Genomic DNA, 114927 nt, shown 5'->3' with positions numbered 1-114927 from the left:
GCCTGACTGACGCTCAGGAGCGCACAAAAAGTACCGCTTGATTGCGCCCGAGCCGTTTGGCCTCGAAAAGTGCATGGTCGGCGGCCTGGAGCAAGTCCTTTGCAGAGCGCATCTGCGTATCTCTGCTGGCCGCTCCGATACTGACTGAGACATCCGCTTGCAAGTCAGTCCAAGCATCTGCCGTGGCCAGCTGCGCGCAAATGCGTCGCGCCAACACCTGGACGCCTTGCGCGTCGGTGTCTGGACAAATGATCAGGAACTCATCGCCCCCCACTCGGCAGGGAATATCTTGGTGGCGAGCAAAAGCGTCGAGAATACTCGAGACCCTTTGCAATACTTCGTCGCCCACGTCGTGGCCCTGGGTATCGTTGATCAGCTTGAAGTTATCCAAATCCAAGAGCATCAGGGCGAGATTTTTATCGTGGCGTTCTGCTATCGACCACTCTTGTGCCAGCCTCTCGTCGGCGTAACGGCGATTCCGCAGGTGGGTAAGCGGGTCGGTGAGCGCCGCTTGTCGCAGATCCCGATTGACATCCGCCAAAGATCCGGTGAATTTGCGCATGCGCTCCTGCCGATGCAGGTATTTTTGCCTTGCCTCCCGGCGACGCTGGGCCAACTGCAAATGCTTTCGCAGATTTTCGGAGCACAAAGACTGGGGTTCGTAGGCATCAATTCCAAGGCGAAACAGCTCACTTTCACTCTGCCCGTCCAGCTTGTCCCCAACGAGCAGGATGTACGGCCCGAGGACCGGGTCCAGGCCGCGTAAATGGGTCGCGATCCACTCCCCTTCATTTTGCTGGTAGGCGACGACCAGCAAATCGAGAGTTGCGCTATCACTGACATCTGCCTTCAGTGGCGACAGCCCAAGACGCGAGAAACTTTCCGTGCACTCCTCGGACATAGTGCCGTCCATCGCCAGGTAAGCGATCCGCAGCGGGGAGGAGTCGCTCGCCGGAGTTCGCTCTCGATCCATCAGGAGCTCCCAGTCCAGCGGCTCTGCAAGCACCGGTGCCGCCTCTTGCAACAGGCCCTGCCACTGCGGCCAAGCCAAAAGGATGCGGGACACTTGCTCGCGGACGGACGCGGTGTCGAGACCAAGCTTGATCATCTCCTCGGCCATTTGCACTGCGCTAGCGGATCGGCGCGCGTTATCACGCAGGCAGAATTCCGCCATGCCCACCCCAAAACGCAGCAGCCGCGCCAGTAACAGCGACCGACCCGCGTCGGGAAAAGAGCTCAACTCCTCCGGCTGCGCCTGATGAAATATGGCTTCCACGAAGACCATCGGCAATCCCCACTCTTCCACCAGCAGGGAAGACAATTCATCATGATCGATGCCATACTGCTGGCGCTCCATTTGCAGCAGCGCGTTACCTTCGGGTGGTGGCACCCTGCCACGCAATTCCATATAGCTTTCGGAAAACAGGCTCACCAAGGCCAGCTCGCCCACATTGGCCAAGAGCGCCACGACAAATACTTCGTCTGCATTGACCTGACCCAGTTGCTCAGACAGTGCTTGTACGGCGAGCGCCGAAAGCAGCGAAACGGTCCAGAATCTCGCGTAATCAAAGCCGCTTACCCGCGGAGTGGCTGACTGAATCAGCGCCAAAGCCAAGATGAGACGTTTGATCTGCGCCTGCCCGAGCACCAGAATTGCGTCCGCGACTGCAACTACGGGCCGAGAGCGCGTGCGAATAGAGACATTGGCGAGCTGTAGCAGCCGAGCATTTGTCGCTGGATCGGATTGCAGCACCCGCACCAGTTCGCGATTGTCGACTTCCTCTTGTTCCAGCAGTCGCAATGCTTCCAGGTATACACCTTTCGGTGAAGGGAGCTTGCCACCCTGACGATATTGGGACAGCCAGTCGATATTCCGCGTAATCACTTTTCCAAGCCCACCCAATACCGGTCCCAAGTCCGTATACTAGACTATTTTTTGCAAAATGCCGTTCCCGTCAAATCGATTTGGCCGTGACTTTCGCTGTGCCCCATCTCCACGGGTGCCGGTACGGCTCGCTCTGCTGCCAAGAAGACGGGGGCAATGGGCTGCACCGGCACAGCACTCTGGATACTGACCCGCTCCACGCCAGACCAAGACAAACCCAAGGCCGTGCAGGCATTGCGGGCGTCCTCCACAAAGCGATGCAGCACCGCGGTGCTGGCCTGCCGCTGCGCTGTGGCAATGGCCGAAGCCGCGGCCTCCGACTGCAGAGAGTGCAGCTGCAGACGGGACTGCAGCGTGGCCAGAACCGGCAGCAGAACTTGGGGATCGGCGCGCAGCGACAGATCACCCGCCACCTGCCAGTCTTTGTCGCTCTGGCGACTACTACTGTAACCCGCAAGCTGCCAGTGGATCTGCGGGTAGGCGGCTAATTGCCGTTCTGCCCAGCGCAGGTCTTCGTTTACCACACTGGCGGCACTACTCGCCTGCGGCTGTTCAGCAGTGGCCCGCAGTTGCGCGATCAGTTCGCTGTTGGGAACCGTATATTTCTGCACAAGCCGCAATTCCACCTGTGGCAGGGAATTCTGGGCATCCGCCCAGGCGGTCGGAGCGATGCAGCAGGCCAGTGCGAGCAAACCGAACTTGAGAACTTTCATTTCCGGAAGATCCAGTAGCGCGTGTTTCGGCAATTTGCGCCATTCCACCATGAAACCGGACCCGCGACAATTCCCAGACGGGAAACGCAAGGAAGGCTTTCAGGACAGATGCACAACCCGCGGCGATCTCGACAAAAAGGATTTTGCTTCTGCCGATTCTTGCGTATCCTCAAAAGAGCACTTCAAAAAGGAGAGTTTCATGCCCTTGCGGAGGAGTTTTGCCCTATTTCTCGGTTTCTCGCTTGCCACGCCACAGCTGATGCACAGGCCGGTACCCGGGTGCTGCACCACGGTGAGGATGGGCTGACCATCACAGGCCGCAGCATGCACTGGAAAGATCCCATGAACACCCGTTTCTGGCTCTCCCCCGCGGGCCTGAAAGAAAATGGGTAAGCAGGCAAGAATTCAGCGGAATGGACTTCACGCTACGGCAGCGTCGTCGTCACTTCGCTCAACGCGGCCGACGAAAAGCGTCTGGCGATCAGTGCCTGGGCACAGTATTTCCTCGACAACTTTGCGACGGTGCAGGACGCCCTTCACTCTCTGCAGACGCATCCCGTCTGTTTGCTTTCGGCACCCATCCCCGGCACCGATCGCTTCACCACTTTGCACCTGTCCTTGTCGGATAGCAGTGGCAACAGTGCCGTCTTGGAATATATCGACGGTAAATTGGTCATCTACGTGGGTCGTCAATATCAGGTACTGACCAATGATCCGGAATATTCGCAGCCACTCGCCGTTGCGAGTTACTGGCCCTTCCAGTTTGCACCGGCGCCGCCGGAAGGGTTGGCGGCGTACCGCTGACGACGCTCACTTTTTGCTGACAAGGAACCATCCATGAAGCTTTCCGCCACCGTCCTTTTCCTACTGCTCCCCCTGACGCTGGCAGGTTGCGCTGCTGTGGCGCAGTCTGGTCAGGGCAGTCATCCCCAGCGCGCGGATGAGAGCACTGCAAAAGCTGCCCTCGACTGGTCCGGCAGCTATGCAGGGAATCTGCCCTGCGCCGACTGTTCGGGCATCCGCATGACCATCAGTCTGCGCAGCGATGATCATTATCTGTTGACGCGCCAATACGCAAGCAACAAGGCGCGGGGCATCTTCCGCAGTCAAGGAAGTTTTCATTGGCTGCCAGGAGCGTCCGAGATCGCGCTGTCCGGGGCGAACGGCACCGGGGAAAAGTTTCAGGTCGTGGAGAATAAGCTGGTACCGCTCACCGGCGAGGGCAAAGCGCTGCAAATCGGGGGCAAGCGCTGGGTGCTGGACAAGGTCAGCGACCGGGCTTCCGCGCAAGCGCTCTACGCCAGTTACCGCTGGGTACTGAGCAAGCTCCCAGGCTACCAGATCGTTGCAAATGCCAATGACAAGAACCCTTATCTGGTCTTCGATCCCGCGGGACGCTCCGTGTCCGGCTGGGATGGCTGTAATCGGATTGCCGGGCAGGTCAAACTCGGCGCAGAGAATACCTTGCGTTTCCCTGCCCTGATAGCGACGCGCATGGCCTGTCTGGATAGCAACGCAGGCCTGCAGAGGGCCTTTTCCTCTGCCCTACACCAAACGCGCTCATTCTCCTGGCATGGTAACTTGCTCGATCTGCAAGGGGAGAACGGGAACTTACTCGCCCAGTTCACCGAGATTGCCGAGCCCGAATCAGCCGCGCACTGAGACTTTGCCTTCCCTACGGAAAGTGCATCTCACCATGTTTCGGGGCTGGTTTCCGCGCTCGGCATCGCTCATTCGCGGGGTTCGGTTGCCCGTTATGGTCAGATGCGGGGCCGGCTCGCCAAACAAGCGGACCTTTGCCCAGAGGATTTGCGTTGGTTTCGGCTGCTCGCGTATCTTGGCGCGGATGGCATCGACTGCATGGACGACTAGCGCGACACCGCAACGCCAAGGAATCCGGCAGGGTGTCGGGTGTCGCGGGTGGTAGAACTTGGACAAGCTTGACAGAACCCTGTGATATGCTAATTCCCCTTTCGTGACCGTCAATCAGAGGGGTAAACATGAAGCAAAAATTAGCAGTAGCCGCAGCGGTTGGTTTGGCAGTCTGTTCTTTCTCTGCAATAGCTTTTGCCTCAGGAGCGGAAAGTTCCATAGTGGCGGCTAATAATGAAGTTGGCATTGCCGCTGTCGGAACGTTAATGAACTATCAAGAAAATCTTCCAAGCCCATCCGACACAGAATCTGGATGGATGCCTGGGTTCGAGTTCAAATATAGCTTGATGGGAAACTACTTCAGCAGTCTCCCATCAAATATTTATTTTGCCGTTAACTACCAGTTTAATTCTGGCGGAATCCACTATGATGGAGCCAATTTAGCAACTCACAAGCCCGTTCAAACAACCGATGATGCAACAACAAATAGAGTTTTAGCAAGAATAGGTAAAGGCTTTACTATTGCAAGGTCAGTTATGCTAACCCCATATATCGCTGGGGGTTACCAGGACTGGAATCGCCATCTTAGCGCAATCGAGACGGAAGATTATAGTTCTGGCCTTGTTGGAGCTGGGGCACTATTCCAATACGCAGCGACATCGGATCTCGTCCTATCTGCAAATTTAGAGGGGCTTGCCATGGTCGGCGCAGGCATGACGCCTCATCTAGCTGGTCTTCCTGACCTTGGGAGCGCCTCTTTTAAGACTTCAGGGCAGGAAAAAATAGGGGTTGATGCTGATTACAAAATCTCTGGTCCATGGCATATTTATGGAGGATTAAGCTTCACTCACTTCAATTATACTGGCGGAGAGTTGAAGTATGGTTTCTTTGAGCCATCCAGCCAAACGAATCTTTTCAGCATGGATGCAGGGATAGGATACCAGTTTTAAACCATCCTTTCCTGAACATGAAGGTTTCTGGACAGGTTCGCCCCCCCCTCGCGGGGGTCGTTTCTTGTCCAAAAAGCCGTCAACTATCTCGGTCCAGAAAACGTGGCGGGACGGGGTGCTGTTGGCCGTACTCGTCGCTGGCAACGCCGTCAGTTCGGCGCTCCTATTTTTCGTAGTGATATCGCGCCTGCAAAAAATCAACCCTGTCCACCTTGACGACGTAGACACACCTATGCTCTTGCGTGATTCGACGAGACCATACATCAGAGCCCAGATACCGCAACGGCTCCGGCTTCCCGATACCGGACAAAGGATCCTGCAGAATCGCCTCGACCAGCAACAAGACCCTCTTTGCAATCTTCCGATCGGTTTCTATCCAGTGCCGCAAATCTTCCAGAAAGTGCGGATCGAAAACGGCCAACCGCTGTTGGGCCATTACAAACCCATTCGTTGGCGCAATTCTTCCATGCTCATCCGGTCTCCTTGACCGTTCCTGGACCTCTCCAGCGCCGCCAATAGTCGTTCGGCATTCGCAGGTGAACGCAAGAGATACGCAGTTTCTTCCAAGGAAGAGAGCTCTTCTGCATCGATCATTGCAACCGGCGGTCGGCTTTTACTCTTGATGATTACAGTCTCCCGATCTTGGGTTACGCGGTCCAACAGGCTCGCCAACTCGGCTCGCGCCTGACTGTAAGAGGTTTCAATGGCCATGGTCGTCTCCGATTACTTGTACAATTTTATTGTACATAAACTCTGACATGGTGACCAGCGATGCTTGCCCTCCCCATAGGCATCCCGCTCCAGAATGACGCTGCGGGCATTGTCGAAGAGGACCTGCCGGGGGACTCCGCCAAAGTGGGCGAAGGCCAAGCGTAACCCCTCCAGCCAAGATTCGCCGTCTTCGTGGCTGCAGAAACGCACGAAACTGGCCCGACTGTACCCCAAGGTGGCCACAAAGGCCTTGAGGGGATTTCGGCCCAGCCGGATGGTAGTGAAATCCGCTTGCATCTGCTGCCCTGGCGCCGTCTCGAAACGGAACAAAGGCTCCGAGGTGGGCTTCCGAAAGGGTACCAAATACGCTTTGAGTTGCGTGTATCCCACCGCCATAGCCCTGAGCCTGAATCTCCCGCAACAGCATCGTGGCAGGTATCCAATGCGGCCGGGCCGCTTCCACGTGACCCTGCAAATAGGCTTTAAAGGGATCCAGCTTGGTTGGCGCTGCCGCCCGCCTGCGATAACGGCCAGGCTCCGGGTTCTCCTGCAGGTAGCGACGCACCGTGTTGCGTGATATCCCCAACTCCCGCGCGATGGATCGGATACCCATGCCCTGTCGGGCCAATATTTTGATCTCCACTGCTTGCTCCGGGGTCAACATGTCGGCAGCTCAAAGCCGCCATTCTCGCCTAAGGTGGGGCAATTTTCCCCCGGCGCTAGTGGGTCATTTTGCACCGGTGGTAACATAATACTCCCGTGGTTCGGCCTAATTTATGTGCGTCAGACAAGGACGGCAAACGATGAAGAATCAGTACTTCGGTGACGTCAACGACTACCGCAAGTACGGTCTCCTGCGTGCTTTGCAGTCGGATGGCGGCGGCCGTCTTCTGGTCGCTTGGATGCTGACGTCGGACGATGGTGGCGGGGACGGAGGATTCCGATCGTACCTCGATGTAGCAGACAGGTGGTCGGCCTACGACCCCGCTCTGTTCGCGGGCCTGGCCGGTCTCCTTTGCACGGCGCAGCAGCCTTCGGTGTCACTCATCGAAGCATCCGACTTGCTGCCCAGAGCATCCTACTTCTCGGCGGTGGTCCCAGATGGACGGACGGAACGTGACCAGTGGCGGACGGAGTTATTTCGCGTCGCCTCCGGCGTCGATCTCGTGTTCGTCGATCCCGACAACGGCATCGAGGTCCCGTCAAAGCCCGTCGGTCGAAAAGGCTCCTCAAAGTACGTCACTTGGAACGAAGTCGAGGGTCTTTGGAAGGCCGGTTGTTCGGTGCTCATCTACCAGCACTTTCCTCGTAAACCCCGCCAGCCTTTCGCGGAGCGTCTTGCGGCAGACCTACGTGCCTGCACCGGGGCGTGCTTCGTGGAGGCTTTCCGAACGCCTCACGTCTTGTTTCTCCTCGCCGCTCAAGATCGGCATGCGCAGCGATACGAGGACAGGATTGCGTTGCTTGCAGCCCATTGGAACGGCGAAATAAGGCCTATGGGGCTGGCTAACAATAGCATGCAGCTGGCGGCGTTGCGCACCCCTGCTGATGCTGTGCGTTAGGCGCATCGGACGTTAGTCGCATGGATACGATCAGTTTTGATGACTTCCTGAAGGTTGAGATTCGAGTTGGCAAGATCATTGAGGCAGTCGAATTTGTGGGGGCCAGAAAGCCCGCCTACATTCTTCACGTCGATTTCGGCGAGCAGTTTGGCATCAAAAAGTCTAGTGCTCAGATCACCGCGCTCTACAAACCGGAGGACCTTGTCGGCCGGCTCGTCGTTGCGGTTGTTAACTTCCCGCGAAAGCAGATCGGACCAATCATGTCGGAGTGTCTGGTCACGGGATTTCACAACGAGCTCGGCGAGGTGGCGTTGTGCATTCCAGACAAGCCGGTGCCGCTGGGAACTCGATTGCTATGATCGCCCCTAACAGTTCGCTCAAGCGGACCAATCAATCGCTTCGCGATCGATTTGGCCGCTTGGCTCGGGCGTTAGATTTACCGGGAAGAGTTTGATAGCTAGTACGTTTCCAATCGAAGGCGGTGTTCACCAACAATAAAGTGTCATCCTAAAACAGCTATAACCATTTAATTCTTTTCGTTCTGGATTTGCCGTTAAGGCTAATGTTTCATCCCAGAACGAAACGATATCAGTTACATAACCAAAATTTCTAACAATAAAGTGTCATCCTATGAGTCTCCGCTCTAGCTGAAAAAGTCCGTGGCGGCTCGCATCCAAGCTTACAGAGGATACTGGGCTCCTCGACACATTGAGTGGGTAAGGCGGTATGATTGCTTTATGGGAAGGGCAGCGAGCTGAGGATAAGGATGGACCAAGGTAATCAACTGTTCACTCTGGCGTTGGGGTTGGTTCCGCCGTGGATGGTGGACGATGTGCGGTTCACGGTGGAGGAAAAGCGCCTGGACCTGCATGTGAACTTCCCAAGGGGTAGTCAGTTTCCCTGTCCGGTCTGCGGCCAGGACTGCCCGGTCTATGACACCCAGGAGAAGGTCTGGCGTCACCTCGACTTCTTCCAGCATGCGGCTTATCTCCATGCCCGCGTACCACGGGTCCATTGCCCGGAACACGGCGTGCATTTGGTATCCGTCCCTTGGGCGCGGGAAGGCTCGGGATTCACGCTGCTCTTTGAGGCTCTAGTCATGGCCATGGTCCGGGAGATGCCCGTGTTGACGGTCTCCCGCCTAGTGCGGGAGACGGACCAGCGACTCTGGCGGGTGCTCGATCATTACGTCGCCAAGGCCCGCGAGGCCGCGGACATGTCAGAGGTCCATTCCGTCGGTATCGATGAGACGAGCAGCCGGCGCGGCCATGATTACATCACCCTGTTTGTGGACCTCGTGGCGAAGCGCCTGCTGTTTGCCACACCCGGCAAGGATGCCGAGACTTTTGCGCAGTTCGCCGAAGATCTGCAGGCCCATGGCGGCAGCGCCGAGGCCATTACGGAGGTCAGCATGGACCTCTCGCCAGCCTTCCAAAAAGGGGCCGCAGAACACCTGCCCAACGCCCAGGTCACCTTCGATCGCTTTCACCTCATGAAGCTCGTCAATGAGGCCGTAGATGCCGTACGCAAGGGGGAAGCCCTCTCCCAACCAGACCTGAAAAAGAGCCGCTGGCTTTGGCTCAAGAACCCGGGAAAGCTCTCCGCCAAGCAAAGCGCCAGGCTCCGGGAGATCCTCAAGAACCAGAACCTCAAGACAGCACAGGCTTATCAGCTTCGCCTGACCTTCCAAGAAATCTTCACCGTCCAGAATCGCCACCAGGGCGCCACCCTGCTCAAGGCCTGGGTGGAAAACGTCAAGGACAGCGGATTACCGCCAATGGTCAAGGTCGCCTACACCGTCATGAATCACTGGGATGGTGTGCTCCGCTGGTTCGAGAGCCAGATCACCAACGGGATTCTGGAAGGCTTCAATAGCCTCCTCCAGTCCGCCAAGGCAAAAGCCCGTGGCTACCGTACCCACAAGAACTTTATCAACATGGCCTACCTGATCCTCGGTAAACTGGATCTCAGGCTACCCACATGAAACATCGAAGAACCGGATACTGCTTTGCTTGCCCCGTTATCGAAGGGGATTGAAATAATCCCTTCTGTCGCTTCGTGCTTGGATTTCCTACTGGAGCGGCTATGGCTTCCACCCAGCCTTTTCATGTTCGTCATTGGCTATGCGAGCAACGGAACGACCACAGATTCCGCTGGTGGTGTATTCGCAAGGTATGCGACAGGGCATGGGCAACGGACCGATACTCTGGTGTAACCGGCATACAGCGTGCCACTCGCAAATACCCCGCCGTGTCCAGTGGGGAATACCTGCACTCCACAAGCACCACCTCCGCCATGTCCCACTGGCTACCACCTTTATTTTAATCCGATTGAATCACCATGTTGACTCGATATAGCTTGCATTTTCTCCAATAATATTCGGTTTTCTTGTTCCAGCAGATGCCCCTGCTGCAAGGCAGCATCCGTGTCCCCTGCATCCAGGAACGCCTTGGCCCTGCGAGCGATCTGGTGCAGTCGTTCGTGACGGTCGAGAAGATCCGCGAACTCCGGCGCCTGCCCAAAGAGGAGCGCGCCCTCTCCCCGCAGCCAACGTCCCAGATGGCAATACTCCTCCGCATTGTCTTCCAGAACCTGGGCGGGGAACGAAATTTCCCCACGCAGGGCGCGGAGGAACTCCTGAACGCGCAGGAGTTGTGCATCCAAAACCGGCGGCAGGACATTCATGGGGGTTAAGGCGTTCTCCATTGGGGAGATGGCGAGGCGAAACTGCTTGATCCAGCCTGGAATTCTCTCGGCTGGGATCGGCTTGGAGAAGAGATAGCCCTGTAGCCGGACACTGCCCATCTTCGTCAGCAATGCGGCGTACTCTAGCGTTTCCACGCCCTCTGCAATGACTTCCAGACCTAGCATGCGCGCAGTAGTAATCACTCCCGCGACAATGGCAAGGTCCTTGGGATCCTGGATCATGTCGCGCACGAAACCCTGATCGATTTTGATCGTGTGGATAGGCAATTTCTGTAAATAGCTCAGGGAAGCGTTACCGGTTCCGAAATCATCGAGAGCGATGCGCACCCCCAGGCGATGACAAGCGGCCAGGAGGCTTTGCGCTTCCGCTAGATCGGCCAATGGTGCCGATTCGGTGATTTCGATCTCGAACTGTTCCGGCGGCAGACTGGGGTGCCTGGCGAGCGCTTCTTGCAGATCCTTCAAGAAGCGGGTATCGAGCAGGTGTCGGGCGCTGATGTTCACGGAGATCCGCAATGACAAGCCCTCTCGCTGCCAGATTTCTCCTTGCCGCAAGGCTGTATCCAAGGCAAAGCGACCAATGGGGCGCGCCAGGTGGGGGTGATCCAGGACGGGGAAAAAGGCTGCAGGGGAAAGCAGGCCTTTCTCCGGGTGTTGCAGCCGGAGGAGGGCTTCCACACCCAGAACCGCGCCGGCACGGGATACGATCGGTTGGTAGTGCAGAACCAGATAGCCTTCCTGCAACGCCTGCTCCAGCAGCACGCGCATCTCCGCTTCTTCCAGCACGGCGTCATCGAGAGCCAGGGTATGCAGATGAAATTGGTCCCGACCGGCGTCCTTGGCCGCATAGAGCGCCATATCTGCGTGGCGTATCAAGGTGGCAGAATCGTTGTCGTCCAGGGGATAGAGGGTGACGCCGAGGCTGCCCGAAACGCTTACTGCTTCTCCTTGGATGTCTACTGATTCGCGAATGGTGGAAAGCAATCGCTCGCACAGGGCATGGAGATCGTCCAAGCGCTCCAGGCCGGGCAGCAATAGGCCGAACTCATCCCCTCCCATGCGCGCAAGGGTATCTCCTGCTCGCAACTGCGCCTGCAGTCGTTGCACCACGGCTTGCAGCAGCTGGTCCCCAGCCGCATGTCCCAGGCGGTCATTGACCTGCTTGAACCCATCCAGATCGAGGAGCGCTACCCCCAGCAGTCGCTCGTTTCGCAACGACTGCGCCCGGGCGATCTCCAGGCGGTCCAGGAAGAGGGCGCGGTTGGGCAAAGCAGTGAGTTGGTCGCGCAACGCCTGATTGCGTAGCAGGAGCACCAACGTGCCCAAGTGTGTAAAAGCGTCGAAGTAAATCGATCCTACCCGGCGGAAGTATCCCTTTTCGCGCACGCCGATCACGCCCACGCCGCGCAGATCTTCCGCCCCGAAAGGAAAGAAGCCAATTTCCTCGACGCTGCGGCGCAAGGAGTGGATCCACTCCGGTGCCTGTGGATCCTCTACGGGCTGAATGACCACGTGACCGCTTTCCAATGCCCTCCAGCAGGGATCCCCGGCACTTTTTGGGATCTGTACGGTCGGAAACGGGAGCCCAGCCATGCATTCCAGGGTCAGCGTCTCCTCCATGGCGCTGGTTACCACATAACCAGCCAAGCGTACGTTGGCGCTTTTGCGAGGTAAGGCCTCACAGATCTGCTGCAGTAACCCGTCCATACGCGGAGCCTCGTTGGTGCTGGGGACGGCAAGCACTTCCAGTAGGACGTTAAACAAGGCCAGTCTTTCGGCATCGGTCTCGCGGGAGGCCTGAGCGTAACCTTCGAGTTGAATCATGAGATCGCCGACCAACAGGCGAAACAGCGCGTCGCGTAGCAAACTGCGGTCGCCCGCAGGGACCTGCTCCTGGAGCGCCTTTTGCCAATGGCGCCAGTAGAGGACATAACCGCCGGCGATCCAGGAGGGCTCGATGCCGAAATGGTGGTGCAGCGCCCCGAGTGTGCGTATGGACTCCCGCCAGGATTTCTCCAGGTGGCTGGCCAGAAGTGCTCTGACATGCTCTACCTGTTTCTGGATCAGGGCATTCAAACGGGCTTGAGAGAAATCCCGGAAGACGGCAGCGGTAACAGGGTGAGAGAGTAGATAGTCGTAAAAGCTCTGGGCAAGAGCAAGGGCTTCTGCCTCTAGAATACCCCGGTAGCGATCGATGATCTGGAAATCCAGATTTCGCAAACCGAGGAAGTTGGGGAGGGTGCTGGTGGTTTTCATCGCAAGATAGCTCCTGTAGGGAGATCGCGCTGGACGGCAGGCTCTACCGTGCGAGCGTCATGGGATTTGTGCAAGAGACGTTTCGGTTTTGTGCTCAAGATTTCTTCTTCCTCCGCCCTGAATTGTCCAAAAGGTTCAACATCAAGTTTTGTCGATTGACTTGCCGCCTTCATGAATCGTATAAAAACGGATTTCAATTTATATTGAAGACAAGGACACCCTCCTCGCTGCACAGGCAACCTCGGCAGTCGGTGCTGGCAGATCAACGCGCAACTATCTGCTTGCGTAAGATGTCCAGCTGCTCCTGTACAGCATGACTCAATTGCTGCAGGTGTTCCGCATCCTGCGCGATGGAATCCAGGTTTCTCTCGCGGATGGCCTGCACCATCCGCAATCCCGTCTGGTGTACTTGCGGGTGGATCTTCTGTAAAGCCAAAAACGCCTCGCTCTGTAGCAAACTCGGCTCGGGAAGCAATGCCATCCATTTCCCGAGCCGGCATTGGGTCTCGTCCTTGAGCTCGTCCGCGCCCAGCCTGGTATCCCCGAGCGTCGCCGCCTCCAGAACCTTTCCTACCCATTGCACATGATCGCTCTTGGCAATGGTGATCTGCACAGCCGCCAACGGTGGTGGGGTGGTTGGGCTGCCGCCGCCAAAAGCGGCTTCTGCTGCGTTGGCGAGTTGCGAGCGCACGGCATCGAGGTGTTTTCCGATCCCGTCAAAACTCTTCACAGATCCGAATATGACAGCTTGCACCTGCTCTTGCTCGGCCATGGCTTCTGCCACAGCCTGCGTCTGCGCGTCGATGGTATGGGCGATTCCCGAAAGCTCCTGCTGATTCTTGTTGGCAGAATGATTGGCTTCGCCCAAGACCGTGGCCACGGTCTCCAGCGATTCTGCACCGCGCGCCAGATGCTCTTTACTCTCTTGTACCCGATCGTGGACGTTCTGGGCACCGGCATGGATTTGCGAGGAGGTCGAACGAATCTCCGCCGCCGCTTTGGCGGAGTTCTGTGCCAGCTTCTTGACCTCGTCTGCCACCACGGCAAAGCCGCGTCCGTGCTCCCCTGCGCGTGCCGCCTCAATGGCGGCATTGAGGGCGAGGAGATTCGTCTGCTTGGCGATTTCTTCGACCTTCAAGGCCAACGCGTTGATCGCCTGCGTCTGACGTAAAAAATCCCCCACCACCGATCCGGCTGCATTGATGGATTGTTCGGTGCAATCGATCTCGCCAATCAATTCCGAGAGCCGCTCGTTGCCGAGGCCGATCTCTCGTGTGGTTTCCTGTGCTTGCCGCAATCCTTCCGCGATGACCGCATTTCCACCCTGTGCGGCCTCGGTGATTCGCTGGAGGCGTTCCTGCACCGACTGTGCACCCTGCTGCGCCTGTTGCACGTTCTGGGCAAAGCGGATGGATTCCAGGTGCCCTGCGTTGGCTTCTTCGAGGGCGTGAATCTGTTGATCGAGCACCGCACAGAAGCTCTCCAGACGTTCCCTGTCGGCCTCCACTATCGGCAACAGACTGCTGAACTCCTCATCTTCCAGGAGGGGTTTCCACGCCTGTGCATCTCCATTCAGGCATGCGTCCAGAAACTTCGAGAGATTGCCGCCCGAAGGATTCTCTGCGGGAGGATCGGGCACGGGCGAAGGCGCTGGATCAGGCGTCGGGGCCCTTGCCGCCGGCTCTGCCGACACGGTATCCGGCGGCTGTGAGGTCATCGAGTTTTCGACATCCTGGTCCAGGTTCTCCGGAGGAAGAACCCCTGCTGGCAGAGATACGATCTTTTCGGTCATGGAAATCTTCCTCAAGCATGCAGCACCCGGCTCACGGCGCGCGCTAACTCATCTGGAACAAATTTGGCCACGTAGCCATCGGCCCCCACGTTTTTCGCATGCTCCTCATTGGCGCTGCCGGAGAGCGATGAGTGGATCACCACTGGGACAGCCTGGGTGGATTCCGTCTCCTTGATCTTTCGGGCCAGGGTAAAGCCATCCATTTCCGGCATTTCCAGATCGGTCAGGACGAGGGCCACCTTCTGGTTCAGCGGGATGCCCGCCGCCTTGGCCTCTTTCGCGAACTCCTGCAAGCGTTCCCAGGCTTCCTTACCCGTCTTGGTACCGACAAAGGGCACCCCGATGGCACGCAGCGCCTTCTCGATTTGTGCACGCGCGACTGCCGAGTCATCAGCGTAGAGCACCACGGAACCCGCGGGGATCTCTACCCGATGGGCCTCGCGCATCTCATCACCCGCCTTGAAGCGCGAAGGCAGGGTCTGCCGGAGAATGGCCTCGACATCCAGCACCAGGGCGAGGCGGGAATTCTCTGGATCTTCATCGAGGCGTGCGAGGCTCGTGACCAAACTGCCGACAGCGGAGCCTTCCGCCGAGAGCACGCGGTTCCAGTCGAGACGGACGATTTCCTCGACATCCTCCACTGCAAAGCCCTGGATGGAGCGCTCGTATTCGGTCACCAGAAGAATGTTCCGCTTTTCCGGTTGGCAGCCCACCACCGCAGGGAGATCGATGACGGGGACGATCTGCCCACGGATATTGGCTACCCCCATGACGTTTTGTGGTGCACCTGGCATGGGCGTGATGGTCGGCATGACCAGCGCCTCGCGGACCTTGAATACGTTGATCCCAAAATACTCCGGGGTGTCGCTCCCCTGGGTTTTCCCCAGGCGGAAGACCAGCAACTCGAAGCGGTTGGTCCCCGCAAGCTGGGTCCGCTCGTCGACATCTTGCAGCGAGGTACTCATTGGCTCCCCCCTAACATTTTCTGGGCAACAGATTCCAGGGACTGCAGTGCGCGGATCACCGCATCACGGTTCTGGTACAGCAATGCGAGTTGCCGTTCCAGCTCCAGCTGGTCCCCGCGATCGAGGGCGTTCAGGACGGCTTTTGCTGCCTCATGGACGGCGGCGTGGGGAGCCGCGATCTCCTGGAACTCGCGCAGTGTACCCACCAGTTGTTGACCAACACCGTCATACCACTGGCCAAAAGCACAGTGGTGCTGATCCCGGAGATCCGAGGCATGTCGTGTGCGGGTGCTAGCCGTGATCTCCCGCTCAATGTCGTTGACGAAGACTTCATGGGCACTGATGGCGGATCGTACACTCATGATGACTGACAGACTCTCCAACTGGTGTATCGCTTGCTCGGAAAGCCCCAGGGCTGATCTGGCCTTTTCTGCTCCGGAAATACCCTCGCGACTGGTGGCATCGATCTTCTGGGTTGCCACGTCGATGCTCTGGATATTGCCCTGTACCTCTTCGGTCGCTTCCTGCACCCGTTTGGAGAGATTCCGCACCTCATCCGCCACCACCGCAAAGCCCCGCCCATGTTCTCCTGCGCGTGCCGCCTCGATGGCGGCATTGAGGGCGAGCAAATTCGTCTGGTAGGCAATTTCCCGAATGCTCTGGGCAATCCGCCCAATGGAAATCACCTTGCCCTGGAGATCCTCTACCCCCGCCCGGTTGGACTGGATCTGCCCGACGAGGGCTTGCATGGCTTGACTGGCCTGTTGTACCCCGGAGCGCACCGCGGCTTCCACGGCAGTCATGTTCTCCGTCGTCGCCGTATTCGTCGCGATCATCTGCGAGAGAATTTCTTCCGTTTGTTTTACCGCAGTGCAATCTCTCCACGAGGCATGAAAGGCCAACAGCTCATCTTTACTGTCTCGTATTGCCGAGAACGACAATTGAAAAGTTATACACCCAAGGCTCAGCTTGGTCACGTGCTCCTTGCCGGGCGTGGCAGCAATGTCCCGCAAGATGGCCCGAATGCGTTCGGGGTCCTTGTGGAATTGGTGAATCGAATGGTTCAGCGCTGTGCGCACATCGGTGCCGCGTAACTGTTCCCCAAGCGCACTGTGGTAATGATCCATTACCTTGAGGGCCTTGGGGTTCATGTAAAAGATCTTGTTCTCGTAGGCGGCATCTGCCTCGGCGAGCATTTCCATGCTATCCAAAGGGTCTAACGCTTGTTGCAGAATATGGAGAGTGTCTGCATCCACGGTGGTTCCTCCTCTGTCTCTAGTTGTCAACAAAAAAATCACTCGGCAGCACTGCCTACGGGCAGGGCATCGAACCAGTCCAGGAAGCGCTGGACGTGCTCCTGGCTGTAGATGGCCCCGTGCTGGGGGCAGAGATAGTCGATGGAAAGCTTGCGCACCCGCCCGATCCAGTTCTTTTTGGCGCGCTCCGACGGCATCCAACGCTGATGGAAATACTTCGCACCGTGCTCGATATGCTCCGCAAAGGCTTTGTCTCCGGCGGCTGTTGCGTCTTCTCGCCGCTCTACCCAGGCGCCATGTCCGGGGGGCAAAAGGGCTGCCCCTACGTCCCCCGAAAAATACACCTTGGCTTCGGGATCGTAGACATGAAAATTGGCCGAGGAATGCAGGTAGTGGGCGGGCACAAAGTCCAGCCGGCGACCGCCGAGGACGATGTCCATGCCTTCATCAGGAATATCGGTGAGGGTCGCATCCAGGGCCCCATAGTGGCGAATGAATCCCTCCCAGAGCTTGGGTACATACCATTGAATTTTGGGATTACAGGCATTCCACAAGGGTAGGCTCGAGGCAATGTCCGGGTCCTGGTGCGACACGAAGGCCGCTTTGATCTTGGAGGGGGCAACGATTTCCGAAAGCGCCGCAAAGACCTGCGGGAAGATCTCGAAACCGCCCGGGTCGAGGAGCATGGCCTCGCCGCGCGATTCGATAACATAGACGTTCGAATCGATGACCCGCTGCTCGTCTTGGTCATAGACAATCCACCAGCGGTGATCGCTGGCCTCAAAAACCGGTGCCACTTTCATGGGTAAACTCCTCTAGCTGCTGCTTCCATTGCTGAATGGCCTGCCGAACGGCACTGACGGCTTCTCCCATATCTCGCGAAACCCGCATCAGCGGGGCCCCACTGCCCTCGGAGAGAGCCGCTTCGATGCGGCCATTGGTGACGACGTATTCCTGCTCCGCAATCCCTTCCTGGAATCGCTCCAGCTGCAGGAGCAACTTTTTCAGGATGGACTGGATTTTTTCCTGCTCCTGTTGAATGGTTTCGCCCCATTCCCGCCTGGTGTCCGGGAGACTCCCCAGGTCTTTTCCCTGGCCCATCTGGGTGACCATTTGCTGCGTCATCTGGTCGTACTGCTGAATCTGCAACAAGCGCATGGCGGCTTCGGTGAGGGGGGCTACGAAATGCTGCAGTTCCTCGGCCTTGGCTTGCAGCTTGGCGGCCTGTTCCCGAAAAGCCGTGGCAATGACGCCGTAGCCCGCCAAGGCATCGCCGTGGCGTTTGACCAGCACCATGGCATTCAACGCTCGGCGGTCGATTTCGTGCAGAGACTGCCGTACCTGCCGCTGAATCTCGTGGGTATTTTCGACCAGCTGAGTGATTCGTTGCGGGTCCATCACGCCACCTCCGTTCCGTGGAGCTGCCGATCCAGACCATCCTGAATCAGGCTTTGCGGATCCAGAATGAGGACGACCTTTCCCTGCCCAGAGATCGTTGCTCCCTGGTACCAATGCTGATCCCCCAGGAAATCGACGGGCTTGACTACGGAGTCTTCGTTGCCCAAGACCTCGGAGAGCAACAGCAGGCCGCGGGACGTAAGCACGCCCTCAACGGGTTCGGTGCCGATCCGCAGAGCTCGATCTTGCAGGGTCGCGCCCAGGTCGATGAGGGGAACCACCGTTTTTGCATCCACTCGATACAGGACGCGACTTCCCAAGCGATGAATTTTTGCCGGGTTCACGTCGAGAAGATTTTCGATGGCGGAAATGGGCATTGCATAGGTGTCACGACGCAGGCGGACATACAGTACCGGCAACACCGCCAAAGTCAGGGGAAACTCCATGGCAATACGGGTACCCTGGCCCACCTTGGTATCGATCTCCAGGCGACCGCGCAGACTGCGTACGGTTTCGCGGACCACGTCCATGCCCACGCCCCGCCCCGAGAGCTCAGTAGCCACCTCTTTGGTGGAGAACCCGGGGCGAAAGATCAGTTCCAACGCCTCCTGCTCCGACAGATGCGCGGCTTCGCTACTGGTGATGACGCCTTTCTCGATGGCCTTTTGCACGATTTTTTGCCGATCGATGCCGCGGCCGTCGTCGGAGACTTCGATGCGTACCCGGTCTCCCAGATGAATGGCGGCGACACGCAACACCGCCTCTGCAGCTTTGCCGCTGGCCTGCCGTTCCTCGGGCGGCTCGATGCCATGATCCAGGCTATTGCGCACCAGATGCGTCATGGGACCGGAGAGAGCATCCACCACTGTCTTGTCGATCTCCACGTCTTCCCCAACAAGCTCCAGACGAACGGACTTGGCCAGGTTTTTGGAGGCGTCGCGCACCACGCGGGGCAACTGCTGAAAGAGACGCTTGCAGGGCTGCATCCGTAGGCGCATGACGGAAGTCTGCAAATCATTTACGGTCAGGTCCATTTCCCGGGCAATGCGGGTGAGGTTCTCATCATCGGTACCCAATGCGGCGATGGCTGCGGCATAGCGGTTGCGCAGCAATACCAGCTCACCCACTTGATTCATGACATCATCCAGGCGTACTGCCTCGACGCGCAGGGTGCTTTCGGCAGCGCCAGTGCCGCCGCTACCAGCAGTCGTTTGCGCCGAGTTCGGTTGTGGAGCTTGGCGGTTGGGAATTTTCTGTGCTGTCTCAGCAGGTTTCGGGACGGAGGAAGAGGAGCTGGTAGCTCTGGTGTCGTGTTCTTCGCGGGAGCTGGGCGCGGTAGGCTCGGTATACCCTGGCGCTTTCCCGGCGTAGAGCTGATCGAGATATTGCTCAAATTCTGTCTCGGTGATCGTGTCGGCATCGCCACCTGTCGGTGACGCGCAGGGCTTGGCTTTCGGGGTAGGAGACTCGACCTGCTCGACGAAGAGCTTCTGCTCTCCCGCAGGGTTTGCTTCTTGGGTCAACAAGATCCGCCCCGTTGCCGACGGATCGGGTGAGGAGGACTCCGCCGCGGGCGTTGTTCTGCTAGCTTCTGGCGAGGGCGCGGCCGGCGTTTCCGGCTCCGCTGCTGTGGAATCGGCAAGGGACTGAATCAGGCGGCCCAGGTCTTCCGGACCAGGAGAGGGCAGCATGCCTTGCTGCATTTCCTGCAGCATGCCGTCGATCACGTCCATACCCCGGAGAATGGCGTCGATGCGCGGGCTCGTGACCGGCAAGGCATGGGAACGCAGTTTGTCGAGAAGGTCTTCGAGGTGATGGGTCCAGTCCACCAGGGCCTGCGCTTCGAGAAAACCGGCTCCACCTTTGAGGGTATGAAAGGCGCGGAATAAGGAAGCCAGAAGGGCGTCATTCCCCGGCTCGCTCTCCAAGGCGAGGGCGTCATTCTGGGCCTGCTCCAGTAACTCCCGGGCTTCGGGGAGATAATCCTGGAGAATTTCGGGATCCATGCTCATAGGCCAAGCTCCGCGAGTAAAGCATCTACATCTGCTTGCTGGAAGGTCTGCCCAGCTTCGGCCACGCTGGGGTCGTCCGGGTGGCCTGCCTCTGCTTCCGGAACGCCGACTTCCGCCAGTACTGCAGAAATGCGCGATTCCACTGCTTGAATCAGGTTCAAGGCCTTTTTGAGCCGCTGGCCTGCCAGGTCCTGCGCCTGCTGGCTGGCGAGGATTTCGGCAAAGGCCTCCTGAATCACTGCCAGCGGCTGATCGATGTACTGCCGATGCGCGCCGAGGATTTCTGAAACAGCAATTTGGCCCCGCTCGACGGCAGCCAGCGTGGCCATCGTCTGCTCTTCCGAAAGACGCAGTGCCTCTTCGATGGGGTTTTGCGCGTCAGGAAGATCGGATTGCACGGCAGCAATTCGTCGTAGCCCTTCACGCAGGAGGAGATCGGCTTCGTTCAACTGACGTAAGGTTTCTGGCGATACGTTGTGCATGGTTTCCTCAGCTCTCCTTCTGGGCGTTTTGCAGTCGGGTGAAAATGGCATCGAGCTTTTCGCGCAGGGTTTCGGCGGTAAACGGCTTGACGATGTAGCCATTCACGCCCGCCTGGGCGGCCTCGAGGATGTTCTCGCGCTTGGCCTCTGCCGTAACCATCAAGACCGGTAAGGTGCGCAAGCTGGGATCCGCTCGGATGGCGCGGAGCAGGTCGATCCCCTGCATGTTCGGCATGTTCCAGTCGGAGACCACAAAATCGAAGGGCTGACTTTGTAGGGTGCGCAGGGCTTGTACTCCATCCTCTGCTTCTGTGATCTGGCTGAATCCCAAGCTTGCCAGCAGGCTGCGCACCACCTTGCGCATGGTGGCGAAATCGTCGACCACCAGGATACGAATATTTCGATCAACACTCTCAAGGCCCAAGGCCGACTCCTTCTTTTCCCGTTCGTCACCGCACCTGGCTACACTAACGACACAACGACTAAAAAACTGAAAAAATCCTCTTATCCTAAATAGTGGCCCGCCGGCCTCTCCAGTGGATGCCTGCATATCCGAGCGAGAGCGCTGACTGCAATGCCAGTAATCCTGCCGAGCCGTGCGACGAGGAAGAGTTCCCTCTCTGGAAAGCTAGGGAAGCTCTGCACGCTTGATCTGGTAGAATGCGAGGATGCGATTGAGACAGGAGGCGGCTATGGCGAGTCAGATGACGTTTGCTGAAGCTACGGGGTTATCGCGTCGACACAAGGAAACCAAGCGGGAGCGTTTCCTCCGGGAGATGGATCAGGTGGTGCCGTGGCAGGCGCTGGTGGATCTGATCGTGCCCTATTATTCCGGGCCGCGCGGCGGTCGCAAGCCCATGCCCCTGGAGCAGATGCTCCGTATCCATTTCCTGCAGCAATGGTATGCCTATTCGGACCCGGGCATGGAAGAAGCCTTGTATGAAATCCCCTTGCTGCGGGCCTTCACAGGCATTGACCTGGGCCGCGATCTGATCCCCGACGAGTCCATGATCCTGCACTTTCGCCGCCTGCTGGAGCAGCACAACAGGTTAGTACAACAGATCGTTGTGCAAGTGCTACTGGAAGTCTTCCACTTAGTTCTTCAGGAGGGGAGGATGGTGGATGCCACGCTGATTCATGCCCCCAGCTCGACCAAGAACCAGGACCGGAAGCGGGATCCGGAGATGCATAAAGCCAAGAAGGGGAACCAATGATATTTTGGCATGAAGGCCCATGTCGCGACGGACATCCAAGGCTTGGTGCGGAGCGTCGAAGTCACTGCGGCCCATGTTTCCGATCATCAGGTACTAGAAGAGCTGCTCACCGGAGACGAAAAGACGATGCTCGCCGATCGCGGCTACGACTACCCGCAGGTCCATGAACTTTTGCAACAGCGAGGGATTCAGAACGCCTTAGCGCGGTGTCGGTATCCCAGCCAGAAAACGGGGCTGCAAGCGCTACAGCGTTTCAACCGCAGTGTGGCACGCACCCGGGATCGCGGCGAGCACGCCATCCGGGTGCTGAATTGTCCGTTTGGCTACCGCAAGACTCGCTATCGGGGCTTGGCCAAGAACGGTGTGCAATTGACCACGTTGTTCGCCTTGGCGAATCTCTACCTGGTGCGGCGAGAGCCCTGTTGGTTACGGATGTAATCCACCTACATAGCGGGAACACGACCGGTTCAGGGGCTGCTGGGCACTTTTTTGGCTTTTGAAGGGAAAAAGAAGACGTTTGTTGCCGAATCGATCCTGCGCAACAAGCTCGCTCAAAATCATGACAATTTTCGCGCCAGCTCAGAGATTCCTTATAACGGCAACCAGCCAGGAAGGGCCACCAAAACCAGGGTTTTTTCAACACAATTCAGCGGAAGTGGTCGTTCATATTTTCGAAGAAGCACAAATTCCGACCGAAGACAAAGTGGTCAATTACCTCCTATCTTAACCCTGCCTCCAGAAGTTTACGGCGGTCTAGGACAGTGATGGTTTTATCTCGCATATCGATAGCTCCAGCTTCTTTTAGTCTACGTAGAACGCGAGAGAGGGTTTCGGGAGTTACCCCCAATCGGGCAGCGACACTGACTTTTTTGGCCGGTAGCAGGAACTGCTCGGTTTCTTCCGAGGCATCCGATAATTCCAGCAAATAATTGCATATTCTTGTATCGGCAGACTCGATACTGCGCATGCGAATCTCTTTGACCAGAAAATGCAGCCGCATGCTCAATTGCCCAAGGATGCGTCGCATGAGACGTGGGTCGTCCTCAAGAATGCCAACAAATGGCGAAAAAGGGATCTGTAACACTTTGGTTTTTCCCTGGCATCTGGCCGTGACCGGGTATCTTCCCCCCATGAACGCTACAGCTTCCGCAAAGAGGTCGCCCGCTTGCATGATCTCGACCACCTTCTCCTTGCCCTCAGCGCTCGTACTCAGCAACTCGACAACTCCGGCATCCAAAAAGTAAAACTGCTCTGCCGGATCCTTTTCGATGAACAGCAAATCTCCGTTCTCGCACGCATGGAGCCGACATTCGCCGAGCAACGTCTCCAACTGGGACGGCGACCAGACTGCAAAAAGCGGCTGCTGTCGCAGTCGGGCAGCATAGGGCAAAAGGTCTTCCGTCATGCTGCCGCTCCCGACACCCGGCACCTACCTCGGGGCAGCTGCAGATATGCCGAAAAATCTTGACCAAGATCAAGGAAGCCATCGCCCCGAAGCCAGATACTCACAGTCGCCAATTGGGCAAGATGCATTCAGGAGACTCCAAAATGACCATCAACATCGATTTGATCAAGCAAAGCGGCAAGGCCGCACAGGATTTGGGAGTGCAGGTTGCGCAGCACTTTTACGATACCATGTTCAGCCATTATCCCGAAGTCCGGAAGATGTTCCCAGGGGATATGAGCGAGCAGCGGGTGCGACTCTTCAACTCGGTGATTCTGATCGCCAGCAATATCGATAACACGGAGATGCTGGTTCCTTATCTGAAAGAACTGGGGATCGGCCATATAAAATACGATACTCGGCCAGAACACTATCCCATCGTGGGGAAAAGCCTGTTGCTGACCCTGAAGCATTTTCTGGGGCCGGCCTGGACCCAGGAAATGGCGGAGTCGTGGATCGAGGCCTACAACCTGGCGGCAAGCATCTGTATCCAAGCCGCTGCCGAAGCGATGGCACCGGAACGCTATGTTCCTCTCGTTCTCGACGACGTACCTCCTGCAGTTGCCTGAAATCTTGCGGTCGCCAACTCGCTTGGCGACCGCACTTTTGATGATCCCTGGAAGGTAGGACAGCACATGATCGAACACGAAATAGTCCTCGAGCCCTCCGGAACTCGTTTCCGGGTCCGAGAAGACCAAAGCATCGTCGAGGCCGCACTGGAGCAGGGAATCGCCATTCATCACGGTTGCGGCAATGGTTCCTGCGGCGATTGCAAAGGAACGATTCTGGAGGGAGAAATCACCCAGCTTCCTTTCATGCCTTTATTATTGACGCCGGAAGAGCGCGCATCCGGAAAAGCGATTTTATGTAAAGCGCAGCCACGCAGCTCCTTACGCATCGCAGCAAAAATAGATACTGCAGAGCAATGGCAGGGACGAGTCGAGAGTCTTTGTCCGTTGGGGGAAACCGTCATGGAACTCATAATCCAATGCGATCGCCCCTATCCCTACCGGGCGGGACAATACGCGAGATTGAAGATTCCGGGAGAAACGAATGCTTGGCGTTCCTACTCCATGGCAAATGCGCCGCGCGAGGATCAACGGCTGCACTTCCATATCCGCAAGGTACCGGGCGGAAAATTCTCCGAGTGGCTCTTTACCCGCGCCCAGATCGGCGATGAAATTGTCCTCTCCGGCGCGCAAGGAGATTTTTACTTACGGACGGAGAATGAACGACCATTACTCTGCATTGCCGCCGGGACCGGCCTCGCTCCTATCGAAGCCATTCTCGAGGAAAGCCGCAAACTCGGCTGGAGACGGTCAATATCGCTGTATTTCGGGGTGCGCAATCGGCGCGATCTCTACCACTTGGATGTGCTCGAAGAATTGCGACAGGAGCGGAGCGAACTGCGTTTTTCGGTATCCTGTTCCGATCCGGAACTTCTGCGCTGGTCGGGGCCCCGGCGTCTTTTGCCGGCGGTGGCTGCGGAAGGCCATTGGCAAGAACATGAAGTTTATCTCTGCGGCAGCCCGGGGATGGTGGAAGCCGCCACGGATCTCTTGCTCTCCCACGGAGTCCCTCATGAACAGATCCACTTCGACAGCTTCAGCCCCAGCGCCTGACCTGGCCCGCGCGCGAAGCAGAACCCTGGCGCTTCAGGCATCCAGTAGTCGCAGGACTTCCGTCAGAGGTTGCGTGCCCACCGTCTTCAACTGGTTGTCGATGACCACGGCCGGGACGGTCTTGATACGCAGTCGGCTGACGACTTCTCGACCCGCTTTGTCAGCTACATCCAGGATTTCCAAGTCCATTGGACGTTTCTGCGCCGCCTCCTGCCAGATTTTCTCGGCCTGGGGACAAGTGGGACACCATTTGGATACCAGAAGCTGTACTTTCATGAGGATTGTACTCCTTTTGCCTATCCACATCGGGAAGACTAGTCTAAACGGACCCGCATATCCAGTAATCAGTTTCCATTCATGAGGAGAAATGGATTATGAACGAACACATTGCAGAGGTCATGCAGTCGGATCATGAACGCCTGGACAAACTTTTAGAGAGGAGCGCCCAGGCGGTGAGTGAAGGACGATGGTCAGATGCGGCTGCGGAGCTGGAAACATTTCGCAAAGGCATCGTTGATGGTCATATGAGCGTGGAGGAAGAGCTCCTTTTTCCCGCCTTCGAAAACTGGGAAGGTGGAGAGGAACATGCTTTGACGGCTCTATTGCGCAAAGGTCATAGTGACCTAAAAGTGTTCTTTCTGGAAATGGCCGAAGCCATTGATCAACAGAATGCCGAGGATTTTGGCGATTTGCTCAGCACCGTGCAAACCATACTCAAACAGCATGATGCAAAAGAGGAATCGGAGTTGTATCCACATCTTGCCGAGGCGTTATCTGACCATGGGGCAGACGCCATACAGCGATTGCAAACATTGCAGGAGGCACATTCATGAGCGAATTTCGTGGTTGTGAGCTGCCGGAAGAACTCTTTTATGATTTGGACTATGTCTGGGTGCGCCCTGAAGGCGAAGGTATTTTTACTGTTGGCGTCACCGATCCCGCGCAAACCATGTCCGGGCGTTTGCAGAAAGCGCGAATCAAAAAAGTCGGTACCCAGATTGCCGCTGGCCGTCATGTAGCAACCCTCGAAAGTGGCAAATGGGCAGGTGGTGTGCCAGTCCCCTTTGCTGGGGAGGTGTTCGAGCGAAATGAGATCCTGATCGATGATCCGCACCTCATCAATATCGCCCCCTATGGAGATGCCTGGATCGCCAAGATACGCGCCGATGAACCAGAACACGCTTTGGACACCTTGCATACTGGGCCCGACGCCATCGCAGCACTGCAAGCCTGGATTCAGCGTTATGACGTGCAATGCATGCGCTGTTCCGATTGATAGTGGGACTGAGGGTTCTTCTTCTCGACCAATACGGCGATTGCAAACACAGCGAAGTGACCGGCGTCTGTTAAGGTGGTTGCCACTTCCAGCCTTTACGCTGCCTTTTTCCCTGCCACTGCCGTTTCAGATCGACTATACTGACGGGCGTCCGGTTGCGTGTTGCACCTGACCAGCGAAAGGTGTTTTTCCTCTTGGCCGCCTCATAGAGGGCACGTCGTTTCGCCAGTAATGGTGGTCTTCTCCTCGGTGGCGCCGAGCCCCCGAGTTCGACAATTAATCTCGCAACCCCTTGATATCGCTAATAGCGATTTCAAAACGCTCCACTACAACAGCGTCAGTTGCTGAGACGCTGTTGGTTTCTGGATGGAAGACACCCCGGATACGGGTGGGGCACCATTGAAACGAACTCGGTGATGCTGAATGCGGTGGAGTTGCTCCAAGGCTCGTTCCGGCGTCAGCCCGGTGTGGCTCGCACGTAATCGACTGCGCATGACCCGATGTAGAATCAGCGCCATGAAGCAGATCGCTGCGTGCGCCCGTATCCTGTCGGGCAGGCGGTGGTAGACCGGGCCCATTTCCAGCTCAGATTTGAGCACCTTGAAACCACGCTCGATGTCGGCAAGTGACTTATAACGCGTCACGACCTCCGCCGGTGACAGGTCCTGCACATTGGTCACGAGCAGGAGCTTGCCATCCATCCTTTCTGCCAGCGTCCGTGCGCCCTCGTCGATGTCGTAGCTAAACTGCTGTGCTGCCATATCGACTTGGATAATGCGCGATAAATGCGCCTCGCAGACGGCATGGTAGAAGCGTGCCTTGGCACCGCTGTCGGAGAGCTTGCGGCCCCGATGTTTCTTGCCGTCGTCCTGACCATCCAGTTTGTCGGCCCACTGGTCTCCCTGGGCAATCAGCGCTTCGATCCGCGCATTCCGCTTGGCGGTCTGGCCCGCCGCCGTCATGGGATCATGGGCGATGACCAGCCGTAAGTCGTTCCAGGTGCGCTCACCGATGACTTCTTCAGTGGCAGTGTTGCACGACTCCCGCTGGAAACTATCCAGCAGATCGGAAAATTCATGATACCGCCGCCCCGGTACGGCCACGATAAACTCCAGAGACTGCCCATTGGCCAGCCGAATCGCCTGCAGGGCAGCCAAATTATCCAGACTCAACAACCCGCGATCCGCGATGAGCACCAGGCGCCGCACTGTCGGAAAGCGCTCCAGCACTTTGCCCAGGGTCGGCAGCAGCGTTTTGGTCTCAGCGGTGTTGCCATCGAAGACCTCATGGTAGATCGGCAAACCCTCTGCAGTCTGCACGACCCCCAGCAGGAACTGGCGGGCGATCAGGCCCTCCTTGGCCATCCCAAATTGACGGATGTCCTGGGGAACCGTGACCAGGCCTTCACTGCGGATCGTGGTGAGGTCATAGAAGACCACGGACAGGTCCTGATCGATCAGGGGGCGCAACAGTCCGGCTACAACAGCATCTACGGCACTCTGCTGCTCCATCAGGGCATCCATGCTGCGCAGGAGTTGCTGGTGGGGAATCGCTGTCACGGGGAAATCCGGCAATGCGACGGTTTCCACCCAGCGCAGTACGCCCAGTTTCGATTCGGGATCGCAGAGCCGGTTGAGGACCATCACCCGTATCAGAGCTTCCACATCGGTCGTATGGCGGGTCTTGCGGAACACCTGACGTAGGGCGCTGAAGCCCAGATCCTTCCAGAGTTCGGTCAAGGCCCAGACATCGCCAAAAGCACGCGCTGTTTCAAAAGCGATGGATGGCGAAGAAATCAGTGGCGACGGGGTGGGTACCTGGCCGCTGACCTTCATCAGGCCCTGAATCACGGCATTCAACTGACTGTCGACCTGATCCAGCCGCCCAAGTGTAGCGACGGTACGCTTTTTGACCTTTCCGGCACCATCCCGGTAGGACTCAACAAGCTGGACATAGCGGCGGCTACCGGAGGTGGTAATCTTCACATGCATGCCGCCACTTTATCAGCGTTAACAGGCATGTCAATAAAATAGACTAAGTGATAGAACGTGCCACCACAGAGGTTTTAGAAAATAGGCGCTGAAACCCCTATAAATGCTGGGGCGGCGTTACGAAATTGACGATTTTTGCCGATGAACCGTCGAACTCGGGTGAGCCGAGCTGTCGAAAAAGATCGGGAGGCAAACAAGCACTGCGGATTTGTCGATCACATCTCGCACCACAAAACCAAATCCCTGATAGTTTGCCCCTCAATAAGCCGCTGTCCATTTTCTCTTAACCTGCGCCATTGGCATTGCATGGGGCAACCGCGAGAGCGAGAACAAATTTTCTTTCTAAATATACAGTCACTAGTAGGGAGGTAACGATCAACGATGCGCACAACATCTGCCACGGTTAGATATTGTGCTTGAGTAGAAAATAGATAGCCGCCATTTTTCCCCTTAACTACACGCAGGATTTCATTTTTTGCTAGAATGCGCAAAATTGACTTGACATATTGTTCTTCCTTTTGAAGGTGAAGGGCAACCTCCTTCCCCCGCGCTGGCGAGTCAGAATGATGCTTGGCTAAATACACCAAGCCAGCTAGGGCAATCTCAGAATTTTTGCTAAGAATGAAACCGAACATTATTTGATTACAGAATAGGAGATCACCGCCTTTTAGCTGGACAAGTCTTTATACCAAAGACAGCATATAACGGACAGAATCCCATGGCTCCAGTCAGTAACGGTATGATTCCAATCCACCCCCAGTCGGTTTTGGGGCCAACGAATACTAATGCCAACAAAATAATTCCGATGACTATGCGGATAATACGATCCAGACGGCCTTCGTTTGTACTCATGATGTCCTCCGTAGCAAGCGATTTGTCACAAGGCTGATACGTGCGTATAGCGCGAGAACGCACCCAACTATCGAAATCAGGGCAAACACGCCTCGTGCACCAATCCACCACAATCCCAACCCTCCAAGAACTCCGCCCGAAAAAATCCCAAGAAACTGCATCATGGAATACACACCACTCGCGGCACCGCGGTCTTTTGATTCCGTAGATCGACTCACCATGGAGGGGAGAATGGCAGAGGCAATATTGTAACCAGTAAAAAACGCTACCGCAGAGATAGCTATTAACCAGAAATGAGTTGGATACAGCCCCATGCCCAACGCACCAATGGCCAACACCACAGCACTGAACGACAGCATTTTACCCAATTGTCCGTTCTTTTCCGCATACACAACCGGATAGATCATTAAAATGATTCCCGCAAGCATGACGGGAATATAGACTTTCCAGATAGAATCTTTGGGCAGCTGTGCTGCGTGTAGCAATTCCGGTGAGATCACCACAAAACTCGCACCCAAAATGGTCTGTAGAAAGAAAATGCCAATACTCGCCATTTGAACTGATGGACGAAGAAAAACACGAAGAACGTCCTGGATGGATCCCATGCGCTGCCAATTTGCTATGTCCCCTTTTGGTATGATGAAGCTTATCGGCAGCAAAGCCATAACTCCAAGCACGGCGGACCAGAAAAACACACCAGGGAGCCCTGAATATCCATAAATCAAAGGACCTAACACCATTCCGAGTACATACGCTATGGAGATACTTCCACCAATGGCGGCCATGGCCTTGGTTCGGTGTGCCTCTCCCGTCAGATCTCCAGCGAGAGCCAAGAGCACTGAAGACACAGCACCGGCGCCCTGCAGCGTGCGCGCAAAAATGACACCCCAGATATTGTCCGTCCATGCGCCAAGAAGAGATCCGGCGATAAAGAGCAACAAGCCAAAAACCAGAACCGGTTTACGTCCCATGCGATCGGAAATGCTGCCAAAAGGAAACTGCAGAAGGGCTTGCGCCAAGCCATAAACACCCACAGCGAGACCCAAAAGAAAAGGAGTGCTGCCCAGCAGTTGCTGATTATCAAGCGCGAGTACTGGCATCAGCATGAACAGACCCAACATTCTTGCCACGTAGATAAAACTCAGGCCGATTATGGCTTGTTTTTCTTTCGACTTCATAGGAGGACCGGCAGGAAGATACCGACGCTTAGAGTATGCCATAAGCCATCGCAACCTTGCCCAGGATAAGCGCGGTGAAAAGCACAAATAGGTAGCTGATCGAAAACGCAAACATCTTCCGTGCGTAGCGATCCATCTCCTCCCCTTCTGGCAACTTCCGAAGATGCAATGCCATTCCCACAAACCATGCGCCAGAAATTCCAGCGATTGAGGCATACAACCAATCATGGGTATATAGCACCGGTGCCAGACTGACCAGCCAAGTACTTATGGCGTATCGGACGATTTCCCGCCGGGTGCGGTCGATACCATGGGTTACAGGTAACATAGGGATGCAGGCGTTAGCGTAATCGCGTCGGCAATAGATCGCCAACGGCCAAAAATGTGCTGGAGTCCAGACAAAAATCAAGGCAACCAACAGGATTGGTAACGGCGCAAAGGAATTCGTGATCGCTACCCAGCCAATCAAAGGGGGTAAGGCGCCGGCCAACCCTCCCCAAACGATGTTCCATGGCGTGCTGGGCTTTAGATATAAGGTGTAAACTACACCATACCCAACCGTACCGAGCAGAGTCAGGATGAGGGTGAGTGGATTGGTCCAGAACCACAACACCGCAACGCTCAGAAGGAGCATGCAAATGGCGTAAAGTATGGCTCCATTGCGGCTGATTCTGCCATTAGCTAAAGGGCGACGCTGGGTACGTCGCATATATTGATCCAGCTCCGGTTCGACGAGTTGATTCAGCACGCCACCGGCACCACCAGCTAGTGCTATGCCTGCCAAACCGGCCAATGCGGTTGGCCAATGAGGTAACGATTCCGGAGCAAGCAGTTCGCCAACAACAGCTGTGAACACCAGGAGGATAACCACTCTCGCCTTAGCCAACACCAAAAAATCACGTAGGAGTTGAATGAATGTTACCGGGCCTGGGAACAGGTCAGACGGTGTGGTTCCAAATGACTTTGCCATGGCAAACAATTCCTTACTGCCAGTGGAGAACAATGGCGAGAGTTATGGCTAGCACCATGCTTTGATGAAATGCGACCATGATTCCCGGATCTTTGGGTTTCAAGTTCACTGCGTGGAAAAGCAAAAAGCCCACAGCCACTTGAATTACGGACAAGACAAACGCTATGGGATAGGACGGCATCATCCATCCCAGTGTTGCAATTAATAGTAACGCAGTGGATACGTGGATAGCGACGGTCCACTGTGATGCCTTCCTGGGGGCAACAAAAGCTCCAATAGCCTGCCCAAACCCTCTTTGTCCAGTCGTCATGCCACCAAGCAATACCACGACAAGCAATATATGTAGTGCCCCTGTGGTAGCAAGATAGGGCCAGAAATTCGTATCTGGATACAGCATATAAACCAGGTAGACCAAAAACACGCCATAGGCGAGAAGCCCGTGGACTCCATGAACGAATGCGGGAAGTTTGCCTGCCAATACAAACAATGTACCCATCCCGAATAGTGCGGTGATGACAATTATTGCCAACCCTGAGAATGTATCCATTCCCGGGCTCAGAATCACCAACGAGAGCGCAACCAAACCAACTGCTGTAGCCACTAAGCGATGCATTGCTTCAGGGTCGCCACGTAACATGAGAACGATAATGTTACGGGTATATGGCCACTTCGTCCCTAGAGATAAACCGTATCCAAATCCCTCTACCAAGCTTCCGAGAAGGATAAGTATCATCGACAAACCGACTTCACTAGTAACAAGCCCCATCCGTAGGGCGGTGGAGAAGTTGTCTACGTAACGATTCGCGGCGATGATGCCGGCAGCGATTGCTGCCAGCAAAGCGAGGCCAACGAGTTTGCCAAGCAATCGCACAAACGGAGTTATCTCTGGCTCCACAGTATAGTTCGTGGAATTCGCCCGAGATGCTGTGTTTGTCATAATTAGCTCTCGGCGGTTTGACGCATAGACATATTACTCATCCCAGCGCCGGACGGCATGATCATGGTTCTCTGATAAAGCCCATGGAACATCCATGCCGTGAGTCCAATAGTGACAACAAACAGCGGCAGGAATAGCAGCATTGAAAAGGAGTGCCAGATCTGCGTTTTGGAAGTATCCATGTGCAGTATCAAATAGCTTTGTATGATCACAGTGCCCCCGGCGAGAGCTGTTGTCAGAAGGAATGCACCGAATGGCGATATCCCTAATCTTACTGATAGAAAAGCGACGGTCATTAATACGACCGAGAGAATAAAGTTCAGCAGATATGTCTTTCCGTTGGCAATTTCAACCTCCGGATGGTGCAATGGATTTTGTATGTGCGCGCTCATACCAGCAACCCCTGAAGATAAACAAAAACAAACACGAAGACCCAAATTACCGCCTGGAAATGCCAGAAAAGACGTAAGTTGATTAGGCGGTACACGACATTTTGAGAGAACCCCTCGGTAGCTATCTGAATCAACATGACTAGCATCCATGCCACGCCCACAACAATATGCAGAGCGTGATAAATAACGATAGCGAAAAACGCCGACAAGAATCCGTTAGTTTGTGGCGTAATCCCTTGCTGAAATAAGTGAGTGTTATCCGTAATGGATAATCCCAAGTAGACGACGCCCAGAATGGCGGACAAAAGAATCCAGCCAGTGACACCACTCCGGCTCCCTTTCTTTAAATTCACCATGGCGAGCCCGTATGTCAAAACACTGGCAAACAGTGCGATAGTTTCCCCATATGCATATATTGGGTTGATGAAGTTCTTTGGCGTGGGTCCGCCTATCATGTTACTTGCATGACTCAACACCACCAAGGAGGCGAAGAGTGCAGCATAGACCATCGCATCGGTCAGCATGTACAGCCAGAAGCCAAAGGTGCGTGTACCGATGAAGTCATGCCCTGGGTAGTGCCTTGCCCAGAGCGAAGCTGTCTTAGGATCAATGGAAACTGCGCTTGAACTCATATTTGTCATCCTCTCAAGAGGAGCCCAATCAGCCTGTGAGTGGGCCCTTAGGTTATTCCAGCACCTTAACGGTCAACAGAAGCGTGCGGTAGCGTACCTGTGGAAGAAACACCAACATCCTCCGACGCTGAAAGTCGTTGGTATGCCGTTGCAGTACCCACCGTTCCGCCTGGGTATACGGGTACGTCTGCGCGAGACGATGGATATAGCGTATCGATGGCGCGTTTTTCCGTCCGTTCAACTTCCTCTGGCGGAATGGTCATATCCGTATCCTTCTGGAAGGACCGTAGGATAATCATCAGAACAATGAGCACGACAGAAATCAGGCTCAGCCACCAGATGCGCCAAGTAAGCCCGAAAGCTAGCGCAAAAAAGAATGCGCCGATGACCAGTGGCACACCGGTGTTTTTGGGCATATGGATAGGCTCGTACTCACCGGCATGCAACTCCGTCAATCCATTTTCCTTGCGCCATGCCCATTCATCACGTGTATTGATGTGCGGCGTAATGGCAAAATTATAACTTGGTACTGGGCTGTGCGTCATCCATTCCAGTGATCGCCCGGTACCCCAGGCGTCGGCCTCAGCGAGATTTTTGCTGCGATCCCGCAAGCTCACGTAGAGATGTGCCAGGAAAAATGCCAACGCCATGACATAGAGGGCAATGCCAATCATCTCGATCTGCATATAAGGTGCCCAGGCCGCATAAGGAATATAATCCAAGCGCCGAGTCATTCCGGCTAATCCCAATATAAACATAGGGACAAAAACGAAACCTGTGCCCAGCACCATAAACCAGAAGAACAGCTTTCCCCATTTCTGCTCAAGCCTGAAACCAAACACCTTGGGAAACCAATATTCCACCGCGCCAAATATGCTAGCAGCAATCAGTAAAACCATCATATGAAAATGGGCGACGACGAAAATGCCGTTGTGCCACATATAGTCGTTACTAGCGAAAGCATTCATCATTCCAGTCATACCACCGACGAGCAACAAAAACAATGCTAGCAGCGCCCACATCATGGGCAGCTCGAAGCGAACACGACCACGGTACATGGTGAAAATCCAATTAAAGACTTTCACACCCGTCGGGATCCCCACTAACATCGTGGTGACACTGTAGAAGCTATTGACGGATGGGGCTGCAGCCATAGTGAAGAAATGATGTAGCCAAACACCCCAAGATACGCCACCAATAGCGAAAGAGGCAATGACCATTGTAGCATAGCCAAAAAGCGTCTTCTCAGAAAAGGTAGGGATAATCTCCGACATGATGCCGAAGGCAGGAAGAATTAGAAAGTACACTTCTGGGTGACCCCATATCCAGAAGAGGTCATTGTACAACATCAGATTTCCGCCCATACCAGCGGTATAGAAATGTGTTCCGAGGTAGCGATCCAGCCCAAGTAACGCCAAAGAGACCATTAGAACGGGGAACGATGTCAGGGCAATCAAGTTAGTACTCAGACTAGCCCAAGTGAAAATGGGAAGTCGCATCCAGGTCATTCCAGGCGCGCGCATCTTCACAATGGTAGCTATGAGATTGATGCTTCCGAGAGAGGTACCGATTGCGGAGAGCTGGAACGCCCACATCCAGTAGTCGACACCAACCCCTGGGCTATAGGACAGTTCAAAGTACGGCACGAAACCATACCAGCCGCCATGCGCAAAATTCCCAATAAAAAGCGAAGCCATGACAAGAGCAGCACCACCGGCGGTGAGCCACAGTCCCATAGCGTTCAGATACGGGTAAGCCATATCTCGCGCGCCAATTTGAAGGGGCACAATAATATTCATCAACCCGACCAACAAGGGCGTGGCGGCAAAGACCACCATAATCAGGCCGTGAGCTGCAAAGATTTGCCCTATATGAAATGGCGTCAGATAGCCGTGAATTGCTCCCATATATCCGGGTGAGTGCGGTCCAACGGCCATTGCTTGTTGGAGCCGGATCATGAAGGCGTCGGCGAAACCACGCAGCAACATTACCAAGCCGATAAGGATGTACATTACGCCGATACGCTTGTGATCTACTGTGGTTAACCACCCACGCCAAAGGTATCCCCATTTACCTAGGTAGGTGACAGCGCCAACCACGACAAGGCCGAGAAGAACAACGACGGCAAACGTATATTCAATGATGGGAATGTGGAGAAATGGTAGCTGTTCAGCCGAAAGGCGCCCTAAAAGTGGGGACCATGGACCTTGTAGATGTACGAACATATCAGTAATACCCCTCTTTTTGCAACTCGTTCTGGTTGTTAAGATAGGCAACCATGTTTTCGGTCATATCCATTGGAGTTTTCCAGGTTTTTCCTTTCATAACTTCGTTAACCACGAGATCGAATAGTCCTTGCTGGACCTCGCCAAATTTTGGCTGCGACTTCTCGCCTACTGGGATGTATGGTCTTGCAAACCGATTGAATCCATTCAATGTCAGTTTTTGCGGATCAGTTTGAATGGTCGATACCCAGCTGCTGAACTGGTGTTTACTCACTACTTTTGTGGTGAAGTGCATCCAGGACAACCCTGCGCCACTGTAGTCAGCCGAGAAACCGACATATGACCCTATATGGTCGGAAACCAGTGCTTGCTTAGTTCTCATACCTGGCATGACATCGATCATCCCGACAAGTTGAGGAATAATGAAGTCATTAACAACCGATGTAGATGTCAGGCGAAACCGTACAGGTATACCCTTTGGAACGACGAGTTCATTGGTCGTAGCGATATGTTGTTTCGGATAGATAAACAACCAACGCCAATCTGTGGCAATCACATCAACTTCCAACGGATCCCCACCAGCCTTTTTCTGTGCCTGTGAAATAGCGCCTGGATTGTATGGGTTTACGGCATAGATAGCCTTCACGGAGAGATAAGAGAGGACACCAACCGTTATTAAAGGAATGCCCCAGACTATGGCCTCTATAGTCCACGAATGTGCCCACTTTGGTTGGTAGGTACCCTTCCCTCCCTTGCGGTATCGAATCATAGCCCAGATGGCCAATGCGGCAGTTGGGACTACGATGAGTAGCATGATCCCAACGTCTAGCAAAAAGTAATGATAAGAAGTTTTGGCAATAAGCCCCTGCGGATCCATTAAGTAGATACCATGCGCTGAGCAACCTGATAATAGCAGCGTTATCGTGCTAGTGGTTGCAAGGGCAGACCGACGAAAATTTTTCTTCCAGAAATGGTTCACATTTACTCCTCCATTATTGGCAGCATGCTGCTAGTAAAAAAACCAGGCGTGGATGTTCCTGCATTCATTTTGCGGGACCTCTGACGCCCGACCTTGATGATGGGGCGGTTGAGATACTTGGCAAAGTCCCCCACGCACGCCACGCGGCGATTACGATAAAGTAGGCTTGGATACACCAAGTATTCTTGTGGATATATCAGTAAACGTTGTTGGATGCTGTGAAGCTGCTGCGCCGGATCGCCATCTCTTGGGCAAGGCCCCAGGCCGGTCGCCAGCAGCGTTTTCCCGGTAAACAATCGGTCTCGCCAAAGATATGCCGTCGCACACGGGGATCGGCCTGGAGTGTGAATGACACGGACCGTTTCTTCTCCTACATAGAGGATGTCTTCATCGCGCGTCTTGATTTGCACTTCTTGTGTAGGAGCGCATTCGTTTGCAACCAATCGGGCTCCTAAGGAACGCAGGTCTTTCAGTAACCCAGGAGGAAAGTCCATACCTCCGCAGGTTAGCAAGACATACCATAGTTGCAGAGAATGACTTGCAACGAACGAAACGACCTGGTCCATCACCTCAGCGCATGGATCAATGAGCAACGCTCTCCGCGTGACCGGATCGCCAATCACGTAGCTGATACATTTTTGCGGGCTAATGCACTGTCTAAATATCATCGTATCGTCATATCTGAAGTACGAGAATACCCAGCATTAAACGTGCCATAACCATACAATAATATTCTTATCTAACAGAATAACGATGTTACTTTGTTAACTGACTGTTTTTATGTTATATAAGATCGATCTATTTTGTGATAGATATGCGTAATAGGCAGCCTATGTCATTTTTGGCATTCGTTCAGGTGTCATAAGTGGCATTTTCCAGAAAATAATGTCATATATGGCATAAATAGAGTGGTAATATAGCTGGATCGTGTCTACTATCCATCCATGTCAAAGGCGTTGACAAAAGATGAGTTGCATAATCGTTACATGGCGCGCAAACTCTTTGGCATGCTTCGCTTGATCTAGACAAAACGGATTCTCTTGTGAGCCTGACCTTCGACAATACCGAGCTCGGGATGGTACTTCCCCTCCGGGAACAACGGAATCTCACGGAATATTTTGAAGTGCTGCTTCCCGAGTTTCAGGAACTGGCTACGTCGGATCCCCAACAATCGCCCATTTGTACCCACTCTGACGGATATGCCTTGGTGCTTACTTCAGATCCTGCGGATTCTGGGGAGTCTTTCCAGTACGTTGGCTGTAATCTCCAGGACGCTACATTGCGCCTGCAACCGAGGACACTCCTGTTCCGCGAGCCCACGCCAAATATGATTTTGATGCTCTTGGCCATCGGGAAGACAGTCTACATGGGATTTTCTCGATGGAACAAAACGGAAGCCGGGATATTGCATTTCAAACATCCAAACCATCTCTACGCCAGAGAACTGCGCGGGGACAAGCGAGTCCAGTTAGAGAACGGAAACGCCATCATTCGTCGTCTGGATGGACGGCAGCTTTCGTGTCGGATTCATGATTTCAGTCCATCTGGGGCGAGTTTTCTGGTAGGCGAGGATTTCGCGCCGGGAGAACCGTTAATGATCACTTTTAAGATCCCCGACTGCGGGACCTGCGAGACTGCTGCAACGGTGGTGCGTCAAGCCCCGCTTTCTGCGGAAGGTCGCTATCGTAACTTGATCGGCGTGAGCCTGAGTTTGACACAGGAACAGCGCCAGAAGGCGGAACAGCTATATCTCTGCAAGAAAGGGGCACATATCAAAAGCATTGTGGATTCATCCCGTTCCAGTATTGGCTAAGATGCATAATGCATGTCAGCAATCAGCGTTTCACTATTTATGACAATATTTGATGGTAGCTCTTACAGGAGAGAGGATGAATTCGCAGGAAACCGTGATCAAGCAAGCTGCTTCCTTTTTACTCGAGATACTGGAAAGCCGAGCAGATACCAGCCCCAGTGAGGAGCAAAAAATTCCGTCCGCTCTGCAGGAGATCCTGAATCCTGTTGTGCAACGTATTAACAAGATGCGCGAGGCGGAGGGGAAGGCGCACCAGACTGCGGAATCGTTGCGCAATGTCACGGTACAAGTGGATCACTCTGCCGAGGAGATCGAGGCATCAGCTCAAGGAATGTCTATCGCCTCCAAGAAGACTGCTGCAGTGATTCAGAGGAACGAACAGATAGTTCGTGATTTACAGCAGAAGTTGCAGGAGATTGGATCCACTCTCCAGGAGATCGAGAAGATTTCCTACCAAACCAACTTATTGGCCCTGAATGCGGCTATTGAGGCAGCACGGGCTGGGGAGCATGGGCGAGGATTTGCCGTAGTAGCAGATGAGGTGCGAAATCTGTCGAACCGGGTCCGCGCGTCTGCCGAGGATATCCATTCAGGGGTTTCTGGTTTGTTGTCGAGAGGAAAGGAGATTGCCCAGCACAATGATGAATTGCAGGCGCACGCAGGGCAGGTACTATCCTTTGTGGAGTCATTGCAAGATAAGGCTCATGGCATGCGGATCATGACGACCCTGATGCAATTCGATGCAACGAAGGAGACGCACAGGCACTTTGTTGATGTGGCGATGGCCGAATCTGAGAAAGGCGCCGCTGCCATTACGCCAAAAGAGTTGCCTCTGCCATCGGACTATCATTCATGTCGGCTAGGGAAGTGGTATGACGGGGTTGGAAGACAAAATTTCGGGCGATTAGCCGAATTCGCCCAACTCGAACAACCCCATCGGGCAATACATGAGCTGTCGGTTGCGTTGTTGGAGGCCGCGCGTCAGGGAGATACCTTTGCTGTGGAACCTCTCCGATTGCAGTTGACCGGCGCTCGTCAGACGTTTCTGGAACAGCTCACAATACTGGAAGACGCAATTCGCGCCCTCGCGTGAGGTAGCAGAAACAGACCTTTTTGTCCATTGCATTTTTCAGCAAGGCGGAGTAGAATCCGCACGTTGGGGAATATTTGGTAATATTTTATATAAATTTATAGGAATATCTGGTTTGCCTCTTAGCGAAGACGATACGGAGTTGGCCTTACTGCTCCCTAGCCGGGGGGACTTACCCTTGGTCGAGTTCCTGGCACTTACATTCCTATCAGGATCCCGCGAACTCTTATTACCCAATCCGGAAGACTTGGGGGCAGCAAATGGGCAAAGTGCCATTTTTTACACCCCGGACCCGGGAGCCAACGGTACCCTGTGCCACTTTCTGCGCTGGGAAGGAAAAGAGTTTCTACTAGAGCCGGCCGGTCCCTCCTTCGGTGAAGAGAAAAAGCTACGTAAGCCACTCATCTTCCTGCTGGCACGGCCACAAATTTTGGGGTTCTTTGCGGACTGGAAGTATTCTGGCGAAGGTCTGCACCATTTTGAACTGCCCACCCGGGTGCTTGCCAGAAGCGCTCGTAAGCAACGGCGAATACCGATTGAAGGGAACATCCTGATGCGGTCCAAGAATGGCAGGACACTCTATGGCAAGCTGCACGACTTCAGCCTTGGGGGAGCCTCGATTTTCTTGGATCATGACTTCCTGGAGCCTGGAGAAATGGTGTTGGTGGAGTTCGAGATTCCGGAATGCGGGAATTGCGAAACCGTTGCTACCGTGGCACGGCGGGAGCGCATCACCCACCCGATCTACCCTTATTTGTACGGCATTTACTTTAATCTGACTGAGGCACAGCGGCGGAAAGCCGAGCATCTGTACCTCTGCAAAAAAGCCGAACAGATCAAAAAGGTGGCGGACTCCGCACGCGATCGGTTTTCCGGCAGTGTGTTTTAAGTTATGCGAAAGATCGTATCACTAGATTACGCGCGAGATGCACGTTGGCGTCAGCATTGCCTGGATGAACTGGCAAAACGCTGGCGGATGACGCCAGAGCAGATCCTGGATACTTTGCTTCTGGAGGCCTATCTCCAGATGGTGATTGAGCTGGCGCGGCCACGAGTCAAAGATGATTGGGAAGAGATGTCAGATGTCGATTCTACGGGGGAAGATACTGATGGGGAATCTCTCTAGGGAATTGTGTAGGCGGTGAATCAATCAGCGGTTTACCCGGCGTGCTCAGTGCGGCCCGCGTCGTTTGGGGAGCAAGCTGTTTGCATGATTTCCCTGCAGTCGACATTCGATGTCCAGTGCTCGGCGTCCCGATTTGTAGATTCAGTGCACCGGGTCACTGGTCCCACATACAGCCGAGTGGACTGGGCGCGCCCGAATTCGACAGTTAATCTCGCAACCCATTGATATTGCTAATAGCGATTTCAAAACGCTCCACTACAACAGCGTCAGTTGCTGAGACGCTGTTGGTTTTTTTACCCGGAGGGCATGCAGTACCTCGCTTTGACATTCCTGGATAGAAGACACCCCGGATACGGGTGGGGCACCATTGAGACGAACTCGGTGATGCTGAATGCGGTGGAGTTGCTCCAAGGCTCGTTCCGGCGTCAGCCCGGTGTGGCTCGCACGTAATCGACTGCGCATAACCCGATGTAGAATCAGCGCCATGAAGCAGATCGCTGCGTGCGCCCGTATCCTGTCGGGTGCGTATTCCATGTGAAATCGGCCACTGATTCCGCGGCAAACCGGCCACCTGTTCCAGCGCAAACCGGCCACCGATTCCGCGGGAATCCGGCCACTTGAGGGAGGGGAAGCGACGTGCGGGGTAACCCCGGCGGTCTAAGGCATTTTTGCCGAGGACTGCCATGCCTAATACGAGGTTACCCATGCGGAAGATTACGGAAGTTTTACGGTTACACTGTAACCGTCGCCTCTCCAAAAGAGAGATTGCGCGCGCCGTTGGAATCAGTCGGTCCACGGTCAGTGAGTATCTCCGGCGTGCCCAGGCAGCCGGCCTTGGTTGGCCATTGCCTCTGGAGTTGACAGAGCAAGCTCTGGAAGGTCTTTTGTTTCCACCTCCGCCCCCGTCTCAGGTGCAGCGGTCGGAGCCAGACTGGGCGACCATTCACCAAGAGATGGGACGCAAGGGCGTCACCCTGCAACTACTCTGGCAGGAGTACCGGGAGCACCACCCGATGGCTACCAGTACAGCGCCTTCTGTGACCATTACCGGGCCTACGCCAAGTCGTTGCCGGTAACGCTCCGTCAGCGCCACGCTCCCGGGGAGCGGCTCTTTGTGGACTATAGTGGGCAAACGGTGCCGGTCATTGACCCGGGTACCGGAGAGATTCGTCAGGCTCAGATCTTCCTTGCGGTTCTGGGGGCGTCAAATTACACCTTCGTCGAGGCAACATGGACCCAAGGGCTGGCCGATTGGATTGCCTCGCATGTCCGCTGTTTCGACTTTCTGGGCGGTGTACCGGAATTGCTCGTCCCAGACAACCTCAAAAGCGGTGTTCTCCACCCCAATTTCTATGAGCCTGAGCTGAACCCCAGCTACCTGGATCTGGCGCGGCACTACGATACGGCGATCTTACCAGCGCGCGTCCGTAAACCGCGGGACAAAGCGAAGGTCGAGGCCGGGGTTCTCTTGGCACAGCGTTGGGTTTTGGCGCGTCTTCGGCACCGGGAATTCTTCAGTTTGCTGGAGCTCAACGGCGCCATTCGGCCCCTGGTGATCGCTCTGAACGCGCACCCCTTCCAGAAGCTGCCAGGCTCCCGCCACAGTGTCTTCCTGGCCGTCGATCAACCCGCCTTGAAGCCCTTGCCAATGACCCGATATGAGTTTGCCGAGTGGAAGGTGGTGACGGTCGGCATCGACTATCACGTCGAGATCACTGGCCATTACTACTCCGTCCCCTACCGCTTCGCCCGCCAAAAGCTGGATGCCAGATATACGACCGGCACCGTGGAGATCTTCCACAAGGGGGAGCGCGTTGCCAGCCATCCCCGTTCCTTTGCCAAGGGGCAGCACAGCACCCAGGAGGCTCATCTTGCCCCGGCGCACCAGAAGGTCGCTGGATGGAACACGCAGCGCTTCCTCGACTGGGCGGCCCGCATTGGTCCCCATACCCAAGCGGTCATCCATCATCTCCTGCGTTCGCGCCGTCACCCACAGCAGGCCTACCGAGCCGCGCTGGGGATATTGCGCCTTGCCAAGGCCTACGGACCCGATCGGCTGGAAGCCGCCTGTGATCGCGCTATCCGGCTGCAATCCATCAGCTGGCGTAGCCTGAATTCCATCCTCAAGAACCAATTGGATCGTCAGCCTCGCAAGCCTGGGCAATCCAATCTTCCCGCCGACCACGCCAATCTGCGTGGTGCCGACTACTACCACTGACAGGAGGCAGCATGTTGAACCATCCCACCTATGAGACACTGACCCGCTTACGGCTGCATGGCATGGCCCAGGCTTTAACCGAGCAGGCCCTTCTCCCCGACGTTGAGGCCCTGACCTTCGAAGAACGTCTGGGGCTACTGCTCGATCGGGAAAAGGCTGAGCGGCAAAATCGCTCGACCAGCAGCCGGCTCCGGCGCGCCCGACTCAAACAACCCGCAGTCCCCGAGGATATCGACTACCGCCACGCACGCGGCTTGGACAAGACCTTGTTCCGAGAGCTACTGACCGGCACTTGGGTCCAGCGACATCAGAATATCCTCCTCACCGGCCCGACTGGCGTGGGCAAGACCTATCTTGCCTGTGCCCTCGCCAACGCTGCTTGTCGACAGGGGCATACCGCTCTGTACTATCGGCTCCCCCGGATGTTCGAGGAACTCGCCGTGTCTCATGGAGATGGCCGTTACCCCAAGCTCATGGCCAGCCTGGGCAAGGTCGAAGTTCTCCTCCTTGATGATTGGGGCTTGGCATTGCTTGACGATGACCGCCGTCGAGATCTCCTGGAGATCCTTGATGACCGGTACCAGACTCGTTCCACGATCATCACCAGCTAGCTACCCGCTGCCCATTGGCATGACTCTCTGGGCGATCCCACCTTGGCCGATGCCATCCTCGACCGGGTTGTCCATCATGCCCACCAAGTCAGCCTGAAAGGAGAATCACTGCGCAAACTCAAACCCAAATTGACGCAAGAGAGCAAATCGGAGTAAACATCAACCACCCCGGCGTCGCTCCGCTCCGGGTGGCCGGTTTCAGCTGGACTGGGTGGCCGTTTTGCGCGGAATACGTAGGCGAGTAGCCCCCGGCAGGCCACGCTGTGTACTGCATCCGCCGAAGCGACCGCGCAAGCTGGGAGTGCAGGCGCGTGCAGTGCCGCATGGTGGCCGTCGAGCCATTTGGGAGACGAGTGTTCCGTCCGTGCCCCAACGAGGGCGGGATGGAACGCCGGTGACCCCAGGGCGTCCGGGGCCTGTTATCCAATCGCCAGCGCAAGGCCGATCGCGCATGGACGCGCGAAAAGGCTTGCTGAGCACGGCGACTCTCCTTGTGTTGACATCATCGTCATAATTAACGATGATTCATGTCCATGAGATACCCTGGCGGCAAAGGAAAGACTTACCAGCACGTTATTAACGTGATGCCCCCGCATGCGGTCTACATTGAGACCCACCTTGGTGGCGGAGCGGTGATGCGTCACAAGCGGCCAGCAATACGCAACATTGGGATTGATGCGGATTTAAAGGTCATCGCAGCATGGTCTGCCGAGGAAATACCAGGTGTCGAAGTTGTGCACAGCAGGGCCGAGGACTTTCTCGCTCACTTCGATTTCCACGGAGATGAACTGATATATTTGGATCCTCCGTATCATCCGCAGGTTCGACGGAGGACACGTGTCTATAGTCTGGATTACTCTGCCGAGGATCACAAACAACTTATTGCGCTACTCGTGTCTTTGCCCTGTATGGCCATTTTGTCGGGATACGCAAATGACCTGTATAACGATTCACTTGTTGGATGGCATACACGTACTTTTCACGCCAAAACTCATACTGACGTACGAGAGGAAACCCTGTGGTTTAACTTCGAACCGCCCAAGATTCTGCATGATAGCCGGTACCTGGGTGCCGACTTTAGAGCGCGCCAGACGACTAAGCGCCGGCTCCAGCGACTGCAGGATAAAGTTAAACGCATGGATCCTATCGAACGGGCGGTCTTCTCTCAATGGCTAGACGAGGAATATTCCAGCAAGGTGCAAAGCGTGGCGCGATGACCCAGACAGCGGCTATCCTCACTCGAACGGGAGTGATTTATGTGGAGATTCCCTCGCCTGATACTATTCTCATGAATGGTGTTAGGTGGGGAGCCATTGACGCTTTCCCGACCCCAGCTTACTGGCAATTCCAAGTGATAGCTAGGCGGTTAGTAAGCCAGCCCGCTGCTTATAAGATCGGGAACACACTTTCTGAAGAAGTAGCAGCGTGCTTGCTCGGTGGACATGGTATTCCTGCCTCTGTGGGCATTGCCGCTTATGAGAAGCTACGCAAACTTGGAGCTTTTACCGGGACACCGCCTTCAGAAGAGCAGTTCGAAGCTTGGTTACGCGAGCCTTTGCGGGTCGGGCAGCGTCAAGTCCGGTATCGTTTCCCGGCACAGAAGTCGCGATACCTAGCAGCTGCGCTCCGATCGGTTCAATCGGCGTCCATATTCCCGTCCGGAAAGCAGTTACGCGACTGGCTCATGCAACTACCGGGCATCGGGCCAAAAACCGCTTCGTGGATTGCCCGCAACTGGATGGATGCTGACGACGTAGCTATTTTGGATATCCACATCATGCGCGTAGGGCGATCGATAGGTATTTTCCCACAAGGCCTTACTGTTGAACGGCACTACTTTGAGCTTGAATCGCTGTTCCTGCAATTCAGCCAAGCACTCGGTGTCCGAGCTTCCGAGCTTGATGCTGTGATTTGGTACGAAATGGCTTCTTCACTCAGGATGGCTCGCGTTCTGATCAACCAACTAAGCGAAACTCCGAAAAGAATGAATCGCAGGCAGCGAAAACAGGAAAATAGGCAGGTTCAAGCAACTTTAATCTAACGGTATACTCAATCTGCCCCCAGAACTGCCAACCCAGCGGCTTGTAACCGGGAAGCTTCAGGGAGAAAGTCCGTCAGATGCGTCTGTCCTGTAATACCAAGTGGGCAAAAATCCAGATGGAGTGCTTCGGCAATGAGGGACATGTAGCCTAGCAATACGCCGGCGTCTCGCCACACTAGCGTTTCATGGTTATCATACTTAGCTTCGGTCTTCCCAGGCTCGGCCACGAGCCCAAGAAGCACACCTTGGTTCAGATTGAAAATACGGTTAGCAGCATTTCGGCCTGCTGCAGCACTGTTGGTCGATCCGGGCAGTTCAATGAGCGCATGCTCCACCGGGTCGTACCGCATCCAAGGCCCAGCGCTCCGAGACACGAGCACGTGGATAGGATGCAATGCACCTGCTGATGGGTGGACTCGAGACTCTTGGTCAGGACCGAAGGGACTGGAATGAGAACTACGACTGCGGCATGATAGCCAGAAGAACTCACCCAATTTTTCGTCGTCTATTGGTTTCTTAAAGCCCCTCCGAGTCTGTCGTCGCTCTAACAGCGCGACTAAGTCCAACTCAAGTGATTCGTTCCGTGGCATGAGCCGCAGCCATGCACCAGATGGCCATACAAACGGCTGGTATCTCGCTGGCTGCGCGCGTGGCACTGGGTCAGGCAACACTCGAGTATTCCGACCCAAGCTCAGCAAATGTGGCGAGGTACTTGTTGCAGCCACGGCAATTGCCGCAGGCGATTTCAGCTTTATGGCAGCTATGTGCCCAGGCTAATAAACCCGGGGGCACTGCAGCTGTCCTAACAAGCTCTGCTGTTGTGTATTCGATGGCTGGCGCGACAATATGAAGAACTCCTTCTTGGGAGGCTAACAGGTCATCCATACGTCTCACGAACTCTGGTGTGCCATCACGATGACTCTCACCGTCGGATTTTACTGTCCCGATATAGAGCGTCTGCACTTCGCGTGAGATGGCTCGCATACAGGCAAGCGTAATAAGAAGCTGATTGCGATAGGGCCACCAGTCTGAAGTTGTCGCATGAGCATTAGGGGCGGTGTTAGCCATATCCCCAGAACCGAGTGCGCTGCAGTCTACGGTAATGACTTCGTGCTCAATGCGGAGAACCTTGCAGATCTGGGCCGCTGAGCGCTTTTCGGCGGCAGCGGCCTTCTGACCATAGTCGATTGTCGCCGCCCATTGCGGCCGTTTCCACCAAGCGATTGAAATGGAATCCATGCCGCCAGATAAGAGTAACCCGGTCTTCATATTGTGACCGCCTCCCATAGGGTCGAGTAAAGCGCGGTGGTGTAGTTATTACAGATGATGCATCCGGACCCTTCCATCATCTTCAGTGCTTCACCTTTGTGCCGCTCGCTATACACGATAACGGGCTTGTTTAACGCCCGCGCATAACCAATTTCGTAAACTGTTCCCGCATCAAGACCGTCGGTAATGGCCAGAACCAAGTCTGATTCTTGGATGCCTTTGAGGTCGCTGGCAACAACATCCCAAGCGCTACCGAGCCCGATGTCGTGGTACGGAGATAATACACGTAACCCCATGTGTTGCAGATTAGCGCGTGCTTGTTCTACCATCCATACCTGTGCCAAATCGAAGAATGGTCCAGCCAAATAGACCTGTAGGCGTCTACCTTCGATATAGGCGATAGAAGGCCGCACGACAGGAAATCTTTTCGTCGCAAGAATATCTGCAGTTGGGAAGCCTTGTGTCTCACAGTAATAGGCTGTAGCTAAAGATGCCGCTTCCGCAGCCAATCTTGGTGTTTTACCGTCGTGCATCCACGCGTTTGCGAAGTGAGCGACGAAGCAATCGCCTGAGCCGATTTTCCAGACACTGCTTGTTCTAAATGCTGGTACCTGCACGGCCTCATCTGGGGTCCAAACGAAAGCGCCTTCCGGCCCCATTTTTATCACAACTACTTCCGCACATTGTTGGTCCGCGAGCACGGGCGCTATCTTGGACGGATGCCCACCCAGCATATTAGCCATCTTGCCAGCTTCGTAAGTATTTAAGACAAGAGCAAGGTGATTGGCAGTTGATCCATTAGCACCGAATGGTATCCCCTTATGTGCGTTCTGAGGGTCGTAAACCACCCAATCGGCTTTCACTACTGCGTCACCTTCGAGCATGCCGAAACGAACAACCTTATCCTCAGTCACGCACATCGGAGCGTATGGCTGCACTGGGACCCCTCGAATGTCCGGCACCGCCATATCGTACAAATAGTTGAAAGTAACAATGTCAGGTATTTTTTCCTGCATTATTCTGAATTGTCCAAACCATGCACTATTTTCTCTAATAATTTGGGCGGCATAGTCGTTCATGTACGAATGCAGAACCACTGGCGTGCCGAGCGTGGCAATAGCAAGCGCCGCTCGGCCAGCGGAACCGTAGATCTGGTTCCAGCGAGGGTGGACACAGTATTCCTGGTAGACACCCCCGACGATATGCAGGGGTTTCATACGTGTTTGATAAGGACTCGAACCTGACCACCATTGACGAGTCGCACGGTAGCCCCGTACTTGTGATGCTTCTCGATGCAATTACGAAGACGAGTCGCATCAGGCCCGGCGAGACCGCCTGCCACCTGACCATTTTTGAGAACTTGCAGTACGACTTGGTCGTTCATAATAGTGATTATAATGTCGAGAACCTCTCCAACCACAAGCGTTGGGACAATCGCAGGCTGTGGGCTGGTAAGTTGTGCCTCGAATTCCAGACTGTCACACGGTATGTCGTAGTCGGAACTGCCGCCAACACCACCACCACTTCCAGACATGGAATCAACCCCCGCTGCTTATTGGATAAACCTTAAAGCAAGTATGGGAATTTCTCAAGCCTCTGTCAATTTAATGGGTTCGCCGGGTGGGTGGGTGTCAAGGGAGGGTGGGTGTCAAGGGAGGGTGGGTGTCAAGGGAGGGTGGGTGTCAAGGCAAAGTAGAAATGTCCGGTTCTGGGCAAAATAGAGATGTCCGGTTGGGCGCGGATGTTTTGTCGCCCGGGGCAGGGGTTGCGAAGGCGCGTCGCCAAGGGTGATCGGGACCGGGCCGCCCTTTCTCTTTGGGCTGGCGTGTCTTGAGGATGGCATCCACCCGTGCATTGAGGGTCTTGTCATCGACGGCTGTGAAGACGTCCTGGGCGGGATCGAATACCTTGTAGGGCAGGATTTCTTGACCGGCAAGCAGTTCCACCCGCCCGTCGCCATACTCGACCACCGTGATTCTCTTCCCCCGCAGGGCATAACGGGGTGCGCCGTTCGTTTGCACGATGTAGCGTTGCCGTCGGAAAGACAGCACCAGGTCTTTGGACAGGGTGCGGGTGTGTTGGATGGCACAAATGCGGGCGAGTTCGCTGGCCTCGCCTTCATAGGACTGGTGGGCATCTGCCGGATCAAGCGGCGCGACGGCGAAGCGGGCATTGTGCTCGGGCAAATAACCCGTCAGGAAGACATTGGCGGCTTCGATATCGGCAATGTCCGCAAGACGCATGGCTTTGACGAGGCGATCCTGCAGGGTCTGGAAGAGCCGCTCCACCCGCCCCTTGGCCTGTGGGGTCAAAGCCTGGATCGTCTCCATGCCCAGGCTGGCTGTGGCACGTTGGAACTGGGTGGGCTTGCCATCTTCCGGATCGTGCTTGGTAAAAATGCCATGCCGGTCGCTGTAGAGCGCCGCCGGGCAGCCGTAGGTCGTCACGTAAGCCTTGAGCACATCTAGGTAGGCCTGTGTGCTCTCCACCGGCACGAAGCGGGCAAACGTCACCTGGCTGGTGGCGTCGTCGATGAAGGCGATCAGGCAACAGCGCGGCCCCCGACCTTCAAACCAGTCATGGGGGCTGCCATCGATCTGGATCAGCTCACCGCGCCGCACCCGGCGGGGCCTCGGCGGATGCAGACGGAGTGAGCGCTTTTGTCTGGCCTTCCATAAGCCTGCCTCGACCATCCAGCCGCGCAACGTCTCCTTGGAGACCCGCAAGCCTTCCCCACGCAAATACTCCACCGCCAACGTCGGACCAAAGTCCGCGTAGCGCTCTGGCACCCGCGCTAGGATCGTTTCCTTGACCGCCGGCGCAAGGCGCCGATTGGAGGGCTTCCCCCGTCGCCGACTGATGAGCCCTGCCGCACCCTCGCACTCATAGCGCCTCATCAGTCTTCTGACCTGCCGATCCGTCAGCCCCAACCTCATCGCCGCCTGCTTCTGATCAAGATCCCCAGCGAGTACCCGCTCAAGCACCTTCAGCCGTTCCAGCTCTCGCTCGTTCATCTCGATCCGCTTCTCCATCCAAGTCTCCACTTCCAAACCCCGAAGCGGACATTTCTATCTTGCTGAGAGCGGACATTACTAATTTGCTTCTACATGTCAAGGGAGGGTGGGTTGTGTCCTTCGTCTTCTACATTTATGCTCAAGCAGTTGACCGCTAACCATGCGCTCAACACGGACGGTCTTGGTCAACGCGCCTATGGCGCGTCGCCCAAGCCCGCCGGTTAGCGCGGGCGTTAGCACTCCAAATGGAAAGTACGGTGGAACATCAAGTCGCACTCTCCTTCGCTGGCGAAGACAGAGCGTACGTCGAAATTGTCGCAGAGGAGCTCAGGGCTCGTGGGGTGTCGGTGTTCTATGACCGGTATGAAGAAGTGGATCTTTGGGGCAAGGATCTGTACGTGCACCTTAGCAGTGTTTACCGCAACAAGGCGCAGTACACGTTGATGTTCATCTCCCGTCATTATCAGCAAAAGGTCTGGCCCAACCACGAACGTCGTGCGGCCCAGTCGCGCGCGCTGGATGAGGGTAGGGAGTACATTCTCCCGGCCCGGTTCGATGACACGGAGATTCCTGGGCTACTGCCAACTACCGGGTTCATCGACCTGCGAACGCATTCACCCGCACAGGTAGCGCGGCTCGTTTGTGAGAAGCTCGGCCGGCCCGAGACCTCAATAAGGGCCGATCAGGTGCCGCCCCCGAAAAGTCCGGTGCTGGTAGGTGAAGCACGATTCAACTACTCCAACTTCAACGGGCACTTCCGCATTGGCGAAGGTACGCTTGAGTTCAACACGCACTGGAGCAAGGCTAGTAACACATCGATCCACTGCTACACAGACTCAACAAATCTGCGAGGGTTGGCATTGGCCCCGCGAGGTATAACGCTTGCAGGTATTCCGCCCATCGAAGACCTCGAATTCACGAGCCGCGTTCGGAGCCCCGAGGTTGGCCGGTTCGTGGTCCTACAGAACGTGCAGGGCTTTTACGCGGCGTTACAGATCGTTGAGGTAAAAGATGACACTCGCGGTGATGCTGAGGACAGCTTGCACTTCAAGTACTGGATTCTGCCAGATGGCTCCGCACAGTTTGCCCAACTCGTGGAGTGCTAACATCTCGGTCAACCGGACGCTCATCCCGCTACGCGGGACTCGCGCCGGTTACCTCGGGTGTTACGCACAACGAAATTTGATACAGCGTGAGGAATGTAATCGGAAACTGAACAGATGAGACTTATTGAAGTCAAAATAGAAAAATTCCGAGGCGTCCACTCGCTTCATCTGCCCCTTGACCGCTTGACGGTGCTCATCGGCGAAAACAATGCCGGCAAGTCAACCGTACTGGAGGCTATCCGGCTCGTTCTAACGCGCGGTTTCGGCGTCCGGCGCGGTGGCCAATTCACCGAATACGATTTCCATCTAAAAGACGCCGATACCACACCGCAAACAGCGGACCTAATCTCGATTACTCTACATTTCGCCGAGGAACAAGAAGGGGACTGGCCCGATACGGTGGTCCAACAGATGAACGAAGTGATTCAGTTGGATACAACCGGGCTGAATCACATCTGGTTGCAGGCCAAAGGAGCCTACCAGTCGGAATTTGGATCGTTTGAAACGAAATGGGCCTTTCTCAATTCCAGCGGCACGGAATTGGTTCTCAGGAACGCGACGCCTCTCAATCTGATTTCCCGGTTTGTGCCGCTCTTTTTCCTTTCGGCGCTTCGCGACGCCTCTCAGGAGTTTGGGCAACGCGGCCAGTTCTGGAGCGGTTTCCTGAAATCCATCCAACTCCCTGACGACAAGCGCGAAAAGATCGAGGAAATGCTCCGGGAGGTCAATACATCGAGGTTCTTCGATGTTTCATGTGGGTAGCCTGAGATCCAGTTTACCGAGGATCAGGTAGGCCATGTTGATAAAGTTCTTGTGGGTACGGTAGCCACGGGCTTTTGCCTTGGCGGACTGGAGGAGGCTATTGAAGCCTTCCAGAATCCCGTTGGTGATCTGGCTCTCGAACCAGCGGAGCACACCATCCCAGTGATTCATGACGGTGTAGGCGACCTTGACCATTGGCGGTAATCCGCTGTCCTTGACGTTTTCCACCCAGGCCTTGAGCAGGGTGGCGCCCTGGTGGCGATTCTGGACGGTGAAGATTTCTTGGAAGGTCAGGCGAAGCTGATAAGCCTGTGCTGTCTTGAGGTTCTGGTTCTTGAGGATCTCCCGGAGCCTGGCGCTTTGCTTGGCGGAGAGCTTTCCCGGGTTCTTGAGCCAAAGCCAGCGGCTCTTTTTCAGGTCTGGTTGGGAGAGGGCTTCCCCCTTGCGTACGGCATCTACGGCCTCATTGACGAGCTTCATGAGGTGAAAGCGATCGAAGGTGACCTGGGCGTTGGGCAGGTGTTCTGCGGCCCCTTTTTGGAAGGCTGGCGAGAGGTCCATGCTGACCTCCGTAATGGCCTCGGCGCTGCCGCCATGGGCCTGCAGATCTTCGGCGAACTGCGCAAAAGTCTCGGCATCCTTGCCGGGTGTGGCAAACAGCAGGCGCTTCGCCACGAGGTCCACAAACAGGGTGATGTAATCATGGCCGCGCCGGCTGCTCGTCTCATCGATACCGACGGAATGGACCTCTGACATGTCCGCGGCCTCGCGGGCCTTGGCGACGTAATGATCGAGCACCCGCCAGAGTCGCTGGTCCGTCTCCCGCACTAGGCGGGAGACCGTCAACACGGGCATCTCCCGGACCATGGCCATGACTAGAGCCTCAAAGAGCAGCGTGAATCCCGAGCCTTCCCGCGCCCAAGGGACGGATACCAAATGCACGCCGTGTTCCGGGCAATGGACCCGTGGTACGCGGGCATGGAGATAAGCCGCATGCTGGAAGAAGTCGAGGTGACGCCAGACCTTCTCCTGGGTGTCATAGACCGGGCAGTCCTGGCCGCAGACCGGACAGGGAAACTGACTACCCCTTGGGAAGTTCACATGCAGGTCCAGGCGCTTTTCCTCCACCGTGAACCGCACATCGTCCACCATCCACGGCGGAACCAACCCCAACGCCAGAGTGAACAGTTGATTACCTTGGTCCATCCTTATCCTCAGCTCGCTGCCCTTCCCATAAAGCAATCATACCGCCTTACCCACTCAATGTGTCGAGGAGCCATACCGGTTCTTCGATGTTTCATGTGGGTAGCCTGAGATCCAGTTTACCGAGGATCAGGTAGGCCATGTTGATAAAGTTCTTGTGGGTACGGTAGCCACGGGCTTTTGCCTTGGCGGACTGGAGGAGGCTATTGAAGCCTTCCAGAATCCCGTTGGTGATCTGGCTCTCGAACCAGCGGAGCACACCATCCCAGTGATTCATGACGGTGTAGGCGACCTTGACCATTGGCGGTAATCCGCTGTCCTTGACGTTTTCCACCCAGGCCTTGAGCAGGGTGGCGCCCTGGTGGCGATTCTGGACGGTGAAGATTTCTTGGAAGGTCAGGCGAAGCTGATAAGCCTGTGCTGTCTTGAGGTTCTGGTTCTTGAGGATCTCCCGGAGCCTGGCGCTTTGCTTGGCGGAGAGCTTTCCCGGGTTCTTGAGCCAAAGCCAGCGGCTCTTTTTCAGGTCTGGTTGGGAGAGGGCTTCCCCCTTGCGTACGGCATCTACGGCCTCATTGACGAGCTTCATGAGGTGAAAGCGATCGAAGGTGACCTGGGCGTTGGGCAGGTGTTCTGCGGCCCCTTTTTGGAAGGCTGGCGAGAGGTCCATGCTGACCTCCGTAATGGCCTCGGCGCTGCCGCCATGGGCCTGCAGATCTTCGGCGAACTGCGCAAAAGTCTCGGCATCCTTGCCGGGTGTGGCAAACAGCAGGCGCTTCGCCACGAGGTCCACAAACAGGGTGATGTAATCATGGCCGCGCCGGCTGCTCGTCTCATCGATACCGACGGAATGGACCTCTGACATGTCCGCGGCCTCGCGGGCCTTGGCGACGTAATGATCGAGCACCCGCCAGAGTCGCTGGTCCGTCTCCCGCACTAGGCGGGAGACCGTCAACACGGGCATCTCCCGGACCATGGCCATGACTAGAGCCTCAAAGAGCAGCGTGAATCCCGAGCCTTCCCGCGCCCAAGGGACGGATACCAAATGCACGCCGTGTTCCGGGCAATGGACCCGTGGTACGCGGGCATGGAGATAAGCCGCATGCTGGAAGAAGTCGAGGTGACGCCAGACCTTCTCCTGGGTGTCATAGACCGGGCAGTCCTGGCCGCAGACCGGACAGGGAAACTGACTACCCCTTGGGAAGTTCACATGCAGGTCCAGGCGCTTTTCCTCCACCGTGAACCGCACATCGTCCACCATCCACGGCGGAACCAACCCCAACGCCAGAGTGAACAGTTGATTACCTTGGTCCATCCTTATCCTCAGCTCGCTGCCCTTCCCATAAAGCAATCATACCGCCTTACCCACTCAATGTGTCGAGGAGCCACAATACCTTTGAACGGTTCCTCAACTTTCTTCCGATTCCCGTTATCGAGAGTTTTTGTTAATTGTCGACGTTGGATTTCAAGGAGATAAACAGATTTTCCGGACGCAATGATTCGAATGACCAGTACGCCGCGTGGTATGCGTTCCTTTATGTCATAGTAAACCCATCGTTTGGTAGCCGCATCTATCTCTTTGTCATCTCTATCGTACGGCTTCATTGAAATTAACTTCGGTTCCGGGTTGCTACTAAATCCATTCTCAAATGTGAACCAGTCTACCGAGAAAATAGCATCCTTGTAAGTCTTCTTTAAGAATAGTGCAGCGTTCCACATGTCGCGCAATATTCCTTTTGATTCTAATGCGACTTGAGCGTGGATTAACGCCTGCCCAACTCCTTTCCTGGTACCATAGGGCTCACCGGTAGAAAAAGTTGATTCATTTACCGCTGTTTCTGGGCCACGCCTACCTTCGCTTTTGCTTTTGCTTTCGCTTGCGGATCTCCGGGAAATCACTCGGCGTGGTTCTCCAAGTACCAGAAAATCATCATCCTCGATTTCTAACGTAGGAGATGCATGGTCTGGTTCGTCATCGTCTGTTAAATCGACTATGTCTGGTAGCTTCTGTAGCAGTCGCAGTGTGCCGCTGCGTTTTTCTCCAATATAATCCTCGTTATTTGATAGTTCATTGCCATTGTTTGTATTCTCTCTGTCGCGGATAATTGTTTTTCCATGAGGATGGCTACCGCCAAGGATGCGTAATCCAAGGAATGCCTTTCCATTATCAATAGGTAATCCTGCAACCAAAATCTTTGCGGAACCTTTAAACCATGGCCCTACTTTCAGAAACGCATATTTCTGGTCGGCGCCCATTGCCGTTTCGATTTGTGCATATATATTTTTGGCTGCACGGGTCGCATAAGGATCATAGAGAACGTGAGCAAGGAACACTACGTCATTGTTGTACATTTTTCTTGAAAGTTTCACCGCCCAGGTATTCTGAGGTGTCGGTTCTTCAATAGGTTTAAAAAGTCGCTTTTTGGCATCTTCTCACAGATATGTCGCTAGCACACGTTTTATCTCAGATGAGTGTCCATAGTAGCGAGCATAGAATTCAATGCATGGAATCAGTAGCCTTCTGTCGTCATTCAGCTGAAAACTCAATAGATAATTTTTGTCAAATGGATAAGCAAGGCGGTAGTCTACTGATGGAATAGGGTTGCACCCTTTGCTGCCTTGTACGCTGTTATGTGGTGAAAGAATCTCCCAGAAATCATCGTTAAATGAGATAGCAAAAGTCTCTTTTTTATATTTAATCTTTGTATTGCTCATTCCGTTATGCCAAACAGAACCAATACGTAATAGTCCCAGATGGGTGAGTGCAGCTTCTCGCTGAAAAATTCCGCCTAATTCGCCCTTATCATTGATACGACGGAAGAAGACAACAATCTTCGGAACTGAGTGAGCCCTACTGTTCTTCAAGACTGGTCCGTACCACCAAACTACGCTTTTCGACGCATCCTTCAGCGACGTGTCTTCCAGACAGAATGTTTTGGTTTTCTGGAGGGATACTCTCATGGTATCGGCTCCGTGCTCCTATCAGCGCTGTCGCATCTATTTCTGAAATGTCGCAATAATTTTTGAAAATGACACCCCTTCTGGGAAAGAAATCGTCATTGGGGCGATACGGCGGTCCAAAGCGCGAAGCAAGGTAAATGGAAGCTGTTCCACCGTGCTGCCTAACAATAAGGCAGCCCGCTCCCGGCTGGCCAACATTCCGACCAGCACCCGACATTTTCAAAGAGCATGGCGGGGCCGATTCGGGTCGGCGGCGCAACCGGGGTACCAGCCCCAATGCGCTTGTAGATCCCCGCCAATTCGGCATGGGCATCGACAGCTTTGGATGTAGTCCTGAGATGGCCCGGTAGTGTGGAGAGAAATGCCAAAGCATCTCGCAGATCCCGGATATCTTGGGCGGAGGATACGGTTGTTGCCGATAAAGATCGGTGCATGTTCTGTCTCCTGAGTAGACTGTTTATCTGATTCTATTCATTTTCCGATGCGATGCGGGCTGACCCGAATAATTTCCACCCATCAGCGAGCGACAGGAGCCTTGGATAGGCCACATCCCGTCCAAAGGGATTCGGCCATGGTCCCCACTCGGATTTGGAGACATCTACCCCCAGTTCCACAATATGATCATCTGGATCAACAAGGTAAAAAGCCCGCATGACCGTATGATCCACCGGCTCCAATATCCGCGCCCCGGTGGCCCGGCAGCGGCCATAAATCGTGGCCAGACTTTGTTCGTCCTCCACGTCGAGGCAGAAATGCGCAAAACCGGAGACCGGGAACATCTCTCCGGTTTCTATCAAGGCCATGTCGTGGTGGTGCAAGCCCGCGGAGTAGAATTTCATGCCGGGCCGCGCGCCGACGGCGCGTAGCCCCAAGAGTCCCCGATAAAAGCGGTCAGAGACATCCAGATTGCGGACCGGTATGGCTATATGGTTGATGCCGTGTAGCATTACTTCACCTCATTTCCTTAAGGCAATCCATTAATAACCGCCGCCATTCGCCAAATAGGTCTGTAGAGCCATCCATCCGGATACGGCCATAAACGGGAAGCTGACCAATCCTGGCGCGAGCACTGCCAATTGACCGGAAGCGCCTTGGTGCTGAAGAATTCTGACAACACCCGCCCCTGCGGCAAGTGACACGAGGAGCCATCCTAGGACGATCATTGGAGCACCCGCGTAGAAACGCAAATCCACCATCAGGGCACCCAGGATCAGACCCCCACATCGGCACTCGGTGAATCCCAACGTGAACCGCGCATCAAGAGGGAAAAACCAAACGTCACGGCCAGCACAACGGCCAGCGCTGTCCCAAACTGAGCCAGCAGGATGCTGCCCAACAGTGGCGCGACGAGCGCAAGTCCGACAGTCCCGACGAACAGCGTGGTTCCTGCGGGTCTTTGATCTTGGTTGTCAGGAGTGAGGGCGAACCACAGAATGGTCCACAGCACCGCCACGGTGAGCCAAGCCATGAAGGCGGAGCGCGCGCTTTCCTGGCGCAGGATTGGCCACAATAGAATCAAGGCCGAAGCGCCCGCGCTGACCCCTCTCGCCCCATAGCGCCACCATCGGTATCTACGGTGATCGGCAATAGCCACTACTGTCCCGCCCACGAAGGCTAACCAGGGCAACCAGGACAACACCGTGCGTGGTGGAAAGGAAAAATCCCGATAGGTCAGCGCGTAGCCGCCCAGAAACCCAGCTAATATTGCAGTTCCCCAGATGGTGCTTCGCCAGTCAGGATATTTGCGGGTTTTATAATACGCGGCGACCGCGATGAGCAGAGTAACAGCAGCGGGAAACAGGGCACTTTCCAAAATCAAGGACCGGACGAAACCGGATTGCCAAAGATTCCACATAAAGATTGCTCCCAAAATGAAGGAGGCGCCGGTCTCGCTGGTCGGCACCTCGGAAGGCCGCTCAACCGGCCGTGCGGACGCCCTCGATATTCACATGCAGGTGCACCGTGTTGGCGATCATGCCTGCATAGGCATCCATGCCAAAGTCGCTGCGCTGAATGGTTGTGGTGGCCTCATATCCAGAGAGATAACCACCCCAGGGCTTGGGCAATGCGAGCACCGGCCCGGCGCCAATTTCGCGCACATGAAAGATCACCGACCGCGTCACGCCATGAATGGTCAGTTTTCCGTACAGTCGTCCGCTTTCTTTACCCGTGGGTTGATAGCGCGTACTGACGAATGTGATGTTCGGGAACTCCCGGACATTGAAAAAGTCTGGACCCCGCAAGTCACGATCTCTTAGGGCGAAGTTGGTATTGATACTGGCTGCGGGAATGCGGATATCAACTTTATCCGCCGCAGGACTCGCGGGATTGAAGGTATAGCTGCCTGATAGTTTGTCGAAACGGCCCACCACCACCGTCACCCCGGCATGGCCGATGGTGAACCACGCCAGAGAATGATCCGGATCAATCCTGTACGAGCCCGCCGGACTGGCGTCCAGTCGATGGTATGTCGCGGCGTCAGCAAGTGACATTAGGGTCGCGGACAATGCGACGGAAAGGATGGTGGTCTTCAATGCAGTGGAAACTTTGTTCGCTAACATCGGCAATGCTCCTCTATCGATTTGGAAAAAACGGTCACTCTGTTGTCAGGCTTTTGTGCGTGCCGTCGCAGAAAGGGCGGCTGGCGGAGTGACGACAGGCACAGATGGCTACCGTTTGTGGCTCGGTGATCTCCACGGCGAAAGGCCCCACGCCACTACCCTGGTGCGTCCCATTGCAGAAAGGCAAGTTTGCGGAGCGCCCACAGGCGCAGAAATAGTAGCTGCCTGGTTTTAGGCTCATCACGTAGGGTGCCTGGTTCATCATGACCTCCACAAAATTAGGCGTCTCATCTAATACGTATCAATATAGTTTCAATACGTACTATATAGATAGCACAAGAAATGTTCCTGTGCAAACTATGTTTGAGTTTAGTCCTGGAACCGACCTCGCAACGCGCGTAGGGTGCGGCGTACCTGCTCCAACTCGCCCTCATCCTCTTCCGCGAAGGCTTGCTTGAGATAGGCGATATGGCTGGGAAAGACTTGAGAAAAAAGTGCCTCGCCTGCCGGAGTCAGGACGGCGAGGAAACTGCGCCGGTCAATGACCGAGCCCTCTCTGCGAACCAGACCTTTTTTTTCAAGTCGGTCAATGATGCCGGTCAATGTTCCCTTGGTGATCAGGGTTTGTTGGGCCAGTTGGCTGAGGGGCATTCCCTGGGTATTGCCTAGCGTGGCGATGACGTCAAACTGCGCTGGTGTGAGGCCCAGTTGCCGGACGTGGGCGGCGGAGTAGGCGGAAAAGGCCTGATAGGCTTGGGCGAGCTCTCGCAGTACGGCGAGAAAAGCCATGCTTGTGACCCCAGGCGTAGCCGTGTAAGAAAGCAACATCGTTGATTCTTCTGCCGCTCCGTCACGCATTCTTATCCCCACCATGATGTTTCAAGTTAGAAAGTCCTATATAGAACTATTTGGGGCGGACGTCAAAGGGGGCTGTAGGATCCGAATTCCGCGATTGAGATCGGCAGGAAGCGAGTAGTCAAGTATCTTAGGGCGGCATACGCTGGCTGACTTTACCCTGATATTTGCAATTCCCGCACGGGATAGGTAGTCCCCTCTGTCTGTCCCGTGCTTCTCCAGGTGCACGTTATTCCGGAAAGATCGTGGGATGATCCGACGTTTCGACCTCAAATAACTCGGGACAGAACCCCTAAATTATTGCGGGACGTAACACGGGGGGTGGGTGGCCACCCGTTGCAGGACATCGATGAGGTAGTCGTAAGGGTCCACACCCTGGAGCCGGCATCGACATGGAGCGCCATGCCTCCCGATCTATCCCTCCGACACCGGTGCCGACTACCAGCGCCTGCAGGCCTTCGCCGCCAAGGACGAGGACCTGCGCCTGGCCGAGACGGTTTTTTGCGGGGCGCGGATGGGGTCAGGGGAGTGGCAAGGCGCAGTCTGGCAGCGAAACCGTGTTTTTCGACCTGCGCAGACATGGGAAGCTGCCGGAGGCGCTGAGCGCCAGCGTCGATTGATGGTCAGTGCAACGGTTGCGCGACCAAGCGCACACCGAGGGCTGCGCAAACGCGGCTGATCGTCTCGAAGCGCGGCTCACTGCCGGGCCGAAGGGCTTTGTACAGAGCTTCACGTGTAATGCCGGAATCCTTCGCAACCTGTGACATACCCCGAGCGCGCGCAATGTCGCCCAAGGCAGCGGCCAGTAGTGCGGGGTCATTCTCTTCAAGAACAGCCGTCAGGTATGCCGCTATATCTTCTTCGCCGTTCAGGTATTCGGATGCATCGAACTCAATAAGTTCAGAAACCTTGATCTTCTTGGCCATGGTCAATCCTCCAAAAGCTTCGCCAGTGCAATCGCTCGGCGAATGTCGGCCTGCTGAGTGGACTTATCACCGCCGGCGAGCATCACGATCAACATCTCACCACGCTGGACGCCATACATGCGCCAACCAGGCCCGAAATGTTCACGCATCTCGAACACGCCTTCGCCTACAGGCTCCACGTCGCCCAGGTTGCCCAGCTGGGCCTTGCGCAGGCGCTTGTTGAGGCGCTGCCTGGTCTGCTCATCCTTCAGACACTTGAGCCAGTCGGAGAACTCGCCGAGTAGTTTCACCGTGTAGGTCATAGGTGCAGCGTAATCGAACGATTACTCCCTGTAAAGAGAGGAACCGTGCATACGCAGCCGATGTTGTGCATGAAACGCGCGCTGGCGAAGAGTGCTGGCCACCCTGTACGTATCGCTGCCAGGGAAGCAAACACTGCTAGGCAAGCTGGCGAATGTTCTCTGCAGATATGGAGGAAGTGGCCTCTATCGCAATGTGAGGTAAAGTGACAATCGTCTGCAGTGCAGAGAGAGGATCGCCATGAGTGACAGGATCGTTCCTTGCTTGGTCAGTGACTCCTTACAGAAGCGAATCGATCGGTTTACCAACAAACGTACCCTGAACCTGACGATACTCTTCTGTCTCTCCTTCATTCCTGTTTTATCAGTATCTTGGTGCGCTGCGCACGGACAATTCCCGCACACGGAAAATCCCTGGATCGTCGCCGTCGCCGTGTGGGCAGTGAACTGGATCCTCTTGTGGTATTGGGCAGTGATCGCGTCACAGGAGATTCGTCAGATAGTGTCTCAGCCCCAAGGTAGTAGAACCTTTCGTATGAAGGCCCTTGTTTCCTTTCCTCCTGGGGTCTTGTACGCCTTTCGCTCCGGCGTCTTGGTCAATGCCCTCACCTTCCTCTGGCCACCGTACTGGCAGCATGCCTCTTTGCTTATCAGTCTCGGCTTTGAGACCATTGGGTTTGCGTTCTCCACCACGCTACTGACCGGCATCTACGGCATCAAATTTTGGCGATTGCTCCGCCGTGTGTCGTTTCTTCCTGTATTGGCGTTCCTATTGGCCATTATCGCCCGCAATCCAACCCAGGGCGTGAACTATTCCCCAATTCTCTTCTATGGCTCGACATTCCTTGCCGCCCTAGTGTACTTGCGCGTAAAGGGAAGGAAGTGCTTCCGTAATGTTCACTGACATCTGGGGTTAATCCTGCAGAAGCGCCATCAATTCCTGGTTTTCTCGTTCCAGCTCCATGCCCTTCCGCGCCGCTCCCTCTTCGTCCCCCGCGTCGTACAGGGCTTTTGCCTCCCGAGCCAACACGTGCAGCCGGTCATGCCGATCTAACAACTCCTGATAAAAGGGCGTGTCTTCGCCGTACCGGAGTTTGCCTTCCCCGCGCAACCAAAGTCCCAGGTGGCATTGCTGCTCTGCCTCGTGTTCAATGACCAGGGTGGGAAAGGGAACCTGGTTGTGCAATGCCGCGACAAAGCTTCTAACACGTTGATTATGAACATAAATTAACCCCATACGGGGGGGGGGGGGGGGGGGGGGGGGGGTAGAAAAACCATTTTGAACCAATGGCTTATACTCTCTGATCCAGTCTGGAATGGCTTCCGGCGCCATGGGTCGAGCAATGGCATAGCCTTGCAGGCAGTGGCACTGCAAGTGACAAAGCATGGCGGCATGTTCGGCCGTTTCCACTCCCTCGGCAATCACTTCCAGACCCAGAAGCCGGGCGCTGGTGACTACGCCGGAGACGATGGCGTAATCCTTGGGATCATTGATGATGTCGCGAACGAAGCTCTGATCGATCTTGATAGTCTGCGCAGGTAGCTTCTGCAAATAGGTCAGGGAGGCGCTGCCGGTACCGAAGTCGTCGAGGGCGATGCGCACGCCCAAGCGGTTGCAGGCCAGCAAAGTTTCCCGTGCTCTGGTGAAGTCCAGTAGGGGAGCGGTTTCGGTGATCTCGATTTCGATTGCGGATGCGGGCAGGTCCGGATGGGCGTCGAGGGCCGCCTGCAGATCGGACAGAAAGCGCGGGTCGAGGAGATGGTGAGCGCTGATGTTCACCGATACGCGCAGAGGCAACCCTTGCCGATGCCAGGTTTGAGTCTGCGTGAGGGCCGAGGCGAGCACGAAGCAGCCAATGCGCCGGGTCAGGCGCGGTGAGTCAAGAGCACTGGCGAAGGCGGCTGGCGGTAGCAGGCCCCGTTCAGGGTGGTCGAGACGGATCAGGGCCTCCACCCCCACGGGACCGTTATCAATCTCTACCACGGGCTGATAGTAAAGCAACAGTTGTCCTCTATCGAGCGCGCTTTCCGTCATTTTTCGCACCTCCAGGACCTCTTTCTGCAGCCTGTCCATTGGCCAGTTGAACCATTCATAGCGATCTCGCCCGGCTTCCTTGGCCGCGTAGAGAGCCAGATCCGCATGACGTAAGAGATCCTCCGGAAGACTATCATCCAGCGGATAGCTGGTTATGCCGATACTGGCAGAAAGGGGGATGTCTTCACCTTGCAGATGAAAGGGGATGCGGAGCACTTCCAACAGGCGCAAGCAGACGTCCTCAACCTCATCCAGGCGCTCGACACCCGGGAGAAGCAGTCCAAACTCGTCGCCGCCCATCCGAGCCAGGGTATCTCCGGAGCGTAATTCTCCCAGCAACCGTTGCGCCATCTCTTGCAACAGGGCATCGCCTGCACCATGCCCGAAGCGATCATTGACCAGCTTGAAGCCGTCCAGATCCAGGATGCCCACCGCCAGCAAGCGCTCCTGGCGCAACGTCTGCGCGCGATCGTGGGCCAGCCGGTCAGTGAAGAGCGTCCGGTTGGGAAGGCCAGTGAGGGCATCATGGGTGGCTTGGTAGGCTAGTTCGGCGGTCAGACGGCGCTTGTCGGTAACGTCGTGAAAGACCAATACCACGCCAAGCAGGGTACCCTGTCGATCCAGGATCGGCGCCGCACTATCTTCGATGGCGCGCTCTTGGCCGTCCCTGGTGAGGAGCACGGTGTGGTTGGCAAGCCCTACCACATGACCTTCTTCCAGAACCCGGCGGACGGGATTGATCACTGGGGCATGACTGCCTTCCTGGACGATGTGAAAGACATCCTCCAGGGGCCGGCCCACGACTTCGGTCCGGCTATAGCCCAGCAACGCTTCGGCGACGACGTTCATGTCCGTCACTCGACCTTCGGTATCGGTGGTGATCACCGCATCCCCAATGGAATGCAGGGTGACTTCTGCCCGCTCTTTTTCCTCCCACAGCGTCTGTTCCGCCCTCTGCCGCTCGGCTTCCCGTTCCTTGCCGACGCGCCGCAGATAGCCGTAACCTAGGGTGGACAAAAGCAGTAACGCAATCGCACCGGCGGTTGGCGCCTGGACGTTGTCCCACCAGCCCGCCCATAACACTGAACGCGGAATACTCACGCCTGCCACCAGGGGATAGCCTGCAATCCGCTGCACGGCACCCAGACGCCATTGGCCCACCGCCTTGGAAAGTCCGAAATAAGTACCCGACGATAATTTCGGATGGGAAAAGATATAACGTGCGGCAATGCCATTCTGGCGCACGGCGTATGTGGTTCGGGTGGGCGGTGGAGAGCGGCTTTCCAAAAAGCCGTCGTCTCGCAGCAAAAAGATGGCGACCCAGGACGGTAGGGGCAGCCCCCGCCAGAACGGCAGGCGACCATCCACGAGGGGCAGCAGGGCGACCATAGGCCGCGCTCCGCCTATAGCTGGTTGAAAGAGGGGGATCATCCAATCTCCCCAGTCGCTCCCGGCGAGCGGGTCGCATATGGGGGGACCCAGGCAGAAAGTCGAGGAGCGCAGGCATTGGGCCAGCGCGCTACGCTGCACCGCATTTAGCCCCAGCCGACGGGCATTCGCCGGATCATCAGGGGCGGACAGAAGATCGGCGAGGACGCGTCTTCCCTGGCCCGCCGCAAGCACCCGTCCGTTAGGCATGCGAGTTCCCACGGCTGCTAAATACGGCTGCAGTGCCAGATAGCCCCGCAGCATTTCCTCGGACCGAGGGCCCAGATCCGGCGAACCCAACTCCAGTTGTCGCCCCAGCAAGGTCAGCGAGGCCCGTGTGCCATCGAGCATCACCTGCGTTCCCTCTGCCACCGATGCTGCCAATATCCGGAGGCTGGAGATCTCCCGCCCCCACGTTTGCTGCCAGCCGGACCACGCCAGCAGGGCCCAGGCCATCAACACAAGTGCCAGGAAACCCAACCACAACCAGCGTAACCAGCGCGGGGCATAGGAAATGAGTTGGTTAGATTGTTGGCGGAAATGATTCACAGCGCATCCATGTTTCATTATCGTTACGTCTGTTGCGTTTATAGAACATATCCGCTGGTACTGCCAAGGCTGCCAACATGCCTAAATTGGAGATGGAGCAACAAGCGTGCCCCCACTCGCTCGTCTCGCCCTTTGGGATAAAAACTGCAAGGAGAGTCGGCGTGCTCAGCACGCCTTTTCGTGCGTCCATGCGTGATCGGCCTTGCGCTGCCGACCAGATAATGGACCCCGGCCGTCCTGGTCACCGGCGTACCGTCACGCCCTGATTGGGGCGCAGACGGTACACTCGTCTCCCAACTGACTTGACGGCAACCATGCGGCACTGCACGCGCCTGCACTCCCAGCTCTCGCGGTCGTTTCGGCGGATACAGTACACCGCGTTGCATCTACCAGGGACTACTCGCCCTCGCTTCGCTCCAGGCGAGCAGCGGAGGACTCGCCGCCCGGCAGTCGTCCTTGCAGCGACATTACCCGGTAGCGTAGGCAGTCGAAATCCTCGCAACCGACGCCGGCATCGAGGCGCGCGGCGCCATCTTTACGCGCCGCGAAATCGTCGATTTTCTTCTCGATCTTAGTGGCTATGAGGCCAACCGTCCGCTGCACAAACTCAAGCTCCTAGAGCCGTCGTTTGGTGGCGGGGATTTCTTGTTGCCGGCCATCGCACGGCTTCTGGCAGCATGGAAGACATCGGACGATCCGCGCATGCCAGTGAAGGCCCCGGCAGGCTGTATTCGTGCGGTCGAACTTCATCGGGAAACCTTCACGCAAACGCGTGGCCAAGGCTGAATAATCACGTGCGAGATGTTCTGGCGAGCACATTCTCCATAGAAGGCTGCCGAACGAGCACTGTTTGCCGCTCATGACGTCGCATTCGTGGAAGCGAGTGGCGCTTCCATCATCTCACTTAATCGACTTATTGCCGAACGCGACCTCCGCATCCTCCTCGCGCAGCACCACATGCTGCTCCCAAAGCTTGTCGTAGAGGGTTTGCTTCGCCATGTATCCACACCAATATTGAGACTTCATCGTCCTACCCCGCGCAACAAGGCCACCCAGAATCATGCCGATTTTCGCGCTAGCTCAGAGATTCTCTAAGCAAACATTATTTCCGCTCATATGGACTGACTCGCTCAAACAACTCACAACCGCCCAAAGATCATCAGTTTAAGTTTTTCTGCCCAGAAATAGTTTTCCGCCTCTCTTGTTCGGCGCGCCAGCACGGGCCTCATCACTTTTCGTAAAGGCTCATAATCGGCAGGACAAGGAGGTTTTACCGCTAAATCCCAATGTCCACCACGACGATCAACTCCACCCAAAAGAGCCAAAACGTGTCCCTCAATATCCTGAAGTGATAATTCGCCTTTGTACCTAATAAGGAGGGTAGATAGCGCTGTATTTTTTCTGTGTTCCACGTCCAATAAGACAATAGGATGACTGCCCTTCTGAAATAATACTGCTACTAGACATAATCTCTGGCGGTTTCCAATCATAGAGAACGATCGACCAACAGGCAGGCGGCAGAGCGCCATCAAAACATCCACTTTGACAAGCCTATTTGCCATTTCTCTTATGACCTGCATTAGCCTCATCAAATCTTCAGAACTCTCTTTGCTCTCGATTGTAAGCAACTGAAATTCTAAAGGGGCCAAATTATCAAACTGCGACTCAGGCGCAACACTGACCTTCTTCGGGGGGATTTTTGCCACACCACTGCGAACGTTAACATTTATATTTTCATTAAATCCCCCAATACCAGCCAAATCTCCAACCTTTCGATAACGAATCCGATTTCCATTTTTTACTACGAACACTTCTACTTCTCGCTCGAAAATACTGGACCTTGTCATTAGTTGCAGCGCTGGCTGATTCACATCCGTCTTGCTTCCAGAACTCTCTATATCCACCGTGAAAGGACTATCTTCCGAGGATACACCGCGCTTCTTCCGCGTGATTAACTCGCCTCTTGGCATCTGGACAGATACATCTGTTTTCAGTGATGGATGTGAATAATACAAAATATCACAAGGAACGTTCTTCCCTGCTATCTCGATTATCTCCATGATCAACCAACGATTTTTCTCACGAACGCCACGAAACTTGATCTTGCAGTTGCGTAACTCCGGAGGATCAAATGTCATGAATCGTTGATTGACTGATCGCTCATAAACGCTGTCCCAAGACCGCCTCCCCTCAGGGTCCACAGCCAGCCATGCAAATTCCAGCAAAAACGGTCTTTTCAGGGACCTGACTGGCATTTTCTGCGTAAAGTCTAGCTGCAATCGAGAGCTATACCCTGGCATAATCGGTCTGTAGAGTGTCATGATACCACCAGGTTGCATGATATAGTTTGCAAGCGTTTTATTATGTAGAAAGAGGCTGCGGATCAGCTCCATTGCCGGGATCAGATACTCTACCCGGCCCACTTCGTAACGAAACAATCGCTGCACCCCGGATGACCATCCGTAAAATGGGTATAACTCAGCAGGGATGGCGGATGAATCCGTTTCCTGTCCTTCTGCCAAGTTTGGAATTATCACATCCGCATACTCGCCATAGGTGATTTTATCTAACTGACCGTCATGAAATGTGTAGCCGAGTGCGAGTACTGGGAATAGGCCAATCGGGAGTTTCCACATGACAAAGCCCCCCGAAGACTCGCCTCGCGTTACGACATTTAATAGCCAATCATTCTTGGCGTTTTTCTGAAGCCCGGCCAACCAATAAAGTTGAAGAACCTCAGACACATCGCAAAACTCTTTTATTCTAATCACGATGCAGCACCCGCGATGGGCTGGGGGTGTTCAACCAGTGCCGTCAGCGCCGCTTCCACCCGATCTGAGGCCTTTGGGGGCAACCCCGCGAGGCGACGAACGCGCCAAGCGCGCACCTCCAAAGCTTGCCGGTTCAGTTCGGCTACTGCCCAGGTAATGCGACGTAAGCGAAAATCCTCAACTGTTTCTACCAGTTCATCGAGGGTCCTGACGCTTTCAGGCAATTTTGAACGGGACTTAAAGAGGCGCTGGGAATGCTCCAGCGTGCGCACTAAGGCTGTCTGGGTAACCCGTCGCGGCGGAACCTGCTGGTGTATATCCTTAGCAGCCTTACGCAATTGGATTGCCATGTGACGATCAAACGCCTTCCAATCTACTCGTTGATCCAGCCATTTCCCATGTTTCGGTGCAGGCGAATGTTCAATCAGCCATTCTCTATCGTTTCGATAGAGCCAAGCATGTTCCCTGGGGCATAAACGAGCGAGTTGATGACGTGACAACGCCGGGCGATTACGCTGGATATCTAGCCAATGTTCTCTCATCGAATCCCGTTCCAGCGGGCGCTGGCTAACATTTCGTCCGGATAATGCCTTCCAGGGTACAGGCAAACCAAGCTTGCTCGCCCGCAATCGCACTGTTCCAGTGTCAACGCCGAGATCACGTGCGATCGATCTAAGGCCAAGCCCTTCCCGCACTCTCTGTTTCAGCCTCACATCCAAAAGGGGGCCATAATCGACGATATGTGGCTCCTCGACACATTGAGTGGGTAAGGCGGTATGATTGCTTTATGGGAAGGGCAGCGAGCTGAGGATAAGGATGGACCAAGGTAATCAACTGTTCACTCTGGCGTTGGGGTTGGTTCCGCCGTGGATGGTGGACGATGTGCGGTTCACGGTGGAGGAAAAGCGCCTGGACCTGCATGTGAACTTCCCAAGGGGTAGTCAGTTTCCCTGTCCGGTCTGCGGCCAGGACTGCCCGGTCTATGACACCCAGGAGAAGGTCTGGCGTCACCTCGACTTCTTCCAGCATGCGGCTTATCTCCATGCCCGCGTACCACGGGTCCATTGCCCGGAACACGGCGTGCATTTGGTATCCGTCCCTTGGGCGCGGGAAGGCTCGGGATTCACGCTGCTCTTTGAGGCTCTAGTCATGGCCATGGTCCGGGAGATGCCCGTGTTGACGGTCTCCCGCCTAGTGCGGGAGACGGACCAGCGACTCTGGCGGGTGCTCGATCATTACGTCGCCAAGGCCCGCGAGGCCGCGGACATGTCAGAGGTCCATTCCGTCGGTATCGATGAGACGAGCAGCCGGCGCGGCCATGATTACATCACCCTGTTTGTGGACCTCGTGGCGAAGCGCCTGCTGTTTGCCACACCCGGCAAGGATGCCGAGACTTTTGCGCAGTTCGCCGAAGATCTGCAGGCCCATGGCGGCAGCGCCGAGGCCATTACGGAGGTCAGCATGGACCTCTCGCCAGCCTTCCAAAAAGGGGCCGCAGAACACCTGCCCAACGCCCAGGTCACCTTCGATCGCTTTCACCTCATGAAGCTCGTCAATGAGGCCGTAGATGCCGTACGCAAGGGGGAAGCCCTCTCCCAACCAGACCTGAAAAAGAGCCGCTGGCTTTGGCTCAAGAACCCGGGAAAGCTCTCCGCCAAGCAAAGCGCCAGGCTCCGGGAGATCCTCAAGAACCAGAACCTCAAGACAGCACAGGCTTATCAGCTTCGCCTGACCTTCCAAGAAATCTTCACCGTCCAGAATCGCCACCAGGGCGCCACCCTGCTCAAGGCCTGGGTGGAAAACGTCAAGGACAGCGGATTACCGCCAATGGTCAAGGTCGCCTACACCGTCATGAATCACTGGGATGGTGTGCTCCGCTGGTTCGAGAGCCAGATCACCAACGGGATTCTGGAAGGCTTCAATAGCCTCCTCCAGTCCGCCAAGGCAAAAGCCCGTGGCTACCGTACCCACAAGAACTTTATCAACATGGCCTACCTGATCCTCGGTAAACTGGATCTCAGGCTACCCACATGAAACATCGAAGAACCCGATATGTGGTGGAATCGAGGACCCCGCCACTCGCGTGTAACTGCAACCGCACGCACACGAAAACCGTCCAACAAACCTATCCATCTCCCGGCGCACAGTCAACGATTCAACGACTTTGCGCCCAAAGTGCTCTGCCAAATGATTGAGGCACTCCCATGGACCCTCTTCAAATGAAGGATCTGCAGGCTTCACAATAACTGGATATCGGTCAAGGAACATTTGCAGCAAGATGTGTTGTAGTGGATGAAATGCCTTACGGTGCTTCCGGACCATGGCCACAGGCCAGTCCCCATTGAACGCTTGTGGAACCACATTGGCAATCGGCGCAAAAAAACGAGAGAAAGCTTCCCGAAAGGACGCTTGATCTACTCTCTGCTTTCCTTTCGCGAAACCTCGGTTGCGAACCGCGGCGAGGTAATATACCCCCCAATCACGACATTCTTCATGCTTCAACGCAGCAGCCAAAAGGGACGCGCTGCGATCAGCGATATCTTGCAACAACGTCATCCCCTGCGGCTCGCATTCCCAACTCTTGGCCAACGCTAGAAGTTTGCAGTTTTGTAGAGAGCACGCAATAAATGCATGTTGATTCTCTCCGTTGGGGACCATGCTACTATCAACCAAAAAAACCTTGTGGTCTGGGCATAACAGAACACCGGGAAGTTGATGGCTACGCCTCCAGTACCACTCTCCGTATTGTCTCTGCATCTCACTCAGACAAACTGGGCAATATCGCAGACTATCTGGCGCCGAGATCACGCTCGCTGCAATGCCAAGTCGCGCGAAAACCGATTCCGCATGGCCGTCGGTTAACTGGGAAATGGCAAATTTGGTCACCTCTTCCGTGGCAAAAGCTACATAATAAGGGAGGAGCGTAGTTTCTTTGATCAGTTTTTCAGGATCAAGTCCACGATCAGCTGGTATGTTTTGACAGAGAGCCGCTATCCGGCTTTGTAGCGCAACATTCGCCTTCACGCCCGTGGCACCGAACAAATCCTGAATGGTCTGCTTTGGACTTTGAGAACACGTATGCCGGTGGTATCGCGCAAGCACGCTGTAAAGCAGTTCATCCGGATACACTCTGGGAAAGTAGGCAAGCATTGACGACCTTCATCCAGCAAGGTCATTCAGAGGCGGTTTAATCACTCCAACACCTTTCAGTGAATCGTAAGCAGACAGCCCATCTTTTTTCCCAGCGGTGACAACTGACCTGAGGTCATTCGCGTCAGACAACGCTTTTGCCCCAGCTATGGACGTTCGTACTTTCTTCCGACCTACTTTGGCGCTTGGACGCACGGGCCCTCGTCCTTGCAGCATCGCGGCGATGTTTGCCACGAGATCCAGGGCGGATAGCCCCGGATTTTCGGCACGGACCTCTGTCAATAGAACCTTTGCAAGGTCCGGCGCCACTCCCAAGTCTCCCAAAGCGCGCAAGATCGCCGCTACAACTTGGTTCTCGCTTGCATCCTCGCCAATCGCCAACCTCTCGGGGGCAGGGGCCTTCTCAAAAGAAGGCCCCGATAAGCGCGCAAGCGAGTCCCCAAAGACTTGTGCAGCATGGTCATGCAATGGGCGTATATCGTCATATTTTGCGATTGCCTCCCGATCATCCCGCTTTAAGGCGTCAATCATGGGGTGGATGAGTCGTAAGTGCTCACGCGCAACCTGACGCAGAAGACCAGGGTCAATACACTCCGGTCTGTCTCGCAGCGCTCCCAGCTGTATGGCACGCAGTTGTGCCATCATGAAAAGATTGACCAACACATCAATAATTCCTTGACTTTCGTCATAAAGCACCTGACGAATCTCGTCGGTCAGCGGGGACAACTCTCGCGTCCACTGGTATTTCCATATGCGGTCGACGAAATAGTTCCAGGTCGGACCTTGTTCCATGCGTTCCCAGACCAAACTTCCTAAGCCACTGGCCCGACGCGCCTGGCGGAAATCTCCCTGCAACAACGGCAACGCTCCCAGCGTACCAATGACAATTACCGGGATGCCGATGGTGTTCACCAATGTCACAAGAAAATTCAATAAGGCGTCGGCTCCAGTGCCCGGGGCCTCCCTAATATGCTGAATCTCGTCGACGATGAGTACACCGAGGGCGTGCAGGTTGGCGATTTGCGCCATTTGGACCATCATTTCATCAAGAGAGCTCCGACTGGCCCCATACCGGGCGCGGTACCGGGTGCCCAACAAATTGTCTATCGCCTGAAAAAAGCTAATGCAAAGTTGTTTAGGCGATCCTTTGTAGGGGCTATCCAGCTTCAGCCAAACCACTTGGTCAAGACTGAAAGGGTGGACATGGTGGATGACCTGCGGGTAGAGCTCCAGGACCCTGCCCATGCCGTAGCTCTTGCCGATGCCGGAGCAACCGATCAGGGCAAAGCTACTCGCCGTAGAGCGGATTGGGCGCCGGACAGCGGCAAGATCCTTCCCAATTACTCGCTCGTAGCCCTCCTGCAGGCGGTGAATGTAGTCGTTAGTGTTGGGATTGCGACTAAGGTACCCTTGGCGAAGAAGCATGCCGAACTTCGCTTCCAATTGCAGATGGTTCTCGAGCGGCTCGAAATAGTTCTTCAGTCGCAGGACGCAATGTGCCCGCAGATGGGCAGGATAGCCACGCTCTTTTTCACTGAATTTTGGTGGCCCTGCCATAGCCCGCAATGCCTCATTCACGGACAAGACGGGCGGCAACTTTGCGATGAACGGGTTTTCGCTGTATTCAGCAAGGGTGGTCATGTCATCCCGCATCGTCATCACCCTGTTCTTCATTTTGCCTACGAAGAATCTCCGCAATGTCCGGTAGACGGTAGTCGTCCTCCATTTTTCCCGTGGGGAAGTGGAGGATCTCCCCCTTTATCTTGGCATCCTCCCTGCGCCGCTTGGTTTGGAAGGCTTCTCGCTCCTGATTATCCCGTTTTTCCCGGCGACGGTTTTCGCGAATGCTACCCGTTCTCTGGCGATTGCTACTGTAAGAATTGGGCGCGTTCGTCTGCATGATCTGGGCCTCCTGCATGACATTTTTTATTGTCTCAATCAAGTTGATACGCCCGCGCTGAACATGTTGCTCGTTATTGCGTCCTGCGCGGCGCTCTTCCTGACGTATTTGATCTATCTCCCACAGAGTTCGGCCCAGATGATGGCGGCTCTTTTCTGTCAGAGTGCAGGAGATGAATTTCCCTTGCCTCAGATCATCGTGAAGGTATATCACATCCATGCAGCGCGGTTCGTAGGAAATTTTCACCTTCCAGCGCCCTCTTTGCCGGGCGCGTTCAAACCAGTGGTCCTCTATCGCTTTCTGGCAAGTGTAGAAGCAATCGGCATAGCGAATTCCAGTGGCCGTTACCATCGCCTCAGCGTTCGGCAACAGGCTCAGTCGAACCAACTCTGGTGGGAAGACACGCAGGCTACCACTTCGGTGTGCAATCCCCCAATCCCATAGCTCGGAGGGTATCGCCTGAACTCCGTCCGCAATCATGTCCGGGGTCTTCTCATAATCCTTCAAGACGTGCTGATTGTTATAGTAGAGAATGCAGTACAGGATGATACGAGTAAATTGGTCGATATCCAGCGTTGCATCCAGACGATAGTCTTTGGCGCCACGTTCCCGGAAATCGGTGGCAACATAGCCTGCAACGTAGGCCTTAAAACGGGCAGGAATCAGTCGAAACCGCTGTTCAACAATACCCTTCCAGTCCGCACGGTAGGGTGCTGCGGTTTCGACGCGCACTTGAAAGTTATTGATCAACGTCTCAACAGCACTGCCGGCGACTTCACCTCGATCACCAAGTAGCGCATCGGGAAGAGCTTGACACGGCCAGTCTGCCTCACCTATCTCGACGCCAAACTGGCGGCAATACCCCACTTTTTCCGTGGCAGTATTGGCCAGCGCCATCATCGCACCAACCCAGGAAGGTCCTTCAAATCCAACATACACTCCCGTAATCATGCGACTAAAGACGTCGATGACGATATACAATACCGGGCGCCCGACGATCTTCGCACGGTCATATCGCGACACCAAATAGACATCTGCAATTGTCGCATCGATTTGGAAACGAGAAGCGGGACCGACTGTTTCTGCCGTCGATGATCCCAATATGGCGCGTCGGTCCTTATCGTAGACGCGCGGCGTGCGACGGATGCGATCGACTCGAAAAAGATCGTTGTCTTTTTCGGACCAATAGCAGAACTGCCTGAAGGTTGGCGCATCTTTGCGTGGGACCAGTTCCTGCCGCCCGGTCTGCTCATTGATCGCCTGATCGGAAAAAGCACTTGCGATCAGTTCGTCATAGGCTACTCGCAGATCCATTTGTGCATTTTTTGCAAATTTTTTGGTGACAACCGAGCGAAATAATTGCCGCATTTCTGGCGTGACGTTGACGCCCAAATCGTCCCTATCGGCGGGCCTTCCCCGCTTCTTTCCTGAGGAAGCCCTCTCCTTGCCTCGTCCCCCACATCGATCATAGTCGGGGAGCAGCGCATTCGGTGTCATGCCGCGCTGCCAGTATCGTCGTAGCAAGCGGTAGATTGTCTGTTTAGTAGCCCCCGTCTCCGCCATCACGGCCTGAACCGCCCGACTTCTAAGGCGAGGCTGGAAGATGGCTGGCTGGTCAAGAATTAGAGGACGTATCATCGTCCACGCCCGGTCCCTCTTTAGCCGGTAGATCTCGGGGATGGCCTCGTCTGCCACGAATGCCAACCAGGGGTCGGGATCGGTGAGGCGCCATTCCCCCGTCTCGCGCATCCGCTCTATTTCCTCTGCCTCCCGGAAAAGGGGCATGGCAGTAGACGCCTGAATATCGATGCTGTAGAGGCCGCTCATTGCGGGGTCGATCCATAGAACTCGTTCGATCCTCCCTTCCTCGGGGTATTCCAGCAATTGGCAAACCGCAAGTTCTCTCATCCGCTGGCCCTCATGGACTCACGCTGAGACAATCGGAATTGATGCAACGGCGTGGAATCGTCTATGGGCCGATCCATTGGACAGACGATCATCTTTTTAGCCAACATGTGTCGGACTAGAAGTAGGCAATCACCAGCAGACATGGAAAACCGGAGATCCATGTCAGCGCAGAACTGCCGGAGGGTAGGCCCGGGATGTGACGGAAGTTCTTGAAATACTAGCCTCGCCTTCTCCGAAAAGTAGCCTTCGTAGGGTTGTTTGATCTGGTCAATTTCGGCATAACTATGAACCCAGACAATATTGCGTACCATCGCCTCAGGGATATCCCGCTCGGTGATGATTCCCCAGTCCACACCTTGTAGCTCCCAGTAACGGCGTTCCATCTCCAGTTTTTCAATCACACGTGGCTTTTCCAATTCGTCTGCCGGCTTGACTGCTCGCGCCAGCTGTATTAGCCGTCCGCCAACATAAACATCCACTAGGAAATCCGTGGTCATGACTAAAGGAGCGGAGCTGTGAGCAATGCGAGGGTGGGGAATCCCAAGATCTCCTGCAATACGACGAGTGATATTGCGATCTAATGGAAATTGTTCACGGATATCCGTGACAATATCTGCCCAATCAAACAAGTAAAAAGTATTACGCTCAATATCCGAGAGGAGGTGATGCACGCGCCCAGTCTTGTTCCCCTTGATGCGGTGGCACCGCCCTTGGGATGGTACGTCTCGCGTGGTAAGCCATGGGAGGTAATCTGCGCCACGCCCCTTCCCACGCCCCTCCTTTTGGAAGCGCGCGATCCGGTCTTCGTCGATATCGTAGCGTTGGCGAGCCAAGGCATCCTCTCCTAGCCGCTTATTGAACAAGCATACTCCACTAGCTCTGGAGCGCAAGATCAGGATGATACTCTATTGTCGAGAATGAGACTTTATTGTTGGGGATGAAACTATATTGTTTGGGATGATACTTTATTGTACGTTAACAGGCGGGCGAGGGAAATCCCGCCTCTCACTCGACAGTCACAGCCTTTGCCAGGTTGCGTGGACGATCGACGTCGGTACCTTTGACCAAGGCGGCATGATAGGCAAGAAGCTGTACCGGAATGGCATGGAGGACCGGCGAGAGTAGGCCGGCGTGCCGTGGCAGACGGATGACGTGTACGCCAGCGCTTGCCTGATAGTGGCTGTCGAGATCGGTAAAGACGTAAAGCTGACCGCCACGGGCATGTACTTCCTGCATGTTGGCGGCAAGCTTTTCCAAAAGGCGGTCATTGGGGGCAATGACCACCACGGGCATGCGCGCATCCACCAAAGCCAAGGGGCCATGCTTGAGCTCCCCCGCCGGGTAGGCCTCGGCGTGGATGTACGAAATCTCCTTGAGCTTGAGGGCCCCCTCGAGGGCGATGGGATAATGCAGTCCACGGCCCAGGAACAGGGCGTGCTCCTTGTCGGCAAACTGATTGGCCCATAGCTGGATTTGCGGCTCCAGATTCAGCGCCTGTTGCACACTGCCGGGCAGCTGCCGCAAGGCTTCCCGATGTTCCTGCAGCGCCGTGGCATTGATACGCCCACGCAAGACGCCAAGACTCAGGGCGAGCAGATACAAGGCCACCAGCTGGGTCGTGAAGGCCTTGGTGGAAGCAACGCCAATTTCTGGCCCGGCACGGGTGAGGAAACGCAGGGCCGAGGCCCGGGGAATGGCGCTTTCGGCAACGTTGCAAATCGACAGGGTGTGGCTGTGCCCCAGGGCCTGGGCATGGCGCAGGGCCTCATAGGTATCCAGGGTCTCGCCGGATTGGGAAAGAGTGACGACAAGTTGCCGCGGCTCGGCGATGCTCTCGCGGTAGCGGTATTCGTGTCCGAGTTCGGCCTGGGCAGGAATGCCGGCCAGCGACTCGATCCACTGCCGCCCTACCAGGCTTGCATAATGGCTGGTGCCCGAGGCGAGGAGCAGCACCCGGTCGATCTGCTGCAAACGTGCTGCCGCTCCCTCACCCCAGAGCTGGTCGATGGAGAACTCGTCACCCAAGGCGCCTTCGAGGGTATCGGCAAGCGCGCGGGGCTGCTCGTGGATTTCTTTCTGCATAAAGTGTCGGTATGGACCCAGGTCAATGGCTGCCGAGCTGAGCTGGCTCCAGTGCTCTTCTCGTTGCAGCGCGACGCCCTCCGCGTCCCGCAACTGCAACTGATTCTGTGACAACGCAGCAAAGTCGCCGTCCTCCAGGTACAGCACCCGCCGCGTTACCGGCAGGAGCGCCGCCACATCCGAAGCAAAGTAATGGCCGTTCTCGGCAATTCCCAGCAAGAGTGGGCAGCCCCGGCGGTGCAAGATGAGGGTATCGGGGTCGCGCCGACTGAGGACGGCAAAGGCGTAGGCGCCCTGCAGCTCCCGACTCGCGGCCTGCACCGCGGCCAGAAGGTTGGGCAATTGCCCACGGTACCAATGGACCAAGTGGGCGATGACCTCGGTATCGGTTTCGGAGCTGAAGGCGTAGCCCAGCGCCTGCAAGCGCTGGCGGAGATTCTGGTAATTCTCGATGATGCCATTGTGGACAACGGCAATCTCTTCCGAAGAGATAAGCGGGTGGGCGTTCTGCTCGGCGATGCCGCCGTGGGTTGCCCAGCGGGTGTGCCCAATGCCGATGCCACTGGCAAAGCCCTCGCTGGCATGCACTGCGGCAAGCTCCGCGACACGTCCAATGCTGCGACGGCGCTGCAAGACGCCGCTACCGTCGAGGAAGGCCAAGCCTGCCGAGTCATATCCCCGATACTCCAGGCGCCGCAATCCCTCGAGAATGACCGGGACCACGTCCGTTGCGGCAATACCGCCGACGATTCCACACATACTGGGCTCCTAGGATGTCGATTCAGGCAGGTGTAACGGATTTTTTCGGCCGTTGCCAGTGGGGGACCGATTTTTGTGGGCTGCGGCTCAAAGTGAGGCCACCTGCCGGCACCTCGCGGGTGATGGTACTACCGGCACCAATGGTCGCACCGGCGCCAACTTTGACCGGGGCAATCAACTGGGTGTCGGAACCCACGAAGACATCGTCACCGATTTCCGTGCGGTGTTTGTTGGCGCCGTCATAGTTGCAGGTGATGACGCCAGCGCCAATGTTTACCCCGCTACCAATTTCGGCATCGCCGAGATAGGTCAAATGATTGGCCTTGCTGCCGGCACCCAGAGTAACCTTTTTGGTTTCGACGAAATTGCCAACATGGGCAGCATTGCCAATTTCCGTGCCGGGGCGGATGCGGGCAAAGGGCCCAATGCGCGCTTCTGCACCAATCTTTGCCTCTTCGATCATGGAGTAGGGCAGGATCTCGACATCATTGCCAATTTCCACATCGCGCAGGATCACGCCGGCACCGATGCGTACTCGGTCACCCAATCGCACCTGTCCCTCGACGATGACGTTAGGTTCGATCCAGCAATCGGCGCCAAAGCTGAGCGTGCCGCGCAGATCGAAGCGCTCGGGATCGGCGCAGCGTAGTCCCTCCCGCTGCAGGGCCTCCACCTGTCGGCGCTGGTAGAATCGTTCAGCAAAGGCGAGCTGGGCGGGGTCGTTCACGCCCAGAGCCTCCTCCGGCTGCGGCAGACGAAAGCCGTGCACTGGCACATCATCGCTGCACGCAAAGCCCACCAAGTCGGTAAGGTAGTACTCTCCCTGCGCATTGCCGGGCTGTAGGCGCGCCAGCCAGTCAGCCAAACGGGCCGCAGGGAAGAGCATGATGCCCAGATTGACCTCCCGCAACGCCCGCTCCTCCGCATTGCAGTCACGCTCCTCGCGAATCTCCAGAACCTCCTCTTGCGCGCTGCGCAGAATCCGACCGTAGCCCCGCGGATCCGTTAGTTCGCCGGTGCAGAGGCCGAGTGCATCGACTGGGGTGCTGTGCAGGAAATTCCGCAGGGTTTCGCCACGCAACAGGGGGACGTCACCGTACAAAACCAGCACCCGCTCGGCGTCCTGTAATCCAGGCAGCGCCTGTCGTACGGCGTCTCCAGTACCCAGTTGCCGCTCCTGCTGGTACCACCGGATATCGCGCTCATGGGCAAAAGCCTGGCGCACAGTCTCGGCGCCATGACCAACGATGACGTGGAGGCGCGGGTTACCCGGTAGCGTGCGCGCCGTACCCAGCACGTGCGCCAATAACGGCTTACCCGCCAGTGGCTGCAATACCTTGGGCAATGAGGAGCGCATGCGCGTTCCCTTTCCCGCAGCGAGGATAACGATATCGATGCTCATGCGATTCTCCAAAACAAAGGCCCCAATACGCGGATGCGTCGGGGCCTTTGACAAGCAACGCGAAAAACGACCGCCGGAATCCTAGCGCAAGATACCCTGTTCGCGCAGGCGTTGCAGGGTGCGGAGTCTAGCGATCTGCTCGAGCAGCTCCGCTTGCGCCGCCGCATAATCCAGCTCGTCTGCCTGATTGGCGATGCGTGCCTCCGCCGCCTCCTTGGCGGCTTTGGCCTTGGCCTCATCGATATCGGCAGCACGCTCTGCGGAATCAGCCAGAACCGTAATCACGTCAGGCTGGATTTCGAGGATCCCGCCATTCACGAAGAGATACTCGGTCTCCGCACCGTGTTTGATGCGCAGCTCCCCCGGACGCAGCCCGGTAAGCAGCGGGGCGTGGCGCGGAAGGATGCCGAGCTCGCCCATCTGCCCTGGTGCGATCACCATATCTGCCGTGCCTTCGTAGATGCTGCCTTCCGCGCTGACTACGCGAACATCGATGGTCATGGCCATATCGCTCAGCCTTGCTGCAGCTTCTGCGCCTTGGCCAGCGCTTCGTCGATGGTGCCAACCATGTAGAAGGCCTGCTCGGGCAGATGATCGTATTCGCCGCTCACGATCGCCTTGAAGCCACGGATGGTCTCCTTGAGCGAAACGTAGGTGCCCGGGCTACCGGTAAACACCTCGGCAACGAAGAACGGCTGCGATAGAAAGCGTTGGATTTTCCGCGCGCGTCCGACCAGCACCTTGTCTTCCGCAGAGAGTTCATCCATACCCAGGATGGCGATGATGTCCTGCAATTCCTTATAGCGCTGCAAGGTCTTCTGGCAAGCACGCGCCACGTCATAATGCTCCTGACCGACGATCTGCGGGTCCAGCTGACGGCTGAAGGAATCGAGGGGATCCAGGGCCGGATAGATGCCCAGCTCGGCGATCTGCCGCGACAGCACCACCGTCGCATCCAAATGGGCAAAGGTGGTTGCCGGCGACGGATCGGTGAGGTCGTCCGCGGGCACGTACACGGCTTGCACCGAGGTGATCGAGCCGACCTTGGTAGAGGTGATCCGCTCCTGCAGCTTGCCCATTTCTTCGGCGAGGGTAGGCTGGTAACCCACTGCCGACGGCATACGGCCGAGCAACGCCGACACCTCAGTGCCCGCCAGGGTATAGCGGAAGATGTTGTCGATGAACATCAGGATATCGCGGCCCTCGTCGCGGAAGTGCTCTGCCATGGTCAGGCCAGTGAGGCCAACACGCAGACGGTTGCCGGGGGGCTCGTTCATCTGCCCGTATACCAGCGCTACCTTGTCGATAACGTTAGACTCGGTCATCTCGTGATAGAAGTCATTGCCCTCGCGGGTACGCTCTCCAACGCCGGCGAACACCGAGTAGCCGGTGTGCTCGATGGCGATGTTCCGGATCAGCTCCATCATCAACACCGTCTTGCCCACGCCGGCGCCACCGAAGAGGCCGACCTTGCCGCCTTTGGCGAAAGGACAGACCAGATCGATGACCTTGACGCCGGTTTCCAGCACTTCCGTGCTTGCCGCCAGTTCGTCAAAAGATGGGGCTGGGCGGTGGATCGCCTTGCGCTCCTGTGTCTGCACCGGTCCTTTGCCGTCAACCGGATCACCCAACACGTCCATGATGCGCCCGAGAGTCTCATGACCGACGGGGACGCTGATTGGTGCACCGGTGCGGCGCACGGAGAGTCCGCGCTTCAAACCTTCACTGGAACCCATGGCAATGCCACGCGCCACACCATCACCCAACTGGGTCTGCACCTCAATGGTGAGATGGCGGTCTTCGACGACGATCGCTTCCATGATTTCCGGCACCTGCCCGCGGGGGAAGGCGACGTCGATCACCGGTCCAATGACCTGGACGATATGGCCAACGGCCTGCTCTGCAACTTGCGCTTCGCTCATGCTCTGCATCCTCAAATAATCCAAAAATTTACACTGCCGCAGCGCCGGCGCTGATCTCCGCAATTTCCTGCGTGATCGCTGCCTGCCGCGCCTTGTTGTAGGCAAGCTGCAACTCACCCACGAGCCGCTTGGCATTGTCCGAGGCGTTTTTCATCGCCACCATCCGCGCGCTCTGTTCGCAAGCCAAATGCTCGACCACCGCCTGATAGATGACCGATTCCACGTAGCGCTGTAACAGGTGATCCAATACGGGGCGCGCTTCCGGCTCATAGATGTAATCCCAGCGCTCACCCGTCACCACGGTCTTTTCCTCCGGCTTCTTCACCGGCAAGACCTGCTCCAGAGCCGCCCGCTGCAGCATGGTGTTGATGAAGCGTGAGGAAATCAGGTAGAGAGCATCGATCTCACCACTCCGAAAGGCATCCGTCATCACCCGAATCGGGCCAACGATATCCGCCAGGCTCGGACGATCCCCAATACCGGTGAGTTCGGCGGAGAGCTGCGCACCGTGACGCCGAAGAAAACCGACGCCCTTGGTACCAATTGCGGCAACCCGCACCTCTACGCCCTGACCCTGCAACTCGTGCATTTGCTGCACGGCGATGCGCAGGACGTTTACATTCAGTGCGCCACAAAGACCGCGATCGGAGCTGATCAACAGAAATCCGACCCGCTTTCTTGGCCGCTCGGCCAGAAAGGGATGTTGGTACTCGGGGTGTGCTTGCGCGACATGGGCCAGTACTTCGCGGATCTTGTCTGCGTAAGGGCGGGATGCCGCCATACGCTCTTGGGCACGGCGCATCTTGCTCGCCGCGACCATTTCCATGGCCTTGGTGATCTTACGCGTATTCTTGACGCTTTTGATCTTGGCGTTGATTTCCTTCGCCTTCGCCATTGCCGTTCCTCAATAACTCGCGGTGGACTTGAATTGCTTCAACGCTGCATCCAATTCCGCCTTGATCTCGTCAGTGAGCGCCTTCTTTTCTTCCAAGGCATCGACCGTCGCCTGATGATTGGAGTGCATGTAGGCGATCAAGGCCTTCTCGAAGGGCCGAACCTTGGCGACCTCGACGTCGTCCAGGGCGCCACTGCTGGCAGCAAAGAGAGAGATGGACTGCTCGGCAACCGACATGGGTGCGTACTGATCCTGCTTCAACAGTTCCGTGACCCGCTTGCCGCGCTCGATCTGCTTGCGCGTGATCTCATCGAGATCGGACGCAAACTGCGCAAACGCCGCAAGTTCGCGGTACTGCGCCAAATCCAGACGAATACCACCGCCGAGCTTCTTGATGACCTTGGTCTGCGCCGCGCCACCGACACGAGAAACCGACAGACCTGCATTGATGGCCGGACGAATGCCAGAATTGAACAGATCGGATTCGAGATAGATCTGGCCATCGGTAATGGAGATGACGTTCGTCGGCACAAACGCGGACACGTCACCAGCCTGGGTCTCGATGATCGGCAATGCCGTCAAGGAGCCGGTCTTGCCTTGCACCGCGCCGTTGGTTTTTTTCGCCACGAAGTCGGCGTTGACGCGCGCAGCGCGTTCCAGCAGTCGGGAATGCAGGTAGAAAACGTCGCCAGGGTAGGCTTCGCGACCCGGAGGACGACGCAGCAGCAAAGAGATCTGGCGGTAGGCCCAGGCCTGTTTGCTGAGATCGTCGTAGATGATCAGGGCATCCATACCCCGATCGCGGAAATACTCGCCCATGGTACAACCGGCATAGGGCGCCAGATACTGCATTGCCGCAGAATCCGAGGCGTTGGCCGCGACCACAATGGTGTACTCCATCGCGCCATATTCTTCGAGCTTGCGCACCACGCTCGCCACGGTCGACGCCTTCTGGCCTACCGCAACGTAGACGCAATACACGTTCTGACCCTTCTGATTCAGAATGGCGTCAACGGCGACCGCGGTCTTGCCGGTCTGGCGATCGCCAATGATCAGCTCGCGCTGCCCGCGCCCGATCGGGACCATAGCGTCGATCGCTTTGATGCCGGTTTGCATGGGTTCATCAACACTCTGCCGATCGATCACCCCGGGCGCGATTTTTTCGAGAACGTCGTATTCCTCCGCCTCGATCGGGCCTTTGCCATCCAGGGGCTGCCCCAAAGAATTGACCACCCGGCCTAGCAGGCTCTTGCCGATCGGCACCTGCATGACCTTACCGGTACACTTGACGATATTTCCTTCTTCCAGACCGGAGAACTCGCCCAGCACCACAGCGCCAACGTTATCCCGCTCCAGATTCAGTGCTAGGGCGTATTTGTTTCCAGGCAACTCGAGCATTTCGCCGTACATTACGTCTTCCAGGCCGTGAATACGGAGAATACCGTCGCTCAGGCTGGTGATCGTTCCTTGCGAGCGGGTCTCGACCCGCCCTTCGAAACCCGCTATCCGCGCACGGATCAGGTCACTGATTTCCGAAGGATTCAGTTGTTGCATGCCATTTCCTCAATTCAATTGCGAAGACTTTGCGCCAGCTGCTGCAGCTGACCACGCACGGATGCGTCGATGGATTCGTCACCTGCCCGGACTATGAAACCGCCGAGAAGCTCTGGATCGACAGCTTCCCGCAGGATCACCTTTCTTCCCCCATGACGGCGTTCCAGGGCCGCGACGACTGCCGACTTCTGCCCATCATCCAGGGCGAAGGCACTCGTTACGAGCACATCCAGCTCGCCTTTGGTGCGGCGCAGGGCAGCACGGAAGAGTTCGGCGATTTCGCTGGCGAGCGCCCAACGCTCGTTGTCGATGAGCAGCTGCACGAAACGCGTCCAGGCCTCGACGTCTACAGCGACCGGGATTCCGGCGAGCAAGGCGACCTTGTCGGCATCGGAGCGCTCTGGATCAGCGAGAAAATCGCGCGCATCGACGTCCTGCACCCAAGAAGCGAGGGCCTGAAGTGCGTCATCCCAGGCGCCTGTAACTGCACCCGCCGATGCCATCTCGAAGAGAGCTTCGGCATAGGGACGCGCCAAGGTGTTGAAATCCGACATCGAAGCCTCCGTCAGAGCTGAGCGACCATGCGATCGACAATATCGCGATGATTATCAACATTGATTTCGCGGTGCAGGATTTGCTGCGAGCCGTCCACCACCAGGCGCACGACTTCACCGCGTAGCTGCTCTCGCGCGCGATTCACTTCCACCTCGATCTCGGCCCGGGCCGCGGCGATAATGCGGTCCGCCTCTTCCCGTGCCTTGCCTTGCGCTTCCTCCCGCATCTCGATCGCGCGTCGCTCAGCTAGGGCAATGATTTCACTGGCCTTCTCCTTCGCTTCACGAAGGATCTCCGCCGCGCGCTTCTGCGCCAGATCGAGCTCTTCCTGACCCCGTTCAGCGGCAGCCAAGCCATCAGCGATCTTCGTCGACCGGTCGTCCATTACCCGACGCAGTGGACCATAAAGATACTTGTAGAGCAAAATCACCAGGATCACGAAGGTGATCAGCTGAATGATCAGCGTCCCATTGATACTTACTGGATTCATGATGTCCTCTCTTGCACGGAGGCCGGCTCAGCCGGCCAGGGGCATTAGCCGACGAAGGGGTTGGCGAAGAGGAACCAGAAGCCAAAAGCCAGAATGATGAAGGGGAAGGACTCCATCAAGCCCGCAAAGATGAAGGTGTTTACCAGCAGCTGCGGACGCATTTCCGGCTGACGGGTGATGCCTTCGATGGTTTTGGAGGTGATCAAACCCCAGCCAATGGCCGAACCGAGACCAGCGGCACCGAAGATGATACCCACGGCGATGGCAGTCGCTGCAACGATGATGGTATGTGCATCCATGGTAAAGACTCCTCAGAATGTCAAAATAAAAGCAGAAAAGTGGAATTAGTGGTCCTGCATATTGGCCATGCCCAGGTACACGACCGTCAGCACGGTGAAAATAAAGGCCTGCAACATGATGATGAGAGATTCGAACAGCGACCAGACCTCGCCCATGACCAGCGTTCCCCACCACGGCAACAGCGCCAGGAGCAGGAACACGAGTTCGCCGGCAAACATGTTGCCGAAGAGTCGTAAACCAAGACTCAGAGGTTTGGTAATCTCCTCAATCGCCGTCATGATGATGTTGACGGGCGCCAGGTACTTGCCGAATGGATGAGTGAGATAGGTCTTGAAGTATGCGAAGCCTTTGACCCGCAGACTGGTAAAAATGGTTAGTGCGAAGACCGCCAGGGCGACCGCAAAGGTGGTGTTCAGATTGACGGTAGGCGTAATGCGAAAGTGCTCGAGCCCAAACCAACTTGCCACAACTCCGGGCAGATAGGCAGGAATCACGTCCATACTGTTCATCAGCAGGATCCACACGAACACCGTCAGCGCCACCGGCGCTATCAACGGGTCACGCACCGGAAAACTATCGGTAACCAGCTTGTCGATGAATTCAACCGTCCCCTCAAGCCAGGCCTGCATCCCGGCTGGGGCTCCCCGCTGCAGGCGGGCACCGACCACCATGGAGGTAATGACCAAGATTGCGGCCATCACCCAGCCAATCAGAATGGTATCGAGATCGAAGGTCCAGAATCCCTCGCCAACCGTCCAGTTGACCAGGTGATGGGCGATGTCGCCAGATGCCACGTTTCATCTCCTTTTCTTGCTGCGCTCGCGCAACATGAAGCCTAAATATACAAAATGTGCGAGCAGAAGCCCGATGACCAGGCCGATGATCGGCAGGTGCAACCAGGCCAAAGCCAACAGCAAACCCAAGATGGTGAGCACCCAGCGCTGCAGCACCGCCGCACCCAGCCGCGCGCTGGCGGCAGCCGGTGAGGCGGGGAGCGCTAACAGGCGACTTCCCAAAATGAGCATGTTCAATACGCTCAAAAAGGCGGCGTAGAGAATGGCCCAGGCCTCTCGAGCGTTCCAGCCCCACGCACAGACGGCGGCGGCGAGCAAAGCCAACACCAAAACCCACGCAGCAACTCGACCGACATAGGCCGAAAATGCCCAGGAGGCCATCGTTGATTTTTCTGGCATCGGCCTCACCGCAAATTGGCAGGGAGTCTAAACACGCCGTCGGACGAGGTCAAGAGAGGGGCACCGAATCTTCCGTCACGCCCAGACGTTGCCACAGGGCGGCGGCCTCGGCGGCGTTGCGCCAGCGAATGCGCAGCTCCCCCCCTTCGCGACGCAGCGAGATGCGGACTTGCAGTCCGAACGTCTGTTCCAGCTGGACAAGCAACGCGGCAAGGTTAGGATCGACGTCTTCTGGAGCTCGCTTCTCGCGCTCCTGCACGTTTTTGGCCAAGAATTCCGCTTGGCGAACGCTCATCCCTTTGGCGATGATCTCCGCCGCCGCCTGCCGCTGTGCGGCGGGCGGCAGCGACAATAGCGTCCGCGCATGCCCCGCAGTCAATGCGCCAGAGCGTAGTTGTGGTGCCAAAGAGGGATCGAGACGCAGCAGGCGCAGTTGGTTGGTGATGGCCGCTCGCGAGCGCCCCAGCGCTTGGGCCAGGGCATCGTGACTCAGACGGAACTCATCGAGCAGACGCTGCAAGGCGGCGGCTTCCTCTAGGGGATCGAGATCCTGACGCTGAATATTTTCGATGATACCGATTACCAGGGCCTGCTGTTCGGAGGCCTCGCGGATCAGGGCGGGAATTTCCCTCAGTTCGGCCAACTGCGCTGCGCGCCAACGCCGCTCCCCGGCGAGCAGTTCGTAACCGCCACCACCATCGGCACGTACCAGGATCGGTTGTAATACGCCCTCCGCCCGGATGGACTCGGCCAGCTCCGCGAGCGCGGCCTCGTCAAAATGTTTACGCGCCTGCTGTGTACCCGGATGGATGAGATCGAGAGGTAGATTGCGCAGGGTGCTGATCTCCCGGTTACCGGCAAACAGGGCGTCGAGGCCACGACCCAGCGCCGCGGGCTTCTTACTCATGGGCGATGCTCCCGTTGCAAAAACTCTTGCGCCAACTGCCGGTAGGCGTCGGCACCGGCACACTGTGGATCGTAGTGGATGACTGGCTGACCAAAACTGGGGGCTTCGGCCAAGCGTACATTGCGGGGCACGATGACTCGGTACATGCGTTCGGGAAAATGGCGCTCCAGCTCACCGCTCACCTCTGCAGAGAGGCGGTTGCGGGCGTCGAACATGGTACGCAGGAGACCGTCCACCTCCAAGCCTGGATGCAATTGAGCGCGCACCCGGCGAAGGGTGTCGAGCAGCTGCGTCAAGCCTTCCAGGGCGAAATACTCACACTGCATCGGGATCAACACCCGATCGGCGGCAACCAGGGCATTCAGAGTCAGGAGACCCAGCGACGGCGGGCAGTCGATAAAAACGTAATCCCAGCCCTGCGTACCCCGCAGCGCATCGCGCAGACGCAATTCGCGCCCTTCCTGATCGGCAAGCTCTACTTCCAGAGCAGCGAGATCCGGGCTTGCGGCGAGTAAGGACACGACCCCACATTCTTGCAGCGCGGCCGACAGGTCGGCTTCACCCAAAAGCAAGTGGTAAACATTGGGCCAACGACTTTTATCGGCACCCAGACTCGTACTGGCGTTGCCCTGCGGATCCAGATCGATCAGCAGCACGCGCTTCTCCAACGCCGCCACCGCCGCCGCGAGATTCACCGCCGTGGTGGTCTTTCCGACTCCACCTTTTTGGTTGGCTATGGCCACAACCCGCATGCTCTACCTCTCTCCGCCTTGCTCCGCAAGGATACCGATTGCCAGCGGAGCCGGCTAGTGACTGGCAAGACCCGTTCCCCCCAGCTCGGCGCAGAGGGCAAAGCGTGGCGGTTGCCCAGGAACGGCCAGTGGCTGGGCCACGAAACGCGCCGCCCACTCCGCGGGCAGCGCACGCAGTTCTTCCGCCCAAGCTGGCCCCTTGGCGAGCAAGAACGCGACCCCTGGCTGCAGGCAACCCTCTACCATGACAAGGAAGTCCGCGAGCGCAGCGGTGGCGCGACTGACCAGTACCATGCGGTCGACGTAACGCAATTCCTCGGCACGCTGCGGATAGATTCGTACCTGCTCCAGGTCCAGTAGCGGCAGAACATGACGCAGAAAGGCAACCCGCTTTCCCGCGGGCTCGACCAGCACGAACGACTGCTGCGGGCGAGCAATGGCCAAAGGGATGCCCGGCAAACCGGCGCCACTGCCGATATCGTACACAGGGCGCCCAGAGGGCAAAAAGGGCAGCAAAGACAAACTATCCAGCAAATGCCGATAGATGGCTGCAGCGGGTTCTCGGATCGCGGTGAGATTATGCGTCCGGTTCCACAACATCAGCTCCTCCAGATAGCGGAGCAGTCGTTCGCGCGCCAGCGGATCGATTTCCCCGTCAAGGCCCATATCGAGCAACCCCTGATCAAGCCGCTGGCGCAGGGCGTTGTCATTCATCGAGGCAGTGGCAGGCACCTAACTTGCCGCCGCCCAGTGGTGACGTTTCACGTGAATCAACAGCAGGGAAACAGCGGCGGGCGTCACCCCGGGAATCCGACTGGCCTCGCCCACGCTGCGCGGCTGTTGCTGCTGCAAACGCTGACGCACTTCGGTCGACAGGCCCGCAATGACCGCAAAGTCGAGATCAGCCGGAATTTCCATACTCTCCCAGCGTTGATTGCGTTCCACTTCTTCTTCTTGCCGCTGCACATAGCCGGCATATTTGCAGTCAATCTCCAGCACTCCCGCCAGGGGGACCGGTAACGGATCGCTGATGCCACAATCTGCCAGCAGCTCGGCGTAACCCAGCTCTGGGCGACGCAACAACTCCCACAGGCTGTGGTCCCGGCGCAGGGGTTGAGGCAGACGCATGGCCAAGTTTCGTGCCGCCGGAGAATCTTCGCCGATACGGGTGGATTCCAAGCGCTGCCGTTCGCTGCGCAGCGCTTCCTGCTTGGCGACAAACCGCTGCCAGCGTTCCTCATCCACCAAGCCGAGCTCTCGGCCCACCGGCGTCAGTCGCTGGTCGGCATTGTCTTCCCGCAGGCGCAGTCGATATTCCGCGCGACTGGTGAACATTCGATAGGGTTCATCCAGACCCCGGGTGACCAGATCATCCACCATCACTCCCAGATACGCCTCATGCCGTGCCGGGCACCAGCCCGGCTCATCGCGCACCCAGCGGGCTGCGTTGATTCCGGCCAGGAGCCCCTGCGCTGCCGCCTCCTCGTAGCCCGTCGTACCGTTGATCTGTCCGGCGCAGAAAAGCCCCGGCAGAACTTGGCTCTGTAACTCCCGGGTCAGGGCACGAGGATCGAGATAGTCATACTCGATGGCGTAGCCCGGACGCAGCAACACGGCATCTTCGAGGCCGCGCATACTGCGCACCAGCGCCTCCTGCACGGCAAAGGGCAGACTGGTAGAAATCCCATTGGGATACACTTCCCGGGTGCGCAGCCCCTCGGGCTCGAGAAAGATCTGGTGCGACGCCTTGTCAGCAAAGCGCACGATCTTGTCTTCGATGGAGGGACAGTAGCGCGGTCCCTTGGATTGTATATGCCCCCATACATGGCCGAATGCTGCAAGTTGTCGGCGATGATGCGATGGGTCTCGGCATTGGTATAGGTGATGTGGCAGGGGCGCTGTTCGACCTCGATGCGCTCCGTCAGGAAGGAGAAGGGCGGTGCCGGGTCGTCGCCGGGCTGGATTTCGAGCACGGAGTAATCAATGCTGCGCCCGTCGATGCGCGGCGGGGTGCCGGTCTTCAGTCGGGCCACTGGAAACCCGAGGGCGCGCAGGCGTTCTGCCAGAGCATTGGCCGGGGCGTCCCCGGCGCGTCCGGCGGGATAACTTTGATCGCCGATGTGGATGCGCCCGGCAAGAAAGGTGCCGGTGGTCAGGATCACTGCGCGAGCGAAAAATTCTTGGCCATTCTCGAGCCGCACCCCTGCAATCCTGCCATCTTCTACCAACAGATCGCCCACACTGCCCTGAAACATCTGTAGCAGTGGCAGCTCTTCCAGGAGCTCTCGCACCGCCAGCTTGTATAGGCTGCGATCGGCCTGGGCGCGCGTGGCACGCACGGCTGGTCCCTTGCGCGCATTGAGGATGCGAAATTGGATGCCGGCGCGATCGATGGCACGCGCCATGATTCCACCAAGGGCATCGATTTCCTTGACCAGATGCCCCTTGCCGATACCACCAATGGCCGGATTGCAGGACATCTGGCCGATGGTATCGATATTTTGCGTGAGCAGCAGGCAGGGGCTGCCGCTGCGCGCCACCGCCGCCGCTGCCTCAATGCCCGCGTGGCCGCCTCCTACCACAATGACAGAAAAGGTATTTTTCATGTCCTGATTATCCTGTCCGCAAAGGCATCGGGCAAGTCCGCGAACCGCCCTTGGTTCCCTCGCGACATCGACCGCGCTATTCTGCACAAAAATTCTGCCAGATATTGTCTCTATGAATACGAACCGCTGCAACGAAAATGATGAACTTACGGCGCTGTTACCTGCGCGTTTTGGGCTGGATCTGCAAAACTTTCTCATCGGGATTTTCGCCGGCGATTTTGAGATGATCAGCGATCCGGACAAGGCCATTTTTCTGGCGAATGGTCCCCAGAAGGCCGTCATTTACGAAGCCGATCCCCAGGACGAAGGACGCCTTTGGGAATTCCGTGGTTGGCAGGAAGAGCTGCTCTGCTTCTCGCCGCTTTCTACAGAATTGGCAACGCCCACGGCTGGCTCGGTGCTGGTCGTCCTGGAAACTGATCGGCATATCGTCGGTTTTCTCAGCTCGCGCGTGGCTGCGTCCCAGCAGCTTGTGCATCCTCGCCAGATATTGCGACGGCTGGCGCGCGAAAAGAAACGGCTATCCGTGCGGGGGCGCGTGATCCTGCGCGGCAAACAAAATCAAACGTTGGCGGCAAGAATCCATGATTTCAGCCGCAGAGGCATCAGCTTCGTTCTCGAAGCGCAGCAGATCCGCGTTGGGGAGAGCTTTCTGTCTACCATCGAGTTGGAGGACTGTGGCAGCTGTGAGGTGATCATCGCCGTGCGCAGAATAGAACGCTTCGGCCGGAGCAGTAGCCTCGTAGCGGCTTCTTTTCAGAACACGACGGAACAAGTCGCCTGCATCCAGCGCCTCTTCCAATGCGCCATGGGTTAGGCCTCGCCGCGAATCCGCGGCAGGAGCTGGGCAAGATTGCAGGGACGCTGGCGAATATCCAGCTGGGGCACGATGATCTGGCTCACCCCCATACGCACGGCGCCGGTAGAGCCGGGTAACAAGAAAAAAAGGGTCCCGGAACAGACCGCCGCCTCGGCGCGCGATTGGATGGTACTGGTGCCGATTTCTTGGTAGGAAAGGTAACGAAAGAGCTCGCCGAATCCAGGAATGGGCTTACTGACCAAAGGCGCCATGGCCTCGGGGCAGACATCGCGGCCGGTGAGTCCGGTGCCTCCCGTGCTGACGACGACATCGATCTGCGGATCATCGATCCACGCCTGCATCTGCGCCCGCAGTGCCAGCAGATCATCAACCACGATGGCGCGTTGGACGATCCTGTGGCCCGACTCGCGCAGCAGGGTCTCGGCGGCGTCACCGGACTTGTCGGTTTCAGGTGTGCGGGTGTCCGAGGCAGTGAGGATGGCAATACCCAGGGGTTGAAACGATCGTTCTTCCATCAGTCCTCCAGTTCATCCTCGGGGCGTCGCTCGCCACGCAGCCCAATCCCCAGGTTTTTCAGTTTGCGGTAGAGATGGGTACGCTCCAGACCAGCGGCCTCCGCCGTCCGGGCAATGTTCCAGTCATTACGCGCCAGGTGATACTCGAGAAAGGCCCGCTCGAAGCGTTCGCGCGCCCGCTTCAGGGTGCCGCCAAAGTCCTCGGGGGAGGCGTTACTGAGGGGCATCAGACGCTGATCCAGTCCCAGCGCGCCCTCCACCTCATCGGCGCTGACCTCGGGACCCTCGCTGAGAATCAACAGGCGTTGTACCAGGTTCTGTAATTCCCGCACGTTTCCGGGCCAGGGATAGTGGCGCAGAACCTCCATGGCCTCCGGCAGAAACTGCCGCCGACTCAGACCATCGCGCCGGCGATACAAACTCATGAACTCCTCGACCAGCTCAGGAATATCGGCACTGCGCTGCGCCAAGCTGGGCACCTGCAGCGGCAGGGCCTGCAGGCGGTAGAACAGATCCTCGCGGAACTGCCCCGCGGCCACCAGTTTTTGCAGATCACGCGCCGTACCGGCAATGACGCGTACATCGAGATCCACCGGAGTCGTCCCCCCCACCCGGAGAATACGCCGCTCCTGCAGGGCAGAGACCAGGCGCGCCTGACTCTCGAGATTCATATCGGCAATCTCGTCGATGAAAAGGGTGCCACCGTGTGCCAACTCCAGACGCCCCCGCTGCACACGCCCATCCTGCTCGGCGCCAAACAGCTCGACCGTGACATTGGGCTGGGCGATGACCGCCGCCCGCAGGTCGATGAACGGACTGTCGGCACGGCGGCTCTGGCGGTGCAGGTAACGCGCCGCGACTTCCTTGCCGCTCCCCGCTTCTCCCTGCAGCAGGACCCAGGAGTCCACTGCAGCAACCCGTTGGAGTTGCTCCCGAAACTGCTTGATGGCCGGACTTTCACCGGTAGGTCGTTCGATCACCCCACTCTGCTCGCGCAGTTCCCGATTCTCGCGCTGTAACTGGAAGGCTTCGAGGGCATGGCCGACACTGAGCAGGGTCTTGTCCAAGGACAAGGGTTTTTCGATAAAATCATAGGCCCCTAGCTTCGTCGCCTGCACGGCGGTTTCGATGGTGCCATGACCCGACATCATCACCACCGGTTGCTCGAGGCCATTCCTCGCGAGGCGCTGGAGGAACTGCAATCCGTCCTCACCGGGCATCCAGATGTCGAGCAGAAGAAGATCGTAGACGCCGTCGCGCAGACGCGCCTCGGCCTCGGCGGCACTGGCCGCCTGGGTAACCCGGTAGCCCTCGTCTTCGAGGATATCGGCCAGCGTGCTGCGAATGTCCGGCTCATCATCGACGACCAGAATGTTGAGTCTTCCCGCTTCCTTCATACTTCCTCCGCCACCCCCGCCGCGAGGGGAAACCGCATCGCCACCCGAGCCCCGCCTGCTTCCCGATTCCCCGCCTCGATCTGTCCACCGTGCTCCTCGACGATGCGCCGTACAATGGCCAATCCCAGACCCGAGCCCTTGGGCTTACTGGTCACATAGGGCTCGAAAACGCGCGCCAGCAGATCTGCGGGGAAACCTGGACCATCGTCCTCTACCGTCCATTCTAGCATGGGTTGCTCCTGCCCGAGCAGCATCCGCGTGCGAATCCAGATGTGCTGCTGCGCCTTTGCTGCTGGTTCTGCCGCTGCAGCGATGGCATCGATGGCATTGCGCAGCAGATTGTTGAGGATCTGCCGCAAGCGATGGGCATCGGCGCGCAGAGACGGAAGGTCAGGCGCCAGATCGCAGCGGATTTCCACTCCGGCGCCCTGTCCGCGGTATAGCTCGACCACGTCGGCAATCAGGGCATTCAGATCGATGGGATGCAGGTCCAGTTTTGGCGCTCGGGCGTATTCGGAGAAGGCATCGACCAGCACCTTCAAGGCATCGACCTGCTGGATGATGGTGTGGGTCGCTCGGTCCAGCGTTTCTCCCTCGCCGCCCAGCCGTTCGAGATACTTACGGCGCAGGCGCTCTGCCGAAAGCTGGATGGGCGTAAGCGGGTTTTTGATCTCGTGCGCCAGGCGCCGAGCTACCTCGCCCCAGGCGGCGCTGCGCTGCGCTGCCACCAGAGGACTGATGTCGTCGAAGACCACAACGAAGCCCTCGGCCCCGCCCAACTCCGCAAAACGCGCCCCATGCAGCAGCAGGGTCTGGGTACCGTCACTCCGTTCGATCTGCAGCTCACGCTGCATGTCGTTGCGTGGCTGCGAAATCCAGTCCTGTGCCTGCGCCCAGAACGTGGCCAGTTGCGGCTCCTTTTCCGGATCGGGCAAGCCGCTTTCCGGCAAACGCAGAATCTGCCTTGCCGCCGCATTGATTTCCGAGATCTTCCCTTCGTTGCTGAAGATCAGGATCCCACTGGAAATCTGCGCCAGTATGGTTTCCAGATAATACCGTCGCTGATCGGCCTCTTCCTGCGCCTTGGCCGCCTGCTGCTTGGCGCGCGCGAGCTGCCGCGTCATGTTGTTGAAAGAATGGAGCAAAACGCCCAGCTCATCATTGCTTGGAATGATTTGTAGGGGAATGAACTCACCGCGCGCTACCGCCTGGGTACCCGCGGCGAGGCGGGCAATGGGGGCGGTGAGGCGCCGAGCCAGGAGGAGGGCGATCCACAGGGCACTGAGCGCGGTCAGCAAAAGGGCGACCGCAAGGGTCATTTGAAAGGCCGTCTTCATCGGCCCACGCATCAGGGTAAGCTGTCGATAGCGGTGATCGGCATTTTGCACCGCAGCGGCGGCGCGACTGAATTGCTCCGGCACCACCTGCTCCACGTAGAGCAGACGATTGCCGCGGCCAAACTGCGGGTTCATCACCGGGATGAGCACCCGTACCAAAAGCTGTCCGTTCTCGTCCGCCATTTTGACCAGCGGATGATTGGCATGGGCACCAAGCAGGAGGTCATGGGGCAGACGCGGGACCAACTCGAGGTTGTCACTGCTGGTGGCGATGATCCGGTTGCTGCTGGAAAAAAGGGTGACGCTGCTCAGGCGAAATTGGTCGCGCATCTGGATGACGGTCAGCACCGCAGCACTGTCCGGCTGCCCGGTGAGCGCCTGGGCAATCGTCTCCGCCGACAGCAAGGTGCTGCTGCGATAGCGATCTACCCCGGCCTTGGCCACGTCTACCGCCTGCTCGAGGGCACTCTCCACCGCCGCGCTCAACCAGGAGTCGATGCCTTGATTGAGGTAACGCCAGGAGAAGGCAAACACCACTGCCGCCGGCGTCAGGCTGAGAATGGTGATGATCACGACCAGACGGGTAGCCAACTGACTGCCCACCTCACCGCGCCGCAAACGCAGCAGCAAGCGGGCGACAGCGACCATTACCAGCACCAGCAGGAGCAGAACGATGGCCGCCGAGGCGAGGAGCATGGGGATGAAAAAGGGACTCAACGGTCCTGCGGCACTGACAAAAAAAGTGAACGCGAGGAAGCCCAGGACCACGAGGATCAACAGCACGGCCCACCAGCGGAGGAAGCCGACATTCCCCTCTTCGCCGTCATTCTGGCGCAGTGCACGAAGCCAGTAGCGGCGCGGTGAGGGGTGTTGGCGTTCGCTCATGCCTGCGTACCGACCTTGCGCAGCAGCGCGTAGAAGAAGCCATCCATGTCGTCCTGCCCGGGGAGGCGTTGCCCGCAGCGCGGATCTGCCACCCGCATGGCGTCGCCGTGCCCGGCGAGGAAATCCTGCACCTGGGCTTCATTTTCTTCCGGCAGAAGGGAGCAGGTGCAGTAGAGCAGGCGGCCCCCGGGTCGCAACTGTCGCCAAAGACCGCGCAGCAAACGCGCCTGTTCTTCGCGCAAGGCGACGAGGTCCGGCTCGCGGTGCAGGATATCGGGGTGGCGACGAATGATACCTGTGGCACTGCAAGGCGCGTCGAGGAGAATGGCATCAAAAAGTTGCCCGGTGCTCCAGGTATCCGGCAGGGCCGCATCGGCCTCCCGTAGCTCGGCGTGGAGGCCTTGCCTTTGCAAAGCCGCCTGCAAGCGGCCTAGGCGTGTGGCGGAACGGTCCAGGGCCAGTACATTCGTGGCCCCCAAGGCAAGCAGATGCGCGGTTTTGCCGCCGGGCGCGGCGCAGGCGTCGAGAATCCGCTCCCCCGGCTGGGGCGCGAGAATCTCTGCGGCCAGTTGCGCAGCACCGTCCTGCACTGTGACCCAGCCGGCATCCCAACCCGGCAGTTCGCGTACCGGCAAACTGCCGGGGAGGATCAGGGCATCCGGCAGTTGGGCATCCGTGCGGCTGGGATGACCGCATTCTTGCAAGTGCTGTTGGTACGCATCGCGACTGAGCTGCTGACGATTGACACGCAACCACAGCGGCGCGGGCTGGAGATTGGCAGCGACAATGGCGGGCCAGTCCTCCGGGTAGGCCGCTTGCAGGCGCCGCAGCAGCCACGCGGGATGCGACTCCGACGACATCAGCACCTTGTCGAGGGTCGTGCGCTCGCGCAGGTAGCGGCGCAGCACGGCATTGATCAGTCCTTTGGCCCAGGTCTTGCCGAGGGACTGGCTGGCCTCCACCCAGTCGTTGACGACGGCAAAATCCGGGCGCTGCCCGTGGCGCAATTCGTACAGAGCCAGTTGCAGCAAGGCAAGTACCTGCTCGTCCTGCTTACCGGGGCGCAGCAGGCCCTGCAACAGATCCCGCAGGGACTGGCTCTCGCGCAAGGCGCCACTGAGTAACCACTGCAAACTGGCGCGCTCCGTCCTCTGCAGTCCGGAACGATCAAGGAGAAAGTCCAGGCGTTCGCCGGCCAATGCTGCGGGGTAAGCAAGCAGTGCGGCGCGGCGCAGGCGCTTCCCCTGCACGGCCTCGCTCAAGCGCAAACCTCGCCCGCTTGCGGACGGTAGCCGCGCACAAAATCACCGCCGGAAAGTTGGGCCTTACCCGCGGGTTGTACCTGGGTCAGCACCAGACTCCCCTGCCCGCAGGCGATTTCCGGCCCTTCCGGGATATTGGCGAGCAGCGTGCCCGGCACGCCGGTAGTGCTGCCAAGACGCGCCGACCAGACACGCAACGGTTGCTCCCGAAAACTCGTGTGCGCCACCGGATAGGGATGATAGGCACGTACCAGGCGTTCGATGGTCGCGGCGTCCTGTGACCAGTCGATGCGCGCCTCCTCCTTGCGCAACTTTTTGGCATAGGTCGCCCGTTCATGATCCTGTGGCCGGGGTCGAAGCTCTCCCAACCACAGGCGGTCGAGGGCTTCGCAGAGGGCCTCGGCACCGAGTTCCGCCAGCCGATCGTGCAGGCTGGCCCCGGTATCCGTGTCCAGAATCGGCGTGCGGCGCGTCCACAGCACCGGGCCGCTGTCCAGCCCGGCTTCCATCTGCATGATGCAGATCCCGGTTTCCCGATCGCCGGCAGCCAGTGCGCGGACGATGGGAGCGGCACCGCGCCACGCCGGCAGGAGACTGGCGTGGACATTGATGGCGCCGAGGCGCGGCAGATCGAGCACCGCCTGCGGAAGTATCTGGCCAAAGGCGACCACGATAAGCAAATCGGGGGCCAACTGGCCCAACCAGTCGAGGGTTTCCGGGCTGCGGCTGGATTCCGGCTGCAATATCGGCAGCCCCGCCTGCGTCGCCAGGGTCTTGACCGGACTCGCCTGGAGTTTGCGCCCGCGACCCGCAGGGCGGTCCGGCTGCGTCAAAACGCCTACCACATTGTCCCGACGCGTCAACAAGCGGGTCAGCACGATCTGCGCAAAGTCCGGAGTTCCGGCAAAGACGATGCGCCGCTCCTCAGCCATGCTGGCGCACCCGCTTCTCCGCCTTCCGACGAATCAGGTTTTGTTTCAGGCGGGAAAGGTGATCAACAAAGAGTACACCATTGAGGTGGTCGATTTCATGCTGCAGACAGACCGCCAGCAGGCCGTCGGCCTCCAGTTCCAGAGTCTTGCCTTGGACATCCTGAGCGCGCACCTTGACCCGCTCAGCGCGACGCACGGTTTCCAGCACACCGGGCACCGAAAGGCAACCCTCCTTCATTTCCTCTTCACCAAACTTTTCGATGATCTCCGGATTGATCAAGGTTAGCAGCTCATTGCGTCCATCGGAGACGTCGACGACGATCAATCGCTGCTCTGCCGCCACCTGCGGTGCCGCCAGGCCAATGCCCGGGGCGTCGTACATGGTTTCCGCCATATCATCCGCCAATTGACGGATTTCCCGATCGATGCGCGCCACCGGCTGAGCCAGGCCTTTGAGGCGGGTATCGGGATATTCGACAATTTTCAAAAGCGCCATAACCGGTCCGTTCTCGCAAAAATTGGTATCTTGGACTAATACTATGGGGCGCGGAAGTCCCAAGGAGAAGAAATCATGCGGAAACGTGTTGTGCCCCTGGCTATTGCCTGCGCCCTGTTGGGCCCTATCGCCCCTGGCCTGGCACTCGCCGAGCCAGCAGTTGTCAGCCAGCAGTTGGGCAGTTATGTCGTACGACCCGGTGATACCCTATGGGGCATCGCCGCCCATTTCCTCAAAAATCCCTGGGAATGGCAAAAGATTTGGCACGCCAACCCGCAGATCCGCAACCCCAACCTGATCTACCCAGGCGATCGCATCGTCCTCTATCGGATGCCCAATGGCGAACCCGCCGTCGAGGTCGTTCCCCTGCAACCCCAACTGCAGGTAACGGCCATTCCCAGTTACCATACCGGCATCATCATGCCCTTTCTGCATAGCCCGGCCATCATCGCCAACAAGCAGGAGTACGAAAAACTGCCCTATCTCGCTGCGGCACTGCATGAGCGTCCCGCCTATACCGCCGGGGACCGGGTTTTCGTCAGCGGCCTCGACCAGGCTGCGGTGGGAACCCGCTACAGCATCGTGCGTCTGGGTACCGAGCTGCATCGTCTGGCCGATCCCAAGCCGCTGGGCTATAGCATGATCAATCTGGGCACGGCAGAGTTACTGCACAACGGTGGCGAGGCGGAAATTCGGATTCTCTCAGCGCGGCGGGAAATCAGTCTGGGCGACCGTCTGGTGCCGATCACCCCAAGCCCGACGCCGCACTACTTCCCGAGCGCACCCAAACGCGCCGTTGCTGCACAAATCGTCGCCAAAGCCAACAATGCCGAGGAACTCACAGTGGGTCAGGTGGTCATTCTCGACCAAGGCGCAAACGCCCAACTACAACCGGGCAACGTCATGGAAATCGACGATTCCGCACGGATGGGCAAGAATGCCGTCACCGGCAAGGACTTCCCCCTACCTCCGGAAAAAATTGGTACCCTGATGATTTTCCGGGTCTTTCCCCAGGTCTCCTATGCCGTCATCACTGCGGCAACGCGCGGCATTCCCCTCGGAGCCGACGTCTATTATCCTACTGCCGGACCCGCAAAATTGCAGCAGGAGGCTGAACTCACTCCTTGAAACACTCCGCTTGGCTAGCCCTCCTGCGCTGCCCCGGTCTCGGCCCACGACGGCAGCGCATCTTGCTACAGCAATGGGGCTCTGCGGAGGCTTGTTTTGGCGTGCGCCATCCCGAGCTGGCAGCGGCAAGTCAGGAATGGCTGCGCCGGGACCCCGACGACTGCCTGACGGACGCCGATCGTCAATGGTTGGCGAGTGCCGGGCAGGATCTCTGTACCTGGTTCGATGACGACTATCCCCCCTTGCTGCGGGAAATTGCCGATCCGCCCATGGCGCTATTTCTGCGTGGTCAGCGCGCCCGCCTGCGCGACCCGCTCATGGCCATCGTTGGCAGTCGCAACCCGACCCCAGTGGGAAACGCCACAGCGCGCGCCTTTGCCGAGGAATTGGGCAACCAGGGTCTGGTGATTGTCAGCGGCCTGGCCATCGGCATCGACGCCGCCGCGCACCAGGGTGCTCTGCATTCGGGTACCATTGGGGTATTGGGCACCGGCATCGATCTGATCTATCCGCGCGAAAATCTGGACCTCGCCCGCGCCATTCCGGCGACCGGCCTCATCATCAGCGAGCAGCCACCCGGCACCCGCATCCATCGCGGACTCTTTCCCCGCCGCAATCGCCTGATCAGCGGGCTCTGCCTGGGAACTCTAGTGGTCGAGGCAGCGGAAAACAGCGGCTCGCTGATCACCGCGCGCTTGGCCATGGAACAGGGCCGCGAGGTTTTTGCCATCCCTGGCTCGATCCACAGTCCACTGGCGCGCGGACCGCATCGCCTGATCCGAGACGGGGCCAAGCTGGTAGAGACGGCACAAGATATTCTCGAGGAGTTGGGACCTCTCTTTGCCGCCAGCCGGACCGTGGCGAAGGTATCGCGCGAGCCGGAAGATAGCGCCGAGCGTCAGGTGTGGGCGGCACTGGGACAGGAAACCCTGAGCAGTGAGGAGATCGCCAGTCGCTGCGGATTGACGCTTCCGGCGCTTTCGTCCATCCTCTTGCACATGGAAATCCAAGGATATATCGCCTCCTGCCCTGGGGGGCGCTTCTGCCGCCTTCCCAATACCAACTAGGGGTCTGCCATGGAAGACGTCATCGATATCATCAGCTACCTGCTCGACCACCTCGACGAGGACGAGGAAAACAGCGAGATCGAGGAGCAACTACTCGCCGCAGGGTACCCGGAGGAGGGAATTCAACGTGCCCTCGACTGGATGGACGGCTTCGACGAAGACCACAGCCCCGAAAACAGCCGCTCTGCCATCCGTGGCTATCAACCCTGGGAAAATCTGCAGTTATCCGTGGCAACGCGCGGGCAGCTGGCGGAATGGGAATACCTGGGCGTCATCAACAGCAGTATTCGGGAGCGCATTATCGACCGTCTTCTGGCTCTGGAACTGGAAGAAACGGACTTGGAAACCCTCGACTGGGTCGCGTTTCTGGTGATGGTCAACGAGGACGGGCCCGATGGCTACTGGATGGACCACCTTCTCAGCCCCGATGGCCGTCGTATCCTGCACTGACGCATGACCCACTTGCTGATCGTCGAGTCGCCAGCGAAGGCGAAGACCATCCAGAAGTATCTGGGCGGCGACTTTACCGTGCTTGCCTCCTACGGCCATGTGCGCGATCTGCTGCCGAAGGAAGGGGCCGTCGATACCGAACACGATTTTGCCATGCGCTATGCCGAAATCGCACGCAACGGCAAACATGTCGATGCCATTGCCAGTGCATTGCGCAAGGCCGATAGTCTCTGGCTCGCCACCGACCCGGATCGCGAGGGCGAAGCGATCTCGTGGCATCTGGTAGAGCTGTTGCGCGACAAGAAGCTGCTCGAGGGCAAACCGGTGCAGCGGGTGGTTTTCCATGAAATCACCCCACGTGCGGTGCAGGACGCCGTGGCGCATCCGCGCGCTATAGCCATGGATCTGGTCAATGCCCAGCAGGCGCGCCGCGCACTCGATTATCTCGTCGGTTTCAATCTCTCGCCGCTGCTCTGGCGCAAGGTGCGCCCTGGCCTTTCCGCCGGTCGCGTGCAGAGCGCAGCGCTGCGCATGATCTGCGAGCGCGAGGCCGAAATCCGCGCCTTCGTTGCGCGCGAATACTGGACCCTGAGCGCAGAGCTGGAGCAGGAGGGAAATCGTTTTCCCGCGCGCCTCACCCAGTGGCAGGGGAAGAAGCTCGAGCAATTCGACATTCCCGATGCAGCGGCTGCCGGGGCGATACGCGGCGAGATCCTTGCCGACCTCGAGCGCCAGCCGCTGCGGGTGGTCAAAGTCGAGCGCAAACAGCGCCAGCGGCAACCGGCAGCGCCGTTTACTACCTCTACCCTGCAGCAAGAGGCGTCGCGCAAACTCGGCTTCAATGCCAGTCGCACCATGCGTGTCGCCCAGCAACTCTACGAAGGCATCAGCATCGGTAACGAGACCGCTGGTCTGATCACCTACATGCGTACCGATGCAGTAAATCTCTCGGAAGATGCCATTGCCGCCATGCGCGACTTCGTGCAACAACACTTCGGCAACGAATATCTCCCCAAAGAGGCGCGTCGTTTCAGGACCAAGGCCAAGAATGCCCAGGAGGCGCACGAGGCGATCCGCCCCACCGACATCCGCCGTCACCCCGATAGTCTGCAGGGCCGCCTCGATAAGGACCAATGGCGCTTGTACGACTTGATTTGGAAACGCGCCGTCGCTTGCCAAATGGCTGCCGCACAGCTGGATCTGGTGGCTGTCGATTTTGCTGCGGGGAGCCACTGGCAACTGCGCGCCAACGGTTCGACGATCACTTTTCCCGGTTTCCTCTTGGTCTATCAGGAGGGCAAGGACGAGCAGGACGAAAACGACGAGCAACGCTTGCTGCCTGCCCTGCAAGAGGGCGATCAACCCGCTTTCCACGGGATCGAAGCCGAACAGCATTTTACCGAGCCACCACCGCGTTACAGCGATGCAAGCTTGGTCAAGACCCTCGAAGCCCACGGCATTGGTCGTCCTTCCACCTACGCAAGCATCATTCAGACCCTGCAGAACCGGGAGTATGTTGCCGTGGAGCAGCGCCGCTTTCTTCCCACTGACCTGGGGGAAGTTGTCAATCAGTTCCTGGTGCAGCATTTTGACCAATATGTCGACTATGGCTTCACCGCCGAGCTCGAGGATCAGCTCGATGCCATATCGCGCGGCGAAAAGGACTGGCAGCCGGTACTGAAGGACTTCTGGCAGCCTTTTCATCAGCGTCTGGAAGAAAAAGCCAATATCAGTCGCTCCGAGGCAACGAGCGAGGCGATCGACGAAAACTGCCCGGAATGTGGTAAACCGCTGCGGCTCAAGCTGGGACGCTACGGTCGCTTCATTTCCTGTAGTGGTTACCCCGACTGCAATTACGCCCGCCCCATCGACGGCCCGCGTGAGGCGCCGGAGCCGGTCGGACGCGACTGTCCCGACTGCGGCAAAGCCCTGGTCTATCGCCAGGGGCGCTATGGTCGCTTCATTTCCTGCAGTGGTTACCCGAGCTGCAAATATCTGGAGAGCCTGAGCACGCCCAAATCCACCGGCGTCACCTGCCCCGACTGTGGCAGCGGCGAGTTGGTGGAGAAGCGCAGCCGTTACGGTAAGGTCTTCTACTCTTGCAACACCTACCCCAAATGCAAATACGCCGTTTGGGGAGAGCCAATTGCCCGTTCTTGTCCACGCTGCGCTTGGCCGGTGCTATACAGGAAGAGCACCAAGCGTCGCGGTGAAGAATTGGTCTGTCCTCAGGCCGACTGCGCCTTCCATTTTCCGGAAGCGACGGAGGCAAGCGAAATCGCGGAATTGTTGCGCGACTACCTACCGCCGGAGCCCAAAGCAGAGAAGGAACGGGCCGACAGCAGCGCGAAAAAGGGCGCGCGCCGAAGCTCATCCGCTGCGAAAAAAGCGAGTAGCGGCAAGAAGCCTGCCAGCGCCCGGGCTGCCCAGAAGAAATCCAGTCCAGCCAAGGTTTGAAGTATGACCTACGTCGTCACCGAAAATTGTATCGAATGCAAATACACGGATTGTGCCGAAGTCTGCCCGGTCGAATGCTTTCACGAGGGGCCCAATTTTTTGGTCATCGATCCCGCCGAATGTATAGACTGTGCTGCCTGTATTCCCGAGTGTCCTGCCGATGCGATCTATGCCGAAGATGACGTACCGGAGGACCAGAAACATTTCACCGCCCTGAATGCCGAGCTTACCCGCCACTGGCCCGTCATACTGCGTAAAAAAGCGGCGCTGCCCCAGGCAGAAGAATTCAAGGGGAAGAAGAACAAGCTGCCGCTGCTGCGGCGAGATCGTCCCTGACCGGTTTCACGTGAAACATGAATTCTACCCCGACAAAATCGACCCTGCGCCTTAGTGGTGGGGTATTCACCCTCGGTATCCTGCGCCTGACGGACGCCTCTGCCGAGACCTTGCGGACGGAACTTGCGGCCCAGGGGGCCGCGTTGCGCCTGGTGCAGGGGGCAGCCGTCGTCCTCGACCTGACCGACCTCGATCCATCACTCTCTCTGCCGTTCACCGACTGGCTGGGGATTCTGCGAGAAGCTGGCTGTTTTCCCATCGCTGTGCGCAATGCCAGCGACGGGCAAGCGGAGTCCGCGGCAGCTCTCGGGCTACCGCACCTGCGCGGCAGCGACGCCAAGGCGGCGGCCGCCAGCGCGAATCCGCAAAAGCCTGCCGCTTCGGGTAGCGTGTTCAGCCAGCCGCTGCGCTCCGGTCAGCGCCAGTATGCGCGGGGTGGCGATCTGGTCTGCCTGGGTGCCGTCAACGCTGGCGCCGAAGTCCTGGCCGACGGGCATATCCATGTCTATGGCCCTTTGCGCGGTCGGGCCCTGGCTGGCGTCCAGGGAGACGAATCGGCGCGCATTTTCTGTCAACGGCTGGAGGCAGAACTGGTAGCCATTGCTGGCGTCTATATGATCCTCGACGCGGAACATCCCCTCTGGGGCAAAGCCGCCCAGGTTTCCCTCGATGGCGAACAACTGCATATAATCCCGTTGGACAATTAGAGGAGAGAAACACTGTGGCCCAAACTGTCGTCGTCACCTCCGGTAAAGGAGGGGTAGGCAAAACCACTACCAGCGCCGCGTTCGCCAGCGGCCTTGCCCAACGCGGGTATCGTACCGTCGTCATCGATTTCGATGTGGGCCTGCGCAACCTCGACCTGGTCATGGGTTGTGAACGCCGGGTCGTCTATGACTTCATCAACGTCATTCATGGAGAGGCACGCCTGCAGCAGGCGCTGATCCGCGACAAGATGCTGGAAAATCTCTACATCCTGCCGACCTCGCAAACCCGCGACAAAGACGCCCTGACGACCGATGGCGTGGCTCGGGTGATGGAGGAGTTGCAGACACAGTTCGATTACATCGTCTGTGACTCGCCCGCCGGCATCGAGAGCGGCGCCTTGCGGGCGCTGTACCATGCCGATGCGGCAATCGTCGTCACCAATCCCGAGGTTTCTTCGGTCCGCGATTCCGACCGGATCCTGGGCATTCTCGCCGCCCGCTCGAAGCGCGCCGAAGAAGGCGCCGAGCCCATTCGCGAACATCTCCTGTTGACCCGCTACGCGCCCAAGCGGGTCCAGGGTGGCGAAATGCTCTCCCTGGACGACGTGCAGGAGCTGCTACGCATTCCCTTGCTTGGCGTGATCCCGGAATCCGAGGTCATTCTGCAGGCCTCCAACCAAGGCATCCCCGCTATCCATATGCAGGGTTCGGATGTCGCCTTGGCCTATGAAGATGTAGTAGCGCGGTTTTTGGGTGAGGAGCGGCCACTGCGTTTTGTACAGCCCGAAAAAGCCGGCTTCTTCAAGCGGCTTTTTGGAGGTTGAGATGTCCTTCCTCGATTATTTTCTCGGATCGCGAAAGAAAACAGCAGCGGTCGCCAAGGATCGCTTGAAGCTGATCCTAGCACATGAGCGCAGTGCCGATACCCCTGATTTCCTTCCCGCCTTGCAGGAAGAGTTACTGGCGGTCATCAGCAAGTACATGCCCGTCGAAAAGGATCGGATTTCCGTACATATGGAGCGCCGTGGAGATTTTGAGGTACTGGAGCTCAACATTCTCTTTCCGGAGCAACATTCGCCGGGCTAACGAGGGAACAGATGGCCAAACGTCGCCGCGTTTCACGTGAAACCAAGGTTGCCGGACAAGTGCAGCGCAGCGGCCTACCGCCAGGGACGTTGATCGACAAACCGGGCAGCGTTCCGGCTGAACTCCGCCTAGTAATCTACAGTCCGCAGAACTACTCCCTGGACAAGGAGGCAAGCATTGCTGGCGCCGCTGCTAGTACCGAGGCAAATCGCGGGGTAATCTGGCTGCACTTTCACGGTACGCCAAGCCGGGCGCAACTAGAGGAATTGGGCGCGCGTTTCGAAATCCATCCCCTGACCCTGGAAGACATTCAAAGCGCACAGCAGCAGGCGAAGCTCGAGCCTTTCGAGAACTACGTCCACCTGCAGTGTCAGCAGATATCGCGGCATGGTCACGAGTTCCTAGTCACCCCTTTCCACATCATTCTACGAGAAGGCCTGGTGATCAGCGTCGCAGCTGGCCGGCAAGAGCTGACCGGAGTGCTGCTGGACCGCATACAGAATGAGCAATCGCGGCTTCGCCGCAGCGGGGCGGAATACCTCGTCTATGCCTTGCTCGATCTGGTGGTGGATCAGGCCTTTCCGGCTTTACAAGGCTTCACCGATGGAGTGGAACGCCTGGAGGAAGAGCTTCTGCAGCGCACCCATAAAGGGCAACTTGCCGAAATACAGCAGAGCAAAAGAGACCTGATCCTGTTCAACCACGTCCTCTGGCCCATGCAGGAAATGGTTTCCCGCCTGAACCACAGCATCGGCGAGCACCGCCTGCTGCCCGACCGGTTACGTCCCTTTTTGAATGACCTCTACGACCACACCATTCAACTCATGAGCCTGCTCAACAGCGAGCGTGATGTGGTCAGTGGTCTCATGGATATCTACCTGTCAATGGTCAACAATCGCTTGAGCGACATCATGCGTGTGCTGACCATCATCTCTACCATTTTCATCCCCCTCACCTTCATCACCGGCATCTATGGAATGAATATCGACGGGATCCCGTTGTTGCACTTCCGCTACGGCTTCGCAATCGTCGTGGCTGCGATGTGGCTCGTCGCCCTCGCTATGATCGTGTACTTTGCCAAGCGCGGCTGGATCTTTCAGCGCAACAAGCACGAATCATAAGTGGATTTCAGGGCCCTCCTCTCCCCCTCAGCGCGCCTGCGCGACGCCCTGCTCTTCCAAAGGCTGCTATCCTGATAGGGGATCTCTCGGCAGATCGCCGGGTCCCGAATGCAAAAAAAGAGACCGACCAATGACTGGACAGACGCCACGCTCCCTGCGCTTTCTGATTGCGCCCGATCATTACAAAGGCACTATGAGCGCCCCTGCCGCCGCGCAGATCATTCAGCAAGCATTTGCCGAGGTATTTCCTGCTGCGATTTTTGACCTCCTACCCCTCGCCGATGGCGGAGAAGGGACCGCCGAAGCGTTCCTGCAGGCCCAAGAGGGAAGCAGCGAAAGAGTCGCGGCGCGCGATCCTTTGGGGCGATGGTGCCAGGCCAATCTTGTCCTCATCGACGCGGGAAAAACGGCGGTGGTGGAAATGGCCCAGGCGAGCGGCCTCCTGCAACTGCAGCCAGAGGAACGCGACCCCCTGCAAACGAGCAGCCAAGGTACCGGCGATCTGATCCGCGCGGCCCTGGATCATGGCGCGGAGACGATTCTCATCGGCCTCGGTGGCAGCGCCACCAACGACGGGGGGATGGGCATGCTCAGCGCTCTCGGTGCCCGTTTTTACGACGCGCAGGGCAGACAACTAGATCCCGCCGGCAAGCATCTTACCCGCGTTAGCGCGGTAGACCTTAGCGAGCTCGATCCGCGCCTTGCGCGGGTGCGGCTGGAGGCGATCTGCGACGTGGACAATCCCCTTCTTGGTCCCACGGGGGCGGCCCAAATCTACGGCCCACAGAAGGGGGCAGATGCCGACGCCGTCCGCACTCTGGAGATGGGCATGACCAACTACGCTCGTCAGCTCGAGAAAGCGTCTGGTCGGACCCTTGCTGCCTTGCCGGGTGCCGGTGCCGCGGGCGGTCTTGGCTTCGCCTGCCTCTTCCTGGGTGCACGCCTGCGCCCAGGAATCGAGATCATCGCCGAACTGCTGCACCTGGAGCAACGTATTGCTGCAGCAGACTTGGTCGTGACCGGCGAAGGCTGTGTCGATGAACAGACCCTGCACGGCAAGACCGTAGCTGGGGTGCTGCGCCTCGCCCAACGCCAAGGGCGACCGGTAATCATTCTTGGCGGTGCCCTGCAAGGTGCTGCGGAGACTTGGCGAAAGCTAGGGGCGACGGCGATCTTCAGCACCGTCGCCGCGCCCCTCAGTGAGTCCGAAATTCTCGCCGCTGGTCCCGAGAACCTGCGGCGAACCGCCCGCGGCGTTGCCGCCACCCTAAGCTGCGCCTTCCGTCTCGCTGGCGAGGGTACCGCGTCTTAGCCGACCGCCGCACCCACATCGCCGCTGGGCGCGACGCTGCGCTTTGCTTCGAGGTCGATGGGCAGCGGGGTGCGCATGGCCCAAAGGTTGATGAGCATCCCCAATCCGGCCAAAACCGCCATCACCCAAAAGACCCCGGACCAGCCGACGGTACCAATCAGGATCGACGAAGAAACCGGGCCGATCGCGCTGACCGAATTGGAGATCAGACCAATCGCGAAGGCACCGGCCCCCATGGTTGCCACGGGAAAGCAATTGCAGGGCGATGCCCAGTAGTTGGGAGGCGTCGCCATGGTACAGGCGACCACCAGGGCGGAAATCAGAAACCAGGTGTAGGACACCGGTGCAACGTACAGAATCATCAAGGCGCCGAGGATTACCGCACCGTTGGCGAGACTGATGACCCGAAGCCTGGCGTTGATGACACTACGATGGGAACTATCGCGCCGGGCCCAAAGATCGCCGAGCAGGGCACCGAAAATGGCAGCAACAAAGCCCATCAAGCCCCAAATGAACATCACATTGCCGGTCTGTGTCGGATGGTAGCCCAGGTGGTAGGCATAGAGAGGCAGGAAGCCGCCAATGGTGAACAGTGCCCAGTTGTTGGGGATCTGGACGATGCCCATGATCCAAGTCATCGGATAGGACCAGGCACTGCGATGGTGGGAGGACTTGGATTGTTTGATGTCGGCGGCATGGCTTGCGGCATCCTTGGCAAACAGAAAATAAATCACCGCACCCAGCACCATGATCCCGGCGGTGATGAAATAGACATTCTGCCAGCCCAGGGATGCCAGGCTACCCGTGACGATGCCACCCACAGCCCCGCCGAGGGTGATGGCGCCGAGCATCGCCGCCAGGGAGATGCCCCGTTGGCTGGACCGGAACCATCCGCCGAGTTGCAGGGAAAAAAGGGCGATCATCATGATCATCAAACCCTGACAAAAGCGCAGGACCACCAACAGGAGCAGGGATTTGGTGAGCGGGATGAGAATGGGTAACAGAATTTGCGGCACGATCAGAAACACCTGGGCCAACAGCACGCCCAGCTTGATGCGCGTATCAAAGATGCCTCCATGCCCAAGAAAAAAGGCCACGAAGAGGCCCACGGAAAAGGCGTCCACGCCGGCGGTGGCGAGCGTCGACGCGGAAACCCCCATGGCCTGCGCCATGGCCGGTGCGGCCACCCCAAAGGCGGTCAAGGACATGAAACTGGTGGTCATGATGATCCCCGCCACCGCTGCCATTACCCAGCGATACGGCGATGAGTACTCCGGCAATTCTCGAATATCCATGGCTTACTCTCCTCTCAGTAATACATCCTCCGCACCTGCGAAGGTAAGGCGGAATTTCGGGCGGCTGGGATATAAGAGAATAATAATTTGACAATACATGGAGTTAGCGCCCTATTCACCGCTAGTTCAGGCTAGTTCCGAGAATTTTTTTCCGCAATGTTCCGTTATTCCACGATGCGGAACTTTCATCACCCTTTGGCAGCCCAGGTCCGTGCTACGGGTTTGCTTTTGTCAGCGAGACAGGGGCCTGTAATCGGGGTGCTCCGGATAATGCACATTGAGGGTGACCTTGCGCCCGCGCAGGTTGCGAACGATACGCCGCCCTGCCTCGTGCAGAAGCTTGCTCCAGGCGAGTTGTCGTCGCTCGATGGGGGCCGAGATGCTCAGACCCACCCGCCATGGCAGCTTTGCTTCGAGAAGCACGGCAAGGCAGCCGACACCCTCCTCGGCCTCTTCATTATCGAGGGCAAAGCCGCGTTCGCGGGTTGCCTGCAATTCTGCGAGCAGGGCGGGAAGGGAGCGCAGCGAATGCCGGGTGAGGGCGGGAAGGCCGGAGCGGCGTGCGTAGGCAGCAATAGCCTCGGCATCGCCACGGGCGAGCATGAGCTTGCCCACGGCAGTGCAATGCAGGGGCGCGCGACTGCCGATGATCTGCTCCACCCGCATCAGACGACGGGGTGAAACGCGTGCCACGTACAGCACCTCATCCTGCTCCTGGATACTCAGATTTACCGTCTCCTGCACCTGGTCGCGCAACCAAAGCATGGTCGGTCTCGCCAAGGTGCAGAGGTCGTTGCGCCCGGCAATGAGTTCTGCCCAGTCTGCGAGCTGTGCTGCAAACAGGTAATGCCCTTGCGCGTCGCGGGTCAGCAACCCATTCGCCTGCGCCGCCGCGAGGATGCGAAAGGCAGTGGAACTGGCAAGGCCGGTTTCCGCGGCAAGGACTTTGAGACTCGCCTCTCCGCCTTCGGCTGCGAGGGCGTCGAGAAGCGCGCGCAAGCGGTCAATGACCTGTATTCCCGAGGAAACCTGTGCCTTGGCCATATGTTTATCCCGTATCATGGAAAATAATCTTCATTGCGGAATAGTAAGTTTCTTCCTAGAGTGAAAACAAGATTTCTGCCGATGGACCAAACGATGCAAACTTCTACCCCCGAGCACCGTGAATTTTCCGATTTTCGCCACGGTATCCAGCAGTTCGGCATGCCTTGGAGCATCGATGCCGACTGTGGCCACGCAGCCGTGGTAGCGAAGGACAGCGGTTGCATAGCCGATCCCACCAGCCGGACTGCTGCCTATCAAGCGCTTTTGCTGGCGGATGCGCTGCGTTACTGCACCTTGCAGGTTTGTGCCGCGAAGTCCTCGGGACATCCCGGCGGCTTCGCCTCCAGCGCCGAGGCTTATGCCGCCTTAGTCCTCCTCGGGCACACCAATATCGTGACCGAGGTAGGCCACCATGCCCCCGGCTTCTACAGCGCCATGTTCCTGGATCGCTCCCTGGAGAGCATGGGGATCCGGAACATGCAGGACTTCATGGAGCGCTACCGGGAGCGTCACGGCCTGCTCGGGCATCTCTCCGGTGCCATTCCTGGCCTCCTCGCTCCCGCCGGTCCCCTGGGCCAAGGGCAACATTTCGCCATGGCCGGGGCCTTACTGCATCCTGGCGTCCTGTTTCCGGTGACCATCGGCGATGGTGGCCTCGGCGAGCCCTATGTGCTGAGCAGCATGAAGCATTTCCACTTTGCCTACCCCCAAGTCACCAATTACCTGCCCATACTGGTCTGGAATGGCTTCAGCCAGGAGCATCATTCGATGATCTCGCGCATGAGCAATGCAGAGATGATCGCCTACTGGCGTGCCCACGACTTCGACGAGGTGATTCTGGTCGATGCCAAGGACTACGACGATGCCGGGCAGGCTGGTCCCTACGTCGACTCCACCCGTTTCTCCGAAGCTGGCCGCATGGCCTTCATGCAAGCGGTGCTGACCGGCATGGCCAAGGCAGCGGCGAGTGCCCTCGCCGGTCGTCATACGGCATTCCTGCTCAAGCAACTCAAGGGTGCCGGGGTACACACGACGGGCGCCAAGGCACACAACCTCCATCCCCAAGACACCCTGGAATCCCCGGAAATCCGTAGCGCTTTGGCCCAACGTGCCCTGTCCCCCGAAGCTTGGGCACTGGTGCGCGAAAACTGCGTGCGTGCCGGCGGTGGGCCAGCGGCGCGGACGGTGGTCACGGAACGGGAACTGGAACTTCCCGCCCTGGGCGAATTTCCTCTGCATGCGTATCCCCTCGGTGAGACGGCGGTGCCCGCCACGGCCATGGCGGCTTTGGTCGCCTGGCTCGGCACCAGGGATCGCCACTTTGTGGTCAGCAACGCCGATGGTACCGAGGCCTCGAACATGAAAGCCATCAACGAGGCCTTGAAGATACGCCATCCGACTCCCGATCCGCTCTACCACCAGGAACCAGGCGGGCAGGTCTATGAACCGCTGAGCGAAGACGCCTGCGCCGGCCTAGCGGCGGGTCTTGCCCTCTTTGGTGGGCGCGCGTTGTGGTTGTCGTATGAGTCCTTTGCCATCAACGGTTGGCCCATCGTCCAAACCGTGGGCCAGGCCATGGCCGAGCTGCGTCGGCGCACCCCTTCCTTGGTCTGCATGTTCACCGCTGGGGCCCTGGAACAGGGCCGTAACGGCTGGACCCATCAGCGCCCGGAAATCGAGAGTTACATCGCTGCACAGATGCGTAACGGCAATGTCTTTCTGCTCTATCCGCCTGATGCCAACAGCATCCAAGTCGCCTATGAGATGGCGGTAAACAGTCACAACAAGATCATGACCATTATCGCCTCGAAGAGCCCGCTGCCGGTGCGCTTGAGTTTGGCCGATGCCCGCCGTGGCCTGCATGAGGGGGCAATCACCCTCGCGGAGGCGGGAGAGGGTGAGCGGGGGAGCATCGTCTTTGCCGTCCTTGGCGACATGGTCCTACTGCCCGTTTTTGCGGTGCAGGACGATCTCGTGGCGGCGGGCTATCGCGTGCGTATTGTATCCGTCATCAACCCGCGCCAGCTCTATCGGCCGGAAGATGTGGCGCAGGAGGATATTGCCGAGCTCGATCGCGGCTTCCTCGACGATGCCGCATTCCACGCCCTCTTCGATGCCGATCTCCTGGTGGGCTTTAGTGGCGGGCCGGCAACCGCCCTCGAACCCGTGCTCCTGCGCAGTCGCCATCGCGCCCGCGAGATTTTTGCCTGGCAACGGGGCGATACCACCGCCTCCGCCGGGCAGCTCCTGGGCCTGAATGGCCTCGCCCGCGAACAGATTCGCGAGCGGCTGCAGAAACGTCTGGCGACCCTGGAGTAACGGCATGAGCAAGATCATCGTCATCGACGACGATCCGACGGGATCGCAAACCGTGCATAGCTGTCTCCTCCTGACTCGTTGGGATGCTGCCAGCCTGCGGAGCGCCCTCGACGATCCCGCACCGCTCTTTTTCCTGCTCGCCAACACCCGCGCCCTGCCCGCCGCTGCCGCTGCCCACCGTATGCGGGAGATCTGTAGTGGCCTGCGCGCGGTTCTCGCAGCGAGGCCGGCGCTGCAGCCCCTCATCGTCAGTCGTTCCGATTCCACTCTGCGCGGTCACTATCCCCTGGAAACCGATATCCTTAGCGAAGAGCTCGGACCTTTCGACGCACTCTTCCTGGTGCCGGCTTTCTTCGAAGGTGGCCGCATCACCCGGGGGGGAACCCAGTACCTGCTTCAGGATGGGCGCTTGCTGCCGGTGCACGAAACGGAATTTGCCAAGGATTCGGTCTTTTCTTTTCATCACAGTTACTTGCCGGATTACGTGGAAGAAAAGACGGGCGGACGCATTCCCGCCGCAGCGGTTCGCGTTCTCCGCCCCGCTGATCTGGCGCAGCAGGGCAAGGAAATCCTCCGTACCCTGACGGGTAATGTCTGCGTCGTAGTGGATGCCGAGACCCCTGCCGATCTCGTACGCTTCGCAAACACCGTGCGCGCCGCTCAGCAGGCTGGCAAGCGTTTTCTCTTTCGCAGCGCTGCCAGTCTGCTCACTGCCTTGGCCGATCTACCGCCGCAACCGGTCGCCCCAGAGGCGATGGGACGGTTTCGTAGAGGGAACACTCCCGGCGTCGTCCTCGTGGGTTCCCATGTGCGCAAAAGCAGCGAACAGCTTGAAGTCCTCCTCCAAGAGGAGGGGGTCGCCGCCATCATGGTAGACGTCGACCGCTGTCAGGGGGCGTCGCGAGCCGCCTATCGCGAGGAACTGCTTGGACAGTCTCGGGCGTTCTTCGACAGAGGTCTTGATTTGGTCATCTATACCAGTCGCGAGGAGCGCCGTTTTACCAGCGATGCCGAACGATTGGCCTTTGGCGAGGCAGTATCACGCTTTCTCATGGAACTCCTGCAAGGCCTGCCGCGAGAGATCAGCTTCCTCATCGCCAAGGGCGGCATAACCTCCAACGACACCTTGAGCGAGGGCCTGGCACTGGCAATGGTACGCAGTATGGGGCAGATCCTACCGGGTTGTAGTCTGGTCCTCTGCCCACCGGAGCACCCGCGTTTTCCCGCGCTACCGGTGGTGATTTTTCCCGGCAATGTCGGCAACCGCGACGCCCTCGCCCTGGTGCGACGGCGGTTGCGTGGAGAGGCAGCATGAGCACGAATACCCTCGCCGAAGAAGAGTTCTTCCCTGCCCTGGCAGCGCTCCTCCCCGAGGACGGGCTGCTGCGGGATGCCGAAAGCCTGCGCCCCTACGAATGCGATGGGCTTTCTGCCCTGCGCGCCTTGCCTTGGTGTGTCGCCTTGCCGGAAACCCCGGCGGCAGTGCAAGAAATCCTGCGCCTCTGCCATGCCCATGGTGTCGCCGTAGTGCCACGCGGAGCGGGCACCGGACTCTCCGGCGGGGCGCGGCCCACGTCCTCCGCTTTGCTTCTCTGTCTCGCCCGGCTGCGCGACCTGGAAGAACCGGATTTGCGCAGTCGTTCCATCCGCGTCGGCCCTGGGGTGCGGAATCTCGCGGTGAGCGAGAAGGTGCGCCCCCACGGCCTTTACTATGCTCCCGATCCTTCCTCGCAGATCGCCTGCAGTATTGGTGGCAATGTGGCGGAGAACTCCGGCGGCGTGCATTGTCTGAAGTACGGTCTCACCACGCACAACGTATTTGCCGTGGAGCTCTGCGACAGTAGCGGCCAGACCCTGCAGATTGGCAGCCTTGCGCCTGATGAGCCGGGCTACAATCTGCTTTCCCTGGTCATCGGCAGCGAGGGGCTCCTCGGCGTGGTCACCCGCTGCCAACTGCGCCTACTGCCCATCCCTCCCCAGACCCTCGTGCTGCTTGCCTCTTTTCCCTCGGTACGGCAAGCGGCGGAAAGCGTCGGCGCCATCATTGCCGCCGGCATCCTCCCTGCCGGCCTGGAAATGATGGATCAACTGGCGATTCAGGCCGCCGAGGACTTCGTTCATGTCGGCTATCCACGGGAGGCGGCGGCCATCCTTTTGTGCGAATTGGACGGCGAGGAAGATGAACTGCAAGAACAACTGCAACAGGTGGAGGAGATCCTGCGCGCCCAAGGGGCAGAAGAACTCCGTGTCGCCCGCGACGAGGCTACCCGCATGGCTCTCTGGAAGGGACGCAAGGCGGCCTTTCCGGCGGTGGGTCGCATCGGTCCCGATTACTACTGTATGGATGGCTCCATTCCCCGGCAAAAACTGGCCGAAGTGCTCGAGCAGATCAAGCTCCTGGCCCGCGACTACGGCTTGCGCGTGGCCAATGTATTCCATGCTGGCGACGGCAACCTGCACCCGCTCATCCTCTACGACGCCAATGAGGAGGGGCAGCAGGAACGTGCCGAGGCCCTCGGTACGCGCATTCTCGAACTCTGTGTGGCCGTTGGCGGTACGGTGACGGGCGAACACGGGGTCGGCGTGGAAAAGCTCGACGGTATGTGCGTGCAATTTTCGGCGGCGGAACTCGCGCAATTGCATCGCATCAAGGAGGCCTTCGATCCCGCGGGTCTGCTCAATCCCGGCAAAGCCGTGCCCAGCCTGCATCATTGCGCCGAACTCGGCGCCATGCATGTGCATGGCGGCAAGCTTCCTTTTCCCGAGCTGGAGCGTTTCTGACATGGATCGCAGCGACGAAATACAACAACAGGTCGTCGCTGCCTTTGAGAGCCGCACGCCTCTGGCAATACGCGGCGGCGGCAGCAAAGATTTTTACGGTCGGCGGCCGGCAGCCGCAACCGTCCTCGAATTGCGCGGGCACCAAGGCATCCTCGAATATGAACCCCGAGAACTCTTTCTCCGCGCCCGCGCCGGAACGCCGTTGCGGGAGATCGAGACCACGCTGGCGGAACGGGGGCAGATGCTGGCCTTCGAACCGCCGTACTTCTCCCCCCATGCCACCTTTGGTGGCTGTGTAGCCAGTGGCCTTGCCGGCCCGCGCCGACCCTACGCCGGCGCCGTTCGTGACCATGTCCTGGGGGTCCGCCTGCTCAACGGTCGCGGTGAGGATCTGCGCTTCGGCGGCAAAGTGATGAAGAATGTGGCGGGTTACGATGTCTCGCGTCTCCTGGTCGGCTCCCTCGGCAGCCTGGGCGTGCTCCTGGAAATCACCTGCAAGGTCCTGCCGCTTCCCGCTTCCACCTGCAGTGTCGCGCTGGATCTTTCCACCGGCGACGCCCTCGAGCAACTCGCGACCTGGTCCCTGCGCGCCACCCCCATCAGCGCCGCGGCGCACGACGGGGAGCGCCTGTACCTGCGCCTTGCCGGCGCCACCAGCCGCGTACGCAACTTTGCCGCCAGCGTCGCTGGGGAAGTTCTCGAGGACGAAACGGGAAATCGTTTCTGGGAGGATTTGCGTGAGCAACGCTTGCCCTTCTTTGCCGGCGACGCCCCCCTCTGGCGCCTGGCCCTGCCAGCTGGACGCCCTCCGACGCCGGACGCCTTCGGCCCTGCCTTTCTCGATTGGGGCGGGCAACAACGCTGGCTGCGCGGCCCCCTCGATGCCCAAGCCCTGCGT

The 114927-nt window shown here is 57.4% G+C and carries 109 protein-coding genes and 8 pseudogenes (2 of these 117 cut by a window edge); 40 read left to right on the top strand and 77 right to left on the bottom strand.

Going from position 1 to position 114927, the window contains the following annotated elements; translation table 11 throughout:
* Positions 1-10, top strand: the 3' portion of a protein-coding gene (locus ORD17_RS05505) for a DnaJ C-terminal domain-containing protein (protein ID WP_308389860.1). It extends 932 nt beyond the left edge of the window; the window shows 10 of its 942 coding nt (coding positions 933-942); its start codon lies beyond the left edge, outside the window; the stop codon is at positions 8-10.
* A gap of 3 nt (positions 11-13) precedes the next feature.
* Here the strand turns inward: ORD17_RS05505 and ORD17_RS05500 are convergent, their stop codons facing one another.
* Positions 14-1885, bottom strand: a complete 1872-nt coding sequence (locus ORD17_RS05500) for a diguanylate cyclase (RefSeq protein WP_308389859.1) — start codon at positions 1883-1885, stop codon at positions 14-16.
* A 44-nt stretch (positions 1886-1929) separates the two neighbouring features.
* Positions 1930-2598, bottom strand: a complete 669-nt coding sequence (locus ORD17_RS05495) for an SIMPL domain-containing protein (RefSeq protein ID WP_308389858.1) — start codon at positions 2596-2598, stop codon at positions 1930-1932.
* A gap of 474 nt (positions 2599-3072) precedes the next feature.
* Between ORD17_RS05495 and ORD17_RS05490 the strand changes: the two genes are divergently transcribed.
* From ORD17_RS05490 to ORD17_RS05480, 3 genes are all read left to right on the top strand, one after another.
* A complete protein-coding gene (locus ORD17_RS05490) occupies positions 3073-3402 on the top strand; it encodes a linear amide C-N hydrolase (RefSeq protein ID WP_308390060.1) in 330 nt (109 codons plus the stop codon).
* Between the two features lie 33 nt (positions 3403-3435).
* On the top strand, positions 3436-4260 hold the full coding sequence (locus tag ORD17_RS05485; RefSeq protein WP_308389857.1) for a copper resistance protein NlpE N-terminal domain-containing protein: 825 nt from the start codon (positions 3436-3438) through the stop codon (positions 4258-4260).
* 338 nt (positions 4261-4598) lie between these two features.
* Positions 4599-5420, top strand: a complete 822-nt coding sequence (locus ORD17_RS05480) for a hypothetical protein (protein ID WP_308389856.1) — start codon at positions 4599-4601, stop codon at positions 5418-5420.
* Between the two features lie 163 nt (positions 5421-5583).
* On the opposite strand, the gene ORD17_RS05475 is transcribed toward ORD17_RS05480, so the two are convergent.
* The 3 genes and pseudogenes from ORD17_RS05475 to istA (ORD17_RS05465) form a co-directional block, all read right to left on the bottom strand.
* Positions 5584-5856: a Txe/YoeB family addiction module toxin gene (locus tag ORD17_RS05475; RefSeq protein ID WP_308389855.1), complete on the bottom strand. Its 273-nt coding sequence runs from the start codon at positions 5854-5856 to the stop codon at positions 5584-5586.
* Positions 5856-6131: a type II toxin-antitoxin system prevent-host-death family antitoxin gene (locus tag ORD17_RS05470; protein WP_308389854.1), complete on the bottom strand. Its 276-nt coding sequence runs from the start codon at positions 6129-6131 to the stop codon at positions 5856-5858. The genes ORD17_RS05475 and ORD17_RS05470 overlap by 1 nt, the downstream gene beginning before the upstream one ends.
* Positions 6132-6179: 48 nt before the next feature.
* Positions 6180-6795: pseudogene (gene istA, locus ORD17_RS05465) on the bottom strand (IS21 family transposase); the annotation flags it as partial.
* A gap of 139 nt (positions 6796-6934) precedes the next feature.
* Here istA (ORD17_RS05465) and ORD17_RS05460 point away from each other — a divergent pair.
* The 3 genes from ORD17_RS05460 (at position 6935) to ORD17_RS05450 (ending at position 9677) form a co-directional block, all read left to right on the top strand.
* A complete protein-coding gene (locus ORD17_RS05460; protein WP_308389853.1) occupies positions 6935-7693 on the top strand; it encodes a hypothetical protein in 759 nt (252 codons plus the stop codon).
* A 20-nt stretch (positions 7694-7713) separates the two neighbouring features.
* The gene (locus ORD17_RS05455) at positions 7714-8052 is read left to right on the top strand and encodes a tRNA-binding protein (RefSeq protein WP_308389852.1); all 339 of its coding nucleotides are present in this window, start codon (positions 7714-7716) and stop codon (positions 8050-8052) included.
* 407 nt (positions 8053-8459) lie between these two features.
* Positions 8460-9677 (top strand): ISL3 family transposase, encoded by a 1218-nt coding sequence (locus tag ORD17_RS05450; RefSeq protein WP_014003049.1) that lies wholly within the window; start codon positions 8460-8462, stop codon positions 9675-9677.
* A 332-nt stretch (positions 9678-10009) separates the two neighbouring features.
* Here the strand turns inward: ORD17_RS05450 and ORD17_RS05445 are convergent, their stop codons facing one another.
* From ORD17_RS05445 to ORD17_RS05405, 9 genes are all read right to left on the bottom strand, one after another.
* Positions 10010-12655 (bottom strand): EAL domain-containing protein, encoded by a 2646-nt coding sequence (locus ORD17_RS05445; RefSeq protein WP_308389851.1) that lies wholly within the window; start codon positions 12653-12655, stop codon positions 10010-10012.
* Positions 12656-12917: 262 nt separating this feature from the next.
* Positions 12918-14447 carry a methyl-accepting chemotaxis protein gene (locus ORD17_RS05440; RefSeq protein ID WP_308389850.1) on the bottom strand — a complete coding sequence of 510 codons (1530 nt, stop codon included), beginning with the start codon at positions 14445-14447 and terminating at the stop codon, positions 12918-12920.
* Between the two features lie 11 nt (positions 14448-14458).
* Positions 14459-15412 carry a chemotaxis protein gene (locus ORD17_RS05435; RefSeq protein ID WP_308389849.1) on the bottom strand — a complete coding sequence of 318 codons (954 nt, stop codon included), beginning with the start codon at positions 15410-15412 and terminating at the stop codon, positions 14459-14461.
* Complete coding sequence (locus tag ORD17_RS05430) at positions 15409-16668, bottom strand: methyl-accepting chemotaxis protein (protein ID WP_308389848.1); 1260 nt, start codon at positions 16666-16668, stop codon at positions 15409-15411. Before ORD17_RS05430 ends, ORD17_RS05435 begins: the two co-directional genes overlap by 4 nt.
* A gap of 38 nt (positions 16669-16706) precedes the next feature.
* Positions 16707-17471: an MBL fold metallo-hydrolase gene (locus tag ORD17_RS05425; protein ID WP_308389847.1), complete on the bottom strand. Its 765-nt coding sequence runs from the start codon at positions 17469-17471 to the stop codon at positions 16707-16709.
* Positions 17449-18066 carry a hypothetical protein gene (locus ORD17_RS05420; protein WP_308389846.1) on the bottom strand — a complete coding sequence of 206 codons (618 nt, stop codon included), beginning with the start codon at positions 18064-18066 and terminating at the stop codon, positions 17449-17451. The genes ORD17_RS05425 and ORD17_RS05420 overlap by 23 nt, the downstream gene beginning before the upstream one ends.
* On the bottom strand, positions 18066-20078 hold the full coding sequence (locus ORD17_RS05415; RefSeq protein ID WP_308389845.1) for a chemotaxis protein CheA: 2013 nt from the start codon (positions 20076-20078) through the stop codon (positions 18066-18068). Before ORD17_RS05415 ends, ORD17_RS05420 begins: the two co-directional genes overlap by 1 nt.
* Positions 20075-20560, bottom strand: a complete 486-nt coding sequence (locus ORD17_RS05410; RefSeq protein ID WP_308389844.1) for a protein phosphatase CheZ — start codon at positions 20558-20560, stop codon at positions 20075-20077. Before ORD17_RS05410 ends, ORD17_RS05415 begins: the two co-directional genes overlap by 4 nt.
* 7 nt (positions 20561-20567) lie before the next feature.
* Positions 20568-20957, bottom strand: a complete 390-nt coding sequence (locus tag ORD17_RS05405) for a chemotaxis response regulator CheY (protein WP_374693406.1) — start codon at positions 20955-20957, stop codon at positions 20568-20570.
* A 307-nt stretch (positions 20958-21264) separates the two neighbouring features.
* On the opposite strand from ORD17_RS05405, the pseudogene ORD17_RS05400 reads away from it, so the two are divergent.
* Positions 21265-22212 (top strand): annotated as a pseudogene (locus ORD17_RS05400) (IS5 family transposase).
* Positions 22213-22492: 280 nt separating this feature from the next.
* Here the strand turns inward: ORD17_RS05400 and ORD17_RS05395 are convergent.
* Positions 22493-23053, bottom strand: a complete 561-nt coding sequence (locus ORD17_RS05395; RefSeq protein ID WP_308389842.1) for a Crp/Fnr family transcriptional regulator — start codon at positions 23051-23053, stop codon at positions 22493-22495.
* A 269-nt stretch (positions 23054-23322) separates the two neighbouring features.
* Between ORD17_RS05395 and ORD17_RS05390 the strand changes: the two genes are divergently transcribed.
* The gene (locus ORD17_RS05390; protein ID WP_308387962.1) at positions 23323-23787 is read left to right on the top strand and encodes a globin domain-containing protein; all 465 of its coding nucleotides are present in this window, start codon (positions 23323-23325) and stop codon (positions 23785-23787) included.
* A gap of 66 nt (positions 23788-23853) precedes the next feature.
* A complete protein-coding gene (locus tag ORD17_RS05385; RefSeq protein ID WP_308389841.1) occupies positions 23854-24840 on the top strand; it encodes a 2Fe-2S iron-sulfur cluster-binding protein in 987 nt (328 codons plus the stop codon).
* A 33-nt stretch (positions 24841-24873) separates the two neighbouring features.
* Here ORD17_RS05385 and ORD17_RS05380 read toward each other — a convergent pair whose 3' ends face one another.
* Positions 24874-25116: a thioredoxin family protein gene (locus ORD17_RS05380; protein ID WP_308389840.1), complete on the bottom strand. Its 243-nt coding sequence runs from the start codon at positions 25114-25116 to the stop codon at positions 24874-24876.
* A 98-nt stretch (positions 25117-25214) separates the two neighbouring features.
* On the opposite strand from ORD17_RS05380, the gene ORD17_RS05375 reads away from it, so the two are divergent.
* Entirely contained in the window at positions 25215-25673 is a 459-nt protein-coding gene (locus ORD17_RS05375) for a hemerythrin domain-containing protein (protein ID WP_308389839.1), read from the top strand.
* Positions 25670-26116, top strand: coding sequence for a glycine cleavage system protein H (locus ORD17_RS05370; protein ID WP_308389838.1), 447 nt, complete (start codon positions 25670-25672; stop codon positions 26114-26116). Before ORD17_RS05375 ends, ORD17_RS05370 begins: the two co-directional genes overlap by 4 nt.
* A gap of 70 nt (positions 26117-26186) precedes the next feature.
* Here ORD17_RS05370 and ORD17_RS05365 read toward each other — a convergent pair.
* The 12 genes and pseudogenes from ORD17_RS05365 to ORD17_RS05310 form a co-directional block, all read right to left on the bottom strand.
* Positions 26187-26377, bottom strand: a pseudogene (locus tag ORD17_RS05365) (hypothetical protein); the annotation flags it as partial.
* A gap of 65 nt (positions 26378-26442) precedes the next feature.
* Positions 26443-28107, bottom strand: a complete 1665-nt coding sequence (locus tag ORD17_RS05360; protein WP_308389837.1) for an IS1634 family transposase — start codon at positions 28105-28107, stop codon at positions 26443-26445.
* 215 nt (positions 28108-28322) lie between these two features.
* Positions 28323-28742: an Rrf2 family transcriptional regulator gene (locus tag ORD17_RS05355; RefSeq protein WP_308389836.1), complete on the bottom strand. Its 420-nt coding sequence runs from the start codon at positions 28740-28742 to the stop codon at positions 28323-28325.
* Positions 28743-28764: 22 nt separating this feature from the next.
* Entirely contained in the window at positions 28765-28959 is a 195-nt protein-coding gene (locus tag ORD17_RS05350) for a DUF2892 domain-containing protein (protein ID WP_308389835.1), read from the bottom strand.
* Complete coding sequence (locus ORD17_RS05345; RefSeq protein WP_308389834.1) at positions 28956-30137, bottom strand: MFS transporter; 1182 nt, start codon at positions 30135-30137, stop codon at positions 28956-28958. Before ORD17_RS05345 ends, ORD17_RS05350 begins: the two co-directional genes overlap by 4 nt.
* A gap of 28 nt (positions 30138-30165) precedes the next feature.
* The gene (locus ORD17_RS05340) at positions 30166-31107 is read right to left on the bottom strand and encodes a heme o synthase (RefSeq protein WP_308389832.1); all 942 of its coding nucleotides are present in this window, start codon (positions 31105-31107) and stop codon (positions 30166-30168) included.
* Positions 31108-31120: 13 nt separating this feature from the next.
* Positions 31121-32044, bottom strand: coding sequence for a cytochrome C oxidase assembly protein (locus ORD17_RS05335; RefSeq protein ID WP_308389831.1), 924 nt, complete (start codon positions 32042-32044; stop codon positions 31121-31123).
* A 2-nt stretch (positions 32045-32046) separates the two neighbouring features.
* Entirely contained in the window at positions 32047-32436 is a 390-nt protein-coding gene (locus ORD17_RS05330; RefSeq protein WP_308389830.1) for a cytochrome O ubiquinol oxidase, read from the bottom strand.
* Complete coding sequence (locus ORD17_RS05325; RefSeq protein WP_308389829.1) at positions 32433-33068, bottom strand: cytochrome c oxidase subunit 3; 636 nt, start codon at positions 33066-33068, stop codon at positions 32433-32435. The genes ORD17_RS05330 and ORD17_RS05325 overlap by 4 nt, the downstream gene beginning before the upstream one ends.
* A 65-nt stretch (positions 33069-33133) precedes the next feature.
* Entirely contained in the window at positions 33134-35293 is a 2160-nt protein-coding gene (locus ORD17_RS05320; RefSeq protein ID WP_308389828.1) for a cbb3-type cytochrome c oxidase subunit I, read from the bottom strand.
* Position 35294: 1 nt separating this feature from the next.
* Positions 35295-36170: a ubiquinol oxidase subunit II gene (locus tag ORD17_RS05315; protein WP_308390059.1), complete on the bottom strand. Its 876-nt coding sequence runs from the start codon at positions 36168-36170 to the stop codon at positions 35295-35297.
* Between the two features lie 104 nt (positions 36171-36274).
* Positions 36275-36715, bottom strand: coding sequence for a hypothetical protein (locus ORD17_RS05310; protein WP_308389827.1), 441 nt, complete (start codon positions 36713-36715; stop codon positions 36275-36277).
* A 599-nt stretch (positions 36716-37314) separates the two neighbouring features.
* On the opposite strand from ORD17_RS05310, the gene ORD17_RS05305 reads away from it, so the two are divergent.
* The 4 genes from ORD17_RS05305 (at position 37315) to ORD17_RS05290 (ending at position 40301) form a co-directional block, all read left to right on the top strand.
* Positions 37315-38085 (top strand): PilZ domain-containing protein, encoded by a 771-nt coding sequence (locus ORD17_RS05305; RefSeq protein WP_308389826.1) that lies wholly within the window; start codon positions 37315-37317, stop codon positions 38083-38085.
* A gap of 76 nt (positions 38086-38161) precedes the next feature.
* Positions 38162-39178, top strand: a complete 1017-nt coding sequence (locus tag ORD17_RS05300; RefSeq protein ID WP_308389825.1) for a methyl-accepting chemotaxis protein — start codon at positions 38162-38164, stop codon at positions 39176-39178.
* Positions 39179-39353: 175 nt separating this feature from the next.
* Positions 39354-40064, top strand: a complete 711-nt coding sequence (locus tag ORD17_RS05295; RefSeq protein ID WP_308389824.1) for a PilZ domain-containing protein — start codon at positions 39354-39356, stop codon at positions 40062-40064.
* Between the two features lie 3 nt (positions 40065-40067).
* The gene (locus ORD17_RS05290; protein WP_308389823.1) at positions 40068-40301 is read left to right on the top strand and encodes a hypothetical protein; all 234 of its coding nucleotides are present in this window, start codon (positions 40068-40070) and stop codon (positions 40299-40301) included.
* A 255-nt stretch (positions 40302-40556) separates the two neighbouring features.
* On the opposite strand, the pseudogene ORD17_RS05285 reads toward ORD17_RS05290, so the two are convergent.
* Positions 40557-40823, bottom strand: a pseudogene (locus ORD17_RS05285) (IS1634 family transposase); the annotation flags it as partial.
* 161 nt (positions 40824-40984) lie between these two features.
* Between ORD17_RS05285 and istA (ORD17_RS05280) the strand changes: the two are divergent.
* From istA (ORD17_RS05280) to ORD17_RS05265, 4 genes and pseudogenes are all read left to right on the top strand, one after another.
* Positions 40985-42519 (top strand): annotated as a pseudogene (istA, locus tag ORD17_RS05280) (IS21 family transposase).
* An 11-nt stretch (positions 42520-42530) separates the two neighbouring features.
* Positions 42531-43286 (top strand): annotated as a pseudogene (gene istB, locus ORD17_RS05275) (IS21-like element helper ATPase IstB).
* A 377-nt stretch (positions 43287-43663) separates the two neighbouring features.
* The gene (locus ORD17_RS05270) at positions 43664-44347 is read left to right on the top strand and encodes a DNA adenine methylase (RefSeq protein WP_308389822.1); all 684 of its coding nucleotides are present in this window, start codon (positions 43664-43666) and stop codon (positions 44345-44347) included.
* Complete coding sequence (locus ORD17_RS05265; protein ID WP_308389821.1) at positions 44344-45171, top strand: hypothetical protein; 828 nt, start codon at positions 44344-44346, stop codon at positions 45169-45171. Before ORD17_RS05270 ends, ORD17_RS05265 begins: the two co-directional genes overlap by 4 nt.
* 8 nt (positions 45172-45179) lie before the next feature.
* On the opposite strand, the gene ORD17_RS05260 is transcribed toward ORD17_RS05265, so the two are convergent.
* From ORD17_RS05260 to ORD17_RS05250, 3 genes are all read right to left on the bottom strand, one after another.
* On the bottom strand, positions 45180-45761 hold the full coding sequence (locus ORD17_RS05260; protein ID WP_308389820.1) for a nitroreductase family protein: 582 nt from the start codon (positions 45759-45761) through the stop codon (positions 45180-45182).
* A gap of 70 nt (positions 45762-45831) precedes the next feature.
* The gene (locus ORD17_RS05255) at positions 45832-46440 is read right to left on the bottom strand and encodes a 7-cyano-7-deazaguanine synthase (protein WP_308389819.1); all 609 of its coding nucleotides are present in this window, start codon (positions 46438-46440) and stop codon (positions 45832-45834) included.
* A complete protein-coding gene (locus ORD17_RS05250; protein ID WP_308389818.1) occupies positions 46437-47519 on the bottom strand; it encodes a PfkB family carbohydrate kinase in 1083 nt (360 codons plus the stop codon). The genes ORD17_RS05255 and ORD17_RS05250 overlap by 4 nt, the downstream gene beginning before the upstream one ends.
* A gap of 140 nt (positions 47520-47659) precedes the next feature.
* On the opposite strand from ORD17_RS05250, the gene ORD17_RS05245 reads away from it, so the two are divergent.
* A complete protein-coding gene (locus ORD17_RS05245) occupies positions 47660-48010 on the top strand; it encodes a hypothetical protein (protein ID WP_308389817.1) in 351 nt (116 codons plus the stop codon).
* A 112-nt stretch (positions 48011-48122) separates the two neighbouring features.
* Here ORD17_RS05245 and ORD17_RS05240 read toward each other — a convergent pair whose 3' ends face one another.
* On the bottom strand, positions 48123-49472 hold the full coding sequence (locus tag ORD17_RS05240; RefSeq protein ID WP_308389816.1) for an ISNCY family transposase: 1350 nt from the start codon (positions 49470-49472) through the stop codon (positions 48123-48125).
* A 239-nt stretch (positions 49473-49711) separates the two neighbouring features.
* Here ORD17_RS05240 and ORD17_RS05235 point away from each other — a divergent pair, with 239 nt between their 5' ends.
* Both ORD17_RS05235 and ORD17_RS05230 read left to right on the top strand, forming a co-directional pair.
* Positions 49712-50560 carry a TIR domain-containing protein gene (locus tag ORD17_RS05235; protein ID WP_308389815.1) on the top strand — a complete coding sequence of 283 codons (849 nt, stop codon included), beginning with the start codon at positions 49712-49714 and terminating at the stop codon, positions 50558-50560.
* Positions 50561-50674: 114 nt separating this feature from the next.
* Positions 50675-51322 (top strand): DUF2813 domain-containing protein, encoded by a 648-nt coding sequence (locus ORD17_RS05230; RefSeq protein WP_308389814.1) that lies wholly within the window; start codon positions 50675-50677, stop codon positions 51320-51322.
* Here the strand turns inward: ORD17_RS05230 and ORD17_RS05225 are convergent.
* The 13 genes from ORD17_RS05225 to ORD17_RS05175 form a co-directional block, all read right to left on the bottom strand.
* Positions 51311-52528 carry an ISL3 family transposase gene (locus ORD17_RS05225; protein WP_014003049.1) on the bottom strand — a complete coding sequence of 406 codons (1218 nt, stop codon included), beginning with the start codon at positions 52526-52528 and terminating at the stop codon, positions 51311-51313. The genes ORD17_RS05230 and ORD17_RS05225 overlap by 12 nt on opposite strands.
* A 91-nt stretch (positions 52529-52619) precedes the next feature.
* Entirely contained in the window at positions 52620-53837 is a 1218-nt protein-coding gene (locus ORD17_RS05220; RefSeq protein ID WP_014003049.1) for an ISL3 family transposase, read from the bottom strand.
* Between the two features lie 8 nt (positions 53838-53845).
* Positions 53846-54892: a hypothetical protein gene (locus ORD17_RS05215; RefSeq protein ID WP_308389813.1), complete on the bottom strand. Its 1047-nt coding sequence runs from the start codon at positions 54890-54892 to the stop codon at positions 53846-53848.
* 63 nt (positions 54893-54955) lie between these two features.
* A complete protein-coding gene (locus ORD17_RS05210) occupies positions 54956-55483 on the bottom strand; it encodes a hypothetical protein (protein ID WP_308389812.1) in 528 nt (175 codons plus the stop codon).
* A gap of 161 nt (positions 55484-55644) precedes the next feature.
* The gene (locus tag ORD17_RS13455) at positions 55645-55917 is read right to left on the bottom strand and encodes a hypothetical protein (RefSeq protein WP_374693391.1); all 273 of its coding nucleotides are present in this window, start codon (positions 55915-55917) and stop codon (positions 55645-55647) included.
* Positions 55918-55950: 33 nt separating this feature from the next.
* Positions 55951-56430 (bottom strand): VOC family protein, encoded by a 480-nt coding sequence (locus tag ORD17_RS05205; protein ID WP_308389811.1) that lies wholly within the window; start codon positions 56428-56430, stop codon positions 55951-55953.
* 263 nt (positions 56431-56693) lie between these two features.
* A complete protein-coding gene (locus ORD17_RS05200) occupies positions 56694-57338 on the bottom strand; it encodes a hypothetical protein (RefSeq protein WP_308389810.1) in 645 nt (214 codons plus the stop codon).
* Positions 57339-57399: 61 nt separating this feature from the next.
* A complete protein-coding gene (locus ORD17_RS05195) occupies positions 57400-58044 on the bottom strand; it encodes a YceI family protein (RefSeq protein WP_308389809.1) in 645 nt (214 codons plus the stop codon).
* Between the two features lie 34 nt (positions 58045-58078).
* Positions 58079-58285: a CDGSH iron-sulfur domain-containing protein gene (locus ORD17_RS05190; protein ID WP_308390058.1), complete on the bottom strand. Its 207-nt coding sequence runs from the start codon at positions 58283-58285 to the stop codon at positions 58079-58081.
* A gap of 128 nt (positions 58286-58413) precedes the next feature.
* Positions 58414-58833, bottom strand: a complete 420-nt coding sequence (locus tag ORD17_RS05185) for a MarR family transcriptional regulator (protein ID WP_308389808.1) — start codon at positions 58831-58833, stop codon at positions 58414-58416.
* A 363-nt stretch (positions 58834-59196) separates the two neighbouring features.
* On the bottom strand, positions 59197-59313 hold the full coding sequence (locus tag ORD17_RS13450) for a transposase domain-containing protein (RefSeq protein WP_374693405.1): 117 nt from the start codon (positions 59311-59313) through the stop codon (positions 59197-59199).
* A 209-nt stretch (positions 59314-59522) separates the two neighbouring features.
* A complete protein-coding gene (locus ORD17_RS05180) occupies positions 59523-59825 on the bottom strand; it encodes an addiction module antidote protein (RefSeq protein ID WP_308389807.1) in 303 nt (100 codons plus the stop codon).
* A 2-nt stretch (positions 59826-59827) separates the two neighbouring features.
* Positions 59828-60127, bottom strand: a complete 300-nt coding sequence (locus ORD17_RS05175; protein ID WP_308389806.1) for a type II toxin-antitoxin system RelE/ParE family toxin — start codon at positions 60125-60127, stop codon at positions 59828-59830.
* Positions 60128-60365: 238 nt separating this feature from the next.
* Here ORD17_RS05175 and ORD17_RS05170 point away from each other — a divergent pair, with 238 nt between their 5' ends.
* Positions 60366-61028 carry a hypothetical protein gene (locus tag ORD17_RS05170; protein WP_308389805.1) on the top strand — a complete coding sequence of 221 codons (663 nt, stop codon included), beginning with the start codon at positions 60366-60368 and terminating at the stop codon, positions 61026-61028.
* Positions 61029-61037: 9 nt separating this feature from the next.
* Here ORD17_RS05170 and ORD17_RS05165 read toward each other — a convergent pair whose 3' ends face one another.
* The 4 genes and pseudogenes from ORD17_RS05165 to ORD17_RS05150 all read right to left on the bottom strand — a co-directional run.
* Positions 61038-64136 carry an EAL domain-containing protein gene (locus ORD17_RS05165; RefSeq protein WP_308389804.1) on the bottom strand — a complete coding sequence of 1033 codons (3099 nt, stop codon included), beginning with the start codon at positions 64134-64136 and terminating at the stop codon, positions 61038-61040.
* 396 nt (positions 64137-64532) lie between these two features.
* A complete protein-coding gene (locus ORD17_RS05160) occupies positions 64533-64739 on the bottom strand; it encodes a hypothetical protein (protein WP_308388900.1) in 207 nt (68 codons plus the stop codon).
* Positions 64740-65275: 536 nt separating this feature from the next.
* Positions 65276-66907, bottom strand: a complete 1632-nt coding sequence (locus ORD17_RS05155) for a hypothetical protein (protein WP_308388901.1) — start codon at positions 66905-66907, stop codon at positions 65276-65278.
* Positions 66904-67650 (bottom strand): annotated as a pseudogene (locus ORD17_RS05150) (TnsD family Tn7-like transposition protein); the annotation flags it as partial. The gene ORD17_RS05155 and the pseudogene ORD17_RS05150, both read right to left, overlap by 4 nt.
* A gap of 73 nt (positions 67651-67723) precedes the next feature.
* Here ORD17_RS05150 and ORD17_RS05145 point away from each other — a divergent pair.
* The gene (locus tag ORD17_RS05145) at positions 67724-68941 is read left to right on the top strand and encodes an ISL3 family transposase (RefSeq protein ID WP_014003049.1); all 1218 of its coding nucleotides are present in this window, start codon (positions 67724-67726) and stop codon (positions 68939-68941) included.
* Here ORD17_RS05145 and ORD17_RS05140 read toward each other — a convergent pair.
* The 19 genes and pseudogenes from ORD17_RS05140 to mnmG form a co-directional block, all read right to left on the bottom strand.
* Complete coding sequence (locus ORD17_RS05140; RefSeq protein WP_308388902.1) at positions 68930-70057, bottom strand: TnsD family Tn7-like transposition protein; 1128 nt, start codon at positions 70055-70057, stop codon at positions 68930-68932. The genes ORD17_RS05145 and ORD17_RS05140 overlap by 12 nt on opposite strands.
* 9 nt (positions 70058-70066) lie before the next feature.
* Complete coding sequence (locus ORD17_RS05135; protein WP_308388903.1) at positions 70067-71716, bottom strand: ATP-binding protein; 1650 nt, start codon at positions 71714-71716, stop codon at positions 70067-70069.
* Positions 71700-73784 carry a DDE-type integrase/transposase/recombinase gene (locus ORD17_RS05130; RefSeq protein WP_308388904.1) on the bottom strand — a complete coding sequence of 695 codons (2085 nt, stop codon included), beginning with the start codon at positions 73782-73784 and terminating at the stop codon, positions 71700-71702. The genes ORD17_RS05135 and ORD17_RS05130 overlap by 17 nt, the downstream gene beginning before the upstream one ends.
* A gap of 77 nt (positions 73785-73861) precedes the next feature.
* Complete coding sequence (locus tag ORD17_RS05125; RefSeq protein WP_308389803.1) at positions 73862-74698, bottom strand: TnsA endonuclease C-terminal domain-containing protein; 837 nt, start codon at positions 74696-74698, stop codon at positions 73862-73864.
* A 172-nt stretch (positions 74699-74870) separates the two neighbouring features.
* Entirely contained in the window at positions 74871-76706 is a 1836-nt protein-coding gene (gene glmS, locus ORD17_RS05120) for a glutamine--fructose-6-phosphate transaminase (isomerizing) (protein WP_308389802.1), read from the bottom strand.
* 22 nt (positions 76707-76728) lie between these two features.
* The gene (gene glmU, locus ORD17_RS05115) at positions 76729-78108 is read right to left on the bottom strand and encodes a bifunctional UDP-N-acetylglucosamine diphosphorylase/glucosamine-1-phosphate N-acetyltransferase GlmU (protein ID WP_308389801.1); all 1380 of its coding nucleotides are present in this window, start codon (positions 78106-78108) and stop codon (positions 76729-76731) included.
* An 81-nt stretch (positions 78109-78189) separates the two neighbouring features.
* Positions 78190-78609 carry a F0F1 ATP synthase subunit epsilon gene (locus ORD17_RS05110; protein ID WP_308389800.1) on the bottom strand — a complete coding sequence of 140 codons (420 nt, stop codon included), beginning with the start codon at positions 78607-78609 and terminating at the stop codon, positions 78190-78192.
* Positions 78610-78620: 11 nt separating this feature from the next.
* Complete coding sequence (atpD, locus tag ORD17_RS05105; RefSeq protein ID WP_308389799.1) at positions 78621-80030, bottom strand: F0F1 ATP synthase subunit beta; 1410 nt, start codon at positions 80028-80030, stop codon at positions 78621-78623.
* Between the two features lie 28 nt (positions 80031-80058).
* Complete coding sequence (gene atpG, locus ORD17_RS05100; protein ID WP_308389798.1) at positions 80059-80925, bottom strand: F0F1 ATP synthase subunit gamma; 867 nt, start codon at positions 80923-80925, stop codon at positions 80059-80061.
* Positions 80926-80934: 9 nt separating this feature from the next.
* Positions 80935-82479 (bottom strand): F0F1 ATP synthase subunit alpha, encoded by a 1545-nt coding sequence (gene atpA / locus ORD17_RS05095; protein ID WP_308389797.1) that lies wholly within the window; start codon positions 82477-82479, stop codon positions 80935-80937.
* Positions 82480-82493: 14 nt separating this feature from the next.
* Positions 82494-83033 carry a F0F1 ATP synthase subunit delta gene (locus ORD17_RS05090; protein WP_308389796.1) on the bottom strand — a complete coding sequence of 180 codons (540 nt, stop codon included), beginning with the start codon at positions 83031-83033 and terminating at the stop codon, positions 82494-82496.
* 11 nt (positions 83034-83044) lie between these two features.
* Positions 83045-83524 carry a F0F1 ATP synthase subunit B gene (locus ORD17_RS05085; protein WP_308389795.1) on the bottom strand — a complete coding sequence of 160 codons (480 nt, stop codon included), beginning with the start codon at positions 83522-83524 and terminating at the stop codon, positions 83045-83047.
* A 44-nt stretch (positions 83525-83568) separates the two neighbouring features.
* Positions 83569-83823 (bottom strand): F0F1 ATP synthase subunit C, encoded by a 255-nt coding sequence (atpE, locus tag ORD17_RS05080; protein WP_215872117.1) that lies wholly within the window; start codon positions 83821-83823, stop codon positions 83569-83571.
* Positions 83824-83868: 45 nt separating this feature from the next.
* Positions 83869-84618, bottom strand: a complete 750-nt coding sequence (gene atpB, locus ORD17_RS05075) for a F0F1 ATP synthase subunit A (RefSeq protein ID WP_308389794.1) — start codon at positions 84616-84618, stop codon at positions 83869-83871.
* A gap of 3 nt (positions 84619-84621) precedes the next feature.
* Positions 84622-85017: an ATP synthase subunit I gene (locus ORD17_RS05070; RefSeq protein ID WP_308389793.1), complete on the bottom strand. Its 396-nt coding sequence runs from the start codon at positions 85015-85017 to the stop codon at positions 84622-84624.
* A gap of 49 nt (positions 85018-85066) precedes the next feature.
* On the bottom strand, positions 85067-85924 hold the full coding sequence (locus ORD17_RS05065; RefSeq protein ID WP_308389792.1) for a ParB/RepB/Spo0J family partition protein: 858 nt from the start codon (positions 85922-85924) through the stop codon (positions 85067-85069).
* On the bottom strand, positions 85921-86676 hold the full coding sequence (locus ORD17_RS05060; RefSeq protein ID WP_308389791.1) for a ParA family protein: 756 nt from the start codon (positions 86674-86676) through the stop codon (positions 85921-85923). The genes ORD17_RS05065 and ORD17_RS05060 overlap by 4 nt, the downstream gene beginning before the upstream one ends.
* 54 nt (positions 86677-86730) lie before the next feature.
* Complete coding sequence (rsmG, locus tag ORD17_RS05055; RefSeq protein ID WP_308389790.1) at positions 86731-87408, bottom strand: 16S rRNA (guanine(527)-N(7))-methyltransferase RsmG; 678 nt, start codon at positions 87406-87408, stop codon at positions 86731-86733.
* A pseudogene (mnmG, locus tag ORD17_RS05050) lies at positions 87409-89282 on the bottom strand (tRNA uridine-5-carboxymethylaminomethyl(34) synthesis enzyme MnmG). It abuts the gene before it with no gap.
* Positions 89283-89394: 112 nt separating this feature from the next.
* On the opposite strand from mnmG, the gene ORD17_RS05045 reads away from it, so the two are divergent.
* Positions 89395-90099 carry a PilZ domain-containing protein gene (locus ORD17_RS05045; protein WP_308389789.1) on the top strand — a complete coding sequence of 235 codons (705 nt, stop codon included), beginning with the start codon at positions 89395-89397 and terminating at the stop codon, positions 90097-90099.
* On the opposite strand, the gene moaB is transcribed toward ORD17_RS05045, so the two are convergent.
* Genes moaB through def form a run of 6 tightly spaced genes read right to left on the bottom strand, consistent with a single transcriptional unit; the run spans position 90096 to position 96926 of the window.
* Positions 90096-90617, bottom strand: a complete 522-nt coding sequence (gene moaB, locus ORD17_RS05040) for a molybdenum cofactor biosynthesis protein B (RefSeq protein ID WP_308389788.1) — start codon at positions 90615-90617, stop codon at positions 90096-90098. The genes ORD17_RS05045 and moaB overlap by 4 nt on opposite strands.
* Positions 90617-92014 (bottom strand): sigma-54 dependent transcriptional regulator, encoded by a 1398-nt coding sequence (locus tag ORD17_RS05035; protein ID WP_308389787.1) that lies wholly within the window; start codon positions 92012-92014, stop codon positions 90617-90619. Before ORD17_RS05035 ends, moaB begins: the two co-directional genes overlap by 1 nt.
* Positions 92011-94236, bottom strand: coding sequence for an ATP-binding protein (locus tag ORD17_RS05030; protein WP_308389786.1), 2226 nt, complete (start codon positions 94234-94236; stop codon positions 92011-92013). The genes ORD17_RS05035 and ORD17_RS05030 overlap by 4 nt, the downstream gene beginning before the upstream one ends.
* On the bottom strand, positions 94233-95498 hold the full coding sequence (gene rsmB / locus ORD17_RS05025) for a 16S rRNA (cytosine(967)-C(5))-methyltransferase RsmB (RefSeq protein ID WP_308389785.1): 1266 nt from the start codon (positions 95496-95498) through the stop codon (positions 94233-94235). The genes ORD17_RS05030 and rsmB overlap by 4 nt, the downstream gene beginning before the upstream one ends.
* Positions 95495-96430, bottom strand: a complete 936-nt coding sequence (fmt, locus tag ORD17_RS05020) for a methionyl-tRNA formyltransferase (protein ID WP_308389784.1) — start codon at positions 96428-96430, stop codon at positions 95495-95497. The genes rsmB and fmt overlap by 4 nt, the downstream gene beginning before the upstream one ends.
* Positions 96423-96926, bottom strand: a complete 504-nt coding sequence (gene def / locus ORD17_RS05015; RefSeq protein ID WP_308389783.1) for a peptide deformylase — start codon at positions 96924-96926, stop codon at positions 96423-96425. Before def ends, fmt begins: the two co-directional genes overlap by 8 nt.
* A gap of 75 nt (positions 96927-97001) precedes the next feature.
* Between def and ORD17_RS05010 the strand changes: the two genes are divergently transcribed.
* From ORD17_RS05010 to ORD17_RS04965, 10 genes are all read left to right on the top strand, one after another.
* Positions 97002-98054 (top strand): LysM domain-containing protein, encoded by a 1053-nt coding sequence (locus ORD17_RS05010; RefSeq protein ID WP_308389782.1) that lies wholly within the window; start codon positions 97002-97004, stop codon positions 98052-98054.
* A complete protein-coding gene (dprA, locus tag ORD17_RS05005; RefSeq protein WP_308389781.1) occupies positions 98051-99121 on the top strand; it encodes a DNA-processing protein DprA in 1071 nt (356 codons plus the stop codon). Before ORD17_RS05010 ends, dprA begins: the two co-directional genes overlap by 4 nt.
* Before the next feature lie 9 nt (positions 99122-99130).
* Positions 99131-99571, top strand: a complete 441-nt coding sequence (locus ORD17_RS05000; protein ID WP_308389780.1) for a DUF494 family protein — start codon at positions 99131-99133, stop codon at positions 99569-99571.
* A gap of 3 nt (positions 99572-99574) precedes the next feature.
* Entirely contained in the window at positions 99575-102028 is a 2454-nt protein-coding gene (gene topA, locus ORD17_RS04995; RefSeq protein ID WP_308389778.1) for a type I DNA topoisomerase, read from the top strand.
* Between the two features lie 3 nt (positions 102029-102031).
* Positions 102032-102364, top strand: coding sequence for a ferredoxin FdxA (gene fdxA, locus ORD17_RS04990; protein ID WP_308389777.1), 333 nt, complete (start codon positions 102032-102034; stop codon positions 102362-102364).
* Between the two features lie 17 nt (positions 102365-102381).
* Positions 102382-103071: a septum site-determining protein MinC gene (gene minC, locus ORD17_RS04985; RefSeq protein WP_308389776.1), complete on the top strand. Its 690-nt coding sequence runs from the start codon at positions 102382-102384 to the stop codon at positions 103069-103071.
* 14 nt (positions 103072-103085) lie between these two features.
* Entirely contained in the window at positions 103086-103895 is an 810-nt protein-coding gene (minD, locus tag ORD17_RS04980) for a septum site-determining protein MinD (RefSeq protein WP_308389775.1), read from the top strand.
* A 1-nt stretch (position 103896) separates the two neighbouring features.
* A complete protein-coding gene (gene minE / locus ORD17_RS04975; protein ID WP_308389774.1) occupies positions 103897-104157 on the top strand; it encodes a cell division topological specificity factor MinE in 261 nt (86 codons plus the stop codon).
* A gap of 11 nt (positions 104158-104168) precedes the next feature.
* Positions 104169-105278, top strand: a complete 1110-nt coding sequence (corA, locus tag ORD17_RS04970) for a magnesium/cobalt transporter CorA (RefSeq protein WP_308389773.1) — start codon at positions 104169-104171, stop codon at positions 105276-105278.
* A gap of 130 nt (positions 105279-105408) precedes the next feature.
* Positions 105409-106590 carry a glycerate kinase gene (locus tag ORD17_RS04965; protein WP_308389772.1) on the top strand — a complete coding sequence of 394 codons (1182 nt, stop codon included), beginning with the start codon at positions 105409-105411 and terminating at the stop codon, positions 106588-106590.
* On the opposite strand, the gene ORD17_RS04960 is transcribed toward ORD17_RS04965, so the two are convergent.
* Complete coding sequence (locus ORD17_RS04960) at positions 106587-107885, bottom strand: MFS transporter (protein WP_308389771.1); 1299 nt, start codon at positions 107883-107885, stop codon at positions 106587-106589. The two genes, ORD17_RS04965 and ORD17_RS04960, sit on opposite strands and share 4 nt — an antisense overlap.
* 231 nt (positions 107886-108116) lie before the next feature.
* A complete protein-coding gene (locus ORD17_RS04955) occupies positions 108117-108929 on the bottom strand; it encodes an IclR family transcriptional regulator (protein WP_308389770.1) in 813 nt (270 codons plus the stop codon).
* 93 nt (positions 108930-109022) lie between these two features.
* Here ORD17_RS04955 and ORD17_RS04950 point away from each other — a divergent pair, with 93 nt between their 5' ends.
* The 4 genes in view from ORD17_RS04950 to glcE are tightly spaced (at most 4 nt apart) and all read left to right on the top strand, a layout consistent with a single transcriptional unit that may run on beyond the window.
* Positions 109023-111248: a phosphoketolase gene (locus tag ORD17_RS04950; protein ID WP_308389769.1), complete on the top strand. Its 2226-nt coding sequence runs from the start codon at positions 109023-109025 to the stop codon at positions 111246-111248.
* Positions 111249-111252: 4 nt separating this feature from the next.
* Complete coding sequence (locus ORD17_RS04945; RefSeq protein WP_308389768.1) at positions 111253-112563, top strand: four-carbon acid sugar kinase family protein; 1311 nt, start codon at positions 111253-111255, stop codon at positions 112561-112563.
* Positions 112560-114029, top strand: coding sequence for an FAD-linked oxidase C-terminal domain-containing protein (locus tag ORD17_RS04940; protein WP_308389767.1), 1470 nt, complete (start codon positions 112560-112562; stop codon positions 114027-114029). Before ORD17_RS04945 ends, ORD17_RS04940 begins: the two co-directional genes overlap by 4 nt.
* A gap of 1 nt (position 114030) precedes the next feature.
* A protein-coding gene (gene glcE / locus ORD17_RS04935; protein ID WP_308389766.1) for a glycolate oxidase subunit GlcE crosses the window boundary here: on the top strand, positions 114031-114927 show its 5' portion. It continues 171 nt past the right edge of the window; the window shows 897 of its 1068 coding nt (coding positions 1-897); its start codon is at positions 114031-114033; its stop codon lies beyond the right edge, outside the window.

It is taken from the genome of Acidithiobacillus sp. AMEEHan (genome assembly GCF_030996345.1).
Lineage (GTDB): Bacteria > Pseudomonadota > Gammaproteobacteria > Acidithiobacillales > Acidithiobacillaceae > Igneacidithiobacillus.
The sequence above is the reverse complement of the archived record's forward strand: the minus strand, read 5'-3'. Positions and strand labels throughout refer to the sequence as shown.

What these genes read in the sequence shown, in the direction of transcription:
- ORD17_RS05130 (WP_308388904.1), bottom strand. Translation starts at nt 73,784, where the DNA reads ATGAGCGGCCTCTACAGCATCGATATTCAGGCGTCTACTGCCATGCCC.
- ORD17_RS05355 (WP_308389836.1), bottom strand. Translation starts at nt 28,742, where the DNA reads ATGTTCGGTTTCATTCTTAGCAAAAATTCTGAGATTGCCCTAGCTGGC.
- ORD17_RS05240 (WP_308389816.1), bottom strand. Translation starts at nt 49,472, where the DNA reads ATGGAGAAGCGGATCGAGATGAACGAGCGAGAGCTGGAACGGCTGAAG.
- atpE (WP_215872117.1), bottom strand. Translation starts at nt 83,823, where the DNA reads ATGGATGCACATACCATCATCGTTGCAGCGACTGCCATCGCCGTGGGT.
- ORD17_RS05200 (WP_308389810.1), bottom strand. Translation starts at nt 57,338, where the DNA reads ATGTGGAATCTTTGGCAATCCGGTTTCGTCCGGTCCTTGATTTTGGAA.
- ORD17_RS04965 (WP_308389772.1), top strand. Translation starts at nt 105,409, where the DNA reads ATGACTGGACAGACGCCACGCTCCCTGCGCTTTCTGATTGCGCCCGAT.
- ORD17_RS05455 (WP_308389852.1), top strand. Translation starts at nt 7,714, where the DNA reads ATGGATACGATCAGTTTTGATGACTTCCTGAAGGTTGAGATTCGAGTT.
- ORD17_RS05170 (WP_308389805.1), top strand. Translation starts at nt 60,366, where the DNA reads ATGAGTGACAGGATCGTTCCTTGCTTGGTCAGTGACTCCTTACAGAAG.
- ORD17_RS04945 (WP_308389768.1), top strand. Translation starts at nt 111,253, where the DNA reads ATGAGCAAGATCATCGTCATCGACGACGATCCGACGGGATCGCAAACC.
- ORD17_RS05145 (WP_014003049.1), top strand. Translation starts at nt 67,724, where the DNA reads ATGGACCAAGGTAATCAACTGTTCACTCTGGCGTTGGGGTTGGTTCCG.
- ORD17_RS05190 (WP_308390058.1), bottom strand. Translation starts at nt 58,285, where the DNA reads ATGAGCCTAAAACCAGGCAGCTACTATTTCTGCGCCTGTGGGCGCTCC.
- ORD17_RS05230 (WP_308389814.1), top strand. Translation starts at nt 50,675, where the DNA reads ATGAGACTTATTGAAGTCAAAATAGAAAAATTCCGAGGCGTCCACTCG.
- ORD17_RS05090 (WP_308389796.1), bottom strand. Translation starts at nt 83,033, where the DNA reads ATGTCGGATTTCAACACCTTGGCGCGTCCCTATGCCGAAGCTCTCTTC.
- ORD17_RS05220 (WP_014003049.1), bottom strand. Translation starts at nt 53,837, where the DNA reads ATGGACCAAGGTAATCAACTGTTCACTCTGGCGTTGGGGTTGGTTCCG.
- ORD17_RS04960 (WP_308389771.1), bottom strand. Translation starts at nt 107,885, where the DNA reads ATGGATATTCGAGAATTGCCGGAGTACTCATCGCCGTATCGCTGGGTA.
- fdxA (WP_308389777.1), top strand. Translation starts at nt 102,032, where the DNA reads ATGACCTACGTCGTCACCGAAAATTGTATCGAATGCAAATACACGGAT.
- atpD (WP_308389799.1), bottom strand. Translation starts at nt 80,030, where the DNA reads ATGAGCGAAGCGCAAGTTGCAGAGCAGGCCGTTGGCCATATCGTCCAG.
- ORD17_RS05350 (WP_308389835.1), bottom strand. Translation starts at nt 28,959, where the DNA reads ATGAGTACAAACGAAGGCCGTCTGGATCGTATTATCCGCATAGTCATC.
- ORD17_RS13455 (WP_374693391.1), bottom strand. Translation starts at nt 55,917, where the DNA reads ATGCACCGATCTTTATCGGCAACAACCGTATCCTCCGCCCAAGATATC.
- ORD17_RS05390 (WP_308387962.1), top strand. Translation starts at nt 23,323, where the DNA reads ATGACCATCAACATCGATTTGATCAAGCAAAGCGGCAAGGCCGCACAG.
- ORD17_RS05225 (WP_014003049.1), bottom strand. Translation starts at nt 52,528, where the DNA reads ATGGACCAAGGTAATCAACTGTTCACTCTGGCGTTGGGGTTGGTTCCG.
- ORD17_RS04955 (WP_308389770.1), bottom strand. Translation starts at nt 108,929, where the DNA reads ATGGCCAAGGCACAGGTTTCCTCGGGAATACAGGTCATTGACCGCTTG.
- ORD17_RS05180 (WP_308389807.1), bottom strand. Translation starts at nt 59,825, where the DNA reads ATGGCCAAGAAGATCAAGGTTTCTGAACTTATTGAGTTCGATGCATCC.
- ORD17_RS05345 (WP_308389834.1), bottom strand. Translation starts at nt 30,137, where the DNA reads ATGAAGTCGAAAGAAAAACAAGCCATAATCGGCCTGAGTTTTATCTAC.
- ORD17_RS05475 (WP_308389855.1), bottom strand. Translation starts at nt 5,856, where the DNA reads ATGGCCCAACAGCGGTTGGCCGTTTTCGATCCGCACTTTCTGGAAGAT.
- ORD17_RS05035 (WP_308389787.1), bottom strand. Translation starts at nt 92,014, where the DNA reads ATGAAGGAAGCGGGAAGACTCAACATTCTGGTCGTCGATGATGAGCCG.
- ORD17_RS05420 (WP_308389846.1), bottom strand. Translation starts at nt 18,066, where the DNA reads ATGGACCCGCAACGAATCACTCAGCTGGTCGAAAATACCCACGAGATT.
- ORD17_RS04950 (WP_308389769.1), top strand. Translation starts at nt 109,023, where the DNA reads ATGCAAACTTCTACCCCCGAGCACCGTGAATTTTCCGATTTTCGCCAC.
- ORD17_RS05470 (WP_308389854.1), bottom strand. Translation starts at nt 6,131, where the DNA reads ATGGCCATTGAAACCTCTTACAGTCAGGCGCGAGCCGAGTTGGCGAGC.
- ORD17_RS05440 (WP_308389850.1), bottom strand. Translation starts at nt 14,447, where the DNA reads ATGACCGAAAAGATCGTATCTCTGCCAGCAGGGGTTCTTCCTCCGGAG.
- ORD17_RS05135 (WP_308388903.1), bottom strand. Translation starts at nt 71,716, where the DNA reads ATGACGATGCGGGATGACATGACCACCCTTGCTGAATACAGCGAAAAC.
- ORD17_RS05250 (WP_308389818.1), bottom strand. Translation starts at nt 47,519, where the DNA reads ATGAACGACTATGCCGCCCAAATTATTAGAGAAAATAGTGCATGGTTT.
- minC (WP_308389776.1), top strand. Translation starts at nt 102,382, where the DNA reads ATGAATTCTACCCCGACAAAATCGACCCTGCGCCTTAGTGGTGGGGTA.
- ORD17_RS05425 (WP_308389847.1), bottom strand. Translation starts at nt 17,471, where the DNA reads ATGAAAGTGGCACCGGTTTTTGAGGCCAGCGATCACCGCTGGTGGATT.
- ORD17_RS05450 (WP_014003049.1), top strand. Translation starts at nt 8,460, where the DNA reads ATGGACCAAGGTAATCAACTGTTCACTCTGGCGTTGGGGTTGGTTCCG.
- ORD17_RS05300 (WP_308389825.1), top strand. Translation starts at nt 38,162, where the DNA reads ATGAATTCGCAGGAAACCGTGATCAAGCAAGCTGCTTCCTTTTTACTC.
- def (WP_308389783.1), bottom strand. Translation starts at nt 96,926, where the DNA reads ATGGCGCTTTTGAAAATTGTCGAATATCCCGATACCCGCCTCAAAGGC.
- ORD17_RS05495 (WP_308389858.1), bottom strand. Translation starts at nt 2,598, where the DNA reads ATGAAAGTTCTCAAGTTCGGTTTGCTCGCACTGGCCTGCTGCATCGCT.
- corA (WP_308389773.1), top strand. Translation starts at nt 104,169, where the DNA reads ATGGCCAAACGTCGCCGCGTTTCACGTGAAACCAAGGTTGCCGGACAA.
- ORD17_RS05255 (WP_308389819.1), bottom strand. Translation starts at nt 46,440, where the DNA reads ATGAAGACCGGGTTACTCTTATCTGGCGGCATGGATTCCATTTCAATC.
- ORD17_RS05060 (WP_308389791.1), bottom strand. Translation starts at nt 86,676, where the DNA reads ATGCGGGTTGTGGCCATAGCCAACCAAAAAGGTGGAGTCGGAAAGACC.
- ORD17_RS05325 (WP_308389829.1), bottom strand. Translation starts at nt 33,068, where the DNA reads ATGAGTTCAAGCGCAGTTTCCATTGATCCTAAGACAGCTTCGCTCTGG.
- ORD17_RS05085 (WP_308389795.1), bottom strand. Translation starts at nt 83,524, where the DNA reads ATGAATCCAGTAAGTATCAATGGGACGCTGATCATTCAGCTGATCACC.
- ORD17_RS05360 (WP_308389837.1), bottom strand. Translation starts at nt 28,107, where the DNA reads ATGCATGTGAAGATTACCACCTCCGGTAGCCGCCGCTATGTCCAGCTT.
- ORD17_RS05045 (WP_308389789.1), top strand. Translation starts at nt 89,395, where the DNA reads ATGAATACGAACCGCTGCAACGAAAATGATGAACTTACGGCGCTGTTA.
- ORD17_RS05010 (WP_308389782.1), top strand. Translation starts at nt 97,002, where the DNA reads ATGCGGAAACGTGTTGTGCCCCTGGCTATTGCCTGCGCCCTGTTGGGC.
- ORD17_RS05065 (WP_308389792.1), bottom strand. Translation starts at nt 85,924, where the DNA reads ATGAGTAAGAAGCCCGCGGCGCTGGGTCGTGGCCTCGACGCCCTGTTT.
- ORD17_RS05370 (WP_308389838.1), top strand. Translation starts at nt 25,670, where the DNA reads ATGAGCGAATTTCGTGGTTGTGAGCTGCCGGAAGAACTCTTTTATGAT.
- ORD17_RS05330 (WP_308389830.1), bottom strand. Translation starts at nt 32,436, where the DNA reads ATGAGCGCGCACATACAAAATCCATTGCACCATCCGGAGGTTGAAATT.
- ORD17_RS05270 (WP_308389822.1), top strand. Translation starts at nt 43,664, where the DNA reads ATGAGATACCCTGGCGGCAAAGGAAAGACTTACCAGCACGTTATTAAC.
- ORD17_RS05260 (WP_308389820.1), bottom strand. Translation starts at nt 45,761, where the DNA reads ATGCCACGGAACGAATCACTTGAGTTGGACTTAGTCGCGCTGTTAGAG.
- ORD17_RS05195 (WP_308389809.1), bottom strand. Translation starts at nt 58,044, where the DNA reads ATGTTAGCGAACAAAGTTTCCACTGCATTGAAGACCACCATCCTTTCC.
- ORD17_RS04940 (WP_308389767.1), top strand. Translation starts at nt 112,560, where the DNA reads ATGAGCACGAATACCCTCGCCGAAGAAGAGTTCTTCCCTGCCCTGGCA.
- moaB (WP_308389788.1), bottom strand. Translation starts at nt 90,617, where the DNA reads ATGGAAGAACGATCGTTTCAACCCCTGGGTATTGCCATCCTCACTGCC.
- glmS (WP_308389802.1), bottom strand. Translation starts at nt 76,706, where the DNA reads ATGTGTGGAATCGTCGGCGGTATTGCCGCAACGGACGTGGTCCCGGTC.
- ORD17_RS05445 (WP_308389851.1), bottom strand. Translation starts at nt 12,655, where the DNA reads ATGAAAACCACCAGCACCCTCCCCAACTTCCTCGGTTTGCGAAATCTG.
- ORD17_RS05205 (WP_308389811.1), bottom strand. Translation starts at nt 56,430, where the DNA reads ATGCTACACGGCATCAACCATATAGCCATACCGGTCCGCAATCTGGAT.
- ORD17_RS05485 (WP_308389857.1), top strand. Translation starts at nt 3,436, where the DNA reads ATGAAGCTTTCCGCCACCGTCCTTTTCCTACTGCTCCCCCTGACGCTG.
- ORD17_RS05000 (WP_308389780.1), top strand. Translation starts at nt 99,131, where the DNA reads ATGGAAGACGTCATCGATATCATCAGCTACCTGCTCGACCACCTCGAC.
- atpA (WP_308389797.1), bottom strand. Translation starts at nt 82,479, where the DNA reads ATGCAACAACTGAATCCTTCGGAAATCAGTGACCTGATCCGTGCGCGG.
- ORD17_RS05380 (WP_308389840.1), bottom strand. Translation starts at nt 25,116, where the DNA reads ATGAAAGTACAGCTTCTGGTATCCAAATGGTGTCCCACTTGTCCCCAG.
- ORD17_RS05030 (WP_308389786.1), bottom strand. Translation starts at nt 94,236, where the DNA reads ATGAGCGAACGCCAACACCCCTCACCGCGCCGCTACTGGCTTCGTGCA.
- minE (WP_308389774.1), top strand. Translation starts at nt 103,897, where the DNA reads ATGTCCTTCCTCGATTATTTTCTCGGATCGCGAAAGAAAACAGCAGCG.
- ORD17_RS05175 (WP_308389806.1), bottom strand. Translation starts at nt 60,127, where the DNA reads ATGACCTACACGGTGAAACTACTCGGCGAGTTCTCCGACTGGCTCAAG.
- ORD17_RS05480 (WP_308389856.1), top strand. Translation starts at nt 4,599, where the DNA reads ATGAAGCAAAAATTAGCAGTAGCCGCAGCGGTTGGTTTGGCAGTCTGT.
- ORD17_RS05320 (WP_308389828.1), bottom strand. Translation starts at nt 35,293, where the DNA reads ATGTTCGTACATCTACAAGGTCCATGGTCCCCACTTTTAGGGCGCCTT.
- topA (WP_308389778.1), top strand. Translation starts at nt 99,575, where the DNA reads ATGACCCACTTGCTGATCGTCGAGTCGCCAGCGAAGGCGAAGACCATC.
- ORD17_RS05340 (WP_308389832.1), bottom strand. Translation starts at nt 31,107, where the DNA reads ATGGCAAAGTCATTTGGAACCACACCGTCTGACCTGTTCCCAGGCCCG.
- ORD17_RS05185 (WP_308389808.1), bottom strand. Translation starts at nt 58,833, where the DNA reads ATGGCTTTTCTCGCCGTACTGCGAGAGCTCGCCCAAGCCTATCAGGCC.
- atpG (WP_308389798.1), bottom strand. Translation starts at nt 80,925, where the DNA reads ATGGCGAAGGCGAAGGAAATCAACGCCAAGATCAAAAGCGTCAAGAAT.
- glmU (WP_308389801.1), bottom strand. Translation starts at nt 78,108, where the DNA reads ATGAGCATCGATATCGTTATCCTCGCTGCGGGAAAGGGAACGCGCATG.
- ORD17_RS05315 (WP_308390059.1), bottom strand. Translation starts at nt 36,170, where the DNA reads ATGGATCCGCAGGGGCTTATTGCCAAAACTTCTTATCATTACTTTTTG.
- ORD17_RS05290 (WP_308389823.1), top strand. Translation starts at nt 40,068, where the DNA reads ATGCGAAAGATCGTATCACTAGATTACGCGCGAGATGCACGTTGGCGT.
- ORD17_RS05415 (WP_308389845.1), bottom strand. Translation starts at nt 20,078, where the DNA reads ATGAGCATGGATCCCGAAATTCTCCAGGATTATCTCCCCGAAGCCCGG.
- fmt (WP_308389784.1), bottom strand. Translation starts at nt 96,430, where the DNA reads ATGGCTGAGGAGCGGCGCATCGTCTTTGCCGGAACTCCGGACTTTGCG.
- ORD17_RS05140 (WP_308388902.1), bottom strand. Translation starts at nt 70,057, where the DNA reads ATGCTTGCCTACTTTCCCAGAGTGTATCCGGATGAACTGCTTTACAGC.
- ORD17_RS05435 (WP_308389849.1), bottom strand. Translation starts at nt 15,412, where the DNA reads ATGAGTACCTCGCTGCAAGATGTCGACGAGCGGACCCAGCTTGCGGGG.
- ORD17_RS05070 (WP_308389793.1), bottom strand. Translation starts at nt 85,017, where the DNA reads ATGCCAGAAAAATCAACGATGGCCTCCTGGGCATTTTCGGCCTATGTC.
- ORD17_RS05265 (WP_308389821.1), top strand. Translation starts at nt 44,344, where the DNA reads ATGACCCAGACAGCGGCTATCCTCACTCGAACGGGAGTGATTTATGTG.
- ORD17_RS05375 (WP_308389839.1), top strand. Translation starts at nt 25,215, where the DNA reads ATGAACGAACACATTGCAGAGGTCATGCAGTCGGATCATGAACGCCTG.
- ORD17_RS05210 (WP_308389812.1), bottom strand. Translation starts at nt 55,483, where the DNA reads ATGAGAGTATCCCTCCAGAAAACCAAAACATTCTGTCTGGAAGACACG.
- ORD17_RS05460 (WP_308389853.1), top strand. Translation starts at nt 6,935, where the DNA reads ATGAAGAATCAGTACTTCGGTGACGTCAACGACTACCGCAAGTACGGT.
- ORD17_RS05410 (WP_308389844.1), bottom strand. Translation starts at nt 20,560, where the DNA reads ATGCACAACGTATCGCCAGAAACCTTACGTCAGTTGAACGAAGCCGAT.
- ORD17_RS05110 (WP_308389800.1), bottom strand. Translation starts at nt 78,609, where the DNA reads ATGACCATCGATGTTCGCGTAGTCAGCGCGGAAGGCAGCATCTACGAA.
- ORD17_RS05335 (WP_308389831.1), bottom strand. Translation starts at nt 32,044, where the DNA reads ATGACAAACACAGCATCTCGGGCGAATTCCACGAACTATACTGTGGAG.
- ORD17_RS05385 (WP_308389841.1), top strand. Translation starts at nt 23,854, where the DNA reads ATGATCGAACACGAAATAGTCCTCGAGCCCTCCGGAACTCGTTTCCGG.